At 29.3% G+C, this 104620-nt stretch carries 87 protein-coding genes, 1 other RNA gene, 2 riboswitches and 3 other annotated features (1 of these 93 running past the window's edge); of the genes, 77 read left to right on the forward strand and 11 right to left on the reverse strand.

Annotated features, from left to right (window positions below; translation table 11 throughout):
- The 14 genes from ACJDTP_RS08650 to ACJDTP_RS08715 all read left to right on the forward strand — a co-directional run.
- Positions 1-328, forward strand: partial view of an aldo/keto reductase gene (locus ACJDTP_RS08650; RefSeq protein ID WP_078115971.1) — the 3' end only. Its footprint begins 830 nt before the window's first position; the window shows 328 of its 1158 coding nt (coding positions 831-1158); the start codon falls outside the window, past its left edge; it ends in the stop codon at positions 326-328.
- Positions 329-526: 198 nt separating this feature from the next.
- Positions 527-1933 (forward strand): nickel pincer cofactor biosynthesis protein LarC, encoded by a 1407-nt coding sequence (gene larC, locus ACJDTP_RS08655; protein ID WP_406760943.1) that lies wholly within the window; start codon positions 527-529, stop codon positions 1931-1933.
- 55 nt (positions 1934-1988) lie between these two features.
- Positions 1989-2798 carry an ATP-dependent sacrificial sulfur transferase LarE gene (gene larE / locus ACJDTP_RS08660; protein WP_078115973.1) on the forward strand — a complete coding sequence of 270 codons (810 nt, stop codon included), beginning with the start codon at positions 1989-1991 and terminating at the stop codon, positions 2796-2798.
- Positions 2799-2882: 84 nt separating this feature from the next.
- Positions 2883-3629: a nickel pincer cofactor biosynthesis protein LarB gene (larB, locus tag ACJDTP_RS08665; protein WP_078115974.1), complete on the forward strand. Its 747-nt coding sequence runs from the start codon at positions 2883-2885 to the stop codon at positions 3627-3629.
- A 116-nt stretch (positions 3630-3745) separates the two neighbouring features.
- Positions 3746-4786, forward strand: coding sequence for an NADPH dehydrogenase NamA (gene namA / locus ACJDTP_RS08670; RefSeq protein WP_173709653.1), 1041 nt, complete (start codon positions 3746-3748; stop codon positions 4784-4786).
- Positions 4787-4900: 114 nt separating this feature from the next.
- A complete protein-coding gene (locus ACJDTP_RS08675) occupies positions 4901-5047 on the forward strand; it encodes a hypothetical protein (RefSeq protein ID WP_011967911.1) in 147 nt (48 codons plus the stop codon).
- Positions 5048-5203: 156 nt separating this feature from the next.
- The gene (locus ACJDTP_RS08680) at positions 5204-5629 is read left to right on the forward strand and encodes a UDP-N-acetylglucosamine pyrophosphorylase (protein WP_406760944.1); all 426 of its coding nucleotides are present in this window, start codon (positions 5204-5206) and stop codon (positions 5627-5629) included.
- Between the two features lie 84 nt (positions 5630-5713).
- Positions 5714-5851 (forward strand): CPC_1213 family protein, encoded by a 138-nt coding sequence (locus ACJDTP_RS08685; protein WP_017212516.1) that lies wholly within the window; start codon positions 5714-5716, stop codon positions 5849-5851.
- 460 nt (positions 5852-6311) lie between these two features.
- Positions 6312-8234 (forward strand): PrkA family serine protein kinase, encoded by a 1923-nt coding sequence (locus ACJDTP_RS08690; protein WP_078116077.1) that lies wholly within the window; start codon positions 6312-6314, stop codon positions 8232-8234.
- Between the two features lie 8 nt (positions 8235-8242).
- Entirely contained in the window at positions 8243-9415 is a 1173-nt protein-coding gene (yhbH, locus tag ACJDTP_RS08695) for a sporulation protein YhbH (RefSeq protein ID WP_077843538.1), read from the forward strand.
- Positions 9416-9419: 4 nt separating this feature from the next.
- On the forward strand, positions 9420-10790 hold the full coding sequence (locus ACJDTP_RS08700; RefSeq protein WP_406760945.1) for a SpoVR family protein: 1371 nt from the start codon (positions 9420-9422) through the stop codon (positions 10788-10790).
- A gap of 149 nt (positions 10791-10939) precedes the next feature.
- Positions 10940-11482, forward strand: a complete 543-nt coding sequence (locus ACJDTP_RS08705) for a rubrerythrin family protein (RefSeq protein ID WP_078115977.1) — start codon at positions 10940-10942, stop codon at positions 11480-11482.
- Between the two features lie 11 nt (positions 11483-11493).
- Positions 11494-11850 (forward strand): hypothetical protein, encoded by a 357-nt coding sequence (locus ACJDTP_RS08710; RefSeq protein WP_406760946.1) that lies wholly within the window; start codon positions 11494-11496, stop codon positions 11848-11850.
- Positions 11851-11934: 84 nt separating this feature from the next.
- Positions 11935-12279, forward strand: a complete 345-nt coding sequence (locus ACJDTP_RS08715; protein WP_078115979.1) for a hypothetical protein — start codon at positions 11935-11937, stop codon at positions 12277-12279.
- A 68-nt stretch (positions 12280-12347) separates the two neighbouring features.
- Here the strand turns inward: ACJDTP_RS08715 and pssA are convergent, their stop codons facing one another.
- Positions 12348-12875: a CDP-diacylglycerol--serine O-phosphatidyltransferase gene (pssA, locus tag ACJDTP_RS08720; protein ID WP_077843540.1), complete on the reverse strand. Its 528-nt coding sequence runs from the start codon at positions 12873-12875 to the stop codon at positions 12348-12350.
- A 305-nt stretch (positions 12876-13180) separates the two neighbouring features.
- Here pssA and ACJDTP_RS08725 point away from each other — a divergent pair, with 305 nt between their 5' ends.
- Together ACJDTP_RS08725 and ACJDTP_RS08730 are read left to right on the forward strand one after the other, a co-directional pair.
- Positions 13181-14059, forward strand: a complete 879-nt coding sequence (locus ACJDTP_RS08725; protein ID WP_011967921.1) for a YegS/Rv2252/BmrU family lipid kinase — start codon at positions 13181-13183, stop codon at positions 14057-14059.
- 51 nt (positions 14060-14110) lie between these two features.
- Positions 14111-14776 carry a hypothetical protein gene (locus tag ACJDTP_RS08730; protein ID WP_171773410.1) on the forward strand — a complete coding sequence of 222 codons (666 nt, stop codon included), beginning with the start codon at positions 14111-14113 and terminating at the stop codon, positions 14774-14776.
- 174 nt (positions 14777-14950) lie between these two features.
- Here ACJDTP_RS08730 and ACJDTP_RS08735 read toward each other — a convergent pair whose 3' ends face one another.
- Complete coding sequence (locus tag ACJDTP_RS08735; RefSeq protein ID WP_406760947.1) at positions 14951-16951, reverse strand: YgiQ family radical SAM protein; 2001 nt, start codon at positions 16949-16951, stop codon at positions 14951-14953.
- Between the two features lie 560 nt (positions 16952-17511).
- Between ACJDTP_RS08735 and ACJDTP_RS08740 the strand changes: the two genes are divergently transcribed.
- The 6 genes from ACJDTP_RS08740 (at position 17512) to ACJDTP_RS08765 (ending at position 23916) form a co-directional block, all read left to right on the forward strand.
- Complete coding sequence (locus tag ACJDTP_RS08740; RefSeq protein ID WP_077843543.1) at positions 17512-18759, forward strand: magnesium transporter MgtE N-terminal domain-containing protein; 1248 nt, start codon at positions 17512-17514, stop codon at positions 18757-18759.
- 181 nt (positions 18760-18940) lie between these two features.
- Positions 18941-19232: a binding site (T-box leader), on the forward strand.
- A gap of 100 nt (positions 19233-19332) precedes the next feature.
- Positions 19333-20244, forward strand: a complete 912-nt coding sequence (gene cysK, locus ACJDTP_RS08745; protein ID WP_406760948.1) for a cysteine synthase A — start codon at positions 19333-19335, stop codon at positions 20242-20244.
- A gap of 140 nt (positions 20245-20384) precedes the next feature.
- Entirely contained in the window at positions 20385-20975 is a 591-nt protein-coding gene (epsC, locus tag ACJDTP_RS08750) for a serine O-acetyltransferase EpsC (protein WP_271811645.1), read from the forward strand.
- Positions 20976-21501: 526 nt separating this feature from the next.
- Positions 21502-22206 carry a lysophospholipid acyltransferase family protein gene (locus tag ACJDTP_RS08755; protein ID WP_077837109.1) on the forward strand — a complete coding sequence of 235 codons (705 nt, stop codon included), beginning with the start codon at positions 21502-21504 and terminating at the stop codon, positions 22204-22206.
- A 16-nt stretch (positions 22207-22222) separates the two neighbouring features.
- Positions 22223-22855 (forward strand): endonuclease III, encoded by a 633-nt coding sequence (nth, locus tag ACJDTP_RS08760; protein ID WP_171773412.1) that lies wholly within the window; start codon positions 22223-22225, stop codon positions 22853-22855.
- 155 nt (positions 22856-23010) lie between these two features.
- Entirely contained in the window at positions 23011-23916 is a 906-nt protein-coding gene (locus ACJDTP_RS08765) for a D-alanine--D-alanine ligase (RefSeq protein ID WP_077843546.1), read from the forward strand.
- Positions 23917-24083: 167 nt separating this feature from the next.
- Here the strand turns inward: ACJDTP_RS08765 and ACJDTP_RS08770 are convergent, their stop codons facing one another.
- Together ACJDTP_RS08770 and ACJDTP_RS08775 are read right to left on the reverse strand one after the other, a co-directional pair.
- Positions 24084-24497 carry a Fur family transcriptional regulator gene (locus tag ACJDTP_RS08770; RefSeq protein WP_011967930.1) on the reverse strand — a complete coding sequence of 138 codons (414 nt, stop codon included), beginning with the start codon at positions 24495-24497 and terminating at the stop codon, positions 24084-24086.
- A gap of 57 nt (positions 24498-24554) precedes the next feature.
- The gene (locus tag ACJDTP_RS08775) at positions 24555-25106 is read right to left on the reverse strand and encodes a manganese efflux pump MntP (protein WP_078115984.1); all 552 of its coding nucleotides are present in this window, start codon (positions 25104-25106) and stop codon (positions 24555-24557) included.
- 188 nt (positions 25107-25294) lie between these two features.
- Between ACJDTP_RS08775 and ACJDTP_RS08780 the strand changes: the two genes are divergently transcribed.
- The gene (locus ACJDTP_RS08780) at positions 25295-26512 is read left to right on the forward strand and encodes a 6-phosphofructokinase (protein WP_078115985.1); all 1218 of its coding nucleotides are present in this window, start codon (positions 25295-25297) and stop codon (positions 26510-26512) included.
- Between the two features lie 164 nt (positions 26513-26676).
- Here ACJDTP_RS08780 and ACJDTP_RS08785 read toward each other — a convergent pair whose 3' ends face one another.
- On the reverse strand, positions 26677-27981 hold the full coding sequence (locus tag ACJDTP_RS08785) for an aminotransferase class V-fold PLP-dependent enzyme (RefSeq protein ID WP_078115986.1): 1305 nt from the start codon (positions 27979-27981) through the stop codon (positions 26677-26679).
- A gap of 162 nt (positions 27982-28143) precedes the next feature.
- Here ACJDTP_RS08785 and ACJDTP_RS08790 point away from each other — a divergent pair, with 162 nt between their 5' ends.
- Positions 28144-28623 carry a hypothetical protein gene (locus ACJDTP_RS08790; RefSeq protein WP_077837103.1) on the forward strand — a complete coding sequence of 160 codons (480 nt, stop codon included), beginning with the start codon at positions 28144-28146 and terminating at the stop codon, positions 28621-28623.
- 110 nt (positions 28624-28733) lie between these two features.
- Here ACJDTP_RS08790 and ACJDTP_RS08795 read toward each other — a convergent pair whose 3' ends face one another.
- Positions 28734-29348 carry a TetR/AcrR family transcriptional regulator gene (locus ACJDTP_RS08795; RefSeq protein WP_077843549.1) on the reverse strand — a complete coding sequence of 205 codons (615 nt, stop codon included), beginning with the start codon at positions 29346-29348 and terminating at the stop codon, positions 28734-28736.
- Positions 29349-29609: 261 nt separating this feature from the next.
- On the opposite strand from ACJDTP_RS08795, the gene ACJDTP_RS08800 reads away from it, so the two are divergent.
- From ACJDTP_RS08800 to ACJDTP_RS08950, 31 genes are all read left to right on the forward strand, one after another.
- On the forward strand, positions 29610-31529 hold the full coding sequence (locus ACJDTP_RS08800) for an ABC-F family ATP-binding cassette domain-containing protein (RefSeq protein WP_078115988.1): 1920 nt from the start codon (positions 29610-29612) through the stop codon (positions 31527-31529).
- A 343-nt stretch (positions 31530-31872) separates the two neighbouring features.
- Positions 31873-32589 (forward strand): response regulator transcription factor, encoded by a 717-nt coding sequence (locus ACJDTP_RS08805; protein ID WP_171773417.1) that lies wholly within the window; start codon positions 31873-31875, stop codon positions 32587-32589.
- Positions 32579-34087, forward strand: coding sequence for a sensor histidine kinase (locus tag ACJDTP_RS08810; protein WP_078115990.1), 1509 nt, complete (start codon positions 32579-32581; stop codon positions 34085-34087). Before ACJDTP_RS08805 ends, ACJDTP_RS08810 begins: the two co-directional genes overlap by 11 nt.
- Before the next feature lie 78 nt (positions 34088-34165).
- On the forward strand, positions 34166-35107 hold the full coding sequence (locus ACJDTP_RS08815; protein ID WP_011967939.1) for a glycoside hydrolase family 25 protein: 942 nt from the start codon (positions 34166-34168) through the stop codon (positions 35105-35107).
- A 189-nt stretch (positions 35108-35296) separates the two neighbouring features.
- Complete coding sequence (locus ACJDTP_RS08820) at positions 35297-36790, forward strand: VanW family protein (protein WP_406760949.1); 1494 nt, start codon at positions 35297-35299, stop codon at positions 36788-36790.
- Between the two features lie 273 nt (positions 36791-37063).
- Positions 37064-37525: a tRNA (cytidine(34)-2'-O)-methyltransferase gene (locus tag ACJDTP_RS08825; RefSeq protein WP_077843798.1), complete on the forward strand. Its 462-nt coding sequence runs from the start codon at positions 37064-37066 to the stop codon at positions 37523-37525.
- 20 nt (positions 37526-37545) lie between these two features.
- Complete coding sequence (locus tag ACJDTP_RS08830; protein WP_077843799.1) at positions 37546-38382, forward strand: DegV family protein; 837 nt, start codon at positions 37546-37548, stop codon at positions 38380-38382.
- Positions 38383-38625: 243 nt separating this feature from the next.
- On the forward strand, positions 38626-40017 hold the full coding sequence (gene rpoN / locus ACJDTP_RS08835; RefSeq protein WP_077843800.1) for an RNA polymerase factor sigma-54: 1392 nt from the start codon (positions 38626-38628) through the stop codon (positions 40015-40017).
- Between the two features lie 368 nt (positions 40018-40385).
- Positions 40386-41447, forward strand: a complete 1062-nt coding sequence (locus ACJDTP_RS08840) for a sugar-binding transcriptional regulator (protein ID WP_406760950.1) — start codon at positions 40386-40388, stop codon at positions 41445-41447.
- Between the two features lie 71 nt (positions 41448-41518).
- Positions 41519-42520, forward strand: coding sequence for a type I glyceraldehyde-3-phosphate dehydrogenase (gap, locus tag ACJDTP_RS08845; RefSeq protein ID WP_011967945.1), 1002 nt, complete (start codon positions 41519-41521; stop codon positions 42518-42520).
- 140 nt (positions 42521-42660) lie between these two features.
- Positions 42661-43836, forward strand: coding sequence for a phosphoglycerate kinase (locus tag ACJDTP_RS08850; protein WP_078115993.1), 1176 nt, complete (start codon positions 42661-42663; stop codon positions 43834-43836).
- 435 nt (positions 43837-44271) lie between these two features.
- Complete coding sequence (tpiA, locus tag ACJDTP_RS08855) at positions 44272-45018, forward strand: triose-phosphate isomerase (protein ID WP_011967947.1); 747 nt, start codon at positions 44272-44274, stop codon at positions 45016-45018.
- Positions 45019-45347: 329 nt separating this feature from the next.
- Entirely contained in the window at positions 45348-46886 is a 1539-nt protein-coding gene (gpmI, locus tag ACJDTP_RS08860) for a 2,3-bisphosphoglycerate-independent phosphoglycerate mutase (protein WP_078115994.1), read from the forward strand.
- A 294-nt stretch (positions 46887-47180) separates the two neighbouring features.
- Positions 47181-47786, forward strand: coding sequence for a protein kinase family protein (locus ACJDTP_RS08865; protein ID WP_078115995.1), 606 nt, complete (start codon positions 47181-47183; stop codon positions 47784-47786).
- Between the two features lie 388 nt (positions 47787-48174).
- Entirely contained in the window at positions 48175-49467 is a 1293-nt protein-coding gene (gene eno, locus ACJDTP_RS08870; protein WP_011967950.1) for a phosphopyruvate hydratase, read from the forward strand.
- A 220-nt stretch (positions 49468-49687) separates the two neighbouring features.
- The gene (gene secG, locus ACJDTP_RS08875) at positions 49688-49921 is read left to right on the forward strand and encodes a preprotein translocase subunit SecG (RefSeq protein WP_077837088.1); all 234 of its coding nucleotides are present in this window, start codon (positions 49688-49690) and stop codon (positions 49919-49921) included.
- Positions 49922-50153: 232 nt separating this feature from the next.
- Positions 50154-50392, forward strand: a binding site (T-box leader).
- Between the two features lie 123 nt (positions 50393-50515).
- Entirely contained in the window at positions 50516-50668 is a 153-nt protein-coding gene (locus ACJDTP_RS08880) for a YezD family protein (protein WP_078115996.1), read from the forward strand.
- Between the two features lie 329 nt (positions 50669-50997).
- Positions 50998-51273: a hypothetical protein gene (locus ACJDTP_RS08885; RefSeq protein ID WP_406760951.1), complete on the forward strand. Its 276-nt coding sequence runs from the start codon at positions 50998-51000 to the stop codon at positions 51271-51273.
- Between the two features lie 243 nt (positions 51274-51516).
- On the forward strand, positions 51517-52677 hold the full coding sequence (locus ACJDTP_RS08890) for a trans-sulfuration enzyme family protein (RefSeq protein WP_406760952.1): 1161 nt from the start codon (positions 51517-51519) through the stop codon (positions 52675-52677).
- Positions 52674-53588, forward strand: coding sequence for a PLP-dependent cysteine synthase family protein (locus ACJDTP_RS08895; RefSeq protein ID WP_406760953.1), 915 nt, complete (start codon positions 52674-52676; stop codon positions 53586-53588). Before ACJDTP_RS08890 ends, ACJDTP_RS08895 begins: the two co-directional genes overlap by 4 nt.
- Positions 53589-54200: 612 nt before the next feature.
- Positions 54201-56408, forward strand: coding sequence for a ribonuclease R (gene rnr / locus ACJDTP_RS08900; protein ID WP_406760954.1), 2208 nt, complete (start codon positions 54201-54203; stop codon positions 56406-56408).
- A gap of 148 nt (positions 56409-56556) precedes the next feature.
- A complete protein-coding gene (smpB, locus tag ACJDTP_RS08905; RefSeq protein WP_011967982.1) occupies positions 56557-57027 on the forward strand; it encodes an SsrA-binding protein SmpB in 471 nt (156 codons plus the stop codon).
- 218 nt (positions 57028-57245) lie between these two features.
- Entirely contained in the window at positions 57246-60503 is a 3258-nt protein-coding gene (locus ACJDTP_RS08910) for a bifunctional metallophosphatase/5'-nucleotidase (RefSeq protein WP_077855533.1), read from the forward strand.
- A 431-nt stretch (positions 60504-60934) separates the two neighbouring features.
- Positions 60935-61053: riboswitch (SAM riboswitch) on the forward strand.
- 143 nt (positions 61054-61196) lie between these two features.
- Positions 61197-62162, forward strand: coding sequence for a methionine ABC transporter ATP-binding protein (locus ACJDTP_RS08915; protein WP_077855532.1), 966 nt, complete (start codon positions 61197-61199; stop codon positions 62160-62162).
- Positions 62162-62800 carry a methionine ABC transporter permease gene (locus tag ACJDTP_RS08920; RefSeq protein WP_017212473.1) on the forward strand — a complete coding sequence of 213 codons (639 nt, stop codon included), beginning with the start codon at positions 62162-62164 and terminating at the stop codon, positions 62798-62800. The genes ACJDTP_RS08915 and ACJDTP_RS08920 overlap by 1 nt, the downstream gene beginning before the upstream one ends.
- Before the next feature lie 11 nt (positions 62801-62811).
- Positions 62812-63642 carry a MetQ/NlpA family ABC transporter substrate-binding protein gene (locus ACJDTP_RS08925; RefSeq protein ID WP_041894123.1) on the forward strand — a complete coding sequence of 277 codons (831 nt, stop codon included), beginning with the start codon at positions 62812-62814 and terminating at the stop codon, positions 63640-63642.
- Positions 63643-63956: 314 nt separating this feature from the next.
- Entirely contained in the window at positions 63957-64919 is a 963-nt protein-coding gene (locus ACJDTP_RS08930) for a YkvA family protein (protein WP_406760955.1), read from the forward strand.
- 103 nt (positions 64920-65022) lie between these two features.
- On the forward strand, positions 65023-65973 hold the full coding sequence (locus ACJDTP_RS08935) for a ribonuclease H1 domain-containing protein (protein WP_406760956.1): 951 nt from the start codon (positions 65023-65025) through the stop codon (positions 65971-65973).
- Positions 65974-66194: 221 nt separating this feature from the next.
- Positions 66195-66368: a hypothetical protein gene (locus ACJDTP_RS08940; protein WP_011967989.1), complete on the forward strand. Its 174-nt coding sequence runs from the start codon at positions 66195-66197 to the stop codon at positions 66366-66368.
- Positions 66369-66621: 253 nt separating this feature from the next.
- A complete protein-coding gene (locus ACJDTP_RS08945; RefSeq protein ID WP_011967990.1) occupies positions 66622-67932 on the forward strand; it encodes a tetratricopeptide repeat protein in 1311 nt (436 codons plus the stop codon).
- A gap of 17 nt (positions 67933-67949) precedes the next feature.
- Entirely contained in the window at positions 67950-69215 is a 1266-nt protein-coding gene (locus tag ACJDTP_RS08950; RefSeq protein ID WP_023973638.1) for a transcriptional regulator, read from the forward strand.
- A gap of 157 nt (positions 69216-69372) precedes the next feature.
- On the opposite strand, the gene ACJDTP_RS08955 is transcribed toward ACJDTP_RS08950, so the two are convergent.
- Positions 69373-69759 carry a CBS domain-containing protein gene (locus ACJDTP_RS08955; RefSeq protein ID WP_023973637.1) on the reverse strand — a complete coding sequence of 129 codons (387 nt, stop codon included), beginning with the start codon at positions 69757-69759 and terminating at the stop codon, positions 69373-69375.
- Positions 69760-70024: 265 nt separating this feature from the next.
- Here ACJDTP_RS08955 and clpB point away from each other — a divergent pair, with 265 nt between their 5' ends.
- Positions 70025-72616, forward strand: coding sequence for an ATP-dependent chaperone ClpB (gene clpB, locus ACJDTP_RS08960; protein WP_236895601.1), 2592 nt, complete (start codon positions 70025-70027; stop codon positions 72614-72616).
- 267 nt (positions 72617-72883) lie between these two features.
- Here clpB and ACJDTP_RS08965 read toward each other — a convergent pair whose 3' ends face one another.
- Positions 72884-73480, reverse strand: a complete 597-nt coding sequence (locus ACJDTP_RS08965; protein ID WP_011967994.1) for an ECF transporter S component — start codon at positions 73478-73480, stop codon at positions 72884-72886.
- A gap of 329 nt (positions 73481-73809) precedes the next feature.
- Positions 73810-73917, forward strand: a riboswitch (TPP riboswitch).
- Positions 73918-74103: 186 nt separating this feature from the next.
- Between ACJDTP_RS08965 and thiF the strand changes: the two genes are divergently transcribed.
- The 6 genes from thiF (at position 74104) to ACJDTP_RS08995 (ending at position 79808) form a co-directional block, all read left to right on the forward strand.
- Positions 74104-74907: a sulfur carrier protein ThiS adenylyltransferase ThiF gene (gene thiF / locus ACJDTP_RS08970; RefSeq protein ID WP_023973635.1), complete on the forward strand. Its 804-nt coding sequence runs from the start codon at positions 74104-74106 to the stop codon at positions 74905-74907.
- A gap of 7 nt (positions 74908-74914) precedes the next feature.
- Positions 74915-75577: a thiamine phosphate synthase gene (locus tag ACJDTP_RS08975; RefSeq protein WP_023973634.1), complete on the forward strand. Its 663-nt coding sequence runs from the start codon at positions 74915-74917 to the stop codon at positions 75575-75577.
- A gap of 171 nt (positions 75578-75748) precedes the next feature.
- Positions 75749-76615 (forward strand): tRNA 2-thiocytidine(32) synthetase TtcA, encoded by an 867-nt coding sequence (locus ACJDTP_RS08980; protein WP_011967997.1) that lies wholly within the window; start codon positions 75749-75751, stop codon positions 76613-76615.
- 89 nt (positions 76616-76704) lie between these two features.
- Positions 76705-76896 carry a DUF4250 domain-containing protein gene (locus tag ACJDTP_RS08985; RefSeq protein WP_011967998.1) on the forward strand — a complete coding sequence of 64 codons (192 nt, stop codon included), beginning with the start codon at positions 76705-76707 and terminating at the stop codon, positions 76894-76896.
- A gap of 192 nt (positions 76897-77088) precedes the next feature.
- Entirely contained in the window at positions 77089-78834 is a 1746-nt protein-coding gene (locus ACJDTP_RS08990) for a putative bifunctional diguanylate cyclase/phosphodiesterase (protein WP_406760957.1), read from the forward strand.
- A 46-nt stretch (positions 78835-78880) separates the two neighbouring features.
- Positions 78881-79113: a binding site (T-box leader), on the forward strand.
- 176 nt (positions 79114-79289) lie between these two features.
- Positions 79290-79808 (forward strand): tryptophan transporter, encoded by a 519-nt coding sequence (locus ACJDTP_RS08995; protein WP_011968000.1) that lies wholly within the window; start codon positions 79290-79292, stop codon positions 79806-79808.
- Between the two features lie 72 nt (positions 79809-79880).
- Here the strand turns inward: ACJDTP_RS08995 and ACJDTP_RS09000 are convergent, their stop codons facing one another.
- Entirely contained in the window at positions 79881-80597 is a 717-nt protein-coding gene (locus tag ACJDTP_RS09000; RefSeq protein ID WP_017212459.1) for a polysaccharide deacetylase family protein, read from the reverse strand.
- Positions 80598-80774: 177 nt separating this feature from the next.
- Here ACJDTP_RS09000 and ACJDTP_RS09005 point away from each other — a divergent pair, with 177 nt between their 5' ends.
- From ACJDTP_RS09005 to dut, 3 genes are all read left to right on the forward strand, one after another.
- Complete coding sequence (locus tag ACJDTP_RS09005; RefSeq protein ID WP_406760958.1) at positions 80775-86129, forward strand: diguanylate cyclase; 5355 nt, start codon at positions 80775-80777, stop codon at positions 86127-86129.
- A gap of 97 nt (positions 86130-86226) precedes the next feature.
- Complete coding sequence (locus ACJDTP_RS09010) at positions 86227-86733, forward strand: prealbumin-like fold domain-containing protein (RefSeq protein WP_011968003.1); 507 nt, start codon at positions 86227-86229, stop codon at positions 86731-86733.
- Between the two features lie 179 nt (positions 86734-86912).
- Positions 86913-87353: a dUTP diphosphatase gene (gene dut / locus ACJDTP_RS09015; protein WP_011968004.1), complete on the forward strand. Its 441-nt coding sequence runs from the start codon at positions 86913-86915 to the stop codon at positions 87351-87353.
- A 39-nt stretch (positions 87354-87392) separates the two neighbouring features.
- Here the strand turns inward: dut and ACJDTP_RS09020 are convergent, their stop codons facing one another.
- Complete coding sequence (locus ACJDTP_RS09020) at positions 87393-87953, reverse strand: class I SAM-dependent methyltransferase (RefSeq protein ID WP_406760959.1); 561 nt, start codon at positions 87951-87953, stop codon at positions 87393-87395.
- Between the two features lie 585 nt (positions 87954-88538).
- On the opposite strand from ACJDTP_RS09020, the gene ACJDTP_RS09025 reads away from it, so the two are divergent.
- From ACJDTP_RS09025 to ACJDTP_RS09050, 6 genes are all read left to right on the forward strand, one after another.
- A complete protein-coding gene (locus tag ACJDTP_RS09025; RefSeq protein WP_011968006.1) occupies positions 88539-89096 on the forward strand; it encodes an accessory gene regulator B family protein in 558 nt (185 codons plus the stop codon).
- A gap of 55 nt (positions 89097-89151) precedes the next feature.
- Positions 89152-89280, forward strand: a complete 129-nt coding sequence (locus tag ACJDTP_RS09030) for a hypothetical protein (protein ID WP_017212455.1) — start codon at positions 89152-89154, stop codon at positions 89278-89280.
- A gap of 323 nt (positions 89281-89603) precedes the next feature.
- The gene (locus ACJDTP_RS09035; protein ID WP_406760960.1) at positions 89604-90578 is read left to right on the forward strand and encodes a sensor histidine kinase; all 975 of its coding nucleotides are present in this window, start codon (positions 89604-89606) and stop codon (positions 90576-90578) included.
- Between the two features lie 392 nt (positions 90579-90970).
- On the forward strand, positions 90971-91861 hold the full coding sequence (locus tag ACJDTP_RS09040; RefSeq protein ID WP_041895316.1) for a sulfide/dihydroorotate dehydrogenase-like FAD/NAD-binding protein: 891 nt from the start codon (positions 90971-90973) through the stop codon (positions 91859-91861).
- Positions 91861-93255, forward strand: a complete 1395-nt coding sequence (gene gltA / locus ACJDTP_RS09045; protein ID WP_154861647.1) for an NADPH-dependent glutamate synthase — start codon at positions 91861-91863, stop codon at positions 93253-93255. The genes ACJDTP_RS09040 and gltA overlap by 1 nt, the downstream gene beginning before the upstream one ends.
- A gap of 370 nt (positions 93256-93625) precedes the next feature.
- On the forward strand, positions 93626-94345 hold the full coding sequence (locus ACJDTP_RS09050; RefSeq protein ID WP_017209401.1) for a YczE/YyaS/YitT family protein: 720 nt from the start codon (positions 93626-93628) through the stop codon (positions 94343-94345).
- Positions 94346-94507: 162 nt separating this feature from the next.
- Here the strand turns inward: ACJDTP_RS09050 and ACJDTP_RS09055 are convergent, their stop codons facing one another.
- Positions 94508-96508, reverse strand: coding sequence for a carbohydrate-binding protein (locus ACJDTP_RS09055; protein ID WP_406760961.1), 2001 nt, complete (start codon positions 96506-96508; stop codon positions 94508-94510).
- A gap of 666 nt (positions 96509-97174) precedes the next feature.
- Here ACJDTP_RS09055 and ACJDTP_RS09060 point away from each other — a divergent pair.
- The 6 genes from ACJDTP_RS09060 to ssrA all read left to right on the forward strand — a co-directional run bounded on the left by ACJDTP_RS09060 (position 97175) and on the right by ssrA (position 104555).
- Entirely contained in the window at positions 97175-98854 is a 1680-nt protein-coding gene (locus ACJDTP_RS09060; RefSeq protein ID WP_406760962.1) for a methyl-accepting chemotaxis protein, read from the forward strand.
- A 461-nt stretch (positions 98855-99315) separates the two neighbouring features.
- On the forward strand, positions 99316-99711 hold the full coding sequence (locus tag ACJDTP_RS09065) for an ATP-binding protein (protein WP_011968014.1): 396 nt from the start codon (positions 99316-99318) through the stop codon (positions 99709-99711).
- 61 nt (positions 99712-99772) lie between these two features.
- Positions 99773-101773: a methyl-accepting chemotaxis protein gene (locus tag ACJDTP_RS09070; protein ID WP_039773214.1), complete on the forward strand. Its 2001-nt coding sequence runs from the start codon at positions 99773-99775 to the stop codon at positions 101771-101773.
- 11 nt (positions 101774-101784) lie between these two features.
- Positions 101785-102057 (forward strand): STAS domain-containing protein, encoded by a 273-nt coding sequence (locus ACJDTP_RS09075; protein WP_011968016.1) that lies wholly within the window; start codon positions 101785-101787, stop codon positions 102055-102057.
- A 54-nt stretch (positions 102058-102111) separates the two neighbouring features.
- A complete protein-coding gene (locus ACJDTP_RS09080) occupies positions 102112-103935 on the forward strand; it encodes a PAS domain S-box protein (protein ID WP_279269466.1) in 1824 nt (607 codons plus the stop codon).
- Between the two features lie 262 nt (positions 103936-104197).
- Positions 104198-104555: a transfer-messenger RNA gene (gene ssrA / locus ACJDTP_RS09085) on the forward strand.
- The last annotated feature ends 65 nt before the right edge of the window (positions 104556-104620 follow it).

Consider the following 104620-nt stretch of genomic DNA (forward strand, 5'->3'; position numbering starts at 1 on the left):
ACCAAATTCACTAACAGAAAAAGAGTTGGAAATAATGGATAATGTTAAAAAAGCATTTAAAGAAAGAATAAAAGTTAATTGTACAGCTTGTGAGTATTGCATGCCATGTCCAGCGGGCGTAAATATTCCTAAGAATTTTACATTATATAATGAGTATAATATATTCGTTACTCCAGCAACAGAAAAAGAACTTAAGGAAAGATATAATGGAGTAGCACCATCAGAAAGAGCAGATAAATGCGTTGAATGTGGTAAGTGTGAAAGCCATTGTCCTCAAGCAATCAAGATTCGTCAAGAATTAAAAAATGTTAAGACAATATTTGCTTAAAATAAGATATTATAATTCGCAAAATAGTTTCTAGACAGTTAAGAAAAGAGGATTACATTCTCAAAAAAGAAAAAAATTTATATGTTCAAAAGAGCATTTTTTCGATAATTAAGAAAATATAACATTATATAGACAAAAATAATGCAAATTAAAAATAGATTTATTAAATTAATACAAATGAGTTAAGGAGTGAGCTAAATGAGAATATTATATTACGATTGTTTTTGTGGTATAAGTGGAGATATGAATCTGGCAGCGATGTTGAACTTAGGAGTTCCTAAAGAATATTTATTTAAAGAAATTTCAAAGCTTAATTTAAATTCTGAATATGATATACAAATTAACAGTTCTGAGAAACTTGGAATAACAGGAACAAGAGTAGATGTTATATTAAAAGATGAACTAAATAATGCAGATAACATAGGATATAAAGATTTTGAGCATTGTAGTAATGATATTATAAAAGATCACAGTCACTCTCACGTACATGATGAAGAGCACAATCATCACGATCATTCTCATGGTGAAGATGCTTCACATAATCATGAACACAATCATCCACATAGCCATGAACATGATTGTTCACATAATCACGAACCAGCTCATGTTCATAACCATTCAGGAAATCACGAGCATCATCATAGAAATTTAAAAGATATAGAGAATATAATAAATTCTAGTGACTTAAGTGAAAAAGTTAAGAATTTAAGTTTAAATATGTTTATGAGAGTAGCAGAAGCAGAAGCAAAGGTACATGGCAAAACATTATATGAAGTACACTTTCATGAAGTAGGTGCCATTGATTCAATTGTTGATATAGTAGGAGCTGCTATCTGTTTAGATTATTTAAAAGTGGATAAGATTATGGCGTCTCATGTTCAAGTTGGTGGTGGATTCGTAAAATGTGCTCATGGACTTATGCCAGTTCCAGCACCTGCGACTGTAGAAATATTAAAAGGTATTCCAATAAATGTTGGAGTGGTTCAATTTGAAACAACTACGCCTACAGGAGCTGCGATACTAGCTGAAAATGTTCAAGAGTTTACTTCAAAAATGGATTTCTCTATAAAGAAAATTGGATATGGAATTGGACATAGAGATCTAGATATACCTAATGTTTTGAGGGTTTATTTAGGGGAAGATAGTAGATTAGAGAAGATAGAAGAACAATATATATTGGAGACTAATATAGATGACATGAATCCTGAATTTTATGGATATATTGAAGAAAAGCTTTTTGATGCAGGAGCATTGGATGTTTTTAAAACTCCTATATTTATGAAAAAAGGAAGACCAGGAATAAAGTTAAGTATATTAATCAGTGAAAAAATAGAAAAAGATATTTTGGACATAGTTTTTGAAGAGACTACCTCTATAGGCGTAAGAAAATATAAAGTTGAAAAAATAATGTTAAATAGAGAGTTTTCAAAGGTAGAAACTCAGTATGGAGAAGTAACAATCAAGAAATCATATTATAAAGGCAACTTAGTTAAATATAAGCCTGAATATGAGGAATGTAAAAAGATTGCAAAAGAGAATAACATAACTATGGAAAAGGTGTATAGGGAAGTTTATAAACAAACTTCGAATATCTATAATGAGTAATTCTACAATCAAATTAAGAAAATAAAAATGTATAGGTGAGAGGCGGAAGAGATAGATGATTAATAATGATAAATATAGTGAACTAGTGAAATACCTTAAAGGATTAGGAAAAGTAGTTTTAGCATTCTCGGGGGGAGTAGATAGCACATTCTTACTTAGAGTAGCCAAAGATGCTCTTGGGGACAATGTAAAGGCAGTAACGATTTTATCACCATATATTCCTAAGTGGGAAATAGCAGAGGCTAGAGAATTAGTAAGGGAATTGGGAGTTCAACATGAAATTATTGAAGCTCCAATTATTGACTCAATTAAATTCAATCCGGAGGATAGATGCTATCTTTGTAAAACAGCTGTATTCACTATGATATTAAATATAGCAAAAGAACAAGGGTATAACTGTGTAATTGATGGGACTAATTTTGATGACATAAGTGATTATAGACCAGGTCTTAAAGCATTAAAAGAATTAGAAGTAAAAAGTCCACTATTAGAATGTAAATTAACTAAAGCAGAAATAAGAGCATTCTCTAAAGAATTGGGACTTAACACCTGGGATAAGCCACCTTATGCTTGCCTTTTGACAAGGATACCTTATGGAAATGAACTAAAAGTAGAAGATTTTGAAAAGATTGAAAATGCAGAAAAGTATATGATGAGCATAGGTTTTAGAGCTGTTAGGGTAAGATGTCACGGTGACTTAGCAAGAGTTGAAGTAAGTAGGGATGATAGAAGTAAATTATTTAATGAAGAACTTTTAGACACTATTGCTGAAAAAATAAAAGAATGCGGATTTAAATATGTGACATTAGATTTACAAGGTTATAGAGTAGGAAGTTTTAATGAAACTATAGTGAAAAAAGAATAGAATCAAAAATAAATAATAATATTTTAAAGATGAATTAAAGTGGTTTAAGAAGTTAGCAGAGAAAATCTTAGGAGGATAAAGCTAATGAACAAAGAAGAAATTAAAGAATTGTTAGAAAGTGTTAAAGATAACAAGTTAAATGTAGATGAGGCACTTGAAAAGTTAGAAGATCTACCTTTTAAAGATTTGGGTTTCGCGAAGATAGATAATCATAGAGAAATTAGAGTTGGCTATCCAGAAGTAATATACTGCGAAGGTAAGACTGTAGAGCAGGTTAGAGATATTGTAAAATTTATGATTACAAAAAACAATAATATATTAGGAACGAGAGCTAATGAGGAAATGTATAATGCAGTTAAGGAAATATGCAAAGAAGCAGAATATAATAAACTTGGTAGAACAATAACTATTAGGAAAAATGAACAACCTATTACGGAGAATTATATAGCAATTGTTGCAGCAGGTACTTCAGATTTACCTGTTGTAGAAGAGGCATTTGAAACGGCCAGTATATTAGGCAATAGAGTTGAAAAAATAACTGATGTTGGAGTTGCAGGGATACACAGACTTTTTTCAAAGTTAGATGTCATTAGGGGCGCAAAAGTTGTCATAGTAATTGCAGGAATGGAAGGTGCCTTAGCAAGTGTTATAGGAGGTTTAGTAGATAAACCAGTAATAGCAGTACCAACAAGTGTTGGATATGGAGCTAATTTTGGAGGGATTGCAGCATTATTATCTATGCTGAATAGTTGTGCTAGCGGTGTTAGCGTAGTTAATATAGATAACGGCTTCGGGGCCGCATATAATGCTAGTATTATTAATAAGCTGTAGTTTTTTACAATGATTTTATATGGTTAACTTATATTTAAAATTCAGTATCTAATTGCTTAGTTAGGAAAGAATAGAATTAACATCATAAATATAAAAACAAAAGGGAGGAGAATTATATGTCAAAACTTTTTTCGAATTTTAAACTCAAAAATTTAGAATTTAAAAATAGAATTGTTATGGCACCCATGTGTATGTATACAGCTAAAGAAGATGGAATAGCCACTGAGTGGCATAAAATACATTATGCTACAAGAGCTTTAGGCGGAGTAGGACTTATAATCCAAGAAGCAACTGGAGTTGAAAGTAGAGGAAGAATAAGCGATAAAGATTTAGGAATATGGAATGATTCACAAATAGATGGCTTAAAGAAGATAGTTGATACATGTAAAAGCTTAGGCGCGGTTATGGGAATTCAACTTGGTCATGCAGGTAGAAAGTGTGAAATAAAGAATCTTGAGATTATAGGGCCTAGTGCTGAAGCTTTTAGTAATGAATATAAAGTCCCAAAGGAAATGAGTAAAGAGGATATAAATGAGGTAATAAATGCTTTTAAAAGTGCTGCTAAAAGGTGTATTGAAATAGGATATGATATTATAGAAATCCACGGTGCTCACGGATACTTAATAAATCAATTTTTATCTCCTCTTACCAACAAAAGAACTGATGAGTATGGAGGAAACTTAGAAAATAGAGCACGATTTCTAAAAGAAGTAGTAAAAGCGGTTAGAGAAGTGTGGACAAATGAAAAACCAATAATACTTAGGATAAGTGCTGAAGATTATTTAAATGAAGGAAATCATCCAGAGGATTTGGCTAAAATAATAAATTTGGTTAAAGAAGAAGGAATTGATATAATTAATGTAAGCTCAGGTGGCGTTGCACCAACTCCTGTTCCAATTAAGGTATATGAAGGATATCAGATAAAATTTGCAGAGATAATAAAAGAAAATACAGGACTTCCTGTAATAGCTGGAGGACTTATTATATCGCCTTATATGGCAGAGGAAATAATTCAAAATGATAGAGCAGATATGATTTTCTTAGGAAGAATTCTTTTAAGAAAACCATACTGGCCGCTTGAAGCTGACTCAAAATTAGATGGTGAGGTAAAATGGCCTGAGCAATATGAAAGAGGTAAGTTTAGGAATAATAGATAACCATACTAATTGGCAATAATTAATTTTATTAATAATTATTTCAATAAATTTTAATTTTAGAGCCAGCAGTATAAAATGAATTTAAATGTACACCATAATAATGAGGTGATACATATGGATAATAACAAAAACAGAATAAAAGATAGACCTAAATCTAATGCGGAACGTAGAAAAATAGATCCTAAAAATAATGCGGATTTAGGCATTATTGATGGAAAAAAGATAGGTGCGCCTCCACATAAAGAAAAGGATCACCTATAATATAAAGAGGATATATCAAAATGTTTTTATCTGTTTGATATATCCTTTATATTTTATATTAACAAACTTATATAAATATAGGAAAATTAAAATATTAATTTTTTATAAAAGCAATTATAATAGATGGTGTACTACATAAGCAAAGGAGAATAGCAAATGAAACTAGATTTAACAATATTTGAATTAGGAAAACTTTTAAAGAAAATAGAGGATAAATATAATTTGAACATATTAGTGAAATTAGCCTTGAGCGGTGGATGGGCTACAATAACTGGTAATGCTAATATTCTAAAGCATCCAAATGATTCGAACTGTGGCTGCAATGGGAAAGACAACATTATAGATATAAGAGTAGAGAGTGATGGTGATGAGCATGGAACTGTAATAAAAATTACAGGTGCTAAAGATAAAAAGTTTAATATAGATATATCAAGTACTAGATACAAAGAATTGCGTCCGAATAACTTAACTGTTAACAAAATAAAAATTAACGAAAATGAAAGTAAATTAAGAATTGATGAAAATATAATATTTACAATAGGCGCGTCAGTTGATGATATAAAAGAACTTATAGAAAACTAAATATATATACAACATTAGCCAGCATAAAACAGTCCGAAATACACATAATATTAAAGAGTCAATAGGAAGAGGAGAGTGATATAAATGGACAACAGTATGAAAAAGAAACATACAAGCAAACATAAGACTTTAAATCATAATCCACAAGCAGAAAGTGTAAAATCAGTTTTTGGTGAGCCAAAAGCGAAAGATTCTGAATTTACTCCAAGAACTTTTGACTAGTAGGGTAGAAATTAAACATAGGCACAATTGCAGATATTATATAATTGTATTGTAGAATGATTTTTGGAATATAAATTATGTAATAGACAAAACAATTTAATAGTTAAAGAAGGAATATTTTAAGTATAAAGAACTTAAAATATTCCTTTTTTAGTGCAAAAGAATTTAATGTTTTAAGGTATAAATTTGAAATATTATTAATTTATTTAATAAATAGTTATTAATTAGAAATATCAAAATATCTATATATTAGACAGGCTACAATGGAAAACAAAATTATTATATGGATGTTATTTAATAAAGTTATGAAATAACACTCACTAAGTGATAAATTTGTATGGTTATTGTTTAGGTTTTTATTTAATAGGAATTAAACAGTAAGTATTTGAAAAAAGTAGTCATAATGTCTTTGTTTAATTGAATATATTTTAGTTATAAAGGAGGAGGAGTGTTTATGAGTATGAACTTTAAAGAATTTATAGAAACAGATAGAGAAAAGTCTAACACCCAAAAGTTTGAAGGAAGTTTTCTAGAATATTTAGATATTGTTAAGGAGAATCCAGAAGTTGTCAATCTTGCTCATAAAAGAATCTATGAGATGATTATGAGCAAAGGCGTAGAGGAGTTAAAAGGTGAAGAAAACCCTCGAGTAAGAAAAATCTATGGAAATGATGTAATAAGAAAATATGGTTTTTTTAAAAATGATTTTTATGGAATTGATAAAGTTATAATGAAACTTGCAAGTTATTTTAAATCAGCAGCCATGAAAGGTGAAGAATCAAGACAGGTATTATACCTTGTTGGTCCAGTAGGAGCAGGTAAATCTTCAATAGTTGAGAGTTTAAAATCAGCTTTAGAAAGCTGTGAACCAGTTTATTCATTAAAGGGATGCCCAATGCATGAAGAACCTCTTCATTTAATTCCAAAACATTTAAGACCAAAATTTGAGGAAATGCTAGGAGTACAAATCGAAGGAGATTTATGCCCAGTATGCAGGTATAAACTTGTTAATGAACTTAAAGGAGTTTATGAAGATTTTCCGGTTGAAAGAACAGGATTTTCTATTAGATCAAGAAAGGGAATTGGAGTAGTTCCACCTGTTGATCCAAATAATCAGGATACATCAATACTAACAGGATCAATTGATATTTCTAAGATGGATATGTATTCTGAAGATGATCCAAGAATTTTTTCTCTAAATGGAGCATTTAATGTCGGTAACCGTGGACTAGTAGAATTTATAGAGGTATTTAAGAATGATGTTGAATATCTTCATACAATAATTACTGCAACCCAAGAAAAATCAGTACCATCTCCAGGTAAGGGCTCAATGATTTACTTTGATGGAGTTATAGTTGCTCACTCAAATGAGGCAGAATGGAATAAATTTAAATCAGATCATACAAATGAAGCAATTTTAGATAGAATTGTAAAAGTTGAAGTTCCATATTGCTTAGAACTAGATGAAGAAGTTAAGATATATGAAAAAATATTAAAGAAGAGCAATTTTAAAGCACATATAGCACCACATACTATTGAAATCGCAGCAATGTTTGCAATACTTTCAAGATTAACACCTTCAGCTAAAGTAGATGCAGTTACAAAACTTAAGATTTACAATGGCGAAGAAATTGTTGAAAAAGGGACTACGAAGAAGATCGATATTGGAGAGCTTAGAGAAGAAGCAGGCCAATATGAGGGCATGAAGGGAATAAGTACAAGATTTATAATAAAAGCAATAGACAATGCACTTGCTGAGTCAGGACATGACTGTATAAATCCACTTAGCATAATGGAAAGCATAATAAAATCTGTTAAAGAACTAGACATCGCGGCAGACGATAAAAAGAAATATTTAGGCTTTATTCAAGATAATATAAGAAAAGAATATAATAAAATTCTTGAAAGAGAAATTACAAAGGCATTTATTCATTCATTTAGAGAACAAGCTGAGAGTTTATTTAACAATTATATAGATAATGCTGAGGCATATGTAAATAAGACTAAGATAAAAGATGTTTCAACTGGTGAAGAACTTAATCCAGATGAAGAATTTATGAGAAGCATAGAAGAGCAAATAGGTGTATATGCCGCATCAGCTAAAGGCTTTAGATCAGATGTGACTTCATATATGTTCTATATAGTTAGGAAAGGCGGAAAATTAGATTATACTTCTTATGAACCTTTGAAGGAAGCAATAGAAAAGAAATTAACAGCTTCAGTTAAAGATTTATCAAGAATCATAACTAAATCAAAGGTTAGAGATAAGGAACAAGCAGAGAAATATGATTCTATGGTTGAAGAAATGAAAAGAAACGGATATTGTCTTCATTGTTGTGACGTAATCTTAAAGTATGCAGCTAATAACTTATGGAGGGACTAGATTAGCTTATGGCAATATTTAGAGATTACACTAACAATCAAATTGATCACGACAGATCCATAGAAGATAGAAGAAGACATAGGCAACTTGTAGAAAAATCAATAAAAGAAAATTTGGGTGATATATTATCAGAAGAGAGTATCGTTGGAGAGAGCAAAAACAAAAAATTTAAGATACCAATTAAAGGTATTAAGGAATATCAATTCGTTTATGGAAAGAACTCTAAGGGAGTAGCTAGTGGAGTAGGTAACGAAAAAAGAGGAGAAAAATTAGGGAATGGAAATAAGAAATTAGCCAAAGGAAACCAGGGAGCTGGAAATGAAGAGGGTGATGATATATATGAAACAGAAATCACTCTCGAGGAGCTAATGGACTATATATCTGAAGATCTCAACCTACCTAATTTGGATCAAAAAAAATATTCAGAAATAGTTACTGAAACTAGTGGTAAGAAGAGAGGATATCAAACTCATGGAATAAGACCAAGACTTGCAAAAAAGAAAACAGTTATGTCAAAGATAGCAAGAAAGCAAGGAAAGAAGAGAGCATTAAGGGAATTAGAAAGTGATGAAGAGTTAGATAGGTTTCCTTTTAGAGAGGAGGATCTTAGGTACTATAGAGTTAAATTAAAACCTAAAAAAGATAGCAATGCAGTAATGCTATTTATTATGGATGCCTCTGGTTCTATGGATGTGACTAAGAAATATTTAGCAAGATCTTACTTTTTTGTGTTGGCAACTTTTCTAAAAAGAAAATACAACAATATAGCATTTGAATTTATATATCATACTACAGTTGCAAAGAGAGTAGATGAATTCGAATTTTTCCATAAGTCTGAATCTGGTGGTACTTATATATCTAGTGGCATTAATGAGGCATTAAAGGTGATTGAAGAGAAGTATCCTCCGGCAGCATGGAATATATATAGCATATACGCAAGTGATGGAGATAACTGGTCTGAAGATAATGAAAAAGCAGTTGCAGCGGTAAAAAATATATGTGAGGTTAGTAATATGTTTGGTTATGCTGAACTTTTACCATCAACATATACAACTACAATGTATCATAAATTTAAAAAAGAGATAACTAATGAAAAATTTGTTCCTGTAATTATAAAAGAGAAGAAGGACTTATGGGATGCACTTAAGATTATGCTTAGGAAGGAGTTAAAGGAGGAATAAGAAATTGGAATATAGCTTTAGTGATATTGAAAAGTGGAATGAGAAAATAGAGAAAAAGGTTAAGGAATATGGGCTAGAATGTTATCCTCAAGAATTTGAAATTATAGGCTTTAATGAGATGATTGGATATGAAGCTTATGTTGGAATGCCTTCAAGATATCCACATTGGAGTTTTGGTAAATCTTATGAGAAAAGTAAAACACTTTATTCTTTAAATCTTACTGGCCTTCCTTATGAAATGGTTATTAATTCAGATCCTTGTTTAGCATATTTAATGAAGGATAATACGTTATTGTTACAGATATTAACAATGGCCCATGTATATGGGCATAATGATTTCTTCAGAAATAACAGATTATTTAAAGAGGGTACTAATGCTAAATATACTTTAGAAATGTTTAATTTAGATACTAAAATAATAAGAGATTATATTGATGATCCAAGTATTGGATACTCTGAAGTCGAAAGAATACTAGATGCAGGCCATGCGATAAGGTATCAATCTAAAAGAAATGTTGGAGTTAAAGAACTAACTAACAATGAGATTAAAGAAAATATTTTAAAAGATTATGAAAGTAAAAAAGAAAATAGAGATATTTTAGATCCTTATGAAGAAATTACTTTACCAGATTTAGATAAGATTCCATTGGAGCCTGTTGATGATCTCATGGGATTTATAATAAATTATGGTCAGTTACAAGAATGGCAGAAAACAATATTAAGAATTGTTAAGAGAGAAACAGAATATTTTATTCCTCAAATTGAAACTAAAATTATGAATGAAGGATGGGCAAGCTATACACATTATAATATTTTAAAACAATTAGAATTACCACAAGAACTCCATCTAGAGTTTTTGAAAAGGCATAATGATGTAATAGCTCCTGCTATAGGCGGTTTAAATCCTTATTATGTTGGATTCAAACTATTCGAAGATATTGAAAAAAGATATGGAAAGGAAAAAATATTTGAAGTAAGAGAAATTGAAAGAGATTCTTCATTCTTACGGCGTTATTTAACTAAAGAATTGTGCGAAGAATTAAATTTATTTCAATATAATCAAAGAACTTTTGATGTTGTCATTGAAGAAATTTCAGATGATACTGGCTGGAAAACTATTAGAGATACTTTGAGTTATACTGCAGGTATGGGGAATATACCATATATTAGAGTTATTGATTTGAATAAGAAAAACTATACATTGACTTTAGAAAATGTTTTTGACGGAAGACCACTTGAGCTTTCTTATGCAAAAGAAACGTTGAAGTACGTTCAAGAATTATGGGGACATGATGTTAGGCTAATTACTAAATCAAGCGATAAGCAAGAAGTAATCTTAACTTGTAATCAGGAAAAGAAGATAATTGTATCCTAAAAGGTCGGGATTATGAAAAATAATAAACAATACTTTATGATTTGAGTCAATAAGCATGTTTCATCATTATGAGTTAACTTATGAGGTAACCAAAAGTATAAAAATGAATAGTTTATATATGAGAGAAAGTAATATTTTGGGAGACAAAGATGAACTTAAAAGGTAGTCAAACTGAAAGAAATTTATTTAAAACATTTGCAGGAGAGTCTAGAGCTAGAAATAAGTATACTTTTTATGCTGAGAAAGCTAGGGATGATGGTTTCCTCTATGTTGCAGAGGTATTTGAAGCAACTGCAGGTAATGAAAAAGCTCATGCAAGAGAAGTGTTTAGAAGATATTTAGATAGGATTAATAATACAAAAAATAATTTGATAGAATCTGCACTTAGTGAATCTGAAGAAAGTAAAGTAATTTATAAAGAATTTGAGGAAATTGCTAGAGAAGAAGGTTTTGACGATATTGCAGACTTTTATAAAGAACTTCAGGAAGTTGAAGAACATCATAAGGAGAGATTTTTAGATTTAGCTAAAAAACTCAAAGAAGGTAAGATATTTAAATCAGATAGAGAAGAAGAATGGATATGTCTAAATTGTGGTTATATATACGAAGGTAAGGAAGCACCTATGAAATGCCCATTATGTAGATATCCAAGAGCATATTTTAGAAGATTATGTAATGAGGATTGTAAGTAGGGGGAAAACATATGATTTATGAATATCCTGAAGAATTTGTGGTTCCTGTGGTTTATGTAGAGGGTTTGAAAGAGAAGCCTATGAACAGAAGTTTGGAGTTTAAGTATTTTCAGATTGATGAAAGTATGACTCTCAGTGAAAAGCCGCAAGAAAATAAAATGTTTCAGATGAGCACGTACCACGATGAAGATATTTCAAACAAAGGAATAATGTTTTTAGATTTAGATGAAGATTTGCTTCAAAAACCTTGCCATGAAAAATATAAGTTTGATGATATAGTTGAAAGTGAAGAAGAACATTATAGCTCTAACGATATATTTAATGATATAGATAATGAATATGCTGATGGTGAAACATTAAGAATGTAATGTATTATTTGTAGTTAGTCACTTATTAGGGATTAACTACAAATATTTTATTAGATAGTATTAATTTTTTATAAAGGATTAATTATGAGATTTAATGATTTAGCTAAAAAACAATATGAAGATATCGATAATTTAAGTGTATTATTAAAGAATTATGTGGATGTTTATAGACTATTAATTGCTGGAGCATCAGAACTATATGGTGTAAATTTAGCAGAGAAAAGTGAAGTTAAGAAAGCACTAGATAGAGTTGAAAATGTAGGTGAATTAATAGATAAGTTGATAAGCACTTTAGAACGATGTGAAGGCTCTTATCTAAAGTATTGCAAGATTAAAAATGAATATATTACAGTAAGTACAGAGAAAGATAAGATATTTACTGAAATAGATAATGAATTGAATTTTCAAAACTCAGAAAGAGAAGAATAATGATGAAAACTAAACAAAAAAACTCTATCTTGAAACTTTAGGATAGAGTTTTTTATTATGGACTATAATTAAAATTTCTTTAACTTAATTTTACTTACCATTAAGTATGAACCAAGGATCATCAAAAGAACAACAAGATAAATCGATGGTGTAATATTAAAATTAAATATAATCAATGAAAAGAATGCCATAAAGCAACCTGCTATTGTTATTGGCACACCAGTAAAAGCGCCGTCAAAATCAGTAGTATTAAATCTGGCTAATCTATAGGCACCACAAATTGGAAATAGCAATAAAACTATAAATCCAAATAATCCTTTAGGTCCAAAAGATTCAAGATTGAATAATATATATACTAATATAGATGGTGCTACTCCAAATGAAACTAAGTCAGCTAAAGAATCCAATTCTTTACCTAATTCACTAGAAACGTTTAAAAAACGAGCTATTCTTCCATCATACCTATCTACCAATCCTGCTAATAAAATAAATGCACCTGATATTGCATACTTTTCATTCATTACTGATAATATAGATATAATTCCACAAGATAAATTAATAAAGGTAAATACATTAGGAATACAACTTTTCCTCATAAAATCACTCCTAAAATTATAAAAAATACTTACAAAGAGTTATTATAGCACATAAATGAAAATAATATAAGGTGTAAAATTAACTTTAAGTTTTTATTAAGATTATCTAGTATCGACATTAAGTAAGTAAAATGATATAATAAACTCTATGACAAAGGTATTATAGGTATTATATGTAAATATTTATAGGAATTTAATATATGTATTTAGAGCTAATTATAATCTTGTATTAAGAATTATTTTAAGGCTATTTTTTATGTATATAAATAATAATTTAAGAAAATTTATTGGAGGTAGGTTAATTTATGAAAAAGGTTAGATTCATATACAACCCATACTCAGGAGAAAATAGTATAATAAGCGAATTAGACAATATTATAAAACTACACCAAGAAGTAGGATTAATAGTAGTGCCATATAGAATTCAAAAGGGTAAAGATTTAGCAGAAGCATTAGATATAATAGATGAAACCTATAGCTATATTTTAATAGCTGGTGGGGATGGAACAGTGGATTCTTTAGTAAATGCTATGAAAAATAAAAACATAAATATACCTATAGGTATATTACCAGTTGGAACTGCAAATGACTTTGGAAAGTTTATTAATATGCCAAATGATATAGAAGAAGCATGTAAGCAAATATTAAGCTCAAAGCCAGTGGCTGTTGATGTTGGAAAGATAAATGAGAAGTATTTTATAAATGTAGCAAGCTCAGGACTTTTCACGGATGTATCTCAAAAAACTGATGTGAACTTAAAAAATACAATAGGAAAATTAGCATATTATCTAAAAGGTCTTGAAGAATTACCTAACTTTAGAAAGTTAAAGATAAAGTTATCGTCTAAAGAATGTGATTATGACGGAGAGATGTATTTGCTCTTGGTGTTTAATGGTAAAACTGCTGGAAACTTTAACTTAGCTACAGAAGCAGAAGTTACAGACGGAAAACTCGACGTGATAATATTTAAGGCTATACAAATAATAGAGCTAATACCACTTTTTATAAAGCTTTTAAAGGGCGAGCATTTAGATTCAGATAAAGTGGTTTATTTTAAAACAGATGATTTGTATATAGAATCTCCAGAAGATATTGTTACAGATATCGATGGAGAAAGAGGGCCTGATTTTCCATTGAGGGTTCAATGTATTAAGGGTGGAATTAAACTTTTAGGTATAAAATAAGCTAGACAGTAATAAATATAAGTAACAGGAATATGGAATGGAGCGTAATTTGTGAACTTTGCATATTATTTATTTTTGTTACTTATAATTTTTTTGTCAATTTCACTTATAAGAAAGAATCTCGAGGTTTCACCAAAGAAAATAAAAATATATTTGGCATTAGTAATTACATTATTTTTATTAAGGCATGTAGCATTATTTTTATTGTGTATACTCAAGAATAGTACAATAATATATTATTTAAAACCAGTAATATTTTTGAATCATCTATCAGTGCCTCTTATAGTGCTAGCTGTAAGCTATGTTTATTTAAGGTCTGAAAAATTAAACTTTGGTGGAACATATGTTATTGCAGCAACAGTATGTATTATTTATGCTGTAATAATGCATACTTCAAAGTTGACAGTTCAGGTAAATTATTTATATGGATTTATCTTACAGATAGATAAGGAAACTATTTTATTTTTGTTTTCACTAATACTACTTGGTGCATTACTGATACTAAATGTAATTTTATTAGATAGGCCATACGCAAATAAAAAAGGAATATGGTTTATAATTATAGCAATATTAATAGTAATGATAGAGGATATTATTATTCTAGGTGGAATTAAACTCTTCCCTTACTCAGTAATTGGAGATATGCTATTTCTTATAATCATAAATTTAGTATTAAATGGCTTTAAAATATTGCCAAAGAACAATTATCGTTCCTAGGAAAATGTATTAAGTACTAATTCGCGCTTTAGAATATGTAAACAGTAGGTAATACTAAGGTAAGTTGCTATAAGTGTGTAGAGGATTTTTTTGAATAAGAGTAATATGTGCTAGCGGTTAATAGACAGAAAGGATACTTAGTTGCAATATCAAGCAACTAAGTATCCTTTCTTTTTATATGGTTCTTTTTCTTCTATTTGAATAATTATCAGATGAATGTTTATTTGAGTGCTTTTTATTGCCATTAGTTGAATTCTTCTTAGTATTACTTATAGAATTTTTTTCATTAGACATTTTACTAGCACTTGAATTTTTACTTGAGTTATTCCTAGGACCATCATTTGATTTATGCTTACCTTGATAGCCTAGTTTTCCAGGAGTAAAACCTATTAAACAGTTTTTACCATTGCCAATTAGATCTTCTCTATGAGCTTTAAGTAGAGCTTTCTTTACTTTTTGATAATTTTTAGGAACAGCAAACTGTATTAAAGCCCTTTGCATTTCTTTCTCTTCAGGTGTTTTTGGAATATAAACTTTTTCTCCTGTAATTGGGTTAAATCCAGTATAATACATTGTTGTTGATAAGCTTCCTGGTGTTGGAGAAAAATCTTGCACTTGTTCAGGTGTATATCCCATCTCTTTAATGTATAATGCTAAATCTATTGCTGCATTTAGGTCAGAACCTGGATGAGATGACATTAAATAAGGCACTAGAAATTGTTTTTTATCTATTTGTTTATTAATTTGAAAATATTTATTAACAAATTTATCATAGACTTCTCTTGTTGGCTTACCCATCTGATTCAATACTTTTGGAACTACATGTTCTGGAGCAACCTTTAATTGCCCACTAATATGATGCTCGCATAATTCTTTAAAAAATGCATCATTTTTATCATGTATTAAATAATCATATCTTAGACCAGAACGTATAAATACCTTTTTTATTCCAGGAAGTTTTCTGACTTTCTTTAATAGAGAAAGATATTCAGTATGATCTATTATCAAGTTTTTACATGGACTAGGGAACATACATTGTTTATTTTTACAAGTACCATGTTCTATTTGTTTCTTGCAAGCTCTATGTCTAAAATTTGCAGTAGGGCCTCCAATATCATGAATATATCCTTTGAAATCAGGTAAAGTCGTTAAAAGCTTTGCTTCATCAATTATTGATTCTTGCCCTCTATTTTGAATCACTCTTCCTTGATGAAATGTTAGAGCACAAAATGAGCATGAACCAAAACAGCCTCTATGACTTGTTATAGAAAATTTAACTTCTTGTATTGCAGGTATGCCGCCTTTTTCTTCATATATAGGGTGATAGGTTCTTGTGTAAGGTAAATCATATGTCATATCCATTTCTTCTTGAGTTAAGTTTTCTTGAGGTGGATTCTGAACTAAATATCTATCACCGTATTGTTGAATTATGGTTCTGCCGTTTATAGAATCTTGTTCGTAATATTCCAATTTATAGGCTTCACCATAAGCTTCCTTATCCGTAGATACTTCTTCAAATGAAGGTACTATAACTGCATTTTTAATATTCGATATATCTTTAGTCAAATAACAAGTCCCACGAACACTTGTTATATTTTTAATATTTGCTCCATATCTTAATAACTCTGCAATTTGAACAACGGTTTTTTCGCCCATACCGTACATCAATAAATCGGCTTTAGAATCTACAAGGATACTTCTTCTAACTTTGTTATCCCAGTAATCATAGTGTGCAAAACGTCTAAGACTTGCTTCTATTCCTCCAATTGCAATAGCTGCATCTTTATAAGCTTCACGTATTCTGTTACAGTAAACAATTATTGATCTATCAGGTCTGTGGCCAGCCTCTCCTCCAGGAGAATATAAGTCTTCACGTCTTGTTTTCTTTGCGGCTGTATAGTGATTAACCATGGAATCTATATTCCCTGAATTAACTAGGAAACCGTATTTAGGCTTACCTAATTTTTTGAAATCCTCAGAACTATGCCAATTAGGTTGAGCTATAATACCAACATTAAAACCTTGTGCTTCAAGAGTTCTGCCTATAATAGCAGTACCAAAAGAAGGGTGATCTACATAAGCATCGCCAGAAACAATAATAAAATCCAATTGGTCAATTTTTCTTTTTTTTAAGTCTTCTTTACTAATAGGTAAGAATTCTTTACAAAGCTTCATATAATATTAACTCCAATTCTTAATTTATTTTATTTAAACCACATTTATATTAAAATTACGTATATTAAAGATCATTATATTTAGATATTATACTAACGTAATAAATAATTAAAAAATCAAACGAACAAGCTTTTAAAGCTTATTCTTAAAGTATATTAACATAACAATAATTAGTTTACAAACAATATCAATAGTCAAGGGTAGTGTAAATTCAAAGCAACTTATAAAGAAATATTTATAATTTACAGATTGAGGAGTAATTAATGAAATTTGTATTTGAATTAAAAGATAAATTAAAAATAAAAATTTATTGCCTTTTTACTTCTATGTAATATAATAATTAGAGATAGTAGTAAATTATAACTAAGTGAAGATATACAGGGCGGTGTAAAAGATGGAGGAAGGACCTCAGAATATAAACTATAATATAGCAAAAACTAAATATATTCAGAAGGAAAATCTTTTATCTTGCCTTAAAAGATATAAGTAGATGTAATTTAGTTACAATACTAATTTCACTTAAGGATTTTCTTTCTGCAGAAGTAGGGGGAATAATTAAGATGGAATTATCTATATTTCTATATACTAACATTTTAGATAAAAAAGTTTATGACGAGTTTGGTGATGTTTTAGGAACTCTAAGAGATATTTATGTGACTACAGAGGATGGATATCCTAGAATAATTGGGTATAAGCTTAAAAAGGACGGAGTAGCCTTTCATTATGAGTTTAGATATATAGAATTTTTAAATAGGGATGGTAAAATTAAGATCACAACAAGAGGAAGTAAAGAAATATTACCGATGAGGTATAGTTATCTTCTTTCAGAAAATCTATTAGATAAAAAGATAGTTGATATAAATGGAAAACAAGTTGTAAGAGTTAATGATTTGAGAATTGCAAGAATTGCAGGAGAATACAGAGTTATTGGAGTTGAAACAGGGCAATTAGCGAGATATAGAAGACTAAAAATAGCTGGTATTATGAAATTCATATACGGAATCATAGGAAAGAAGTTAGAAGATAAAGTCTTAAGATGGGATGATGTTGAGTCCTTGGAAATGATTGAAAATAATTTGAAATTATCCATACCATATAAAAAATTATCAACTCTACATCCAGCGGACCTTGCAGATATATTAGAAAATCTAGATACAAACTCAAGAAAACAAGTATTGGAATCACTGGATGAGGATTTAGCAGCCGATACATTAGAGGAAATAGATTCAGAATATAAGGGAACAATAATTAAGGAATTATCTGACAGCAAAACTGTAGAAGTGCTAGAAAATATGCCTAACGATGAGATAGCTGATTTGTTAGATGATTTAGATGAAGAAGAAAGAGAAAAAATATTAGTAAATTTAGAAAAAGAAGATGCAGATGAAGTTAAGGAATTGTTGCAATATGAGGATGAAACTGTTGGTAGTATAATGAGTAAAGAATTTATATCTGTTAATCTAGATATTACAGTTGGAGATACTATTGAGATATTAAAAGAAACAAAACCAGATGAGGAAGTTATTTATTATATTTATATAACGGATGAAGAAGAACGTGTTCAAGGGGTAGTATCTTTAAGAGACTTAATAGTTAATGATAATGATTTAAAGATAAGAGAAATAATGGATTATTCTGTATCACGTGTAAGGCATGATGATGAAATTAGCGAAGCTATAGAAGTTGCCTCAAAATATGATTTGAATTCAGTGCCAGTAGTAGATGAATATGAAAAATTAATTGGAATAGTAATTATTCATGATTTGATAGATGAATTTTTGTATCCTCTTTGGAAGAAGAAAAATTAGAACATAAAATATTTAGATTTTTAATAAGAATAATGTTTTATTTGTATTATTTACCTGTAAGGATTACTTATTTTTATATATTTAAGAAAGTCAATACTTTTTGATTAAAATTTTAAAAAGTATTGACTTTTTTTTTAGAAAGAATATAATTATAATATAAAACCTATCAAAACACTAAGAATTAAAAACTATGAAAAAGAAAAGTAGCATAAAGGAAGTTTACAGAGAGAAAAGGATGCTGAGAACTTTTTATCTAGAATTTATGTGAAGTGCTCTTTGGAGTTGAAATTTGAAATCAAATATATTAAAGAAATGGAGTGAGAGCATATCCATTGATTTTTTTGATATATTTTTTAGTATGATTTTCCGGGATCACCCGTTATAGTGATATGATATCTTAAGTATCAAAATTGAGAGGGATTAGTTATTTAATCCAATTAGAGTGGAACCGCGAATTTTACTTCGTCTCTATAATTTTTTATGGAGGATGAAGTTTTTTTATTATATTTAATATAAAATCAATGTAAAAAGATATACTAAAATTAGTAGAAATTTGAGGAGGAGAATAATAATATGGTTTATAATGGAGGATTAGAGTTAATAGGAAATACACCTATTTTAAAAATTAATAATTTAATTAAGGACGAAAATAGTGCAGATATATACGTAAAACTTGAAAAATTTAATCCGGGTGGAAGCGTTAAAGACAGAGCAGCATTAGGAATGATTGAGAGAGCTGAAAGGGAAGGCGTATTAAAGCCAGGAGCAACAATAGTAGAGCCTACAAGCGGAAATACAGGAATAGCACTCGCACTTATAGGGAAATTGAAAGGTTATAATGTAACAATAGTAATGCCAGAAACAATGAGTAAGGAAAGAAGAGATCTTATAAAAGCATACGGTGCAAATCTTGTATTGACTGAAGGATCTAAGGGGATGAAAGGAGCTATAGAAAAGGCTCTGGAAATAGGAAGCGGAGAAGGATTTTTTATCCCTCAACAATTTGAGAATATAGCTAATCCAGAAAAGCACTATGAAACAACAGCGGAAGAAATATATAAAGACATTCCAGATTTAGATGCCTTTGTTGCAGGCGTTGGAAGTGGTGGAACTGTAATAGGAGTATCTAAAAATTTAAAAAAGAAAAATTCGGATATTAAAGCATTTGCAGTTGAACCAGCAAATTCACCAGTTTTAAGCGGTGGAAATCCAGGTGGTCATAAAATTCAAGGCATAGGAGCAGGATTTGTTCCAGGAGTTTATGATAAAGAATATGTAGATGAAATACTACAGGTAAGAGATGAAGATGCATTTAAAACAGCAAAAGCATTTGCTGAAAATGAAGGTGTATTGATTGGAATATCTTCAGGTGCAGCTGTATATGCAGCAATACAGGTTGCAAAAAGGCTTGGAAAAGGTAAAAAGGTATTGGCTATTGCTCCAGATGGGGGAGAAAAGTATATATCTATGGGATTATATGATTAATTAATTTAACTATAAAAGTTTTATTAATCATCAGCAATTAACAGTGAAACAATTGATTTAACTTAAGATACTAATGAAGTTCTATTAATAATTGTATATGTGAAAAGCTCTACTGAAAACTATAGAAAGGAGAATAGGCTGTGTTTAAAAAATTGAATTACGATCTAGAAAGAGTTTTAAATGAAGATCCAGCAGCTAAAAGTAAACTAGAAGTATTATTATTGTACCCATGTATTCATGCATTAATATCATATAGAATTGCACATGCCCTATATTTAAAGAAATGGTTTTTCTTAGCGAGATTAATTTCCCAATTATCTAGGTTTCTTACAGGTATAGAAATTCATCCAGGAGCTAAGATAGGAAAAGGGTTGTTTATAGATCATGGAATGGGAGTAGTTATTGGTGAGACTGCAGAAGTTGGCGATAATGTTACGCTTTATCATGGTGTAACTCTAGGCGGTACAGGTAAGGATGTAGGGAAAAGGCATCCAACTATTGAGGATAATGTTTTAATAGGTACAGGTGCAAAGGTGCTTGGACCTATAACTGTAGGAAAGGGTGCTAAGATAGGAGCTAATGCTGTAGTTGTAAAGAATGTACCAGCAAGTGCAACAGCAATAGGAGTTCAGGCTAAAAATATTGTTAGAAATAGTGCAAGTGCAGCAATAATTGAAATTAGTGATTTAAAAGGACGCAAAAAGAAAATATTTAACGATATGGTTATTTAATGCTTTATAGTATGGGAATATATGAAGCGCAATTAATATAAACTCGTATCTTGTATAGTTCAGTAGCATTTATTTATAGGAATTTTACTAAGTTAAGAGGTTTTACTAAATATTAAAACAGAGAATTTTTTTATTAATTATTTTATTAAGAAATGGATTATAATTTAAAAATTAAGAGATGCATTAATTAAACTTTAGAGCAAGAAAGTTTAGTTAATGTATTTTTTTATATGGAGATTCTGCTAAAGTTAAATAAGTTATATTAATTTATCTTGGTTATAATTAAAATGCTTTTTGCAAATAAGTTAGAATAGTAAAAGAAGATATTAGTATATTTGGTATGAAATCTTACAATAACCTTAATATTTTTGGTAATTGCATAGACATATGAAAGCATATATAATGTATATAAATAATGATCAATAATATATTATGCATGTAATACTTGTATAGAATTGAATAATTGTAATAAAATGTAATTAGTAGTATAATATAAAATGTGATTATTAAGAAAGGTTGGAGAAAAATGTTATCACCAGTTGCAATAAAATTAATAAGAATGATGCCAGAAGGGATAATTATAAAAATAGCAAAAAAAATAGTAGATAATTATATAAGAAAATATGCTAACATAACTGTTAATGGAGCAGATAATATAGATAAAGTAAAAAAACCAAGAATATTTGTATGCAATCACTTGAGTAATTCGGACGGATTAGTTTTATCAAAAATGCTAAAAGAGAAAAGTGATCCACATTTTGTAATGGGAATAAAATTGTCAGAAGATCCAATAACAAAATTAGGAACTCAGATAGTGAAAAACATACCAATTAAACCTAATTCTGCTGATAAAGAAGCTATTACAAGAGTTGTTAAAACTCTTAAAGAAGGAAATGATATTTTAATATTTCCTGAAGGCACTAGGAGTAGGACAGGTGCTATGATAGAAGGTAAAAAGGGAATTCTGTTATTTGCAAGAATGGCAAAAGCGGAAATAATTCCAATTGGTATGTCTGGAACAGATAAGTTATTACCTATAAGTAAAAGTGGAGATATGGGAGCAGAGAAATGGCAGCATGCTGACGTTACTATAAATATAGGTGAAAAAATTGTATTTCCTGCTAAAGAGAAGGATGAAGACAAACATGAATATGATAATAAATGTATGGATATCCTAATGAGGAGCATAGCGAGTCTCTTACCCGAAAGGTATAGAGGAATTTATAAGTAAGGAGATTACAAAAGATATGAAAGCAAGGACAAAAAAAATTGTAGATATATTGAAAGAGACATATCCAGATGCAAAGTGTGAATTGAATTATGAAACACCACTCCAATTACTTATAGCTACAATATTGTCTGCTCAAACAACAGATAAAAAAGTGAACGAGGTAACAAAAGATCTATTTAGAGATTATCCAGATCTAGACTCTCTTTTAACATTAACAAACGAGGAACTTGAAGAACGGATAAAGCAGATAGGTTTATATAGAAATAAATCCAAGAATTTAATACTTATGTTCAATCAACTTAAGGAAAAATTTAATGGAGAAGTCCCAAAGACAATGGAGGAAATAACTTCACTTGCTGGAGCGGGAAGAAAAACAGCTAATGTAGTTTTATCAAATGCCTTTAATGTGCCATCTATTGCTGTAGATACACATGTTTTTAGAGTATCAAATAGATTAAAACTTGCAGATTCAGAAAATGTTTTAGAAGTTGAAAAACAATTACAAAAAGAACTACCAAAGAAAGAGTGGACTCTTATGCATCATCTACTTATATTTCATGGAAGAAGATGTTGTAGTGCTAGAAATCCTAAGTGTGGGGAATGTCCAATAAAGGATTTATGTAGTTATGATAATAAAACTAACAAATAAAAGAATATTTATAAAATTTTCATGAACCACAATTAAGACAATTTATAGTCAAAGTGGTTCTTTTAATTGTGCCGTTAATTTAATAAAATAAAGATAAGTTAGAATGAATAAATTTAATTAACAGGAAATATTAATAAGTATTTTGGAGGTAATCTATGAAAATTGGAGTTATAATGGGTGGTATATCATCAGAAAGAGAGATATCATTGCAAAGTGGAAAATCTATAATTGAAAATATAAACAAGGAAAAGTATGAAGTGCTACCAATTGTAATAGATAAAAAAGAAGATATAATAAATAAATCTAAAGGGATAGATTTCGCACTTTTAGCTTTACATGGTCAATTTGGAGAGGATGGAACAGTTCAATCAGTGCTTCAAACACTAGGTATACCATATTCAGGGTGTGGGCCTTTAAGTAGTGCTATGTGCATGGATAAAGACGTATCAAAATCCGTTTTAGAGGCAAATGGGATTAGGACTGCTCCTTGGATTAACCTAAGAAAAGGCGATAATATAGATTTCAATAAAATAAATGAATTAGGATATCCAGTTGTAGTAAAGCCTACTCATGGTGGATCAAGTGTTGCAACATTCATAGTTAAAGAAGAGAAGGAAATTGAAAACTGTGTTTCAGAAGCTTTTAAATGGGATAGCGAAGTTATGATAGAAAAATTTATAAAAGGTGATGAAATAACTTGCCCTGTATATAATAATAAAATGTTTCCAGTAATTGCAATTAAGCCTAAGGCTGAATTCTTTGACTTTACATCTAAATATCAAGATGGAGGGGCAGAAGAAATAGTAGTTGAGCTAGAAGCAGAGTTACACAAGGAAGTAGAAAAGATGGCGTTAGAAACTTATAAAGCACTTAAATGCGAAGTGTATTCTAGAGTTGATATGATAGTTACAGAGGAAGGCGTACCATACATTTTAGAAATAAATACTCTTCCAGGAATGACTAAAAATAGCCTAATTCCTAAAAGTGCAGCAGCTTTGAATATAGGATTTTCAGAACTGATAGATATGATCATACAGGATTCGTTGAAAATAAGCAGATAGTATATGAATTATAAAACTTTTTAAATATTTATAACATTAAAATTGAAAAACTACTTGTTTAAGAATACCTTAGACAAGTAGTTTTTATCATAATTTCTATTGAAAACAATCTGCAAATCTTCCAGTAAAACCTTTTAGAAAATATAACTTATATTAAGACAACTTAGTTATTGTTTCTTTTTGCAATCTTTACAAACGCCCTTCATAACCAAGTCATGATCTGTTAAAGTGAAGCCAGTCGCATTTTGAACTAATTCTTGAATCTGAAGCATAGGACAAGGGATTTCAACTTCTTTGTGACATATATCACATTCCAAATGATGCCTATGAGTTTTTCCTTTTAGCTTATATGAAAAGACTCCATCATTTAGAGTTATTTTTTCAATAATTTCTTTTTCTTCAAATAATTCTAAAGTTCTATAAACCGTGCTCAAATTTATATTTATATTGTTGCTTTTATAAATCTGATATATTTTTTCAGCTGACAAACTGTTTTCAGAATTTTTTAATATACTTAGGATTTCTGTTCTTCCTTTAGTTATTTTAATTCCTTTATTTTTAAGAATTTCCTTTGGTTCCATTTTCATATCCCCTAACAGCTAAATATTAAATATATTATATCACATATATTTAATATCTTAAAAAAATATCATCTTAAAACCAAAAAATATAAGAGCTATCCCGCCAAAAAAGTTAGCATACGTTGTAACAAATTTTATTTTTTTAATATATCTGCACATAAAAAATCCTACTGTACATGTAAATAAAGTGATTAATCCAATTAAAATTGAATCAACACAAAGTAGAAGATTGTATGAAATTTCATGAAATGCAGTGAATCCTATAACTAGTGCATCTATACTAACGGATATTCCAAGTATTAAACAAGTACTATTTTTTATTAAAATTTCAGTTTCTTTTTCCTTAAAGCCATCTATTATTATAAGAGTTCCTACGACTGCCATAATTATTCCACCAGCAATGGAAGGGATGCTTGTAATATAAGTATCAAATAAATATCCTAAACTTCCACCTACGTATGTAAATAAAAACTGAAAGAATGCAAATGATAATAAAAACTTTATTTTATGGATTCTATTAATTCTAGGATTTAGACCGATTCCTAATGTTACGCCAAAAGCATCCATGGCCAGTGCAATTCCTATTATTATAATGTCGTACAAATTCATTTTCTCTTCCTCCTTTAAAATTAGACTTACTCTATAATAATTAAAGTTTTTTTAATATATGCAAAAAATTAAAAAAAAGTCTTTATTAAATCTTTTTTTTGTTGTATATTAATAAATAGTGTATTACTATTGGCTAAATAGTATAGCATATTTAACCAAATTAGTATAGCAAACAAGGAGGAAATTTCATGTCAAATTGTATAATAGCTCAATCTGGGGGGCCAACGGCAGTAATTAATTCAAGTGTAGTAGGACTTTTAAATGCTAATAAAGAACTAAAAACTTTTGAAAAAGTTTATGGAGGCCTAAATGGTATTGAGGGTATATTAAATAGAAATATAATTGATTTGTCATCAGTTTCAGAAAATGAAATAGATAATTTTAGATTTACTCCATCTTCAGGGCTTGGATCTTGTAGGTATAAATTAAAAGATTTAGATTCTTGTAGTGAAGAATATGAAAGTTTAATAGAAATACTTAGAGAATATGATATAACATCATTCTTTTATGTTGGTGGAAATGATTCTATGGATACCATAGCAAAGCTTTCACGATATGCAAAACAAAATGATATTGGAATAAGTTTTATAGGTATACCTAAAACTATTGATAATGATTTAAAATTCACTGATCACACTCCAGGCTTTGGCAGTGCAGCAAAATTCATTGGAACAACAGCGCTTGAAACATATTTAGATGCATCAGTTTACATAAATAACGGTATATTTATTTTAGAAACGATGGGAAGAGATACAGGATGGCTTGCAGCTTCTGCATGTATTGCAAAGCTTGATGGAAAACCAATTGCAGATTTTATATACCTTCCTGAAGCAGCGTTTGATAAAATCAAATTTTTGAATGATGTTAGGCAAAGATTTGAAGAACAAAATAAAGTGTATATAATTGTATCAGAAGGAATAAGAGATAAAGATGGAAGATTCATTTCTGAATTTGATTGTGTTTCTCAAGATAAATTTGGACACGTTCAATTAGGAGGGGTATCTGAATACTTGAGAAGGCTAATTCTTGATGCTGGATTTACAACAAGGGTAAAAGCACTACAACTTGGGGTTCTTCAACGTTGTGCAATGCATTGTGCTTCAGACACTGATTTGACAGAAGCGTATAATGCTGGAAAGATGGCTTTACAATATGCTTCACAAGGAGAATCAGGGAAAATGGTTAGCATTAACAGGTTATCTAATGAGCCTTATGAAGTTAATTATCCATTAGTTAAGGCAGAAGATGTAGCAAATAATGTTAAGTATTTCCCTATAGAATGGATTAATAAAGAAGGTAATTTTGTAACACCTGAAGCATGCTCATATTTTGAGCCATTAATCAAAGATGCTCCTAGTTTAGAGTTTGAGAGAAATCTTCCAAAATATAAGGTGTTTAATCAATAGATAATAAGTATAAAATCATAAGCTTAGATGTTTTAATATTTAACTAATAGAAGGATGTATATATGAAGAATTTCATTTATACATCCTATAAATTAATAGAATTTTCAATAGTATAATAAATTTTATTGTACTATTTATTTTTAGTTCTAAATAAAGAAAATTTATTATTTTATTTTTCGTAAAGAGATATCTTCTAATACATTTAAAAAGGTATCCACTTCTTCAATTGAATTATATAATGCAAAACTTACTCGTATCATTCCTAACATTTTTTTATCTGGATTATCAAGGAATTCTTTAGCTTCATCTTCACTTACGTTCATGAGTCTTCTACAATATGGATGGGAACAAAACCAGCCATGTCTTACAGAAATTCCTTTCTTTTTAGCCAAGATATCAGCTACATCATGATGATACATATCCTCTATATTAAAGGTGGCAATTCCAAGCCTATCACTGATGTTTTCAGTATCTCCATAGTTTATAATTTTAGGGATTTTCTTAAGTCCTTCTATAGTGTGCTCTAAAAGAAGTCTTTCATGTTTTTCTATATAGTCGTATCCAATGGTATTAATAACTCGTAATGAATTAACTAAGCTCATTACACCCAAAAAATTTGGTGTTCCTGCTTCATTCTTCTCTGGTGGGGGAAGAAACTCAATCTCTCTATCCATTACTAATTCAACAGTTCCACCACCTAAATAATCAGGATCTGCATCCATGAAATCCTCTTTTAATCCTATTATGACTCCTACACCAAAGGGAGAATAAATTTTGTGCGACGAAAATACCAAGAAATCAATTTGATCATCATCTGTGTCCCCGCTAATATTAACTCTTGTGTGTGGTACAAGTTGTGCACCATCTACAATCAATTTGGCACCATATTTATGAACCAGTTTTGCTATAAAATGAATATGATTTATATAACCAGTTACATTAGAAGCTCCAGTAAGAGATACATATTTTATTTTACCATTGCTTTTCTTTAGTTTCTCTTCCAACTCTTCAAGTTTGAGCCTGCCTTGTTGATCTACTTCGATATAATCGACGTTACCTCTTTTTCGCCAAGGCAAATCATTTGAATGATGCTCCATTCTAGAGGTTAATACTATTTCGTCTGGAGTTTTAGTAAGAGTTTTTGCTAATTTGTTTATACCTTCAGTTGTATTGCTAACGTATATTACAACATATTTATCTTTATCTTTTACATTGAAAAAATCCAGTAAAAAATTTTTAGATTCTTTATATAAATTGGTAGTTATTTCAGCTTTTTGACCTGTTCCTCGTCCTATAGAAGCATAAGTATTGCTCAATTGTTTGATATATTCAATACTTGACTTAATAGGCGGAGTTGTAGCTGCATTATCAAAATTTATTCCATCTATACAATTTCCATCAGAATCACACACTTTTTCATCTAATCCAACAAATAAGTCTTTAATGTTTTCCTTATTTTCTATCTTCATATGCATCTCCTCCAATATATATTATTCCTATAATATATTTATTGTTCGCTTAAGAGGGCTGTAAAATTCATATCTTTTTCTTTCCATTTTGTACTATATATAATTGTTATGCATATTAATTAAGAGAAGCAAATATTATTTATTTTTAGGAGGTAGTTTAAAATGAACCCTGATAAGAAGTATATGTCTCAAGTCAGCTCGAGTGATAACGATATTAGATTTGTTCCACCAGCATTTATGAGTACAAATATCTACGAAAAAGTTTCGTTTGGTATTGATGATAATAATCGTAATTTAGATTTATTTCCTTCCGAAACAGGCATGCCTGAATTATGTTATTATTCCGATAATCAAAATGAAGGAATTAGTAGTGGTTTCAATTTTAATAACATAGCTAATAATGAAATACCTACTACTTTTGATGCACTAAGAGGCCTTGATTTAGATTTAAATGAAGAAGATCTTGAAAGAAATAATTCCGATAATGATGTGAATAAAATTTATGCTAGAATTGAAAGAAGACATCCAGGAATATTCGCGACTCTTTATTCATATAGAATTCCTCGTCCGATAGTTAGAGTAATTATCAAAAGGTTGATAAAACTTACATTAGCATATTGCGATAAAAATAATAACTACTAATAACCAGTTTAACATACAAAAATATCTTGAAGATTTACAACTACTATAATGTAAAATCTTTAAGATATTTCTTTACATAGCTTTTAAAAATAGGTTTCAATATATATGAGTTACACGCTTATCATAGCCAAAATTTTTTTAAAAAGTATTGGTTTTATACTTTCGATATCTGTGGGTTCTTTCAATATTATAGTAGTAAAACATATGCTGCCAACTAATTCAAAAATCATAAATAATGTCATTTCAGCTTCTTCTTCGTCCATTCCTGATTTAGTTAGGTTCTTAACAAAAATATCTAGGACTTTCTTTACATCATTATATGCTTCTGGTTTCATTATTGCCTTCCTATAAAGTCCCCATGAAATATTTTTATTAATTAGCTTTAGCAGAGAAACATTATCTTTTAAATAATTTATTATATAATCAATGAAGAATAGTGTACGTTCTTTAAAATCTTTGCTTCCCAAAGCATTTGTTTTAGCCAATCCTTCTCGTATTATTTCATTACTTTTTTGAAGAATTAATTTATTTAAAATATCATATTTATCACTGAAATATAGATAAAAAGTCCCTTTGGCTACTCTTGCATTCTTAGTTATATCATCGATCGAAGTTTTTTCTATGCCGTTTTTAAGAAATAAATCATATGCTGCTAAAAATAACTCTTCCTCTTTTAATTGTTTTTTATTCTGGGTAAGAGATTTATTGTTATTCTTTAAAGTCATATTTTGCCTCCAAATTACGTGTTTAACTTATTATAAAGCAAATTAAATAATAATCCAAATTTTACGTAGCGATAATAAAAAAATTATCAATTAACTCTTAATATAGTTAAATTGATATAACACCGATAAGATAGTATAATTTAGTAGAGAAAATTTAGTTAAGCTATTAATCCATTTTATATAGGATTTACGTTTTAATATTAAATTAAACCTTTATAGTTTAAATTCTGGATTTTCGTATGAAATACTGGAGGATAAAAAATGATTGTATTAAGTTGTAAAAATATATGTAAAAGTTATGGTATAAATACTATTTTGAAAGATGTAACATTTTCAATAAATGAAGGAGATAAGGTTGGTATAATTGGATCAAATGGAGAAGGAAAAACAACCTTGTTTAAGATATTATCAAAAGAAATTACGCAAGATGATGGAGAAGTCTTTATAGATAAAAATAAGTCTTTGGGTTATCTTGCTCAACATTTAGCATTAGATTCATACAAAACGATTTATGATGAAATGCTCATTGTTTTTGAAGATCTCCAAAGATTAGAACGTAAGATTACAGAGTTAGAAGCTAAGATGAATGAACCGTATGATGAAAATAATGCTTCATATCATGAGAAAATTATAAAAGACTATGGAACTGCCCAAGATCTGTATCAAAACAGAGGCGGATATACATATAAAGGAGAAATATCGCGAGTTCTTAAAGGATTAGGATTTACAGAAGATGACTTTGATAAACTAATTTCAACTTTAAGTGGAGGGCAGAAAACTAGAGTCGCACTTTGTAAGCTATTACTTTTAAATCCTGATATACTACTACTTGATGAGCCTACGAATCACTTGGATTTGGAAGCAATTGAATGGCTTGAAGAATATTTAAAAACTTATAAAGGAACTGTAATTGTAATTTCCCATGATAGATTTTTCTTGGATTCTGTAACAACAGCAACATTTCAGGTTATAAATGGTCACGTGAATTGTTATAATGCTCCATATACAAAATCTTTAGAACTTATGAAGAAAGATTATGAGGCTAAATTAAAAGCTTATAATTTACAACAGACGGAAATAAAAAGACAAGAAGCAATAATAGAAAAATTTAGGTCATTCAATAGAGAGAAAAGTATAAAGGCAGCTGAAAGTAGAGAAAAGGCACTTGATAAAATGGAAATTGTAGATGCTCCTGATAAAGAAAAAACTGCATCTAAGATTAAATTTGAAGCTTCTGTTAAAAGTGGATATGATGTGCTTCATGTTGAAAAACTGGCTAAAAGCTATGGAGAAAAGAAATTATTCGATAATTTATCTTTTGATTTAAAAAGAGGAGAAAAGATTGCGTTAATAGGTGAAAATGGACGGGGTAAAACCACACTTTTTAATATAATAATGGATAAAGTTAAGAGTGATTCAGGAGTTAAGGTTTTAGGAGTAAATGTTAATGTAGGATACTATGATCAGGAACAATCTAATCTTGATCCTAATAAGACAATATTAAATGAAGTATGGGATGACTTTCCAGAGTTAACTACAAGTGAACTTAGAGGATTTCTTGGATCATTTCTTTTTAGAGGCGATGATGTATTTAAAGAAATAAACAAGTTAAGTGGAGGAGAAAGATGTAGAATAAATCTCCTAAAATTGATGTTATCTAAATCAAACTTACTTCTATTAGATGAGCCTACAAATCATTTGGATATTCCTTCAAGAGAGGCTCTTGAAGAGGCAATTTTAAGCTATGATGGTACATTGATTGTAATTTCACATGATAGATATTTCTTAAATAAAGTAATTAATAGAATATTGGAATTAGAAGAGCATGGAGTCAATGAATATCTTGGAAATTATAGCTACTATACTGAAAAGAAGAAGAATCCACAAAGATTTGAGACGTATGAAGGGTTGGCATCTGGAAAGACAAAAACGCAATTAAATGAAGAAAAGAAAAAGAAAAAGGCTTTAGAGAAAGAAGCTAAGGCTAAGCAAAATGAAATTAAGAATATAGAAACTAATATAACTCAAAATGAGGAAGCTCTTGAAAAATTGCAGGAGGAACTTTGTAAAGAAGAAGTTTATTCTAATCCGGTTGAAAGTGAAAGAGTAAATAAAGAAATTAAAAATCTTCAAGAAACTATTGAAAAATTATATGAACAATGGGAAGAGATTTCTAGTTAATTTAACATGATATAGATTAATAAGTTATAAAAAAGAAAACTGGAAAGAGACGATTAACAGTATAAATAAAGGCATGTTTTGTATATGGTGTAAATATAAGCTTAATTACAGTTTATTAAGCTTCATCAACTATAACAATACATGCCTTTTATTAGGAAATTATTTATGTATCATATGTGTACATAAGGAATATTTTATATTTTAATTTCTTTTAATATTTATACATCAGAGTATGTATGGACATATTTTAGAAAATATTAAGAACTACTAGTAAATTTTTTTAAGATATTTAAGTTAGAATGAAATTATAGTAGAATTCAGATATAAAATTTTTAGATTGGAGATGGGATGTTTGGAAAAAGGAACTATTCTAATTGTGGATGATGAAAAGGAAATACGAGATTTAGTCGATATATATCTTAAGAGTGATGGGTTTAATACCATAAGCGCATGCGATGGTTTAGAAGCTATTAATTTAGTTAGAGATAATGATATAGATTTAATAATATTAGATGTCATGATGCCTAATTTAAATGGAATAGAGACTTGCTTAAAGATTAGAGAGATTAAAGAAATGCCTATAATAATGTTATCCGCTAAAAGTGAGGATATTGATAAGATATTAGGCCTTAATATGGGAGCTGATGATTATTTAACGAAACCATTCAATCCATTAGAGTTAGTTGCAAGAGTAAAGTCACAACTTAGAAGATTTCATATGTTTGGTAAGAACGCAAATTTATTAGAAGTAGAAGAAGAAAATATAATACAAATAGAGGATCTTACGATAAATCTAGAAACACATGAAGTATCGTTAGGCGATAATATAGTAAGACTTACGCCAACAGAATTTGATATATTATCATTACTAGCTCAAAGTCGAGGAAAAGTATTTTCAATAGAAAATATTTATGAGAGCGTTTGGAATCAGGAATTCATGACTTCAGATAACACTGTCATGGTTCATATAAGAAAAATAAGAGAGAAGATAGAAGAAAATCCAAGAAATCCTCGATTTATAAAGACTGTTTGGGGGGTAGGATATAAAATTGAAAAATAAAGATCTTGGAAGGCATAGAATTTTTAGCAATGATATTTCAAATTTAAAGTTAATACAGTATATTGAAAAAATAATAAGAAGTATAAAAAAAAGAATTGAGAAAAATATAAGATTTGAGCTTATGATGGTTATAGGAATATGCTTTTTAGCTGCATTTATCTTCTATAGTTTTTCTAATAATCTTTTCAAGAGAGAGCATACTGAACCCCAGATAAAATATGATTATGATTCTATTGAGAGGTCTGCAAATGATTTAGCTAAACAAATAGAATCTCAAGAAAATTTAAAATTAGAAGATAAAGATAAGATTAATAGCATTTTAGAAAATGTATCAGATGGAGAGGAAAGTTATATAACAGATTTAGATGGAAAGGTGTTATATAAGACTAAAAATGTTGCAGAGGAAAACATAGATATTTATAGTGCACTAAAAAGTGCAATGACAAATGTAAATAGTGAAGGGATTAGTGAACCAAGAGAAAAAAGCTATATAATGCCGCTAAAGATAGGTTCGGATAGAGTTTACTTGATCTATTCAAAGATTCCAGAGGCAAGGATAACATACAATACAATTAGCACATCAAATTCATCTTTAGCACTAATTCTCACAGTTATAGTTTTTATAGTTCTATTTGTTGTAATAACTAATAATAAGATGAAATACTTGGATGAGATTGCAGTTGGCCTTAAGATAATAGCAAGTGGAAACTTGAATTATAGGATAGAAGAGAAAGGTACGGATGAAATTAAAAATATAGCCTATAATATAAATCAAATGGCTAAGGAAATTGGAGAGAAAATTAGTGCTGAGAGAGATGCAGAAAAGACAAAAGCAGATTTAATAACGAATGTTTCTCACGATTTAAGAACACCATTAACATCTGTAATGGGGTACATAGGGCTTGTTATTCAGAACAGGTATAAAGATGAAAAAGAAATGGAGGAATACTTAAATATAGCATTCAATAAAGCTGAAAGATTAAAATTACTAATTGATGATTTATTTGAGTATACTAAACTAAATAATAGCGGAATAACACTAACAAAGACTAAAGTTAATCTAGCAGAATTTCTATCACAATTAATAGAAGAATTGACACCGCTACTTGATCAAAACAAATTAACGATATATAAAAAATTCGAATCTGAAAAAATCTCAGTTTCTATAGATACACTGAAGATGCTTAGAGTGTTTGAGAATATAATAACAAATGCAATAAAATATTCGTATAAACCAGGAGAAATATTAATAGGATTATATGAGAAAGATGGTAAAGCCATTGTAGTTTTTAGAAATAAAGGGGATCATCTTTCTAAAGAAAAAAGCGAAAAATTATTTGATAGATTTTATAGATTGGATGAATCTAGGAATACCAATACAGGAGGGTCAGGTCTTGGGTTAGCTATTTCTAAGAATATAGTAGAATTGCATGACGGCAAAATATGGGCTGAATCAGTAGGAAATAATATAAGTTTTTATGTTCAACTAAACCTATAATTAATTACTAAATTATAGGTACTTTTTCTGTTGTAAATTAATATTTATATTAGAGAAGTATTTTTATGTGGAGGAAATATGCAAAACAAAAATCCTAACAGTCGTTTTGGAGTAGACATAAATGAATATACTACAAGTGTTCAGTTTAACGTATTGGCAACAAAAGTAGATTTTTTGTACTTGAGAGCGTCAGGATCTGCAACAGGAAGGTTTAGGGTTGACAGAAAGTTTGTAGATTATGCGAAGAATAGTAGGAATTATGGAATTCCAGTTGGAGCATATCATTTTTCTATGCCATCTTATGATCTAACAGATGCGGATAGACAATGTGATGACTTTATAAATACACTGCAGCAGGGGTTCGGAAATAATGATTATGGGGATTTGTTTCCTGTAATAGATGTCGAAGCACCTTTAGATAAATCAATAAGTACAAGAACATTAATTGATTGGATTGATAGATTTAGAAAAAGGTTTGAAAGAAAAACTAGAAGAAGGCTTATGATTTACACAGGAACAAACTTTATAGAACTTTATGATAATTTTTATATTCCTGGACGTGGCTATCCACTAAAAAATATGCCACTATGGATTGCAATGTATACAAGCATTCCAATTAATCCTGAATTTCCTCCTAATGTTGGAGGATGGACCAGATGGAGGATATGGCAATATAGTGAAAGCCAAACTGTACAAGGAATTGGGAATCCTGTTGATGCAAATTGGGGACCAGATAATGTAGATTTATTAAGACAGCCTCGTGTTGTTACTGGATTAAAGGCAGCGTACCAGAATAGGAACATAAATGTTTCCTGGAATAGAAATCCTGATGTAGACTTATTGGGATATAACATTTTTGTAAATAGAGAATGGGTTGGAACTGTTGATGAAAATGCTACAAGTTACTTAATAACTAGTAATAAGGTAAATACTCAGAAGAATGCACCGGTAGAAGTATCAATCGAAGCTTTTGATTATGATGGAGAAACTTCAAAAACTCGTGCAAAAGTAAATTTATAAAAAAATAGTATCGTATTTCAGCTTATATAGGAATATAATCATATTTCTATTGATAGTTGGAATATGATATAATGAAAACATTGATGACAATTTGAAAAATATGTAAATTATCATCAATAAATGTACTTAAAATAAATATTAAACATAGAAGATGTGTAATATTTAATTCCTTGAAAGGAGAATAGGGGAGTGGAAAAACGCACCGGCAAAAGAGCAAAGTCTTCTAAAAACAATTATAATAAGAAGAAAATTATGCTCGCAATATTTACATTAATTATAGTAGGAGCTGCTGCACTAATTGCGTACTCAATAGCTATAAAAGGTATAGTTAAGGAGTGGGATGATAAAATATATCCGGGAGTAACTGTACAAGAAGTAAATATTGGAGGAATGACCAAAGAAGAAGCTAAAAATAAGCTTACCGAAACATTTGCAACATCTATAGAAAATAAAAAGTTGCCTATCAAAATAGAGGACAAACAATATGAACTTATTTACTCTGATATTAATCCTAAATATGATATAGATGCAACTGTGGAAGAGGCTTATAAACTTGGGAAAAAAGATGGGGTTTTAAGCAGATATATAAGTATAAAGAGTAATAATAGTAAGAGCAAGGAGGTTCCAATCGCATTTTCTTATAATGAAGAAAAGTTGAAGGAGTACGAGGAAAAACTTCAGGTAGCTGTTAATCAATCTGCTAAAGATGCAACAATTAGTATACAAAAGAATGATATTATAGTTAAGCCAGAGACAGAAGGAAAGACAGTTAATTTAGATACATTAGATCAGAAGTTAAAAGAAAATATAAATGGAAATATTAATTCTGATAATTCAGTATCAATTGATTTGGAAGTAACAAAACCTAAAATAACTCAAGAAGATCTGTCCAAGATAAAAGGGGTAATGGGGACTTTTTCATCAAATTATTCCACATCGCCGGAAGGAAGATGTAATAACATAGAAATAGCTACTTCAGCAATAAACGGAACAATAGTTATGCCAGGAGAAATATTTAGTTTTAATGATGTTGTTGGACCTAGAACAGCTGAAAGAGGTTATAAGGAAGCTGGAACATATGTTGGAAATAAAATAGAGCCTGGAATTGGTGGTGGAATATGTCAAGTGTCGACCACTATTTATAGAGCTGCGATGAAAGCAAATCTAAGGTCTATTGAAAGAACAAATCATTCCATGGCTGTTGGTTATGCGCAACCTGGACTTGATGCCACTGTGTCATATGGATATTTAGATTATAAGTTTAAAAACACATATGATTTTCCTATATATATTCAAGGGAGTACGTCAGGTAAAGTAGTAACTTATAGTATATATGGAGACCCTAGTGCTTTAAATGGAAGAACATATGATATGGCAAGTGAAATTCTTGAAACAATACCACCAGAAACAAAAGTGGTAGATGATAGCAGTTTACCAGTAGGACAAGAAGTAACAGAGGGAGCTGGAATGACTGGTTATAGAGCAAGAGCATATCAGATAACTTATGAAAATGGTTCTGAAGTGAATAGAGAAGTAGTATCAACAGATACTTATGCAAGTGTAGGAATAGTAGTCAAAAAGGGAACTCAACCTGTAGATGCGACTCAACAGCCAGAAACAACAGCAGAGCCGCCAGCAGCTCAGCCAACAGCAGAACCACCTGTAGCTCAACCAACACAATAGGTAAAAATTTAATATTTATAAAAAACTCAAAGCATATTTTCTTTAGGAATTATTAAGATTAATTAAAGAAAATATGCTTAAGTTTTATTTAAGGTAAAAACAACTTTAATATATTGAATAATTCACCAATTGGAATGCGTAATAATATACCTTTAATATTGAAAGATTTTTCCATTGTTATGTAATTATTATTTTTGACTTGTTATGAACCATATAGTATAATTTTAAATTAAAGTGAATTAATTTTTGTATAAAATAGGAGAAGGTGACGTTTTGAATTTAAATATAGTATTATATGAACCTGAGATACCTCAGAATACTGGAAATATTGCAAGAACTTGTGTTTTAACAGGCAGTAAGTTGCATTTAATAAAACCTCTTGGGTTCGAAATAAATGAAAAGCAAGTGAGAAGAGCAGGTTTAGATTATTGGAAAGATTTAGATCTAGAAATACATGATAGCTATGAAGAATTCTTGAAAAAATATGGTGATAAAACAATATATTTATCAACTACACACGGAGAAGCGCATTTTGATGAAATTTCCTTCAAAGAAGGGGATTTTATAATGTTTGGAAGAGAATCTAGTGGGGTTCCTGAAGAAGTGCATAATAGGCATATTGGATTTAGGGTTCCAATGATAAAATCAAGTACTAGAAGTTTAAATTTATCTAATACAGTAGCTATAGTGGCTTATGAAGCTTTAAGGCAGATAGGATTTCCTAATATGAAATAATTGAAGAGGAATGAAGATATATGGAAAAGATAAAAATTATAACAGATAGCACTGCTGATTTGCCAAAAGAAATATATGAGAAATACGATATAGAAGTTTTGCCATTATTGATAAACTTTGGTGAAGAAAGTTATCTAGATGGAGTTGAGATAAATACTAATGAAGTTTTTGAAAGAATTAGAAATGAAAATATACTTCCAACTACAGCTCAAGTTACTCCGAATAGATTCGTTGAAATCTATAAGAAGTACTTAGCGGAAGGATATAAAATTATATCAATTCATATGTCTTCTGTAATGAGTGGAACATATCAATCGGCATGTATTGCTAAGGAAATGCTTGAAAGCCAAGATATAATAGTTGTTGATTCTCAGAATGTAACAGCGGCTTTAGGAATACTTGTATTAAAAGCTGTTAAGCTCATAGAAAAGGGTTATAACATTTCAGAAGTAGAAGAAAAATTAAATAGCATTAGAAATAAAGTTAAGCTTTCAGTTTACTTTGATTCTTTAGAGTACCTAGTGAGAGGCGGAAGGATTTCAAAAACTGCTGGCATGGTTGGTGGCATGCTTGGAATAAAGTTAATACTTGAAATAAAAGATGGCATAATGTCAGTTAAAGATAAAATTAGAGGAAATAAAAAGGCGATTAAGAAAATTATTAGTGATTTGGAAAATGCGACTTTAGATGAAGAAGTGCCTGTAATATTGATTGACGTAAATAATATTGAAGTAAAAGAAGCACTTAGAGCATATATGAATGATAATAACGTTAACTTTATTGAATGTCCAGTTGGATCAACTGTATGTATACATTCTGGACCTGGATGCTGTGGATTAGTTTTTTTAAATAAATAATTTTAATTAATAAATAAAAAACATGCTTTTAGCTATTACTTATATTTTAACATGGTTGATATAAGTAGTATATAAGCATGTTTTTATATTTATTGTACTAGATATGATTTACATAGTTACATATAGTGGACTTGCAATATTTACAGAATAGGAGGTATACTAATAGAAAGAGAGATTACTTCAATAAATTTAATGAATACGTTTAATTAAAAATAATTTATATAAATTATAAGGAGGAAACTTATGAATTTGGATTATAACATGAAGATGACCCAGGAACAGAGATTAGTACTCACCCAAAATATGCAACAATCCATAAAGCTTTTACAAATGTCTCTTCATGATTTGAGAGAATATATTGACAATGAGTATTCAGAAAATCCAGTGTTAGAGGTTAACGAGGAAATAAGCTCATATGATGATGAACAGATAAACAGAGACGTTAATATAGAAGACAAATACGATCATAAAAAATTAGTTGAAGAATTATATTCTGATAATTACAAGGATAGATCAGAAACAAATTATTCTAATGAAGAAGTTTCACCATTAAATTTCATTGAGAAGAAAGTATCACTAAAAGAATATTTACAAGAACAACTAATTGAAGCTGATATAGATCAATATATGTTAGATATATGTAATTATATCGTTGAATCATTAGATTATAGAGGGTATTTGGAAATATCAACACGAGAACTTGCGGAAGAATTGAATATATCTGAGGAGATAGTTAATAGGGCATTAGAAGTGGTACAGGCATTGGAACCATATGGAATTGGTGCTAGGAATATCAAGGAATGTCTGCTTATTCAGAGTCTAAAATTAAATATTTTAGATGATACGATAGAAAAAATAATTTTAAATCATTTAGAAAATATTGCAGAAAACAAATATGAAGTTGTAGCGAAGGATCTCAATATAAACCCAAGAGAAGCTCAAAGATATGGTGATTTAATAAAGAAGTTGGAACCTAAGCCATCAAGAGGCTTTTATACAGGAGAAGAGGTTAATTATATAATTCCTGATGCTGAAATAAAGAATGTTGATGGTGAATTTTTCATTTTGATGAATGAAAGTGTTTTGCCAAGACTTATGATAAATAAAACATATAGAGATGTTTTAAGAAATAATCAAGATTCTGAAACAAACACTTATGTTAAAGAAAAAATTAATCAGGCACTTTTCTTAATTAAGTCAATAGAGCAAAGGAAAAATACATTATATAAGGTGTTAGAATGTGTTGTTGAAAAGCAAAATGATTTCTTTAAGTTTGGAAGACAGTATATAAAACCTTTGACACTAAAAGAAGTTGCGGAAATAATCAATCTTCATGAATCTACCGTAAGTAGAGCGATTAAAGATAAATACGTTTTAACAAGTTATGGAACAATTAAAATAAAAGATTTATTTGCAAGTGGGTTATCCTCAAACAATAACGAAGATATGGCAACTTCAAAAATAAAAAATGAAATAAAGAAAATAATAGAAGAAGAGAATAAAAGTAAGCCTTTATCAGATCAACTAATAAGTTCTATGCTAGTAGAAAAAAATATGAATATATCTAGAAGAACTGTTGCAAAATATAGAGAGGAATTAGGTATAAAATCATCTTCAGCAAGGAAGAGATTATAAAGATTCCATGAAATAATTAGCTTTAGATTTTAATATTAAATTCAATTGTCAATATTCAATTACAGTTTAAGAACATATCAACTTTAATTATAGGAATATATAAAGTTCATGATTATCTTTTCTGTAATTGAAATTGACAGTTGATAAAATGGTTCTTGAATTCAAAAATACTATTTCACATAGCTATTATTAAGCGTAATAATATTAAATATGAAACGCTGTATAAAACTAGAAAAAAGTTTGCTAATAATTTATTTTGTTAGGGTTTTTTTGTTTTTTTTGAAATATTATAAAAAAAGTTTTCCTAAAGACTTTAAAATTTCAAAAAGGTGTTTTATAATAATAGATGTGGGACATAATGAAATGATATGGGACACGTAGTGACCAAAGGAGTGTTTGAGTTGCAGGAAATATTAGAATTACAAAAGAAGATAGTTCCTGAGCTTGTAAATACATTGGAGAAAAGGTATAACGTACTCAGAACAATCTTTCATAATCAACCTATAGGACGAAGAGTACTCGCTGATATGCTAAATGTCGGTGAAAGAACAGTTAGAACAGAAATAGGTTTTTTAAAAGAACAAGGTTTAATTGAGATAAATACTTCTGGAATGACAGTTACAAGTGAAGGCGTAGAGATTATACACAAACTAAATGATTTCATTCATGAAATAAAAGGTCTTTCAGAAGTTGAAAAGAAAATACAATCTTCTCTTAACTTAAAAAAAGTAATCATAGTCCCAGGAGATGTAGAAGAAAATCCTTTGGTTTTAAAGGATTTGGGAAAAGCATGTGCTAATTATGTTAAAGATGTGCTAAAAGATAATTCTATTATAGCATTAACAGGAGGTAGCACTTTAAAAGAAGTTGTAGAAGCTTTTCCAAGAGTAACAAATTTATCACAGATACAAGTAGTACCAGCAAGAGGAGGAATGGGTAAGAAAGTTGAAACCCAAGCTAATACATTAGCAGCCACTTTAGCAAAGAAATTAAACGGTACTTATAAGATGCTTCATATCTCGGAAAATTTGAGCTTAGATATAATAGGCACCTTGCTTAAAGAAGAGGCAGTAAAAGTTGTTATAGATACTATACATAAGGCGGATGTACTAATTTATGGTATAGGTAACGCGGTGCAGATGGCTAGAAAAAGAGGTGTGCCACAGCAAGAAATTGATAATTTGATTAATAATGGAGCTGTTGGAGAAGCATTTGGATGTTATTTTAATAAGGATTCGAAAATAATCTCAGAAACTACCGCAATTGGAATTAAAATTAATGAAGCAAGAAAAATAAAAACACATATTGCAGTAGCAGGTGGGAAAAATAAAGTAGAGTCAATTATTGCAACTGAATATAACGACAATGATGGTGTTTTAGTTACAGATGAGGCAGCAGCCAAAGGAATAATAAGTAAACTAAATAGTTAAATTCAGTTATTAAATTAGTTTGTAAAATTTATTTTTATAAAAAAGAAAAGCATTATTAGGAGGTAATTGTAATGGTAAACGTAGCAATTAATGGTTTTGGAAGAATAGGAAGATTAGCTTTAAGATTAATGATCAACAACCCTGAATTTAATGTGGTTGCAATCAATGACTTAACAGATGCTAAAATGTTAGCTCACTTATTCAAATATGATTCAGCTCAAGGAAGATTCGATGGAGAAATCGAAGTTAAAGAAGGAGCTTTCGTAGTTAATGGAAAGGAAATCAAGGTTACTGCTGATGCTAAGCCTGAAAACTTACCATGGGGAGAATTAAACGTAGATATCGTTTTAGAATGTACTGGATTCTTTGCATCAAAGAAATCAGCTTCAGCTCATATCGCAGCTGGTGCTAAGAAAGTTGTTATTTCAGCTCCTGCAGGAAATGATCTACCAACAGTAGTTTACAATGTAAACCACGACATCTTAAAGGCAGAAGATACAGTTATTTCAGGTGCTTCATGTACTACTAACTGTTTAGCTCCAATGGCTAAAGTATTAAGTGATGATTTTGGATTAACAAAAGGTTTCATGACTACAATCCACTCATACACTAACGATCAAAATACTTTAGATGCTCCACACAGAAAAGGTGATTTAAGAAGAGCTAGAGCTGCTGCAGCTTCTATCATTCCTAACTCAACTGGTGCTGCTAAAGCAATCGGATTAGTTATTCCAGAATTAGCTGGAAAATTAGATGGTGGTGCTCAAAGAGTTCCAACAATCACTGGTTCATTAACTGAATTAGTTTGTACTTTATCTAAGAAAGTTACTGTAGATGAAGTTAACGCTGCTATGAAAGCTGCTGCAACTGAATCTTTCGGATACACTGAAGATGAAATAGTTTCTTGCGATATAATCGGAAGCAGCTTCGGTTCATTATTCGATGGTACTCAAACTAAAGTTATGGAAGTTAATGGAGAACAATTAGTTAAAGTAGCTGCTTGGTACGATAACGAAATGTCATACACTAACCAATTAATCAGAACTTTAGGATACTTCGCTAACTTAAAGTAATTTGAATTATATCTTAGAACATAAAGAGCGCAAATTTATGTTAAAGTAAATAAGTCTGGTTTTGTAGTATAAGGCTATAAAGCCAGACTATTTTAAAATGAAGGAATAATCAATAAAATAAATATCAGAGGTGAAAATAAATGAATTTCAATAAAAAAACAATTGAAGATATTGAAGTGAGTGGAAAAAAGGTACTAGTAAGATGTGACTTTAACGTACCACTTAAAGATGGAGTTATAACTGATGAAAACAGATTAGTAGGAGCTCTTCCAACTATTAAATATTTAGTAGAAAAAGGTGCAAAGGTTATTCTTTGTTCACATTTAGGAAAAGATGCTTCAAAATCATTAGCACCAGTAGCTACAAGATTAAGTGAAATGCTAGGAAAAGAAGTTGTTTTTGCTAGAGATGAAGAAGTTGTTGGCGAAAACGCTAAAAAAGCAGTTTCAGAAATGAAAGATGGAGACATCGTTTTATTAGAAAACACAAGATGCAGAAAAGAAGAAACTAAGAACATTCCAGAATTCTCTAAAGAATTAGCTTCATTAGCTGATGTGTTTGTTAATGACGCATTTGGAACAGCTCATAGAGCTCACTGTTCAACTGTTGGTGTAACTGATTACTTAGATACAGCTGTATGTGGATACTTAATCCAAAAAGAATTAAAATTCTTAGGAAATGCAGTTGAAAGTCCAGTAAGACCATTCGTTGCTATCTTAGGTGGAGCTAAAGTTTCTGATAAAATCGCTGTTATAAACAATCTTTTAGATAAAGTTAACACAATTATTATCGGTGGAGGAATGGCTTATACATTCTTAAAAGCTCAAGGATATGAAATCGGAACTTCATTAGTTGAAGAAGATAGACTTGAATATGCTAAAGAAATGGTTGCTAAGGCTGCTGAAAAAGGAGTTAAATTCTTATTACCAGTAGATCACAGAGTTGCTGCAGAATTCAAAGATGTAGAAGCTACAATTACTGAAGATCAAAATATTCCAGTAGGAAACATGGGATTAGATATCGGACCAAAGACAGAAGCTTTATATGCTGATGCAATTAAAGATGCTAAGACTGTAATCTGGAATGGACCAATGGGTGTATTTGAATTCGAAAACTATAATAAAGGAACAATTGCAGTAGCTAAGGCTATGGCTGATGCAGATGCTACTACTATAATTGGTGGTGGAGATTCAGCTGCTGCTGTTAATATTTTAGGATTTGGAGATAAGATGACTCACATTTCAACAGGTGGTGGAGCATCATTAGAATTCTTAGAAGGTAAAGTATTACCAGGAATCGCTGCATTAAACGACTAATTTTAAATAATTGGTTTTGAATAAATAATATTTTCAAAAGAAGTTTATAAGTTTAGTTAGATTATATAGTGAAACTTGATAGGTAGTGATTGCCCCCAAATGAATTTAAGTTGAACTTATCCACAAGAGTGTAAACATATCTTTTGTATTTAAGTAATAGATATTTGAAGATGCTGGATGGTTAAGTAAGATGTTTGAATAGTTAGGGAATATATATTCAAGAGAAGTAATAAGCTATTTTTTTAGGAAGCAAATTCGACGGGATTTGGTGGGTCCAAGGCCAAGGAGCCATTCTTAAATATTTAGTTTGTAATTTTTGTAGATATATAATAAGCTTAAGGAAATCTGATCACTTTCCTTAAGCTTATATAGATTCATAATATAATTAAGACAATTTATAAGTTTCATTAATAAAAAAATTATGAGGTGAGTAGAATGAGAAAAGCAATTATCGCAGGAAACTGGAAAATGAATAAAACTATTGATGAAGCAGTTAAAATGGTAGAAGAATTAAAGCCATTAGTTAAAGATGCTACATGTGATGTAGTTGTATGTCCTACATTTGTATGCTTAGATGCAGTTAAAAAGGCTGTAGCTGGTTCAAATATAAAGGTTGCTGCACAAAACATGCATTTTGAAGAAAGTGGAGCTTTCACAGGAGAAGTTGCTCCAGGAATGCTTGAAGCTATGGGAATAGATTATGTTGTTTTAGGTCATAGTGAAAGAAGAGAATACTTCAATGAAACTGATGAAGCATTAAACAAAAAAGTTAAGAAAGCTTTCGAACATAATATTACTCCAATACTTTGTTGTGGAGAATCTTTAGAACAAAGAGAAAACGGAACTACTAATAAAGTTATTGAAGCTCAAATAAAAGCTGATATAGCTGGATTAACTAATGAACAAGTAGAAAAACTTGTTATTGCTTACGAACCAATCTGGGCAATTGGAACAGGAAAAACTGCTACTGATGAACAAGCAAATGAAACAATCAAAGCTATAAGAGCTATGGTTGCTGAAATGTATGGATCAGAATCAGCTGAAAAAACAAGAATTCAATACGGTGGATCAGTTAAACCAAATACAATAAAAGCACAAATGGAAATGTCTGATATAGACGGAGCATTAGTTGGTGGAGCTAGCTTAGTTCCAGCTGATTTCGCTGCAATAGTTAATTATTAGTATTAAATTTTTTAAGCTGTCTTAGAATGACGAAAATCGCACTAAGACAGCTTTTTTTAAGTAAATAATAATTTAATATTAAAGTAATTTATAAAATATTTATATTATAATAACATAAATTTACTTTAAATGTTTATAAAGTTGCATTAAGTGTAAAAAAATAATATAATTTAAGATATTAATAGTATGTAAAACATAATAAATGATAATATTTAATATTATATATTTCTAACAAATAAGTTTATTTAGTTAACTTACAGATATTAATTTAATAAAGAAATCTAAGAATTTTATAGTATATTTTGTGAAAATATTTGGAGGGATAGGAAATGTCAAAAAAACCTGTTATGTTAATGATATTAGATGGTTTTGGGATTGCACCAAAATCAGAAGGAAATGCTGTAACTTTAGCGAAAAAGCCAAATTTAGATAAACTATTCGAAAAATACCCAACTTCACAATTACAAGCTAGTGGGTTAGCTGTTGGATTACCAGAAGGTCAAATGGGTAATTCAGAAGTTGGTCACTTAAATATCGGATCTGGTAGAATAGTATACCAAGAATTAACAAGAATTACAAAAGCAATAGCAGATGGAGATTTTTTTGAGAACGAATCATTAAAATTAGCTATGACTAATGCTAAAAAGACAGGATCGTCTTTACATTTAATGGGCTTATTATCAGATGGTGGAGTTCATTCACATATAGAACATTTAAGAGGTCTTTTAGAATTTGCTAAGAAAGAAGAAGTTCAAAATGTTTATGTTCATGCATTCATGGATGGAAGAGATGTTCCACCTTCATCAGGACAAGAATTCATTGAAAAAACTGAAAAGATGATGGCTGAAGTAGGCGTAGGTAAGATCGCAACTGTAAGTGGTAGATACTATGCAATGGATAGAGATAATAGATGGGAAAGAGTTGAACTTGCATATAATGCTTTAGTTTTAGGAAAAGGTGAAACTGCAAGTAGTGCAACTGAAGCTATAGAAAAATCATATCATGATAATAAAACTGATGAATTTGTATTGCCAACAGTTGTAACTGAAAATGGTAATCCAACTGCAAATATTAAAAATGGAGATTCAGTTATATTCTTTAACTTTAGACCAGATAGAGCAAGAGAAATAACTAGAGCTATTAATGATAAAGAATTTGCAGGATTCAAGAGAGAAACTCTAGATCTTACTTTTGTAACAATGACTCAATATGATAAGACTCTAGAAAGAGTAAATGTTGCATATACTCCTCAAACTTTAAGTAATACTCTTGGAGAATATGTAAGTAATAAGGGCTTAAATCAATTAAGAATAGCAGAAACTGAGAAATATGCTCACGTTACTTTCTTCTTTAACGGTGGAGTAGAGAAAGAAAATCCAGGTGAAGACAGAAAAGTTATACCTTCACCAAAGGTTGCAACTTATGATTTAAAACCAGAAATGAGTGCATATGAAGTAACAGATGAATTACTAGATAGATTAGATAGCGATAAGTATGATATGGTAATTCTAAACTTTGCTAATCCAGATATGGTAGGTCACACAGGAGTTGTTGAGGCTGCAGTTAAAGCAATCGAAGCAGTTGACGAATGTGTAGGAAAGATTGCAGATAAAATTTTAGAAAAGAATGGATGCTTATTTATCACTGCGGATCATGGTAATGCTGAAACTATGATAGATTTTTCAACTGGAAATCCATATACAGCGCATACTACACATGAAGTACCATTTATTTGGGTTGCAAATGATACTGAAGGTAAGAAATTAAGCAACGGAAAACTTGCAGATATTGCTCCAACAATGTTAGTTCAATTAGGACTTGAAGTTCCTACAGAAATGACTGGAGAAAATCTAATAGTAAATAAATAATTTTAATTAATAAAAAAACTGCTTGGAATAATTTAAATTGTTTCAGGCAGTTTTTTTTGTTTTATAAAATATACATTTTAAAAATTTATTCATTAAAATTTGATTCATCATCAAAAAGAGCGAATTTGGTAATAGGTTAAGTTATAAACTTTATTAATTAAAACTTATATAGAATAAGTATAACTTTATTCAGATAAGTTAAGAAAGATAAGATTTTAAAGAAGGATTTAATCAGAATTGCATAAAATAAGCGTAAAATTAATATATTAGTAAAAAAGATTTAGGATTGATAATATGAAAAAGAATTTTGCATACTCTGCTGATTTTGATGAATATACAGAAAAATTATTTAGAGAAGCTAAGTATCTAGGTGAAGGACACAATGGTGTGGTTTATGAGTTACCAAATAAAAAAGCCATCAAAATATTTTTGAGAAAAAAGGTATGTAATGATGAAGGCAGTATTCTTGCCAAAACTAATGGATCGAAATACTTTCCCTATATGTATAAGCGAGGAAAATTCTATGTGATAAGGGATTTAGTTGATGGAATAAGGCTTGATAAGCATATAAAGGAAAATGGGTTAAGTGAAAGATTAGTTAGAAACATATATGAATTATTATTAGAGTTCAAGAGACTTAAATTTAAGAAATTAGATATCAGATGTAAAGATGTTTATGTCTCAGAGGATGAAAAACTTATGATAATAGATCCTAAAAAGGCGTACAGTAGAAAGGTTGATTATCCAAGACACTTAATGAAGGGATTATCCAAAGTTGGTGTATTGGATGAATTTTTTGAATGTATAAAGAAAATAGACGCAAAGAAAGCCGCATCATGGGAATTGAAATTTAGAAGATATTGTGGGGCAAAAAACCTATCGATATTAGATGATGATTAAATATGTAAAGATATAGGAGAAGATAACTCAAAATGAATATTTAATGTAATTAGTTATAAGTAAAATGCTTATAAACGCTATGGCATTAGTATCATTTTGAGTAAATCTCTTATGAAATTTATATAAAATATTATATCGGCTAATATGCTAAGAATAATTGTATAAATTAAACAAATAAATTATGTTATATAAGCTCGACTTTTGATCTTGTTTAATCGTATAAGTCAGTTTTATATTTACATAAAAAATAATATGAATATTCCTAAATTATTTTACCAATAATATTATGGTAAATGAAATAAAAAGCTTTTTATTTAGTAAATTATGTATTATAATTATATTGATAAGAATTCTCAATACAATTATAAAAATGAGGAGGTAATATTAAATGAAAGATTATTTAGAAATTGTAGATGTAGTTGCAAGACAAATTTTAGACTCAAGATGTTTCCCAACAGTAGAGGTAGAAATATATTTAGAAGATGGAACAATTGGAAGAGCAGCAGTGCCATCAGGAGCTTCAACAGGAATGTATGAAGCAGTAGAATTAAGAGATGGTGATAAAGATAAATTTTTAGGAAAAGGTGTTTTAAACGCAATTAGAAATGTAAATGAAATTATTGCAGAAGAATTAATTGGATGCAATGTGTTTGAACAAACTTACATTGATAAAATGCTAATTGAATTAGATGGAACAAACAATAAGAGTAAGCTTGGTGCTAATGCTATATTAGGAGTTTCATTAGCTGTTGCAAATGCAGCTGCAAATTCATTAGATATGCCTTTATATAGATATATCGGTGGAGTTAATTCAAAAGTATTACCAGTTCCTATGATGAACATATTAAATGGTGGATCACATGCTGATAACTCTGTAGATTTACAAGAATTTATGATCATGCCAGCAGGAGCACCTACATTTAGTGAAGCGTTAAGAATGTGTGCTGAAGTTTATCACACATTAAAGAAAATTTTAAACGATAAAGGTTATTCAACAGGTATTGGTGATGAAGGTGGATTTGCACCAAACTTAAAATCAAATCAAGAAGCTCTTGATGTAATAATTGAAGCAATAGGAAAAGCTGGATATAAGGCTGGAGAAGAAATCTTTATAGCAATTGATGCTGCTTCATCAGAATATTATAAAGATGGTAAATACGTATTAGAACATGAAGGAAGAACATTAACATCAGCAGAGATGGTTGATTTCTTTGAAGATTGGGTTAATAAATATCCAATTATCTCAATTGAAGATGGTATGGCAGAAGAAGATTGGGAAGGTTGGAAGCTTATAACTGAAAGATTAGGAAAGAAAGTTCAATTAGTTGGTGATGATTTATTTGTTACTAATACAGAAAGACTTGAAAAAGGTATTGATCTTGGTGTAGCTAATTCAATTCTTATTAAGCTAAATCAAATAGGTACATTAACAGAGACATTAAATGCTATAGAAATGGCAAATAGAGCTGGATATACAGCAGTTGTTTCTCATAGATCAGGAGAAACAGAAGATACAACTATAGCTGATTTAGTTGTAGCTGTAAATGCAGGTCAAATAAAGACTGGAGCACCAGCTAGATCAGAAAGAGTTGCTAAGTATAATCAATTGTTAAGAATTGAAGAAGAGTTAAATGATGTTGCTGAGTACAGAGGCAGAAAAGCTTTCTTTAATATAAAATAAATTATTATTAAAGATAATTTTTAAGTAAGAAGTAATTTTGCTTAAGGATAAATCATAATAAAGTTTATTAGGAAAAGTTATAGGAATATAGTTCTTATAACTTTTTTCTAAATTCTAAATAATTCGATCTTGGTGTAATTTTTATTACATAAGTTGTAATAAGTAAATAAATGTGATATTATTAAATGTATGTTATTGATCATTATAGGAGGTGTTACCTATGCAAAATATATTATTAATTTTTGAAGGAATATTAGGCTTAGCTACTATTATAACTGTTTATATGCAACCTAGTAAAGCTGATGCGTTAAGTGGTTTAATACAAGGAAGCACGAAAGATACATTCTTTGCAAAAAATAAGTCGAGAACTAAAGAAGTAATTCTTGTGAGATTAACAGTTATTTTTATGGCATTGTTTGCAATTAATACAATTTTATTAAATTTAATAAAATAATAACTATAAGCTACTTTACTTAGGTAGCTTTTTTTATTTTAAAATTTTAGTATGTCCATATAATTATAGAAACTTGTTATCATCATAAAATAATAAATTTAGTCAAATGGTTAATAAAGTGTTATATAAAACGCATTGACTAATTGCAACTATATGGAATATAATTAAATAAAAATAAATCATAGTAATTTAATAGGAATAATATGAATAAATATTAATATAATTATAAAAGATTAACGCTATGAAGGGAACAAGTAAGTTAGTGGAAGTTTTTAGAGAGGAATTCTCAAAAGGCTGTGAGGAATTCTAAATTGAACCTAGTTGAATGCATCCTGGAGCACTAAGTTGAAACTAAAAGTATGCTTAGCAGGTGTGCCTGATATAGCACATAAAGATGTTGTTAAATAAAAATGCCTTTAAGCATTAAGAATAACAATCAGAGTGGAACCGCGGAAATTTTCTGCCTCTGTTTTTTTGCAGAGGTAGTTTATTTTTTTAGGAGAAATTTATATGACAAATTTCTAGGGGAAATATATGATTTGTAAATAATTATATATAGATAATTTGTATATATCAAATTGTGGAGGGGATTATATGGATATTAATAGTAAAGAAATTGTGGAAAATAAAAAACTAGAGGAAATATTAAAGATGGTTGAAAAAATAAGATTTGGATCAATAACGTTAATAATACAGGATGGAGTAGTAATACAGGTGGACAAGAACGAAAAAATAAGAATGAGGTAGTATTTTAGCGTTAGCATCTAGAGGATTATGATTATATATTACGAGGGTAAAGATTAATGAGAGCTTTAAGCATAATTAAGTCAAAAAGATGTTGACAAATTTGAGTTTAAGGAATATATTATATAAAAATATAGCAATCTTATATGAATAAGAGTATATGGAAAAGGATAATATTCAAAGAATCTGACTGGAAAACCAGAGGATGTACTTCTAGAGATAGAAGTATGTCCTCTTTTATTTTGCATTTAAGGCACAATCAAAAATAATAGTCAGTACGATTGCTTAAAGATTTTACTTAAACAACGATTTAAAGGAGGAGTATCAAGATTATGGGAACAATCAATTTAAAAGAATCTTCTATGACAATAAAAGGAGCATCAATATTAAATATAATTCCATTAATACCACAAAACGAGCTTTCTCATCTTGAAGCACCATCATGTATAATGCTTGACAAATTTAGAGGAGAAGCAGGTGAATATTTTGATGTATTTAGACACTGCAAACATTTTATAGCTGATGCATATGTAATTCCAGGTAAAAATCATGATATGCATGGTCAGTTATATGACAAAGAAGTTTTTGAAACATTCTCTCATGGATAGGAAATTAGTTAATCAATATAAATAGAAACAAGTATTAAAAAATTATTAAGGATTCATAATGATAATCGTGAAGGGAAATAAAATATAAATATTTTATTTATCATAAAACATAGTAAACAAATAAGAATTATATTAATAATATATAGTAATTTATATTTAGAAATAGCAGAAACCTTTATATATAAGAAATAAAGAATAGTGTAGAAAACTTTGCACTAGCGAAACATTAAGGAGGAGAGAAAAATGAAAATAGAGTCATTATTAGTTCATGGTGCAATTGATGGGGATGAGACAACAGGATCGGTGAATGTCCCAATCTATCAAACTTCCACATATAAGCAAGAACAGTTAGGTAAAAATAAAGGATATGAATATTCAAGGACTGGAAATCCCACGAGAGAAGCACTAGAGAAAACTATTGCTTTATTGGAAAGTGGAAGCGGGGGGCTTGCATTTAGCAGCGGGATGGCTGCTATTACGGCGGTGTTATCTTTATTTCACAGCGGTGACAAAGTGATAATTCCAAGTAATCTTTATGGAGGAACCTTCAGAGTAATTGATAAAGTATTTAAGAATTTTAATCTTCAATATGAAATAGTTGATTTTTCTAGATTAAATGATGTAAAAAGAATTCTAGAAAATGGAAAGGACAACACAAGTATAAAGGCTGTTTTTATTGAAACTCCAACAAATCCGCTAATGGATATAACTGATATAGAAGAGGTTAGCAAGCTTGCAAAGGAATATGGAGCACTTACTGTTGTAGACAATACATTTATGTCACCATATTTGCAAAGACCTTTAGAATTTGGAGCGGATATTGTTGTTCATAGTGCCACTAAATATTTAGGAGGCCATAGTAATGTGGTAGCTGGGTTAATAGCTGTGAATAGTGAAGAACTGTGGGATAAGTTGCATTTTATACAGAATTCAACTGGAGGAGTACTTGGTGCATTTGATTCATTTATATTGCTTCAAGGTATAAAAACATTAGGTGTTAGATTAGATAGACACAATGAAAATGCAGAGAAAATAGCACAATTTTTATCGCAAAGTGAATATATAACTAAAATATATTATCCCGGATTAAAAGATTCTAAGGGGTATGAAATTCACAAAAAACAAGCATCTGGCTTTGGGGGAGTATTGTCTTTTGTTATAAATGAAAAGATAGATTATAAAAAATTTCTAAGTTCTTTAAAACTTATAACTTTAGGAGAAAGCCTAGGTGGAGTGGAATCTTTAATATGTCACCCAGCCAGCATGACACATGCAGCAATTCCGTATACAATAAGGCAGGAGGTCGGAATTGTCGATAATCTAGTTAGGTTGTCAGTAGGCATAGAAAATATTGATGATTTGATTGATGATTTAAATAATGCATTTAAGGAGCGTTTAATATGAATTATGTAAGTGATGTAAAAGAACTTATTGGAAATACTCCGCTGATAAAACTCACACATATAAATGTTAAAAAAAATATTAATATATTTGCTAAACTTGAGTGTTTTAATCCTGGTGGCAGTGTAAAAGATAGAATTGGAGTATCAATGATTGAGGGGGCTGAGAGAAATGGAAGTTTAAAGAGGGGATATACCATAGTTGATGCAACGGCGGGGAATACTGGTCTTGGTATAGCTCTAGCGGCAATAAATAAAGGCTATAATATAATATTTGTAGTACCAACTAAATTTTCAATAGAAAAGCAAAAGCTAATGAAAGCTTTGGGGGCTAAAATCATTAATACTCCAGATGAAGAAGGGATGCTTGGAGCTATAAATAAAGCTAGCGAGTTGTTAAAAGAGATTCCTGATAGCACTAGTCTAGGTCAATTTGAAAATGAAGATAATCCTTTGGCTCATTATAAAACAACAGGGCCTGAAATATATAAAGCTTTAGAAGGTAATATAAATTATTTCGTGGCAGGTGCTGGAAGTGGAGGCACATTTACTGGTATCATAAAATATCTAAAGGAAAAGAATAAGAACATTAAAGGAGTGCTTGCAGATCCAGAAGGATCAACAATGGTCGGTGGAGAGCATAAGAGTTACAAAATAGAAGGCATCGGAAATGATTTTGTTCCCAAAACAATGGACATATCTTTAGTTGATAAAGTTATAAAAGTTAGCGATGATGAGGCTTTTAAGAATGTGAAGTTATTGGCTAAAAAGGAAGGTTTAATAGTTGGATCATCATCTGGAGCAATACTTTCAGCAGCATTAAAGCTTACTGGTGAGATTGATAGTGGAAATATAGTTGTTGTTTTCCCTGATAGGGGAGATAGGTATCTAAGTACAACATTGTTTGATGACTAGTTGATATAAATAAATTAGAAAGTTAAGAATATAAAATATATAAAGACAAAATTTTGATTTCAAATTTTTTATAGTATAGGATTTTATTATGATACCTTTATTAACGAAGTTGACTAGAAAACTAGAGACTGAGTTTCTTGATTATGCATTATTTATTACATGAGAAACTCAGTTTTATTGCTTGTTAAATAAATTTTTGGCAGGCATAAAATATATGGAGTATAATATTGTAATAATATTTTTTGAAACATATAGATCCTTAAAATTAAAATATTTTAGTCATTTACAGATATCCTTTTGATAAAAGAGGATATCTATTTTTGTTAAATAATTCTTAAATGTATATATTTTAATTGATTTTTTTAATTGATAACTTTATTTGAGTATTTTTAGTAACAGAATTTTAAATTAAATTTATCATTGCAACATAATATAAACAATTCAAATATTGATATTTTTTAATTAACTAAACTATAGTATATAAATAAATTAGAATATATATGTCAATACTAATATTAAAATAAGATAAAATCTATATTGTACAAGGTTATTGTGGTAGTATATAGGTATATAGGAATAAAATATAGTAATAGTATAATGGAGGAAGAAATTATGGGAATAAAACAAACATTAGCAAGTTTTATGAAAGAACCTGCATATAGGCCAATGGACATTGAAGAATTAATTGCTGTATTTGATATAAAGAAAAATGAATATAATGCGTTTAAAAAGACTTTAAGAACTATGGAAAATGAAGGACTTATTATAAGAACTAAAAAAGACAAGTATATGATAGCTAATGCGAATCATGAAGAAGAAGGTCTTATTATAGGATCGCTTCAATCACATTCAAAAGGTTTTGGATTTTTAATTCCAGAAGAAGAGGGACAAAAAGACGTATTTATACCAAGCAATTGTATAAATGGAGCTATGAATGGTGATAAAATATCTGTTAGAGTAACAAGAGAAGATACAAAGACCAAGAAAAGAGAAGGAGAAGTAGTAGAAATTATTGAAAGAAACACTACTAGAATAGTAGGTGTATATGAAGATTCTAAAAATTTTGGTTTTGTAGTTTCTGAGGATCCAAGGATATCTAAAGATGTATTCATCTCAAAGAAGGATAGGAATGGTGCCAATGATGGAGATGTTGTTACAGTTAAGATAACAAAATGGCCTGAGGAAAATAGAAAAGCTGAAGGAGTTGTAACAGAGGTTTTAGGAAGAAAAGGTGACAGAGGAATAGACATTCTAATGATAATTAAAAAACTTGGACTTCCAGAAGAATTTAGTGAAAAAGTTCAAAAGTATGCTGAAGGTATTTCTGATGAAATTGATGAAGAAGAATATAAAGGCAGAAGAGATTTAAGAGATTTGAGAATGGTCACAATAGATGGTGAAGATGCTAAGGATTTAGATGATGCTGTATCTATCGAAAAATTAAGTAATGGCAACTTTAAACTAGGAGTTCATATTGCCGATGTAACACACTATGTAAAAGAAAATAGTCCATTAGATAAGGAAGCATTAAAAAGAGCAACATCAGTTTATTTAATAGATAGAGTTGTTCCGATGTTACCTAGAAAATTATCTAATGGAATATGTTCATTAAACCCTAGAGTAGATAGATTAACATTAACTTGCTTCATGGAGATAGATCATAAAGGAAAAGTTGTAGACCATGAAATTGTAGAATCTGTAATAAAAACTAATGAGAGAATGACATATAAAGATGTCACAAAGATATTAAGAGATAATGATGAGGAACTTATAAAAAGATATGACTATCTTGTTGATGACTTTAAAATGATGGAAGAGTTATGTGGTATATTAAGAAATAAGAGAACCAAAAGAGGAGCTATTGATTTTGAAATAGCAGAAGCTAAGATAACACTTAACGAGTTAGGAAAACCAATTGAGATTAAACCATATGATCGTGAAATATCAAACAGGATGATAGAAGAATTTATGTTAGCAGCAAATGAGACGGTTGCAGAGCATATGTTTGGCACTCATTTACCTTTTGTATATAGAATACATGAGAGTCCAGATGAAGAAAAATTAGCTAAATTCAAAGAATTTGTTTATAACTTGGGATATGCTATCCAATGGACAGAAGAAATAAGACCAAAAAGTTTTCAAGATATTCTAGAAAAGGTTAAGGGAAAAAATGAGGAAACAGTTGTAAGTACACTGTTATTAAGATCTATGATGCAGGCAAGATATGCACCAGAATGTAGCGGACATTTTGGGCTTGCAGCTAAGTACTACTGCCACTTCACTTCACCAATAAGAAGATATCCTGATTTACAAATTCATAGAATCATAAAAGAATATTTGCATGGAGAAGTAGATGGAACTAGAATAAATAAATTAAAAAATATAGTAGGTTATGCAGCTAAACAATCATCAGAAATGGAAAGAAAAGCTCAAGATGCAGAAAGAGAAGTTGATGATCTTAAAAAAGCTGAGTATATGCAAGAGAGAATTGGTCAAGAATTCGAAGGAATTATATCTTCAGTTACATCTTTTGGAATATTCGTTGAGTTACCAAACACCATTGAAGGTTTAGTTCATATAACAGATCTAGATGATGATTATTATATATTCAATGAAGCAAATTTAAGCTTGATTGGTGAAAGAACTAAAAAATTATATAAACTTGGAGATAAAGTAAAAGTAGAATGCGTTAATGTAGATATAACAAATAGAGAGATATTTTTTAAGATTACACAAGAGCCAAAGAGAGAAGAAACAGATAAAGATTTTGAATCAGAAGGAAAAATTGGCGAAGTAGAAAAAAAGTTAGTTGAAGTATAAGATATGATTTTAATGTTCTGAAAGAGTAAAAATTTGTGCGTATAAACTTATTTTGAGCGTTCATATCAGCAATGTTCAAAATAAGTTGATTTACAGAAATGGGTATAATATAATTTTAGTAGAAATATAACCATAGCGGGTGATTATGATGGCAAGAAAAAGAAATGAGAATTCATTAGCAGAAAATAGAAAAGCAAGGCATGACTATTTTGTAGAAGAGGCAATGGAAGCAGGATTGGTTTTAGTTGGGACAGAGGTTAAATCAATAAGAAATGGAAGAGTGAATCTTAAAGACTGTTATGCAGATATATATAATGGTGAAATATTTGTAAAGAATATGCACATATCTCCTTATGAACAAGGAAATATATTTAATGTAGATCCATTAAGAGAGAGAAAATTACTTCTTCATAGAGATGAAATAAGAAGACTTGATGGTTTAGTGTCTAGAGATGGATATACCTTAATACCTCTATCATTGTATTTGAAGGACGGAAAAGTTAAAGTTGCGCTTGGAGTTTGTAAAGGTAAGAAAAATTATGATAAGAGAGACTCGATGTTAGAAAAAGCTCATAAGAGGGACATGGATAGAGCAATTAAGGAAAAGAATAAATATTAATTAAGCATGCTACCGAAAGTATAAAAGTATTTTTGGTAGTTTTTTATTTGGTTAAAATACAAGATAATATGGGGTTTTTAGATAAAATTATTATAGAAATAATCTGAATAATAAATGGGTGACATTTACAATAAATATACTATTACAAAAATATGTGTCATATAATTTTTTGTAAGTAATAATATGTAAATGAGATTAGTATTAAGGGGGAAATAATTGTGAAAAAACTTCTAAAGTTCAGAAAAGTTATATCAATTTTTACTAGCTTATTCTTCATAATTACTTTATTTAGCTCGTTTTCTATAAGAGTTTATGCAACTGAGAATGAAAAAATGTTTGACGTTATCGAAATTACTGATTTTCATGGAACACTTAATGATTCATCAGGAAATCAAGTTGCAGGGGTTTTAGCAGATAGAATAGAAAAAGTGAAAGAGTCTAATAAAGATAGGACATTGATTTTAGGTGGAGGTGATTTGTATCAAGGATCTGCAACATCTAATATCATGAAAGGGGTTCCTGTTCAGGAGACTATGTCTAAGATTGGAATGGAGATAACAACTCTTGGAAATCATGAGTTTGATTGGGGATTGGATACAACTACAAATACAACAATGAAGGGTGCAGCGTATTCAATAGTTTGCAGCAATCTTTACGATAAGAAGACTGGCAAGCGTGTATTTGATCCATATAAAATTATAACTAAAGATGGCATAAAAATCGCCGTTATAGGAGGAATAACAAGAGAAACAGAGACGAGTGTATCACCTAAATTTGTGAGTGACTATAAATTTACAGACCTTGCAAGTGAAATAAATCCTATTGCACTACAAATAAAGAAAGATAAATTGGCGGATGTAGTAATTGTATTGGTGCATGAAGGTGATAAGGGTGATAATGCAACAGGGCCAGTATTTGATTTAGCTAATAACCTTCAGAATGTAGATGCTGTATTTGGTGGACATAGCCATACTAAAACTGCTGCAATTGCTAAGAATACCAATATCCCAGTATATATTGGGGGATCAAACGGTAAAGGATATATAGATGCTAAATTCAAGGTGACTAGTGATAATAAAATCGTATTTGATCAGCCAAATCTTGAAACAAGTTATGTGGCGCTAGATAATGACAAAGGATATAAAACTGGAACACCACAAACAGACAGTGATGTTGATAAAATTGTAGATAATGCCAATAAACAGATAGAGCCAATGACGAGTGAAGTTATTGGGTATAATACAGAAAAGGATTTAACAAGAAAATTAGATGCTTCTCCATATGGATCATCAGTTTTAGGAAATTGGGCATCTGACGTTACAAGAAATTCTATTAAAGCTGATGTTGGATTTCAAAATAATGGAGGTCTTAGAATAGATATTCCACAAGGAAATATTACAGTCGGAACTATGTGGCAGTTCATGCCTTTTGATAACACAATTTATAAATTAAGCATGACAAAATCTCAATTAAAAGAAGTTCTAGAGCAGGCTGTTGCGGATAACAGTAAGGGGTTACAGGTATCGGGAATTAAATTCGGCTATGATTCAAATCTTCCATCAGGTCAAAGAGTTAAATCTATCACAAAAGAAGATGGAACTCCTATTAGTGATAACGAAAGTTTATCTGTTGCAGTTCCAGATTTTGTGGCTCAAGGAGGAGATTCGTTTACTGCATTTACAAAGTACGGTGGATTAGATGTTAAAAATGATACTCATGTTTTAGTAAGAGATGCATTTATAGATTGGTGTAAAGAAAATAAAGATAAAAATGATAAAAATACAATACCTAATACTGATATACCAAGAATGGTTAATATGTCTAGTTCAATAACTTTATTAGCAACAACAGATGTTCATGGTACAGTTTTAAATTATGATTATGGAACAGGAAAAGCACCATCTAAAGCACAGGGATTAGCTAAAGTTTCATCATATGTTAAAAGTGTAAGAGAAAATAATAATAATGTGATGCTAATTGATAATGGAGACACAATTCAAGGAACACCACTATCATATTACTATGATATTTTAGACACTACTTTAGAGCACCCTATGGCAAAGGTTATGGGAGCTATGAAGTATGATTCGTGGACACTAGGAAATCATGAATTCAATTATGGATTAGATGTATTAAATAGAGTAATTAAAGACTATAAGTCAGAAGGAATAGAAGTACTTGGAGCCAATATATATAAGAACGATTCAACAAATTTTGTAGATCCATATATAATGAAAAGTTTTTATGTTAATGGTAAAGAAGTAAAAGTAGCGGTTATAGGTTTAGAAAATAAATGCATACCAAGTTGGGAAGATAAAAAACATTACGATGGATTGGTATTTAATGACCTTGTAGATGAATCTAAAAAGTGGGTTAAAGAAGTAAAAGCCAAGGGCGCAGATGTTGTTATAATTTCAGCACATAGTGGTCAAGAGACTGATGCAGATGTTATACCAGAAAATGAAATTAACGCAATAGCAACACAAGTTGATGGTATAGATGCAATTATAGCAGGTCATACACATTTGAAAGTAAATGATCTAACTAAGAAGAATCCAGAAGGTAAAGTTGTTCCAATAGTTGAGTCAACTAAGGGAGCTACAGGTTTGGCACAAGTTGATATGAACTTTGATGGAAATGCAAAGCTTATAGGAATTTCAACAAAAAACATTGTTATTGATAATAGCATAGTAGATGATCAGGAGATTGTCGATTTAATTAAACCTTATGAAGATACAACATTAAAATATGTAGATACAAAAATAGGAACTTCAACTGGAGAATTTACAGGAAGTGGACAGTTAACAGAGCCTACTGCAATTATGGAGCTCATTAATAAAGTACAAAAAGAAAGTGCTGGGACTCAATTATCAATTGCGGCACCATTAAGTTCTGGAGCATATATACCTCAAGGCGATGTTACAATAAAAGATATGATGGCAGTATATGTATTTGAAAACTTTTTGTATGGAGTAAAAATGACAGGAAAGCAATTGAAAGACTGGATGGAATATTCAGTTAGATATTATGATCAAACAACAGGGGATAATGCAGCAGTAATAAAAGATCCAATATTAAATATTCCAGATTATAACTTGGATCAATTATATGGTGCAACATATGATATTGATTTAACACAACCTGCATGTACTATCGACAAGGAAACAGGAAGAGTAATATCAGGAAATAGAATAAAGAATTTAAAGGTTAATGGTGTCGAAGTAAAAGATTCAGATGAATTTACAGTTGCTATAAACAATTATAGATTTAATGGTGGTGGAGGTTTTATGAAGGCCGCTGGATTAAGTAATACTGATTCAAGTATTATTGTCTATGATTCAGGAAAAGCACTTGGTGATGATGGTCAAGTGAGAAGTCTAATGACTAGCTACATTAAAAAACATGGAGAGATATCTCCAGATTGCTCAAATAATTGGGAGATACTGAATGTAGATAAACAGAAAAAGGCAGCGTAAGATCTGAAGCAATTATTTTCAGGCATAAATAAATATATATATAAGTGATTCTAGTAAAAATGAAGCCATGCACATAGATAGATTTATCTACATGTGTATGGTTTCAAATTTTATTGAAGAATATTTATTATTTCTTATACTGATATTTTTATTAGCCTAGATATTGATTTTGAATATTTGATAGAAATATATAGCATATACAACAGATTTAACAATATAAATATAAAATAATTTAATATTTATACTATAAACTTAAATTTATTAATTAATTTCATAAAAAAAATCTTGCAATATATGCAGAAAGTATATATAATAAAACCAATCCGATTACAATACTTGGATTTGAAAGAGCAAAAGGTTATTCTATAGATTTTGACAAATTAAAAAAAGTTGTATATAATTAGGTCAAAGCTAAATTAAATAATCTGAATATCTTATCGAGAGCGGTGGAGGGACTGGCCCTTTGAAACCCGGCAACCGAAATATTATTTTTTACTAAATGATATTTATATGGTGCTAATTCCAGCAGCTTTTAGCTGATAGATGAGAGGATAAATTTGTATGGTGTTTTATGCGCTAGAGATTTATTCTCTAGCGCTTTTGTTTTGAGGTGAACGTTAATAATTAAGTTAATTATTACATCACCTTAGTTATCCGGAAACTAACAAAACAAAGTCAAAGGAGGAAATGTGTTTGATAGAAATCAAAAATGTGGTAAAGAATTTTGGGGAAACACAAGTTATAAAAGATGTATCAATAAGCATTAAAGAGGGCGAAATTTATGGAATAATAGGACACAGCGGAGCAGGAAAGTCAACACTATTAAGATGCATTAATGGACTTGAATCTTATGATGGAGGTTCAATAAATGTAATGGGGAAAGAGGTTTCATCATTAGAAGGAAAAAGTCTTAGGGAATTTAGAAAAGATTTGGGGATGATTTTTCAAAATTTCAATCTTATGCAAAGAAAAAATGTTTTTGATAATGTTGCTCTTCCTCTTGAAGTGTGGGGGTGCAACAAAAGTGAAATTAAGGACAAAGTATTAAGATTATTAGATTTAGTTGGATTAACAGACAAAAAGCTAAGCAAACCGTCAGAGCTTAGTGGTGGACAAAAACAAAGAGTAGCAATAGCAAGGGCATTAGCGTTAGACCCTAAAATACTACTTTGTGATGAAGCAACTTCTGCATTAGATCCTAAAATTACAAAAGACATTTTAGCATTACTTTCTAAAATAAACAAAGAATTAGGGATTACAATAGTAATGGTAACTCATCAAATGGAAGTAATAAAAGAAGTTTGTGAAAAAGTTGCATTGCTAGATGGTGGAAAAATAAAAGCAGAAGGAAGATCAGAAGATTTATTCTTACAACCAGGAAAATCATTAAAGAAATTCTTAGGAGAAGAAGATGAAGGAATATTACCAGAAGAAGGTGTTAATATCAAGATATTCTTCCCAAGTGATTCTTCTGAAAATGCACTAATTACAAAGATGGCAAGGGAATTAGAGATAGATTTTTCTATAGTTTGGGGAAAACTTGAAAAGTTTAGGAGCGAAGTATTAGGTGGGCTTGTAATAAACATCAACGAAGAGGATAAGGACAAGGTTATAAAGTACCTTGAAAATAAGGATATCTTATTGGAGGTGATCGAATAATGAATCAGGTAATAGTAAAAGCTTTAATAGAAACTCTAGAGATGGTTTTTGCATCGACTATAGGTTCACTTATTTTAGGATTCATACCTGCAATAATATTAACAGTTACTGCAAAAGACGGATTAAAACCAAATAAAATAGTTTATACAGTTTTAGATTTAATAATTAATATATTAAGAAGTTTTCCAGTTATCATATTAATGGTAGCAATAATACCATTAACTAGATTTATTGCTGGTAAATCTATAGGTACAGAAGCAGCTATTGTTCCACTTACAATTGCAGCAGCACCATTTGTAGCAAGAATTATAGAATCATCACTTAGAGAAGTCGATAAAGGAATAATAGAGGCGGCAAGATCTTTTGGAGCATCAAACACTCAAATTATCTTTAAGGTAATGCTTAAAGAAGCAATTCCTTCAATAGCATCAGGAATTACTCTTACAATAATAAGTATTGTTGGATATTCTGCAATGGCAGGAACTATTGGGGGTGGAGGACTTGGTCAAGTAGCTATAAGCTATGGATATCAAAGATTCCAAACTGATTATATGGTAGTAACATGTATTGTGTTAATCATAGTAGTACAAGGACTACAGCTTATAGGCAATTATTTTTACAATAAATTATCAAAATAGGGGGAATAAATATGAAAAAGAAATCAATTTTATCAGTAGTTTTAGCAGGAGTAGTGACACTAGGATTAGTAGGTTGCGGGGGCACAGCTACTTCAGGAAGCAAAGATTCTAAGAATGACAAGGTAATAAAGATTGGGGTAACACCAAAGCCACATGAAGAAATAGTGAATATAGCTAAACCATTACTTGAAAAAGAAGGATATACAGTAGAAATAACAGAATTTAATGATTACAATCAACCTAACACTGCTGTAGAAGAAGGGTCATTAGATGCAAACTTCTTCCAACATACTCCATACTTGAACGAACAAAATTCATCTAAGGGATATCACCTAGTTTCAGTTGGTGCAGTACATTTAGAACCAATGGGATTATATTCTAAGAAGGTAAAAAGTTTAGATGAACTTAAAGATGGAGCTACAATTGCCGTTCCTAATGATCCATCAAATGAAGCTAGAGCGTTAAAATTATTAGCAGGAAAAGGCTTAATAAAAATTAAAGATGGAGAATTAGTTACATCAAAAGATATTACTGAAAATCCTAAGAACTTAAAGTTTAATGAATTAGAAGCAGCAGCAGTTCCAAGAGCAATAGATGATGTTGATGCTGCAGTAATCAATGGAAACTATGCTATAGAAGCTAAGTTTAATCCAGCAAAAGATGCAATTATTATTGAAGATAAGGCTTCAGAAGCTGCTAAACCTTATGCAAACATAGTTGTTGTAAAACAAGGTAACGAAAATCAAGAAAAGATTAAGGCTTTAGTAAAAGCTATGACATCACCAGAAGTTAAAGAATTTATAGAAAAAGAATATAATGGTTCAGTAATTCCAGTATTTTAATAGTTCATTTTGAACATATAGGTTAAGAAAAGAAATTCAGTAATAAATAGTATTTGAAACATTAAATATACTGTATTACAAGAAGAGAGGTTATGCCAAATGTCATTTAGGCAACAAAATGACATTAAGGCATGCCTTCTTTTTTTTATCAAAAAGTTAAATGGGGGCTTTTGTTATTAAGAAAAATTGTAGATTCTATATATAACATATCTTTAATAATTTTCTGGAATAATGTATACTTTTAAGTATATTTAGGAAAATAATTTGATTTAATTTATATAAAAGTAAGAATTTACTCTAAAGGGGAATAAAAAATGAACATATCAGAAGTAAAAGTTAAATTAACTGGTAATGATATATTAAGTATAATCAATGAATTTGTTAAGGTTGATGGGTTGGATTTAAGAACAGTAACTATTAATGATGGGATAATATTAGAAGGAACTTTGAAAAAGGGAATAAATATAGACTTTAATATAAAGGTTCAATTAGTTGGGTGTGTTCATAACAAAATTATTGTAAAGATAGTTAAAGTTAAAGTATTAAATGTTGGTTTCTTTAGAATATTAAGAAGTTTTGTGCTAAAGCAATTAGCAAAAGCTTTTAAAAAGTATGGAATAGATAGCGATAGAGATAAAGTAATAATTGATATAAATACAATACTTCAAGATGTACCATACATAAATCTAAATATTAGTGAAGTCTTTATGAAAAAATCAGAGGTATGGGCTGAAATTTCTAATGTTGAGGTATCAATACTAGGCGAATTAATAAAGGAAAATGATGTTGAAGAAACAAGTGAAGAAGAAGAGATTGATGTAGCATCATTGGATAATATAGATAAAACTAAAGATTGCTATTCTGTTGGAAGAAATAGAATTACAAATAAATTATCTGAAAATGTGAGAAATTATAAAGAGTATATATTTGTATTGCCAGATATAGCTTCTTTAATATATAGATTACTTAAGGATAAAAGAGTATCTATAAAGACTAAGCTTATAATGTCGGCAGGAATAGCATATGTAACTGTACCAGTTAACATAATACCTAATAGTATACCATTTATAGGTGTGATTGATGATATTGGAGTTATATTTTTTGTTTTAAATAAGATTCTTAAAGATATACCATTATCTATAATAGTAGAGAATTGGGAAGGTAAAAATGATATACTTTTAATATTAAAAAAAGGAATAGAATATCTAACTAACTTTACAAATGCCGCAAATATTGAAAAATTATATAGTGCTGTAGAAGAATTATCATCACTATAGAAAATATTATTTATAAATTTAATAACATATAGATTATTAAGTTTATAAATTCTCTATGAAAAATATAATAAATAAGTTAGACATTCAGAGAAAGGAATATTATATGGCGAAAAAAGTTTATGCAATACAGTATGGTTTTGATATTAAAAACAACAAAAAGGTTGAAAATGTAATAGTTAATACTTGGAATGAGTGTTTAGCATATGTAAAAGGGGTAAAAGGAGCTAAGTATAAGAGTTTTGAAGATATCGAAGAGGCAAAATCATATCTAAACGAAGGAAATAGAATGCTAAAAAAGAGTGATGAAAATTATCCAAAAGATTGCCTTCATGCATATGTTGATGGAAGCTATAATTCTTCTGACGGAAGATATTCTTATGGAGTAGTTTGTGTTAATAATGATGTTGTAGAATATATAGAAAGCGGAGCTGAAAAAGATAGCTCTTCTAAAAATATAAGACAAATAGCAGGCGAACTTAAGGGAGCTGTTAGAGCTGTTGAATATGCTTTAGAACATGGACAAAAAAAAGTAGTTCTATTTCATGATTACGAGGGGATAGCTCATCATGCAACTGGAGCATGGGAACGAAAAGAAGAATCATCTATGCAATATTATAAAAAGATGCAAGAGTTAATAAATTCTGGAATGGAAATTATATTTGTAAAAGTTGATAGTCATACTGGAGATTTATTTAATGAGCTTGTTGATGAGAAATGTAAAGAGTGCTTAGGGATAGCTTCTGATAGAACCGTTGAAAAATGGTTAAATAAAAATGTTATAAGAGTTTCTGGTACTAAGGTGAAAGAAGAAATCTTAAGCATAGCTCCAAGTCATTCAAATAATATAATTTTAATTGGCGAAGATGAAAATTTACAAATGGAAAATATATTGAATGTAGATAAGAAAGATGACAATGAAATTAGATTTGAACAAATTATTGGTTTATATAGAAATAACGCTATTGAAGGCAAAAAGATAATTTCTAAGCTATTAAGCAAAGAAAAAGAAAAATTAATTTTTTATCTTCTTAAAGAGTACGTTGATAATAATTAAACCAGTATATATGTTGGAATAATAGATTTGCATTTAAAATGCAAATAAGAAAAGTGCTTAATTAGGACTGGAATATAGAAAGCTGATTGTAATATTCATAGTTACTTTTTAGAATATTTTTAAAACTGTATATAATCATGGAATAAATTAACTTGGATAACTTTTTGATTAATACACAATATATTTATAGAAAATAAATTGATGTTAAAGAGGTGTTTATTATGGAAAGATTTTCTAAGGGAATGATGACTGGATTTTTAATTGGAGTTGCTGTCGAAATGTCTCTAATGCCACGTATGGATAGAAGGAGTCAAAAAACAATGAGAAGAGCAGGCAGAAGAATGAGGAATATGGCTGAATCAGTAGGTCATGAAGTTTATGATTGGATGAGATAGAATTACAAAAAGAAAGTATAATATGTAAAAATTAGGTATAACAAAAATAGAAGGGCATGAATTTCTTTCATGCCTTTTTATTTTTATTTATTGTATTTATACTTTTGTACATAAATATGGATAATAAAATTAAATTATATAAAATTTGGGGCACATTTATATTTTTATGCAGTTTTTTATAAATTTATGTTATAATTAAGGAAATTATATTAAAATAACTAAATAATTTGTTGAATAGAGAAGGATTAAAAAGATGGAAATTCTATCATTGGGAGAAAAGATCAAGAGAAGAAGAAAACAATTGAATATGACGTTGAAGGATTTGGCAAAAGACAGAATAACTCCAGGACAAATAAGTTTGGTAGAATCTGGCCGTTCGAATCCATCAGTAGATTTGCTAGAATATTTAGCTGATGCATTGAACACAAATGTAGAATATTTAATGGAATCAGAAGAAAGCCAAGCTGAAAAGATTAGTTTATATTACGAACAGGTAGGGGAATCATGCATACTCCAGGGAGATTACGAAAAAGGTCAAAGATATATTGATAATGCTCTATACTACTGTGAAAAATATAATCTAGAATATAGAAAAGCAATGATATATTTTATAACAGCAAAATCCTACATGTATAAAAGAGATTTTCCTATGGCTCAGAAGTTTTTTTTATCAGCAAATGTAATTTTTGTAAAAAATAATAATTATGAGCAGATAATAAAAACTTTCCTACATTTAGCTAATATTGCTTTAGAATTAAAGGCATATCATTCTTCTAGTAGTTACTTAAAACAGGCTGAAAAGGTATATATAGACAATAAGGTTGTAGATGAATTTTTAATGGGAGAAATATACTACAATATGGCTAGAACATATTACGATGTAGAAGAACTGGATTTAGCCTTAGAATATTCTTGTCTAGCAAGAAATAGATTTGAACAAGTCTATAATGATGAAGATTATGCGAGAAATCTATTCTCTTTAGCAGAAGAATTTAATAAAAAAGGTGACTTGCCGAATGCAATAAAGTATTCAAAGAAAACATTAGAAGTATATAAAAAGATACAGTATAACAAGAGCATAGTTAATATAGAACATAATTTAGGAAAGTTATTTTATGAACTAGGAAATTTAGATGAATCTCTTAAGCATTATGATATATCAAAAAGTATTAGTACACAAAATCGTGTAGGATGTATAAATGATATACTAATAGATATTTGTAAAAGTTATCTGAAGTTAAAGAATACTGAACAATGTAGCAAAATACTAAAAGATATAGAAAATAGAATTGAAGAGCATGATATAGACAGAAAAATCGAATGTAAACTAATAAAATATACTATGTTTAATATTGACGATAAACCAGAACAAGCAGAAAGTGTATTGATTGATACATATGTGCTAGCAAAAAATAGCGGAAAGTTGTCGAAGGCTGCTGAATTAGCTATGAGAGTCGGAAAATATTTCATAGATAAAAAAGAAGAAGAAGAGGCTTCATATTACTTAAATCAAGGAATAAAGTTATTTGATGAAGCAGAAAAGTTAGAAAATTACAAATTATAAGTAAGTGGGTGAGATATTTGGAAATACTATCTACTGGCGAAAAGATAAAAAGAGCTAGAGTATTTAAAGGTATAACATTGAAAGAATTATGCGGAAATAAGATTTCAATTGCCAAGATGAGCTGTATAGAAAATGGAAAGATTAAGGCAGATACCGAATTACTGAATTATATAGCTGAGAAGATAGAAATAGATGTAGATTATTTAATAGAAGACGTATATGAACAAATTTCAAATAATCTAAATATAATAAAGAGGAATGTATCTTCCGATACTGATTCTGAAAGTAAGTTGAAAGATAACCTAAGCTATGCACTAAAATATAAATATTATGATTTAGCTTTTGAATTAATACACATATTATTCTCGTATTATGTAGAAGAAAATAAGGTTGAAAATATTCAGCTTATAGTTTCTCAATATTATGATTTATATCAAAGAAATAATACGGAAGAAAATACAGCTATCTACTTTAAAGATATGGCACGTTATTTATCTCAAAATGGGGAATATATTGAGGCTATTTCTTACTACAGCAAGCTTAGAGAAATGTTTAGATTGAAAGAAGATGGATTTGATAGTTCAGAGTACTGTTTAATAGGCTACAATGAGGCTCTGTGTTATCAGAATTTAAGAAAATCTGAAGAAGCATATAGCATTTTATCAGAAATCATAGGATATGTTGATGACCTTAAAACAGATGAAAGCAAGGGAAAAATATATCATATATATGCTACAGTATGCATTAAGCTTAAAAAAGATTATGTTGATGAATATAAAAAGAAAGCATTTCAATATCAAAAATATAATCCTATTTCTCTGGCAGCATCCCATGGAAATTATGGAAAGTATTATTTTGAAGTAGAAGAAAAGGAAAAAGCAATCTCTGAAATAGAAGATGGAATAAAGATATTTCCACAAGATAATGTAGAAAAATATGTGGAGTTTTTGAATTATTGTACAAAAATATTAATTGATAATTCAGAGTATGAGATAGCTTATAGGATTACAGAAGAATCATTAAATTTAGCTATTATGACTGATAATATAAAGTTAATTGAGAAGTCATATTATTTTAAAGGTATAATTCTTCAGAAAATGGACAAACATTTGGAAGCAGAAAAATATATGAATCTATCATTAGATTCGTTGTTTAAATTTGGTACCAGAGAAGAAAGAAGAAATAGATATGTAGATATGGGTAAGCTTTATTATAAGCTTGGACTTACAGCGGATTCGCTAAAATACTTTAATCTTGCATTAGCTGTTGATAAAAAAATCTAATTTCTCGTAAATATATATAGAAGGGCGATATTTTGTTAATTCGATTATAATGGATTAACAAAATATCGCCACTTCTATTTTTTTATATTCACAATTAAGCCTTTAAGATCAGTAATGATATATTTAAGCTATTAAATTCATATGGATATTATTGTTACTAATTTTTTGAACAAGAGTCAATGAAGTAATCTAATAAATCATCTATATTAATAACTCCTACAATTTTTTCGTCTTCAATAACAGGCATTGTTATAATATCATTTTCTCTTAGACGCTTAGCTACAGTGAGTAGATCTTCATCAGATTGCGCAGAGATAACTGATTTTGACATAACCCACTCAACTGGACAGCTAACATAATGTCCTGGATGTATCATGAATCTATATATATCAGCTTTTACTACCATTCCTACTACAATTTCTTTATCATCTACTACTGGCATTCCATTAATATTAAGTTTGTCCATAAAATCTAAAGCTTTATCTATAGTATCGTTTACATTAATTGTATGGAAATTTGGTTTAATGATAGAACTTATTTTCATAACATCACCTCTTTTAAAAAAGTTTAATATCGTTAAGCTGTAAAATAACAGGCTAATAATATTTATATTACTATTTTACTATAAAACAACAAAATTTAAAATAAATCTTTAGATGATAAAAAAATTAAAAAAAAGACTAAATAAACTTTGACTTTCTTTGACCTATGTATTATTATATAGATAAAGAGGAATTATTTAGGTATAGTGATAAACTAGTTTTAATAATAATTTCGAAATTTAACATAGAGATTTAGGAGGAATAAGTATGAATATTGATAAAATGACGTTGAGAGTTCAACAAGCATTGAATGATGCCAATGTTACAGCTGTTAAATTTAATCATCAGCAAATAGATTTAATTCATCTTTTTTCAGCTCTTGTAGAGCAGGAGGACGGGTTAGTCCCTAATATTCTTACTAAAATGGGTATATCAGTAAAGAATTTAAAAGCGTCAGTAAATAAGGAATTAGATGCAATGCCAAAAGTTTTAGGAGAAGGAGTTGGCAATGTATATATAACTAGAAAAGTAGAGGAAGTGTTAATTAAAGCTGAAGAATTTTCGAAACAGTTTGAAGATTCATATGTTAGTGTTGAACATTTAATGCTTGCTATTATAGAAATAGATAACAATCAAGTTTCTAAAATATTAAAGCAATATAATATAACCAAGGACAATTTCTTAAAAGTTCTTTCTGAAGTTAGAGGAAGCCAAAGAGTTGAAACGCAAGATCCAGAAGGGACATATGACGCATTAGCAAAGTATGGAACTAATTTAGTTGACCTTGCTAAAAAGCATAAGTTAGATCCTGTTATAGGAAGAGATGAAGAAATAAGAAGGACAATAAGGATTTTATCAAGGAGAACCAAGAATAATCCAGTATTAATAGGTGAACCTGGTGTTGGTAAAACAGCAATTATTGAAGGATTAGCTGAAAGAATAGTTAGAGGAGATGTTCCAGAAGGCCTTAAGGATAAAATTATATTTGCTTTGGATATGGGATCTTTGATTGCCGGAGCTAAGTATAGAGGTGAATTTGAAGAAAGATTAAAAGCGGTATTAAAAGAAGTTCAAAGCAGTGAGGGTAGAATATTACTATTCATAGATGAAATTCATACAATAGTTGGAGCTGGTAAGACTGATGGAGCAATGGATGCTGGTAATTTGATTAAACCATTATTAGCAAGGGGAGAGTTACATTGTATAGGTGCTACAACTTTTGATGAATATAGAAAATATATTGAGAAAGATAAAGCCTTAGAAAGAAGATTCCAACCAGTAATTATAGATGAACCTACAGTAGAGGATACAATTGCAATACTAAGAGGATTAAAAGAAAGGTTTGAAATTCATCACGGGATTAGAATTCATGATTCAGCAATAGTAGCTGCTGCAAAGCTTTCTGACAGATATATTCAAGATAGATATATGCCTGATAAGGCAATTGATTTAATTGATGAAGCTGGAGCTATGATAAGATCTGAAATAGATTCCCTCCCAACAGAACTTGATGTTATAAGAAGAAAAATATTTAAGTTAGAAATAGAAAAAGAAGCCTTGTCAAAAGAGAAAGATGAGGGTTCAAAAAATAGGCTAGATGACTTAGAGAAAGAGCTTGCAGGATTAAAAGAAAAGAATGATGAAATGACTGCAAAATATACCAAAGAAAAAGAGCAAATCACGGCTATTAAAACCTTAAAAAGTGAGTTAGATGATGCTAGAGGAGAAATAGAAGTAGCGCAAAGAAACTTTGATTATAATAAAGTTGCTGAGATTCAATATAGTAGGATTCCTGCTATAGAAGAAAAAATTAAGCAAAAAGAAATTGAACTAAGAGAAAATTATGAAGGTGCTTTATTAAAAGAGGAAGTAACTGAGCAGGAAGTATCCGCTGTACTTTCTAAATGGACTGGAATTCCTGTAACTAACTTACTTGAAGGAGAAAGGGAAAAACTTTTAAGACTAGAAGATGATATGAGTAATAGAGTTATAGGCCAGGGTGAGGCAATAGAAGCTGTAACTAATGCAATACTCAGGGCAAGAGCTGGGCTTAAAGATATCAATAGACCAATAGGATCATTTATATTCTTAGGGCCAACAGGAGTTGGTAAAACGGAGCTTGCAAAAACACTAGCTAGAAATTTATTTGATTCAGAAGAAAATATTATTAGAATTGATATGTCAGAATATATGGAGAAGCATTCAGTGTCTAGATTAGTTGGAGCGCCTCCAGGATATGTAGGTTATGATGAAGGTGGTCAGCTAACAGAAGCTGTAAGAAGAAAACCATATAGCGTAATTTTATTTGATGAAATTGAAAAAGCGCATGAAGATGTGTTTAATATATTCCTTCAAATATTAGATGATGGTAGATTAACTGATAATAAGGGTAAAACTGTAGATTTTAAAAATACTATAATAATTATGACTTCAAATATCGGAAGTGAATATTTATTAGAAAATACTAATGAAGATCACGTTGATGAAGAAATAAAATCAAAAGTAATGAGTGTTTTAAAATCAAGATTTAAACCAGAATTTTTAAATAGAGTAGATGATACTATAATGTTTAAACCTTTGACAGAGTCTGGCATTAAGAAAATTATAGATATATTCTTAAGAGAAGTAAGTTTAAGGTTAAAAGATAAAAATATCGAAATAGAAGTTACAGATAAAGCAAAAACAATAATGGCAAGAGAAGGTTATGATGTGGTTTATGGAGCAAGGCCGTTAAAAAGATATATACAGAACACTTTAGAGAATAGACTCGCTAGGATGATAATTAAGGGCGAACTAGGCTATGGATCTAAGGTTATGATTGATAATAAAGATGAAGAAATAATAATAAAACCACTTTAGTAAAAATAAGTTTTGTAAAATTCCTGTAGATAAATGTGATCTATAGGAATTTTTATTCTCTAGAAAATTATAATCAAAGAATGTGAGTAACTTTTTGAGTAGTTAATAGGAATCGTTATATTTGTATTATATACCATATTTTAATTCTTCATAATAGTTTTATATGTAACCAATAATTAGAACAAGAAAAGAGGCAGCTTTTAGCAAGTGCCTCTTTATAATTTATATTCTTTAAAAAATATTTTATTTTACTTGTTTAGAGTTTAGTTAAATTTTTTTCTTAATTCTAAATATAGCTACAATTACAGGGACTGATATTACAGCACTCACTATAGCTTCAGGAACTCCATTTGTTAAACCAATGGTTGCAATTGCAATTCCAGCAGTTTGTGGATTTATCTTTAAAATAGCAGAGTATCTTTCTAAGTAAAATACGTAAGTTAAACCCAAAACACCTATAGTGTTAATTAATGTAGCACAGATTGATGCTATTGCAATACTAATGCTTTGATTTTTAAATCTCTTTCTAAGAAGTATATACACATAGTATGCTACAATTCCAATTAGGACTCTAGGAACTAATGCAATTATAGGATTCCAAAATATAAATGATGTTGGACCAGGAGCGGTAAAATTTTGATACATTGAGAATAAACCAAAAACTAATCCAACTAGGGATCCAACTATAGGTCCTTCAACTATCGCACCTATAATAACTGGGATATGCATTATAGTAGCTTTTACAGGTGGAATTGGTATGAACCCAAGCCCGGTTAATCCTAAGAAAATTGAAATTGCAGAAAGCATTCCGATCATTGCAATCTGTCTAACTGAAAATTTAGATTTAGTATAGCCTCTTTCCATAAGGTACCTCCGTTCTTATTCCTTGATATATGGATATAATTCGGAAAAATATATAATATATACGAATTTCCGTTCAGCTTCTAATTGAATACCGACACATATTATTTTACCACGTTAGAAAAAATGTTCAATTATATTTTAAAAATATAAATTTAAATATAGTAATAATAATTACTGATTCTATATTTAATTCTATGAACTTAGAAAAAAGTTGATTTTTATACAAAATATGAATAAATTTACAAATCTAATTTATGGATTTAATCCATAAAAATTTGAATTATAAGAAATAAAATGATAATATATAACCATAACAGAAATTGAATAGTATAAAAGGCTAGGGGTGCCAATTTAATTGGCTGAGAGAAGCTTATTTGCTTTAACTCTTTTGACCTGATGTGGCTAATACCACCGTAGGGAAGCAATAAATATTTTAGAAGATTTATAAGACTTACCTTAGTGTAAGTCTTTTTATTATCTAGTAATTTATTATGGAAGCCAAATAAGTAGAGGTTCTGCCCATTGGTCGTACAAATTATGAAAAAAGACTGATAAGAAAATAATGAGTAAATAATGAACATATATATTAAGTTTTAAAATTTATTTAGATTGGGGATATTAGTTTGAAAGTTTTAGTAAATGAAAGAGAAATAGATATTGAGGGAGAAATTACTGCATTTGAAGTTAGAAGCAGGATAAAAAGTGATGCGGATATAGTTATTTTAAATGGTTTTCCAATTAAACAAGATTATTCTCTAAATGAAGGCGATAAAGTTACTTTAATTAAGAGAGGCGAGGTGCCTAAAAAAGAAGAGTTAGAGGCACTAATGGTAAGTAGACATACTCCAAAGGTTCATGAGAAAGTTAAGAAGGCGAAGATAGCTATTGCTGGACTTGGTGGACTTGGTTCAACAGTAGCATTAGCGTTGGGAAGAGTTGGGGTTGGACATATAAAAATAATAGATTTTGATGTGGTTGAACCTAGTAATTTAAACAGACAACAATACTTTATAAGACATATTGGAATGAAAAAATGCCATGCATTAAAAGAAATATTGTTAGAAATCAATCCGTTCATAAATATCGAAGTTGTTGATACGTATGTAGATAAGGATAACATTAAAGATTTATTTGAGGATATGGATATTGTAATTGAAGCATTTGATGGCGCAGAAAATAAAGCGATGATAGTTAGAGAAGTTTTACTTCAGACAGAAAAACCAAAGGTTATTTCAGCCTCAGGTATGGCAGGGTATTATTCTAATAATCTAATAATTAGCAAAAAAATAAATACAAGGCTATATATGTGTGGAGACTTTAAAAATGAGGCAAAAGTAAATGAGGGGTTAATGGCACCTAGGGTTGGTATCGCAGCTTGTCATGAAGCAAATATGGCGCTTAGATTAATATTAGGAGAAGAGGTATAAACTAAAGATGTCTGTAATTGGAATAACAAATAGAAAACTTTGTAGGGACTTTTTTGATCAAATAAAAAAAATATCAGAATCTAATCTAGATTTCTTAATTATACGAGAAAAAGATTTAAGCAGTGAAGAGCTAATGATATTAGTTTTGAAAGTAAAAGAGGAACTGAAAAATACAAATATCAGAATAATACTAAATTCCAATATAGATATTGCTAAAAAGTCCAATGTTGATGGAATTCAGTTATCATTTAATGATTTTATAAATATTAGTAACAGGTTATGCACAGGAAGAGCAATAAATTCTAAAGAAATGGTGGATAATTTTTATTTTAGTGGGAATAAATATAAAATATATAAGATGATCGGCGTTTCAATACATAGTTGCGAAGAAGGTATACAAGCGGCTAAATTAGGAGCAGACTATGTTATTTATGGCCATGTGTTTGAAACTGATTGTAAAAAAGGTCTTCCTCCTAGAGGAATTAAGGAAATAGAGGCTCTTTCCAAGAAGATTGACATTCCAGTCATTGGGATAGGCGGAATAAATCAAGATAATTATAAGAAAGTATTGGATGCTGGAGCAAGTGGAATTGCTATAATGTCTAGTTTAATGAAAGACAAAAACCCTGAAGAACTAGTGAAATCTCTTTCTAAAGAAACATTACTTTGATATATGAAAATCAAAGTACAAATACGAATAATTAAAATCAGCTAATATTAAAACCTAAAAACACTTGTAAATCTTAAGTGTTCATTATAAACTCTTTAAAGAAAGATATATTCAAGAATAATTAGTATCTATGATCTGGATACTATTAAGATAATAAGGAGAAATGAAATAATGAGTACAATTGCAGGAAAAGGCTGTCCAAGAATTATACCAGATGGAGAAAAAAAGCCACTAGAAGAGATTGAAAAAGCTATAATTAAAAGCTATAGAAAGCATATTTGGTCAAAATTTGTTAAGGCAATTAAAGAATATAATTTAATTCAAGAAGGAGATAAAATTGCTGTTGGAATTTCTGGAGGAAAAGATAGTATACTTATGGCGAAATTATTTCAGGAGTTGCAAAGACATGGTCAAGTTAAATTTGAATTAGTATTTTTAGCTATGGATCCAGGGTATCATCCAGATATAAAAAATTTACTAATAGAAAATTGTGAGCATCTAAATATTCCAATTCATATGTATGAATCAGGCATTTTTGATGTTGTTGATAAAATGGCTAAGGATTACCCATGTTATTTATGCGCAAGAATGAGAAGAGGCTCTCTTTATGCAAAAGCAAAAGAATTTGGATGTAATAAACTTGCATTAGGACATCATTATAATGATGTAATTGAAACAACTATGCTAAACATTTTATATGGTGGTAATTTTAAGACAATGTTGCCTAAATTAAAAGCTAAAAATTTTGAAGGTTTAGAATTAATTAGGCCTATGTATTTTATAGAGGAAGAGTATATAAAAAGATTTATAAATTATAGTGGTATATGGCCATTGAATTGCGCTTGTATGGTTGCAGCTGAAAGAATAGGTAATAAGAGATATGAAATAAAAGATCTTATTAAAGAATTAAAGAAGAATTTTAGCGGAGTTGAAAAGTCTATCTTTAAAGCAGCTGAAAATGTTAGTATGGATTCAATATTAGGTTGGCAAAAGGGCGAAGAAAAGCATTCTTTTCTAGATTATTACGATGAAGAGTAGACTTAAGTAACTAAAAGTATTTATTAATTTGGAAATGTATGCTATGCTATAATTAACCATATACCAATAGATGAAAAGGAAGAGTAGAGATGGAAAATAATCCTATGGGGATCAGTGATCCAAACATATTGTTAAGTGTAATAAACATGAAATTAAGAGATCAATATGGTTCATTAGATATTCTTTGTGATGATTTAGAATTATCTAAAGACGATATTATAAATATATTAATAAGTATCGGATATAAATACGAGGAAGAAGAAAATCAATTTAAGAATTAGAGTCTTAATAAATAATTATTCATAAAGTTAGGAAGGTGATGTTATATGAATTTAAAAAAGACAGGCAAATTAATTACTGTTATAGCAGCAACAGCAGCTTTAATAGCATCATTAGCAAATGATAAGAAATCTAAAGATTCTAACAAACAGGAATAGTACAAATTATAGAATTATGTGAAGGATTGTATATATATGATTAGGGAGGAACTTCAATTAAATCATGAGGAAATATTTGATTCTATACCAATTTTGGGCGTTAATATAATTTGGAATCAATCAGAGCTTAAATTAATAATTGATGATACAATGAAAAGTTTTTTTGAAGAGTATGATACTAAGAATGAAACTTTAGATCAATTTATAAATTTTGTTGATGAAGAAGATAAACAAAATGTTTTAAGCTTTTTCTCTCAAGATTTAAAGAGACACTATATAAATAGAGAACAAATGCAGCTACAATACAAGATGGAAAGTCCTAGGGGTAACATTGTTGAGTTTATTCTTGTCGGGAAGTCAATTAAAAGTAATGAACAGTATTACTTTACTGGAACTAGTTATTGCTTTAAGGACTTAGAGAATGAATATGGTGACATAGATTCTTTGACGAAAAATTGGAAAGAATCTATGGTAAATAAAACAATAGATTCAATAATTCATAGTGATAGAATTACAGGGCTACCTAATAAATATTTTTTCAAGAACACGGTAGCCAAAATGTTACAAAATGTTGTTAATAGTAATACTAGAGCCGCGATGCTGATAATAGATTTAGATAATTTTAAATATGTAAACGACTCCTACGGGCATGATTTTGGAGACTTAGTGTTAAAAGAAGTGGGCTATAATATAGCCGAATCTGTTACAGAAGATATATTAGTATCAAGATATAGCGGCAATACTTTTCTGTTATTTAAGCCAAATATAATTGATATACAAGAAATTATAACTTTGGGTAATGCTATAGCAAAGTCTTTTGAAAAACCTAATATAGTGAATGGAAGAAAAATATACTTAACAGCAAGTATTGGTGTTTCTCTATCTCCAGATCACGGAATAGATTATAATACATTACTCAAAAATGCAGATGCAGCAATGTATGAAGCAAAGAAAAATGGTAAAAATGAGTGTGATTTTTTTGATGATAGCCTTTCTGATGAGCTAAATAGAGTTTATAGTTTGCAGAAAGGGTTAAGAACTGCACTGAATAATAATGAATTATATGTTATGTTTCAACCTAAAGTATCACTCGATGATTCTTTGGTAAACGGATTTGAAGCTTTAGCAAGATGGGAAAGTCGTGAATTTGGAATGGTAAGTCCGGCGGAATTTATTCCGATCGCAGAAAGTTCAAAAATGATAATTCCAATTGGAAGTTTTGTTTTGGAAGAAGTATTCAAAAAGACGAAATGTCTTTTAAACGAGGGAAATGATAATTTTAAGATAGCAGTTAATTTGTCTGAAATGCAGCTCAGAGAGGATGTCGTTTTATCAGATTTTAAAAAACTAATAAAGAAATATAAAATTCATCCAAAGTATATAGAAGTAGAAATAACAGAAAGTATGCTAATGAAATCATTTGATAGAAACGTTAAGATCCTTCAGGAGATAAAAAAATTAGGAGTAAGCATTGCTTTAGATGACTTTGGGACGGGATACTCTTCACTTAACTATTTGACAAAATTACCTATAGATGTGCTAAAGATAGATAGGAGTTTTGTAATTGATTTGATGAACAATCCTAAGAGTAAATGTATTGTAGAGAATATAATAAACTTATCACATCAATTGGGGATAGAAGTAGTGGCAGAAGGTGTTGAAGAAAAATCGCAAGTTGAATATTTAAGAACAATATTATGTGATGTTGTTCAAGGATACTATTTCAGTAAACCAAGAATGTTTGACGCAATTAAGAATATAATCGGTAAGGAAATTTTATAAAAAGTGTTGACAAACACTATTTGAGGATATAATATAAGATTATAAAATAAATCCTACGAAGAGGGATAGTAATCATATAACAATGTTAAAGAGAGCTGAAGGTGGTGAGATTTCAGTACGGTAGTTAATGATGAATGGGCCTTTGAGGAGCGAGATGAAATCTTTTGAGAGTAGTTTAGCCGTAAGTCGCACGTTATAGCGAATAAGATATGTTTGTATCTGAAATGAGAGGCATTTTATGCAATCTAGGTGGCAACGCGGATAATATCCGTCCTATTAATTATAGGACGGTTTTTTTATATTCTTTTTTAGTAGTTGTTAACCAAAAGACTCTATATTTGGAAGCATAACAAAGAAATATATTTAAATATTGGGGCGTGATAAGTATGTTGTGAAAGAAAGTGGTTTCAACTTAAAAATAAAATAAGCAAAGATTAACAAGGGGGATTTTTATTATGAATACAAAGAAAATGGCAACAAATGCAATTTTAATAGCAATAGGAGCAATATTACACCAGGTTACACCACCATTCGGTATGCAGGCAGATTTCTCATTAGCAATGTTATTTATAATAATAGTGTTTAATAAAGATTATAAAACAACATTACTATGTGGGATTATTATGGGAGTGTTTGCGGCACTAACAACTAAAACACCAGGAGGACAATTACCAAATATTATAGATAAATTTATAACTTGTAATGTCATGTATTTGATATTAATGCCTTTAAGAAATAAAGTTAATAAGTTAGTGCAAGTATCAATATTATTACCTTTAGGAACTTTAGTGAGCGGAACAGTATTTTTAACTTTACTAGCAAATATAGTAGGATTACCTGGAGGATTATCGTTTAATGTACTTTTCATATCAGTAGTCGTGCCAACAATAATAGTGAATACAATATCAGGAATTATAATGTTTAAAATTGTTGAAAAGATTACATCGGTAAATGGAAGCTATGCGGTAGAATAGATATTTTGTATAATTTAAAGAGGCTATTTCAAAAGGATTAATTTTGAGATAGCTTCTTTATTTTACCCATTATTATTTTTTCATGAAATGATATTCTTCATCAGTATTTTCATCGATTGCTTTAAATTCATAGCCATTATCTTTATAATATTTAATTACACTAGGTAAAGCCGTTACTGAATTTTTACTCATATATGCACAATGCATTAATAGTACTACACGCTCTTTGTCACTTTTGGAATTTTTAATAAATGTACTTGGACTAGCATTAGGGTGAGCACCATCACCACTATCTGTATTCCAATCGTAAATTTTTAGGTTATTTTGATGAAGTAAATCCACCATAGACTGCGAAATTTTATAACAGTTATTATTACAACCAAAAGGGAATCTTAGTATAGTTGGCTTAATACCAACTATGGAATTAATTATTTGCTGGGTATCCAACATCTCTTTTAGAAATTCTTCATTAGAGTGATAAAGGATATTTCGATTATGACTCATACTATGAAGACCAAGGGCATGCCCTTCATTATACATTCTTTTAACTAAATCTTCTTGTCCTTTGATTTGACTTCCTATTAAGAAAAAGGTTGCAGGAACAGATTCTTGTTTTAATATGTCCAAAACATTAGTGGTCACCTTTCCAGCTGGGCCATCATCGAAAGTTAGATATATTATTTTTTTTTCATCAGCAAGAACCGTATGCATAAGAAGATTTTGATAATTAATTATAGTTATTATAATCAAAACAAAAGGAATGTATTTCTTTAGCGATTTTAGATTCATATTATCACCTTCCTAAATGTTTTTACAAAAAGTATTATGTCCTAAAATTAAATTTATATTATAAGCCTTTATATACTTTTGGTTACAATGATAATTAAGAAGATATAATTATAAAAATATGAATTTATGTAAAAAAGTAGATAATTAATTGAATTAGATATAATAGTGTTCAGGATTATGCTAAAATATGGTATAATTTTAGATAGATTGGTAAACTTCAAGTTAGTGAAGAAAAGGGATGAATTAGAATTGAGAAATGTAAATAATAAATATCTAATAGAGCATGAGATAGTTATTGAAGAGAATTTTTCAAATTATATTGTTACAGATACAGAGAGAGACGCAAGATATGTTCTATGTATTTTGAAAAATGGTTTTACATATGAGAAAACAAGAGAATATTTATTGAGTAAATTTAAGACTATTAAAAATCTTAATTTTGAGAACGTTACTAACATTATAAATATTGAAATAATTTATAGTATTAATGGGATAAAACTTGATACTCCTCAATATGGGTATTTAATGGAGTATGTAGAGGCTAAACTGGATACACAAGATTATTTTAATAAATGTGACTTTCATAAGAAATTAGATACATTTATGGAGATTTGTGCTGCTATCAATACGCTAAACATGCAGGGATATATATTTGATGATATTAGTATGAAGGATGTAATATTAATTCCCGACTCTAACAATAATGTGAAAGTCAAAATGAAAGATTTGTTAGCAAATGAATTAAGAAAGTTCAATTTAATAAATTCATTACCTTACCAATATAACATCGAAACAAGAGAAGATATAAATTCAAATAAAGATAATATTGTACAAGTTGCAGAACTGTGCAGACAAATATTCACAGAATCAGAACTTGAAACAGGATTTAAAGGATTAGAAGATATAAAAAATATATATAATCGAGTGAATACTATAAATAAATCGTTTAAACTTAAATATTTTATACAAAATATAAACAAAAAAATGAAGAAGAACTATAGAGTGTTTATTAGTGAGGCTTTAAATAAGATTAAAACGGATTTAGATATAATAGGAATGACAGAAGAAATAAAAATAGTGGAAAAAAATTTTCAGAGGATATTGGAAAACAAGCAGAGAAATAAGTTTATAAATTTCAATGGTGAAGATGGAAGCGGAAAAACCAGACTTTTAGAAGAAATTAAATATAGATTTGAAAACAAATACTTCAAAGACATTATATATATTGATGATTTTAATAATAAAAATGCAAGCAACGAAGAGCAATATAATACAATACTAAATTACATTTTAAATAAAGTAGATAAGAATTTGAGAGATAAGTATGAAATTTATATAAAAAAATTTATTTCTATATTATTTGAAAAAAATTCTATAAATAGTGAAAATAATAAACAAAAGCTTCAATTGATTAATAGAATGGGGAAGTTCATAAGTGAATATACAATGACTAAGCCATTTATAATGATAATAGATGATTTAGATAAAAAAAATGAAGTTTTCAAACTGTTTATTAAATATATAATCTTTTTAAGAAATAACTTAGAAAATGTTATGATAATATTTTCTATGAATGAAAGCAGTGTTGATGAAAATTTCATAAAGTTCATAAATGAACTAAAACAAGTAGAGACGTACGAAGAATATAAAATAAATTATTTTAATCAATATAATACTACTAAGATGATTAGAAGTATGCTTAATACAGGTACTGATGTTAATAAGTTAGCGGTAAAGATATATTCAGAAACGCTAGGGAATCCGCAGTATATAAGTGGAGTTATAAATGAATTATACGGTAATGGAACCTTATATTTTGATAGCAATAATGGAGAATGGAAGACTAATATTAAGGTTCAAGATATACTTATACCCAAATCTCTAGAAAGAAGATTAGAGGCAAGTATTTTTTCATTAAATGAAGAAGAAATTAATATTTTAAAGGAGTTAGCTATATTTAAAACTCCTTTATCAGAAAAAATAATTTTAGAATATGTAATAATGGATTCTGATAATATAGAAATTTATGAGAATTTAAAATTAAAAGGCATTTTGACTGATAAAATAAGTGATCAAGGTATACTTATAGGTTTTAGAAATAATTTATTAAGAAATATATTGTATTTAAAGCTAAGTGAAGAAGAAAGAATTAAACTACACTCTAAGGCATCTATTTTTATGGAAAAAATTTTACTTGATACAGATTATTATATAGAAGAATTATTATTGCATTTAGAAAAAAGTAATAGTTACGAAAAAGCATATTTTTATACATTAAAATACGCAGAAGCTCAGGATCTGTTAGGTGATATATCGAAGGCAATATCATATTATAAGAAGGTATTAACATATCCTAGTGATTCAAGTGGAAGTGAAGTGGCAATTAAGATTGCAAAGCTTTATGAAAAAAAATCTAACCATGAAAAAAGTTTTGAACATTTTGAAAAGGCAAATCAAATAGCAATACAGAATGACGAAATTGAAATTGAAATATATACGCTGCTTGAAATGATAATAATAAAAATTAATAGTATTACAGATATAGATACAGGGATAGATTATTCTTTAAATTGTGTACGAAGATTGCTAGATAAAGAACACTATCCTAAGGGAGAGGTTTATTATTACTATGCACTTTCATTAAAATATAGATTAGAATATAACAATAAATTAACGATGCTTAATGCACAAAAAGCAATAATTATATGTGAAGAAAATAAGATAAAAGAGGATGTATATGGTTGGGCAGTGAGTATCCTTATTAATATATATATAAAGAAGGGGAATTATAAAGAGGCCAAAAATTTATGTTTATATGCAAACAGTATATTTATTAATAACAATAATATTAATGGTCAATTATATATTAAACTATTAGATGCATCTGTCTGTAAGGAAGAAGGAAGAGATAACAAGGAGATTTTAGAGCAATATTTAGAAATAGCTAGAGAAGGAAATAAACAGAAAGTATACAAGAGGGAAATATTGAGTCTAATTTGCATAGCAGATATTTATAGTCAGGAAAAAAGATATTTAGAAGCAGAGAAATATCTATTAAGAGCACTAGAAAGAGAAAGAGAAGAGGGGATAGACTCTTATTCATTTAATATTTGCAATGAACTTTGTTTGTTATATATAAAATCAGGAAGGATAAGTCTGGTAGTAAAGTATCATAATTTAATAATGCAAATGCAAAAAGGATTAAAGCTATTGGAAGATAGAATTATAAATACAAACTATACATATGCTTTATATAATCTGATGATTTGTAATTATGATTTGGCATATGACCACTTGAAAAAAATATATGCTCTAATATTTAATAGCAATAGTTCTAAGTATAAAATAGTTGTTTGCAATTACTTTGAGCTTATTTTATATAAATGTAAAAATGAGGGTGATATAAGAAATGTATACAATAAGTTAGAGAAAAAAATTAAGCTATTACAGGATGTAGATACATGTCTTGAAATAAGGATAAGTGCTATTAGAAGAATTTTAACACTTGGATATAAGGGATTGGCTAAAGAATTATTCTTTGATCTCAATGGATATCCTAAAAATTATAATGTTGAAGGAATTTATGTATATCTAGAACTCAATTTTAGAAATAGAAATCAATATAATTTTCTGATAAATAAGGCACTAAGAGTATGCTCTTTTGTGGATAATCAGGAAATTAAAGCTGATATATATTCTGCGATTGGTGAGAAGTATAATGAACTTGAATGTAATGTATTGGCATTGAATTATTATTATGAATCTATAGCTTTATATATAGATACAATAAATTTATTACCACAAAATGATAAGTTATCATATGCAAATAATAGTAGGTTTTTGGAAACCCGTAAGTTATTTGTAAAATGCTTAAATGAAGATTTGGGTATAAATATGAGTTTTAAATCAACACAATTTATAAAAACAATTGAGGATTTAGAGCAAATATTAAAAGAATTAGATTTAATGAATATACTAGATAATGAAGATACATTTAAATTGGTCCAATATTTATATGAAAAATGCTATTACAATGATTTTAGAGATATATTTAAAGTCTTTGAGAAGTTTTCTAATAATACTATTGATGATATAAAAAATGTGATGAAGTATATGGCTAGATTAATTTTAGCAGATAAGGCTATGATTGTTACAGAGAACGAGCAGGGAGAAAATGATGTTATATGCACGTATAGAATTAGCGACAAAAATGAAATAAATAGATACCTCTCACTAAAAGTTGATTCAGATGAAGATACATTCGCAATTTGCAGTAATGACCCTAGATTCTATCAGTTAGATGATAAGGTACTGAAAGATGGAATAAGATCTTGTATGTATATGAAAATAATAAATAGAGAAAAACACATAAATAGTAGTGCAGGAATTAATGCAAGATTAATATTTATTACTAACAACGCATTAAATTATATAAATAATGAATCAAAGAAAACAATAGAGAAATTTAAACCTTTCTTAACCTTTTTATTAGAAAAGTATAATCTTACAATAAGCTCTACACTAGACAAGCTGACAGGTGTTTATAATAGAAAATATTTTGAAGAAGCGTTACTTTTTTTATTAGATTCTGCGAAGGCAAGAGAAAGTGAATTTGCTGTAATGATGTTTGATATCGACGATTTTAAAGGCGTAAATGACAAGTATGGACATCAAACTGGAGATGAAGTCTTAGTTAAGGTTGCAGATGAAGTTAAAAAGTGTATGAGCAAAGGTGATATTATTGGAAGATATGGAGGAGAGGAATTTATAATTCTCTTGCCTAATGTTAATTGTGAAGCAGCTATAAATTTAGGGGAGAGAATAAGAAAAAATATAGAGGAAGCAAGGATTCTAGGAGATAAAAGAAAAGTGACTGTAAGTATAGGAATAGCAATGAGTTCTTATGAATCTCTTAACAATGAAGAAATTATAAGGAGAGCTGACCAGGCTCTATATAAGGCTAAACGTGATGGAAAGAATAGATGCATCGTTTGGGAAAATGAGTGCGGAGCAAGTGGAAATACAAATGACGAATTAACTGGAGTATTATCAGGAAATGCGGCTAAAGATTATAATTTTATGTTAATGCTTAAAGAAATAGCTGGTATTGCCAAACGTAGATGTAGTAAGGAAGAAAAGATTTATAATCTTATTTTAAAGATTATGCAGACGATTGAGTGCGATGTAGCTACAATTTTTATTGTAAAAGAGAAGAAAATAGTTAATACGTATAGTAAGAGAAGAAATAAGGATAATTGGAATTTAGATGATAGGTTTAATTTTAAATTAGTAAATCAAGTCATTGAAGAAGAAAAAGGTTTATATTTAGTAGATTGGGAGAGCATGGACAGTCACAATAGTTATGGGCTTCCTGACTGGAAATCAGTCTGTATATCTCCAATAATTTGTAACGGAGAGCTATTAGCAGTTATATACCTTTCAATTTCAGTAAATGAGAAAGAATTTATTTGTAATGACTATAATGTGCTGAATTTTTTAATAGAAATAGGTAGTTCCATTTTTCTTGGTTAAACTAACAATACATTTTAGAATGTTTTCAATTCATAATCACATAAAAGTTTATTTATCATATTATATAAAGAGAACCAATTTTTAAGAGGAGCTTTTTATGAGTGATACTGTTCCTAGAAATTATGAAAAAGAAAATATTAATGATATAGTATCTGTAGAAAATAATACCAATTATAAATTTGAAATATCCGATGATAATAAGGAGAAAAGAGATAATAAAGAGTTCATATTAAATGAGAAATCTGCAAGTCCCCAAAGAGTAGAAGAAAAAGATTGTAATGGAGGGGAAATTATTGTTACATCAATTTTGGAATGTGAAGAACACGAATATTTAAAAGGTGTAAAAATTAATTTATATAAAATAAATGGATTATCTCCTGTTCTTGTTAAATCGAAAGTTACAGATGAGGAAGGAAAAGTTATTTTTTCTGGAGTTGAGGAAGGCTGTTATAGGATAATTGAGATTATTGATAAAAGATACTTTGAAAAACCTAAGTATATAAATTGGAACGAAATAATAATAGACAATACTAATAAGAAACAAAAAATAGTAGTAGTTAATAAATTTAAAAAATTTATGGCACAAAACAAATATAAGAATTAAATAAAGAATGAAGGTTATATTTAAAAAATAAATTAATTTATTCGTAAATATAACCTTTTGCATATGTTTAATTAAGTAATAAAAATTATAGAATACTTTAATTTAAAGAAAAGAAGTGGATTTTTGTATTGGAAAATTATATAATCATAATATTATATAATCTTTAAGTAGGTGTTAGAATGGATAATTATATTTTAAAAATAAAAAAAATCGATGATAAAGCTGTTATACCTAATTATGCTCATGAAGGTGATGCTGGATTAGACCTATATGCAGTTAAAGAATTAACTTTAAAGCCGGGAGAAAGAGGATTAGTACATACAGGAATACAAATTGAACTCCCTAAAAATACTGAAGCTCAAATAAGACCAAGAAGCGGTCTTGCATTAAAAAATGGTATAACTACGTTAAATTCTCCAGGTACTATAGATGAAGGGTACAGAGGAGAAATAGGAGTTATTCTAATTAATCATGGAAGCGAAGTTTTCAAAGTGGAACCAGGAATGAAAATAGCTCAAATGGTTATAAAACCTGTAGTTAAAGTTGACATAATAGAAATAGAAGAACTATCTGAAAGTGAAAGAAATCAGAATGGATTTGGTTCATCAGGAACAAGGTAAATGGACAGGTATTGAGAGATACCTGTCTTTACTTATCAATTAAACTAATTTTAGAGATACATTGAACCTGCATGGATTATAATATCCATCAGTTATTTTCCAGTCTTTAAAGTCATTTTTATCATAAAGTAAGTGCTCTTTTCTGTGTGAAGTCATAGGTAGGTCTCCAATAAATATAGCCTCCTTAGCAACTCTTTTCAATTCTGAAATTGCTTGTTTAGCATACTCTTGATTAGGAAAATAGTGAAATGCTCCAAAGCAAAATACTTTATCAAAAGTTTTAGCTTTAAAGATTAGATTATTTGCTTCTCCGTGAAGAACTGAATTATTAAGTAATTCTATGTGCCTTTTTACAAGAGAAGAGGAATAATCTACTCCTACATATTCACCACATTTTATATATTGAGCTAGTCCACCTGCTCCGCAGGCAACTTCTAATATTCTATCTGTTTCCTTAATGTCTAATTCTTTAACAATTTGTTTAGCTATTTCTTTTACATCAGCAGTAGTATCTTCGTATCCGTCTAATTCTTCTAAACATGTAGTATTTCCATTTCCTTTTCTTTCCCAAACTTCTTTCCAATAAGACATATCTTCCATAATTCTCTCCTCCTGAAATTTATTAAATTGAATAAAAATAAGAAATGTTTTATTCATATAAATGAGTTCAATTATTGAACAATATTATACTAACATTGTTCAATGTTCAGTACAATAAGTTCATGCAGAATTTACCATAGTATTTCAAAATGAGAAGAGGTAATAGAAAAGTATGTAGTAAGAATACAGTGCTGAGACTGAAGTGAAAATATTCCTATGAATAAAAGATATATATACAATTCATTAAATTAAAAAAAATATATATATAATTATAAATTAATTTGAATATATATTTAATCATATTTAAATTTTAAATGTAGAAAAATACCGATTTTTGCATTAGTATATAAAATTATACTTAAGACTAAATTAATATTTATAATATATTAAAGAAAAAGCATGCTATTAATAGTTACTTATTAAGGCACTTTTTTTATAATAATCATCTAATTAATGTTGGAAAAATATTTTTACAAATTATGCTTATTAACGACTTGGAGATGAATAAATATATGTTGAAAATTAGCAAATAAGGGACTATAATATATTTAACATATAGAAAAATATATAAAAAGAGAGATAAATATGGTAAAGAGTATTTCAAAAAAAATTATAAATAGCATATCTACAAATGATAACTATAGTAAAGACCAACTAGAACAAATGGAATATATTCTAGTTAGTATTTTATTTGAGACGATAAAGCTATTTTCTGTTATAGTTATATTTTCATTGTTTGGATATTTCGACAAAATTATTATAATTTTAGCAGTCATGAGTATGACTAAGATTTTTATAGGCGGATACCATGAAGATACTCAGGTTAAGTGTTTTATAGCCACAGTGCTATTAGCAATTGGAATATTGGTGTTAAATTCTCAGTGCACTCTCTCATTTGTAGGTAACTGTATACTAATTATCTTAAGTATATTTTGCCTATGGCATCAAGTTCCAATAATAAATCCTAAAATGCCAATTACGCGCCAAGAATTAATAAATAAAAACAGAATAAGAGGTCTAAGTATTGCAACAATACTTGGTATAACATCTATATGTCTGTACAATTTTAGCAACTATTATTCGCTTATAACATGGACAATCCTATTTAACACCATATTAATGTTTAATAAAAAAGATGCTTAATGTTTTGAAATATTAATGATAAATTTTAAGCAAAATTGAAAGGGGAATGGATTTTATGAAAATTAAAAATTTATTAGGTAAGGTATTAATGATGTTATCACTTTCAATGATTATATTTGCTCCAGCATCAGCAGCTACAGCAGGAATTGAAGAAATGCCTGAATCTATGAAAAAATTGAGATAAGTCACTTTCACGTAAATTTAAGGAGGAATTTTTGGTGCGTTTATTGGCAGATATAATAGTCTCTATGATTCAAGCTATAATTTTCGCGTATTCAACAGAATGCTGCTTGAAGAGTGAAAATAAATTAAACAAACTTAAAGTAGTTTTAATAACCATAGTTACTTTTATTATAAACAGTAGCTTTACAAGTATATTTGGAAACATATCTATCTGTGTGTTTATAATACATATATCATGTTTAGTTGTAATGATTTTCTCATATAAAGATAACAAACTAAAGTCAATGATTCCCTATACATTGACATATTCTTTTATGGGGGTATATGGAATTATATCATATAATTTATTTTTTTGGTTTTATAGAAGGCTTTATACCAGTAGAATATGCTGATATAGCTAATATTTTGATTATATATGTTCCTTATATTTTATTCTTATACTTATGTATAAAATACATGGGCAAGTTTATAGAAATGTACAAGCTAGCAGTTAGTGAAAAGATTAATATGATTGTGATTATAACAATAAGCTTCTGTCTAGATTTCGTTTTGGCCTTTTATTTAATAATCTATAATGATGAATCTAAAATGTTAAAAAATATGATAATCACAATCTTGTGCGTATTTTTAGCGTTTATCATAAAATATTTTGCAAATATAAAGAAGAAATCAGATCAAATATTTAAATTAAATGAAGCTCTAGAAGAAAAAAATAGTGAACTTAGGAAAATTAAGCATGATTACGGAGCACAGATATCGTATTTATATGGACTTTGTCTAATGGAAAGATTCGATGATTTAAAAAAGTCTCTAAAAGATATTATAAATAAGAATGACTCTACGCCAACAGCTGTAGAAGTTAGCGAGAATAGAAATTCTATATTATCCCTTGCATTAAAACCGGCTATTGATATGGGAATACATGTAATAATAGAAGAAAATTGTGATTTCTCTGTAGTGAGTATTACTGAAATGGAGTTTTATAGAATAATATCTAATATAGTAAATAATGCAATAAAAGCAATGAACGGCAAAGGTATAATAATTGCAAAGGCTTATGAATATTTAGGAAATGTAATAGTAAGAATAGAGAATAATGGTCCTAGAATTCCAGAACAACATCTGAATGATATATTTAAAGTTGGGTTTACTACAAAGGAAAATAGTGATCAAAGTCATGGATACGGGTTAAGTATTGTAAAGGATTTAGTAGAGAGTCATAATGGTAAGATATATGCGAAAAGTAGCGATGTAGTTACTGAATTTAAAATAGTATTTCCTATAAAGAATTTTGTATAATATTTAGTATACATAGCGAATATTTCCCTAGAAATATATTTAGGATTGAATAGAAGTACATATTAAAAATAAATAAGATTATGATGATGATAATAGATCTTTATAAAATTAAGGTTTATTATCATTTTTTTTATTGAGTTTTGATAATTAGAAATCTTAATATCAGGTTTTTTATTATGAGAAACTTAATATAGATATCAGTGATAAATTTAGATGCATAGGGATATCACTAGAAAATGCTCGAGAATCATCAGTATTAAGTAGTAACATGGGTCCTATAGATAAGTAGAAATATATGAGAATTCATAAAAAGTATTTTAAAAATTCAGAATAATAGTGTAAACTATATATTAAGTGATAAAACTTAACATAATTAAAAGGGGTGCGATGGCATGTATAAAATAGTGAACAAAAAGGAGCTAACAAATAATATATTTTCAATGGATATAGAAGCTCCAAGAGTAGCAAAATCTGCAAAGCCTGGACAATTTATTATCATAAAAAATGATGAAAAAGGTGAAAGAATTCCTTTAACTATAGCAGATTATGATCAGGAAAAAGGAACAGTAACTATAGTTTTTCAAACTGTAGGAAAAGGAACAAAACAGTTGGCTGCTTTTAATGAAGGGGATCATGTAGCTGACTTTGTTGGACCATTAGGTGTACCAAGTGAATTTATACATGAGGATATAGAAGAATTAAAGAAAAAGAATTTCATCTTTGTGGCAGGTGGAGTTGGTGCAGCACCAGTTTACCCACAAGTAAAATGGATGCATGAACATGGAATAGCTGTAGATGTTATTTTAGGAAGCAGAAACAAAGATTTATTAATATATGAAGATAAATTAAAGAATGCTGCTGGAAATCTTTATGTAACAACTGATGATGGTTCATATGAATTTAAGGGAACTGGATCAGATATGCTTAAAGAGCTAGTTAATAATCAAGGTAAAAGTTACGATCATGCAATTATTATTGGACCAATGATAATGATGAAATTTACTTCTATGCTAACTAAGGAATTAAAAATTCCAACAACAGTAAGCTTAAACCCAATAATGGTTGATGGTACAGGTATGTGTGGTGCTTGTAGAGTCACTGTTGGAGGAGAAGTTAAGTTTGCTTGTGTTGACGGACCAGAATTTGATGGACATTTAGTAAATTACGATGAATCAATGAGAAGACAAGCCATGTATAAAACAGAAGAAGGAAAAGCACAGTTAGAAGTTGAAGAAGGAAATACTCATAGTCACGGTGGCTGTGGTTGCAGAGGTGATAAATAATGGACATGAATGAGAGATTAGTTAGAATACCAGTAAGAGAGCAAGATCCAAAGGTTAGAGCAGCAAACTTTGAAGAAGTTTGTCTTGGATATAACGAGGAAGAAGCAACTAAAGAAGCTTCTAGATGTTTAAACTGTAAGAATCCTAAGTGTGTAGAAGGATGTCCAGTATCAATCAATATACCAGGATTTATTTCTTATGTTAAAGATGAAAAATTTGAAGAAGCTGCAAAAGAAATTTCAAAATACAGCTCACTTCCAGCAGTTTGTGGAAGAGTATGTCCACAAGAAAGGCAATGTGAAGGAAGATGTGTTTTAGGAATAAAGGGTGACTCAGTATCTATTGGTAAACTTGAAAGATTTACAGCAGACTGGGCAGCATCACATAATGTTGATTTAAGTGCAACAGAACCTAAAAATGGAATTAAAGTTGCAGTTATAGGAAGTGGTCCTGCAGGACTTACTTGTGCTGGAGATTTAGCTAAAAAAGGATATGAAGTAACTATATTTGAGGCACTTCATAAAGCAGGCGGAGTTTTAGAATATGGAATTCCAGAATTCAGACTTCCAAAAGAAAAAGTAGTTAAAAATGAAGTTGAAAACATTAAGAAACTTGGTGTTAAAATAGAAACTAATGTTATAGTTGGCAGAACTATAACTATAGATCAATTGTTTGAAGATGAAGGATTCAAAGCTGTATTTATAGGTTCAGGTGCAGGGCTTCCAAGATTCATGGGAATACCAGGAGAAAATGCAAATGGAGTATGTTCAGCAAATGAATTTTTAACAAGAGTAAACTTAATGAAAGCAGCAGTAGAAGGATATGACACTCCAGTTAGATCTGGTAAAAAAGTTGCAGTAGTAGGCGGAGGAAATGTTGCTATGGACGCAGCAAGAACTGCCTTAAGACTCGGATCTGAAAGCCATATCGTTTATAGAAGAGGTGAATCAGAACTTCCAGCAAGAGTAGAAGAAGTACATCATGCTAAGGAAGAAGGAGTAATCTTTGACGTATTAACTAATCCAACAGAAATCTTAGTAGATGAAAATGGATGGGTTAAAGGAATGAAATGTGTAAGAATGGAACTTGGAGAACCAGATGCATCAGGAAGAAGAAGTCCAGTTGAAGTTCCTGGTTCAGAATTTGTTATGGATGTAGACACTGTAATAATGTCACTTGGAACATCACCAAATCCATTAATTTCATCAACAACTCAAGGGTTAGAAATTAATAAGAGAAGATGTATCGTAGCTGAAGAAGAAACAGGTCTTACTACTAAAGAAGCAGTTTATGCTGGTGGAGATGCAGTTACAGGAGCAGCAACAGTAATACTTGCTATGGGTGCTGGTAAGAAGGCAGCAAAAGCTATAGATGAGTATTTACAAGGAAAATAAGATCTTCATTAGGTTTCAGTAACTAATAAGATATATACTTAAGCTAATATTTTATATAAAATAAGAGGATATTTGTTTCTAATGGCTAAAAATAAAAGCCATTAGAACAAATATCCTTTTTTATACTCAAATGTAAATTAAATTGTTTTATATACAATGAATTAATATGGTGGAAAATGAATGAAAATGAATTTTTCTTTTGACAAAATGGATGGTAGATAGTAAAATGGTTTTATGTTTGTACATGTGCATATTATTTAAGATTATATATAGAAAATTATATAATAAAAAGTGATACATAATTATATCTATTTTATGTTTATTCAGTTTATATGTAGCAATAAATTATAATAAAAAAGGAAGAAATAATATGAATAAAGCAATGAACTTATTAAAAAGAATTATTTTATTTTTTGTTGGAATGAGTATAATTCAGTTTGGTGTAGCATTATTTTTGAAGACTAATATTGGCTCTGATCCATTTACTGTATTTACGCAAGGTTTAGCGTTTGCATTAGATAAAACAGGATTAAAGAATTTTTCTGTAGTTAAGATGATAAGTGGAGCAGATCAGGTAACGCCAGGGGTAGCAAATATGATTATATTGATTGTACTATTTGCTGTTATACTCTTAGTTGAGAGATCGCGTATAAAGATAGGAACTTTAATTTGTGTTGTAGGAGTAGGACCAATTATAGATCTTGGAGTGAAGGTTGTTTCGTATTTCCCAGTTGAATCTTATAACTATTTTATAAAGGCATTATTGGTTGTATTTGGATGTTTAATAATTGCAATAGGGTTTGCAGTTTTATCAGCAACAAACGTAGGAGTAGCCCCAAATGATATTGTTCCATTTATAATACAAGATAAGACTAAGGTACAATACCGTTGGATTAGAATAACACTAGATGCTGGATTTTTAATAATAGGATTTATATTAGGAGGAAAAGTTGGTCTTGGTACTGTGATAGCAATGATAACAACTGGACCATTTATACAATTCTGCCTCCCTTATGGAGAAAAGTTTGTAAACTTATTAGTAAATGAAAAAGATGTAGATGTAGAAGAAAGTGTTACAGCTACTGCATAGTTAATTTATAAAAATAAGAATAAAGTTATGATATTATTTATTGATTAGTTTAGTCTAAAAGAATAGAAATTTAATAAAAAACAGAGGTTTATAAGCAACCTCTGTTTTTTATTGTATATTAATCAAGTTGAAGGATTGGTATAACTTAATTATGAATCAGAATTATTGAGATATAGAATAGTTATAGTTAGCTGAGCTATTGCTATCCCAAGATCCTGAATCATTTTTAAATGCCATATTTAAAGAATAAGCACCAGATGGAATAGTTATAGTTGCGGCCCATCTACCATCAGATTGTTTAGTCATTGTAACATCAGTTGGGTTTGTAAAATCATTATATCCCCAATGTAAAATTACTGAAGTTGAATTTGCTGCTAAGTTTCCATCATAGTATATAGTGGTTGTTTTACTAGCTGTTGGCGCTGGATTAACTTGTACTGGCACAGATGATGAAGAAACTTGTAAGTGCCAATCTTTGCTGGAGTTATTATCCCAGTTGGATCCGTTAGTAAAATCGAAATCTAGTTTTGTAGCTGATGAAGGAATTTTTATAGTTGCTGCCCAGAATCCATCTGAACCTTTAGTCATTGTAACATCTGATGGATTTAAGAAGCCATTATATCCCCAGTGGAGTTTAACTGAACTAGAATTTGCTAAAGAACCACTATAGTATAAAGTAAAACTGTTACCTTGTAGTAAAGTGCTGCTATCATAATCCACTTTATAACCTGAATGAGGAGCATAAGTAGAAGGTACAGGAGGAGTAGGTATTGAACCATCATTGTAGAGAACAATTACCGAATTAGCAGGAATATTTCCTGAAATTGTTCCGTTTGAAACTGTTAAAGTACAATTAGCACTACCTTTATTAGTATAAGTGCCATTTGCTAAATTAGTAGGAGAGTTAATAGAAGTGCTTCCACCATCGTTTACTATTACAGTACCATCTGTTCCTCTATCTATTAACATGGTTGTATTATTGTTTGTCCACCTAACATATTCATTTTTTCCTACCATTGCATTATGGAATTTATTAATTGCTACTATGTCAGCATCCTTCCAAAGATCATCACCCTTGGATCCAATATTGCCAGTGGGTCTGTCAAAGAATAAAGGTGTAGCGCTTGCACGAGCAGCAGCTATAGCCCAGCCAAGTTTTCTTTGAGTATCTGTTAAATTTTTGCTTGATCCATCTTCATAAGTATCATGGGTTTCAACAAAATCGACTGCCTTAGATGAGTCAACGCCACCCAAGGTAGTGCCAAGTGAACTTAAATTTGTTGAAGTAACTGCACTTCTCACCGCTCCGCCATAATTACTTGCAGTAACATTCATAAATGATTCGTAAGAGGCAATATTATCTACTGAACCGTCTTGTAGAATTTCGCCATAAATAAATAAATTAGATTTATTATGCAGATTACCTAGAACATTACTCCAGTAGTTTCCAGCCCAAGATTGATTAGAGTCTAGTCCAATATTAGTTTCAATATGTTTAGCTGCGTCAAAACGGAATCCGTCAGCACCAGCATCTATACATTGATTCAAAAATGTTATTGCTTTATTTTGGACAGTAGAATTTTGAGTATTTAAATCTGGCATGCCTATACCTTTTTGCGTCACATCATATCTATTAGTCCAATTGCTACATTGTCCTTGGTTATGATATAAATTAGGGTCTTTGAAGCTAGCATCTATACTGGAATCTAGTTGATCCGGATTTCCATTGTTAGCCATATGATTCATTACTACATCTACAACAATTGAAATGCCATATTTATCAGCCTCAGTACAAAGTGCTTTAAAATCATCGTAGCTTCCAAGCTGTGCATTACCTACAGATTGATTGGTTGGCTGATATAATAACCACCATTGACTTGGATCTTTACTTGAACTTTTTGTTCCTTGTACAGGAGAAACCTGAACCGATTTATATCCTGCTGCCGCTATGTTTGGTAGTTCATTCTTTATAGTTGCAAAAGACCAATCAAAGGCATGAAGAATAGCTCCATCTTTAGTATTAGATGGGAGGCTAGTACTACTAGCGGCATAAGCTGTAGTTAAAATTCCGTTTGTTCCAAAGCTTGGTATTGAAATTGGAAGTAAGTTTAAACTTAAAAATAAACCTGAAGCAATTAATCTTGATATTATTTTTTTTCTCATTGATACACACTCCTTAACATAGCGCAATCGGTTGCAAAAAATGCAGCAATAGTATATTTATTTGTTTGTACATGCAAAGTAGTAATTATTTTCCCCCTCTCTATTAAGTATTAGTCACGAATAAAATAATTCATAACTAGAGTTTATATTTTGCATATATTGCAATCGGTTGCACAAAACTTAAAAATTTTTATCTTTGAAGATACTAAACTGAATAAATTTTTGTATTAATCCTATAATGATTATTTTGGATTAATATGAAATTTATGTAAATATTATATCATATATGTTTTAAAATTCAATAGTGCAATTTAATTATAAAAATTACCTAATATGGCATATTAATTCTAACATTACATATTGGTTTTTCTATATCATTATCCTTTAAGTTTGTTATTTGAATTTAATTAATTATATATTAACAAGTTGAATACAGCATTTTAATCACTAAACAATAGAGTAAGAAATGTAGTAATTATATAGCGAATATTGAAATATATTTTGAAATGGTGTAAAATTATTACAAATAATGAAATAAGTCGATAAAAAATGACTAGAGTTTATAATGGAAAATAACTATGTATTTATAATTGCAGGATTATTTTATTTAAATTAATTTCTGTACGAAAAATTGGGGATATATTATTAAAAAAAGGAAGTGTTATAATGAAAATTCTTATTAATTTAAGTGTTAAGAAGAAACTTGTTTCAGTGTTCTTTGTGATTTGTATTTTTATAGCCGCAATAGGAACAGAAGGAATATTAAGCTCTGCAAAAATAAATGATAATGCAGATGTCTTGTATAGAAATAATTTAATATCTATTAAAGACTTAGGAGAAATAAAGGGAAATATTCATGACATGAGAGCTACATATAATAGATTAGTTTTCGAAAGAGATAAAACAAAACTAGATGATTATCTAAAGGTTATAAATGATTTAGACATAAAAAATGACAAGAGTATGAAAGAATATGAAAATTTAATTACAGTGTCAGACGAAAAACAAACTTATAATAATTTGAAAAATGATTTAGCAAAATATATAGAAGTAAGAAATAAAGCAATCGAATTTGCGAAAACCGGGGATTATGATGAAGCAATTAAAATTAGCAATTCCGATTTAACCACAATTAAAAATTCTTTACTTGAAAACATTCAAAAAAATATTGATGCAAATGCAAAGGCTGCGGAGCAAGCTAATTTAAATAATATATCTCAATTTAAGAGTGTTCGATATACTATATTAATTTTTACAACAGGAGCATTTTTAATAATCCTTTTTATGGCATATATGTTAAGCAAGAATATATTGAATCCATTAAGAGAGATAAAGGACTTTGCAAAAAGATTATCAACCTATGATTTCGCTAATGCGATTACGATTACAAGGGGAGATGAGTTTGGACAAACAGGCGTAGCTTTAAACACTGCGCAAGAAAATGTAAGTAGACTGGTTAAAGTAATTATGGAAAACTCGCAGGATTTAAGTGCAAGCTCAGAAGAACTTTCAGCAACAGTTGAAGAAATATCTTCAAAGGCCAATACCATAGATCAAGCAGTAGATAATATTGCCTCTGCAATGCAAGAATCTAGCGCGACTACTGAGGAAATAAGTGCATCTATTGAAGAAGTAGATTCAAGCGTTAATGTACTTTCTTCTAAGGCTATGGAGGGAAGCAATAATGCAAGTCAGTCTAAGAAAAAATCTATGGAAGTTAAAAATAATAGTCAAAAAGCTATTAATGAAACTAGGAAATTATACATTGAAAAGCAAGAAAAAATGCAAAAAGCCATAGAAGATGGAAAAGTAGTAGAGAGTATAAAAGTTATGGCAGAAACAATTGGAGGAATAGCAGAACAAACAAATTTACTTGCATTAAATGCGGCAATTGAAGCTGCAAGAGCTGGAGAACAAGGAAAAGGATTTGCTGTAGTAGCAGAAGAGGTAAGAAAACTTGCAGAGCAATCATCTGATGCAGTAATAAATATTCAAGACACAATTAATAAAGTTCAATTAGCATTTAATAGTAGCATCAACACAGGTAGTGATATATTGGAGTTTATAAGCAAAAATGTAGAAGAACAATTTAATGATTATAGTGAAGTAGGTAACAAGTACTATAATGATTCAAACTTTGTAAGTAACATGTCAGAAGAAATTGCTGCTATGTCAGAAGAAATAACAGCTACAGTTGGACAAGTTAGTGAAGCAATTCAAAATATGGCTGAGACATCGCAAAAATCAAGTGAAGGAGCTGAAATGATAAAAGATAGTATGAATGAAACAACAAAAGCTATTGAACAAGTAGCGTTAACTGCTCAAAGTCAAGCAGAGCTTGCTTAAAAACTTAATGAAATGGTACAAAAATTTAAGATATAGTAATACTTATTAACTTTAAGAAGATATAGACTTTAGGAGTTAAATGAAAAATACAAACTAATGATATGGTTAGTTATAAAATAAAACTAGGACAATAGAAGGTGAATCATATAAAACATAAAGTGATATTGAAAATAAATTATCACTTTATGTTTTTTTGATTAAAAGAAGTTCATATGAAAATATATTGTGAAAATTATTTTTTGAATATGTTATATTTCATACAATATAGCATATTAAAAAAACCAATGGATATGATGTAATATGTTGAAAGCAGATGAAATAAGTGTAATAATGTAATGGGGATATTTTATCTTTAATTGATTGGAAAAATTAGTTAATATTAATGAAAAATGATAAGATAAGTAGGATTTTTAGTTAATCATGAAAAAATACTTTAACTATGTAAAAGAGGGGGAGTTAATATGTCAGTAACAAAAGGATCAGTGATATTTTATGGACTAGATGGTCTTGATAAGAAGGTTAATGATATCATTGAGGTTTTGGATTTAAAAAAACAATCTTTTGAAGTGAAACTTATAATATTTGAAGCCGTTAATAATGCGTATATTCATGGAAATAGTAGTGATAGCAGCAAACCAATTTATGTTGATTGGGAATTGAAAGATAATTTACTAAGTGTTATAGTAAAAGATTGTGGGCAAGGATTTGAGAATATAAATTTGCATAAGAAAATAGACGAAGAGAATATATTAGATGAATCAGGTAGAGGCTTGTATATTATAAGTTGTTATACTGATGAACTAATTTTAGACGGAAGTTCTATAATTATGCGTAAGAGTCTTTTATGTGACATATAGATTGATATATGGTTAGTAATTGATACCTAATGAATATTGTACATGCTAGGGAGGCAATTAGATGAAAATTTCTTTAAAGATAAAACTTATGATTACTTTTTTTATACTCATTTCTTTACCAATGGGGTTACTTGGGTATATTTCGTATAGAATGTCCAGCGCATCTATACAAACGGCTGTTCAAGAACAATTAAAGGAACAGACTTACAATACATCTAATTTAATAAATAAAACGATAGATTCAACAAAACATTCTTTGGAAGTTGCAAGTTTGAATGGCGATATTATAAAAGCAGTTGAAAATTCAAATACAAGCAATCTAGATACAGCTTCTGAATATATAAGAGCGGTCCAAGAGAAAAATAAAGATTTTATGGAAGTATTAATTATTACAGATGCTTATGGTAAGGTAATTGTAAATACTCAGTCAAAAGAGAATGATATAGATTTAAGTGATAGAGATTATATGAAACAAGTACTTAGTAGCGGTAAGGAAGTTGTTAGTGAAGTATTAACTTCTAGATTTACTGGTAATCCAGCTATTTTTATAGCTTATCCATTGAAGGAAAATGGTAAATTGATTGGTACACTTGTAGGGAGTATAAAGTTTGATAGTATATCAAGTTATGCATCTCAAATAAAAGTTGGTAAAAGTGGATATGCATATATGATTGATAAAACTGGGTTAATTGTTTATCATCCAGATTCAAGTAAAATCCTAAAAGAAAATGCAAATGATAATGCAGGAGAAGATTTAAAAGTTTTAGTTCAGGAAATGAAAGAAGGAAAATCTTCAGAAGGCTTCTATACATATGGGAATATATATAAATATGTTGTTTTCCAACCTGTTGGTAATTGGGTGATTGCAGTCACAGCGCAATATGACGAATATATGTCAGCAGCTTTAAGTATAAGGAACTATACAATAATTATTTCTTTAATATCAATCATTATAGCAATGATATGTGCTTATACATATTCAACAATAGGAATAATTAATCCAATTAAGAAACTAGAGAGATTAATGAGATCTGCAGGAGAAGGAGATTTAACTGTTAAGATTGATATACAAAGCAAAGATGAAATTGAGGAACTTGGAAAATCATTCAATGAAATGATAAAGCATCAAGATCGAATAGTAAGAAATGTAACTAACGCAGCAGAACAGTTGAATGCAGCATCAGAAGAAATGGCAGCTTCTTCAGAAGAAATAAGTGCCGCAACTGAAGAAATAAGTGCTACAGTTAATCAAGTGGCGCAAGATGCAGAAAAACAAAATGAATCCATAGTTGATGTTTCAAAAGTGTTGGTTCAGCTTTCAAGTCTTGTTCAATTAGCTCAAAGTAGAGCTAAAGCTACAAGTTCAAATGCAGCTAATACAATGTCAGCAGCTGATCTTGGAAGAGAAAAAGTTGAGGAAACTGTAAAGGCAATGGATATTATAAGTAAAGGCAGTGAAGAAACTTCGCAGGCATTAGAATCTTTAAGTGGATTATCGAGTAAAGTAGATGGTATTATAAACATAATAAATTCTATTGCAGAGCAGACTAATCTTTTAGCATTGAATGCAGCTATAGAGGCTGCTAGAGCAGGGGAGCATGGAAAGGGATTTAGTGTAGTTGCAGATGAGGTTCGTAAATTATCCGAAGAATCAAATGATAGGGCAAGAGAGATTGCTGTACTAGTTAGTGAAATGGTAAAGCAAACACAGAATGCGGTAATAGCAATGGAAAGATCTAAGTCAGAAGTAAACAATGGAGTAAAAATAGTATCAGAAACAGACAAAGCATTTGTAGATATCATTAATGCAATAGAAAATATAGTTAAACATGTCACTGAGATACTTGATATTACTGGTGATGAAGTAGCATCGTCTGATAAGGTAATTGGGCTTATAAATGATATAGCAACAGTAACAGAAAGCAATGCGTCAAATAGTGAAAATGTATCTTCGGCAGCAGAAGAACAAGCTAGTGCAATTAATAATTTAACAGCTACAGCACAGGAAACAAGCGCTATGGCAGAAGAATTAACTAAGCTTGTAGAAAGATTTAAAATATGAGGTGATAATTGATGGAAATAAGTATACCAAAAGACTTTGTTGTTGATGAAGTCGCAAATTTTAGAGTAAAAGTAAATAAATTAATAGATGAAGGACAAAAGAATTTTATATTCAATTTTAATGATTGTAATTTTATAGATAGTACCGGACTTGGTGCATTAGTAGCTGTTTATAAAAAATGCGCTGAAAAGAATGGAAGTATAAAATTAAAAGGACTAAAGCCAGAAGTTGAGAAGTTATTTAAATTAACAAGGTTAGATAAGGTATTTGAAATTTGTCCGTAAAAATATCTGGAGTTTTTATGAAGTGAAATTCAGATAGAAAGGACTTTCGATTGTATGCGTGAGGGTAAAGAAAGTATAAAAACATTAGATGAAAGCGTAGAAATAAGTCAAAGTAATTACAAAGAAATTTGGGACAAGGTAAATGAGTTAGTGTTTGTAATTGAGATTAGCAAGGAATTTGTTCCAAAGAACTTTATAGATTTTAATAATAAAGTTTGTAGTAAATTGGGTTATTCTAGAGAGGAACTTATTAAAATTTTACCTTCAAATGTTTTGAACTTAACTAATATAGAAGATAAGATTAGTATATTTGAAAATTTAAGTAATAAGAGAGTATGCGATAAAATAGAGCTTACATTAAAAGCAAAGGATGAAAAACGTATTTACGCTAAATCTAATATATCTATATTTAGTCATGAAGAAAAAGATTTTGCTTTAGTAATTGCAACTGATATTACTGAATACAAAATATTAGAAGAAGAGCTTAAAGGAATATTAAATGGAATACCTGATGTAATAAAAGTATACAATACAGATTATACTATATCTTTTTTTAATGAAGCAGGGTATGAGTTTTATAATAAAACATCAGAAGAAATAAAGGGAAAAATGTGTTATGAGGTGCTATCTAGAAACGAAAAATGCTTAGATTGCTCATTTGAAGAAGTAGTGGCGACTAAGAAAATGCTATCGCGTGAAAGATATATTCCAGAATTAAATAAATTTATGGATGTATGCTATAATCCGGTGTTAGATAAAAATGGAGAATTATTATTTATTGTTGAGAGGCTTAGAGACATAACAGAGAAAAAAATGCTTGATAACATAACTAAAGATAGCAGGGAACGATATAAACAAATAATTGATAATTCACCCGATGCTGTAATTATTATAGTAGATAATAAAATTGCTTTAGCTAATAATGAAGCCTGTAATTTGTTTGCAACGCTTTATGATGATTTGATTGGGAGTAATGTATATAGACATTTTGAAGACAAATATAAAAAGGCTTTGCATAAAGTATTTAGAAATATAATATCTGAACGAAAAATGAAAGAAATTTATGATTATGACTTCTACGTTCCAAATAATAAGTTAATAAATGTTCAAGTTTCATATAGCTACATATTATACGAAGGTAACCAAGCCATATTGGCAGCAATAAGGGATATTACTGAAATGAAGCGAGATATAAAGAAAGCTGCTGAGTTACAAAGGAGTACGCTTCAAAAAGAATTTCCTGCTCAAAAATTTATTGATACTATGAGTGTGTATATGCCAGCCCATACAATTAGTGGAGATTTCTATAGAATTTATGAAATAAACGAAGATTTTATTATTGGAATGATAATTGATGTTAGAGGTAAGGGAATATCGGCAGCTCTAAATATTTCTGCATTTGATATTTTGTGTTTTCAAGAAGTTAATAAGGGTCACCATGATCCAATGGAGATAGTAAAAAATTTAAATAAGAAGTTAGTAAAATATTATGAAGAAAATTATGTTGCTGTATGTTGTTTTAGCATGGATTTTAATAGTAATGAGCTTAAAGTAGTTGGAGCCGGAATTAATCAATTTCTTTTTCAAAAAAAAGGAGAAAGTTTAGAAGAGAAGATTGTAGAAGGATCTTTTCTAGGTATGTTTGATAATAGTGAATTCTGTGAGCAAACGATCTTTTTTGAATCAGGAGATAAAATTTTCTTTTTTACTGATGGATTAGATTTTATTCTAGAAGAGGATAAAGTTATACAAGAATATATGAGAGATGCAAGCATATTTGAATTTAAGAATTACTTAGATGATTTCTTAAGTGATAGTATTTTAGAAATTGGAAAATTAAAAGATGATTGCACAATGGTTGCAATAGAAATAAAGTAAATTAAGATTTGTTGATTTATATCAAAGGATAAAATTTATAATAAATATTATCCTTTGATTGTTAATTTAAAACTTAAAATTTGTAAAATCTTTTAATAAAAGTATTTAATGATTTTAAGCTATAATACAGGATTTATTGATTGTTGATTCTAACTAAGTAACAATGTACCAGTTGACACTTAGCATCTATTAAGTTAGAATAGGTTATACAAGATGAACATTTCTTTGAAAACAAAATATGTTATTAAACCATCTTTAACTTGGGGGCGTTTTGGCTTCGACGGGGGTAAGAAGGGTTTGTTAAGCGAGTCGAGGGACGCATGGAGCCTCGTTAATAAAGTATGCACTAAATGTAAACGCAGAAGATAATTTTGCAATAGCAGCTTAGTTTAATAGCTGTTCATCAGCCCAGGTTGCCTACGGCTTGGATCACTGGTGTCATTAAAGTGGGAAACGAAGCCTAGCAAAGCTTTGAGCTAGAGGGGTATTCATGAAGCTACTGAGAAGTATAGCCTGTCTAAGGGCGATACTTTGAGGGAATCTTAAAACTTAGACTGCACTCGGAGAAAGATAAATCAATCTACTTTCGGACACGGGTTCGACACCCGTCGCCTCCACCAATAAGGCTCACAATTGTGTCAGTTGTGATTCTGTCTTCATAGACAGTGATTTTTTGAACATGAGT

Origin of the sequence: Candidatus Clostridium helianthi (genome assembly GCF_045310795.1) — a bacterium.
In the GTDB taxonomy this organism is placed as follows: domain Bacteria; phylum Bacillota; class Clostridia; order Clostridiales; family Clostridiaceae; genus Clostridium; species Clostridium helianthi.

Bases quoted from the DNA above. Each gene is read 5' to 3' on its own strand.
- larC (WP_406760943.1), top strand. From the start codon at position 527: ATGAGAATATTATATTACGATTGTTTTTGTGGTATAAGTGGAGATATG.
- larE (WP_078115973.1), top strand. From the start codon at position 1,989: ATGATTAATAATGATAAATATAGTGAACTAGTGAAATACCTTAAAGGA.
- larB (WP_078115974.1), top strand. From the start codon at position 2,883: ATGAACAAAGAAGAAATTAAAGAATTGTTAGAAAGTGTTAAAGATAAC.
- namA (WP_173709653.1), top strand. From the start codon at position 3,746: ATGTCAAAACTTTTTTCGAATTTTAAACTCAAAAATTTAGAATTTAAA.
- ACJDTP_RS08675 (WP_011967911.1), top strand. From the start codon at position 4,901: ATGGATAATAACAAAAACAGAATAAAAGATAGACCTAAATCTAATGCG.
- ACJDTP_RS08680 (WP_406760944.1), top strand. From the start codon at position 5,204: ATGAAACTAGATTTAACAATATTTGAATTAGGAAAACTTTTAAAGAAA.
- ACJDTP_RS08685 (WP_017212516.1), top strand. From the start codon at position 5,714: ATGGACAACAGTATGAAAAAGAAACATACAAGCAAACATAAGACTTTA.
- ACJDTP_RS08690 (WP_078116077.1), top strand. From the start codon at position 6,312: ATGAACTTTAAAGAATTTATAGAAACAGATAGAGAAAAGTCTAACACC.
- yhbH (WP_077843538.1), top strand. From the start codon at position 8,243: ATGGCAATATTTAGAGATTACACTAACAATCAAATTGATCACGACAGA.
- ACJDTP_RS08705 (WP_078115977.1), top strand. From the start codon at position 10,940: ATGAACTTAAAAGGTAGTCAAACTGAAAGAAATTTATTTAAAACATTT.
- ACJDTP_RS08710 (WP_406760946.1), top strand. From the start codon at position 11,494: ATGATTTATGAATATCCTGAAGAATTTGTGGTTCCTGTGGTTTATGTA.
- ACJDTP_RS08715 (WP_078115979.1), top strand. From the start codon at position 11,935: ATGAGATTTAATGATTTAGCTAAAAAACAATATGAAGATATCGATAAT.
- pssA (WP_077843540.1), bottom strand. From the start codon at position 12,875: ATGAGGAAAAGTTGTATTCCTAATGTATTTACCTTTATTAATTTATCT.
- ACJDTP_RS08725 (WP_011967921.1), top strand. From the start codon at position 13,181: ATGAAAAAGGTTAGATTCATATACAACCCATACTCAGGAGAAAATAGT.
- ACJDTP_RS08735 (WP_406760947.1), bottom strand. From the start codon at position 16,951: ATGAAGCTTTGTAAAGAATTCTTACCTATTAGTAAAGAAGACTTAAAA.
- ACJDTP_RS08740 (WP_077843543.1), top strand. From the start codon at position 17,512: ATGGAATTATCTATATTTCTATATACTAACATTTTAGATAAAAAAGTT.
- cysK (WP_406760948.1), top strand. From the start codon at position 19,333: ATGGTTTATAATGGAGGATTAGAGTTAATAGGAAATACACCTATTTTA.
- ACJDTP_RS08755 (WP_077837109.1), top strand. From the start codon at position 21,502: ATGTTATCACCAGTTGCAATAAAATTAATAAGAATGATGCCAGAAGGG.
- nth (WP_171773412.1), top strand. From the start codon at position 22,223: ATGAAAGCAAGGACAAAAAAAATTGTAGATATATTGAAAGAGACATAT.
- ACJDTP_RS08765 (WP_077843546.1), top strand. From the start codon at position 23,011: ATGAAAATTGGAGTTATAATGGGTGGTATATCATCAGAAAGAGAGATA.
- ACJDTP_RS08770 (WP_011967930.1), bottom strand. From the start codon at position 24,497: ATGGAACCAAAGGAAATTCTTAAAAATAAAGGAATTAAAATAACTAAA.
- ACJDTP_RS08775 (WP_078115984.1), bottom strand. From the start codon at position 25,106: ATGAATTTGTACGACATTATAATAATAGGAATTGCACTGGCCATGGAT.
- ACJDTP_RS08780 (WP_078115985.1), top strand. From the start codon at position 25,295: ATGTCAAATTGTATAATAGCTCAATCTGGGGGGCCAACGGCAGTAATT.
- ACJDTP_RS08785 (WP_078115986.1), bottom strand. From the start codon at position 27,981: ATGAAGATAGAAAATAAGGAAAACATTAAAGACTTATTTGTTGGATTA.
- ACJDTP_RS08790 (WP_077837103.1), top strand. From the start codon at position 28,144: ATGAACCCTGATAAGAAGTATATGTCTCAAGTCAGCTCGAGTGATAAC.
- ACJDTP_RS08795 (WP_077843549.1), bottom strand. From the start codon at position 29,348: ATGACTTTAAAGAATAACAATAAATCTCTTACCCAGAATAAAAAACAA.
- ACJDTP_RS08800 (WP_078115988.1), top strand. From the start codon at position 29,610: ATGATTGTATTAAGTTGTAAAAATATATGTAAAAGTTATGGTATAAAT.
- ACJDTP_RS08805 (WP_171773417.1), top strand. From the start codon at position 31,873: ATGGGATGTTTGGAAAAAGGAACTATTCTAATTGTGGATGATGAAAAG.
- ACJDTP_RS08815 (WP_011967939.1), top strand. From the start codon at position 34,166: ATGCAAAACAAAAATCCTAACAGTCGTTTTGGAGTAGACATAAATGAA.
- ACJDTP_RS08830 (WP_077843799.1), top strand. From the start codon at position 37,546: ATGGAAAAGATAAAAATTATAACAGATAGCACTGCTGATTTGCCAAAA.
- rpoN (WP_077843800.1), top strand. From the start codon at position 38,626: ATGAATTTGGATTATAACATGAAGATGACCCAGGAACAGAGATTAGTA.
- ACJDTP_RS08840 (WP_406760950.1), top strand. From the start codon at position 40,386: ATGGGACACGTAGTGACCAAAGGAGTGTTTGAGTTGCAGGAAATATTA.
- gap (WP_011967945.1), top strand. From the start codon at position 41,519: ATGGTAAACGTAGCAATTAATGGTTTTGGAAGAATAGGAAGATTAGCT.
- ACJDTP_RS08850 (WP_078115993.1), top strand. From the start codon at position 42,661: ATGAATTTCAATAAAAAAACAATTGAAGATATTGAAGTGAGTGGAAAA.
- tpiA (WP_011967947.1), top strand. From the start codon at position 44,272: ATGAGAAAAGCAATTATCGCAGGAAACTGGAAAATGAATAAAACTATT.
- gpmI (WP_078115994.1), top strand. From the start codon at position 45,348: ATGTCAAAAAAACCTGTTATGTTAATGATATTAGATGGTTTTGGGATT.
- ACJDTP_RS08865 (WP_078115995.1), top strand. From the start codon at position 47,181: ATGAAAAAGAATTTTGCATACTCTGCTGATTTTGATGAATATACAGAA.
- eno (WP_011967950.1), top strand. From the start codon at position 48,175: ATGAAAGATTATTTAGAAATTGTAGATGTAGTTGCAAGACAAATTTTA.
- secG (WP_077837088.1), top strand. From the start codon at position 49,688: ATGCAAAATATATTATTAATTTTTGAAGGAATATTAGGCTTAGCTACT.
- ACJDTP_RS08880 (WP_078115996.1), top strand. From the start codon at position 50,516: ATGGATATTAATAGTAAAGAAATTGTGGAAAATAAAAAACTAGAGGAA.
- ACJDTP_RS08885 (WP_406760951.1), top strand. From the start codon at position 50,998: ATGGGAACAATCAATTTAAAAGAATCTTCTATGACAATAAAAGGAGCA.
- ACJDTP_RS08890 (WP_406760952.1), top strand. From the start codon at position 51,517: ATGAAAATAGAGTCATTATTAGTTCATGGTGCAATTGATGGGGATGAG.
- ACJDTP_RS08895 (WP_406760953.1), top strand. From the start codon at position 52,674: ATGAATTATGTAAGTGATGTAAAAGAACTTATTGGAAATACTCCGCTG.
- rnr (WP_406760954.1), top strand. From the start codon at position 54,201: ATGGGAATAAAACAAACATTAGCAAGTTTTATGAAAGAACCTGCATAT.
- smpB (WP_011967982.1), top strand. From the start codon at position 56,557: ATGGCAAGAAAAAGAAATGAGAATTCATTAGCAGAAAATAGAAAAGCA.
- ACJDTP_RS08920 (WP_017212473.1), top strand. From the start codon at position 62,162: ATGAATCAGGTAATAGTAAAAGCTTTAATAGAAACTCTAGAGATGGTT.
- ACJDTP_RS08925 (WP_041894123.1), top strand. From the start codon at position 62,812: ATGAAAAAGAAATCAATTTTATCAGTAGTTTTAGCAGGAGTAGTGACA.
- ACJDTP_RS08930 (WP_406760955.1), top strand. From the start codon at position 63,957: ATGAACATATCAGAAGTAAAAGTTAAATTAACTGGTAATGATATATTA.
- ACJDTP_RS08935 (WP_406760956.1), top strand. From the start codon at position 65,023: ATGGCGAAAAAAGTTTATGCAATACAGTATGGTTTTGATATTAAAAAC.
- ACJDTP_RS08940 (WP_011967989.1), top strand. From the start codon at position 66,195: ATGGAAAGATTTTCTAAGGGAATGATGACTGGATTTTTAATTGGAGTT.
- ACJDTP_RS08945 (WP_011967990.1), top strand. From the start codon at position 66,622: ATGGAAATTCTATCATTGGGAGAAAAGATCAAGAGAAGAAGAAAACAA.
- ACJDTP_RS08955 (WP_023973637.1), bottom strand. From the start codon at position 69,759: ATGAAAATAAGTTCTATCATTAAACCAAATTTCCATACAATTAATGTA.
- clpB (WP_236895601.1), top strand. From the start codon at position 70,025: ATGAATATTGATAAAATGACGTTGAGAGTTCAACAAGCATTGAATGAT.
- ACJDTP_RS08965 (WP_011967994.1), bottom strand. From the start codon at position 73,480: ATGGAAAGAGGCTATACTAAATCTAAATTTTCAGTTAGACAGATTGCA.
- ACJDTP_RS08975 (WP_023973634.1), top strand. From the start codon at position 74,915: ATGTCTGTAATTGGAATAACAAATAGAAAACTTTGTAGGGACTTTTTT.
- ACJDTP_RS08980 (WP_011967997.1), top strand. From the start codon at position 75,749: ATGAGTACAATTGCAGGAAAAGGCTGTCCAAGAATTATACCAGATGGA.
- ACJDTP_RS08985 (WP_011967998.1), top strand. From the start codon at position 76,705: ATGGAAAATAATCCTATGGGGATCAGTGATCCAAACATATTGTTAAGT.
- ACJDTP_RS08990 (WP_406760957.1), top strand. From the start codon at position 77,089: ATGATTAGGGAGGAACTTCAATTAAATCATGAGGAAATATTTGATTCT.
- ACJDTP_RS08995 (WP_011968000.1), top strand. From the start codon at position 79,290: ATGAATACAAAGAAAATGGCAACAAATGCAATTTTAATAGCAATAGGA.
- ACJDTP_RS09000 (WP_017212459.1), bottom strand. From the start codon at position 80,597: ATGAATCTAAAATCGCTAAAGAAATACATTCCTTTTGTTTTGATTATA.
- ACJDTP_RS09005 (WP_406760958.1), top strand. From the start codon at position 80,775: ATGCTAAAATATGGTATAATTTTAGATAGATTGGTAAACTTCAAGTTA.
- ACJDTP_RS09010 (WP_011968003.1), top strand. From the start codon at position 86,227: ATGAGTGATACTGTTCCTAGAAATTATGAAAAAGAAAATATTAATGAT.
- dut (WP_011968004.1), top strand. From the start codon at position 86,913: ATGGATAATTATATTTTAAAAATAAAAAAAATCGATGATAAAGCTGTT.
- ACJDTP_RS09020 (WP_406760959.1), bottom strand. From the start codon at position 87,953: ATGGAAGATATGTCTTATTGGAAAGAAGTTTGGGAAAGAAAAGGAAAT.
- ACJDTP_RS09025 (WP_011968006.1), top strand. From the start codon at position 88,539: ATGGTAAAGAGTATTTCAAAAAAAATTATAAATAGCATATCTACAAAT.
- ACJDTP_RS09030 (WP_017212455.1), top strand. From the start codon at position 89,152: ATGAAAATTAAAAATTTATTAGGTAAGGTATTAATGATGTTATCACTT.
- ACJDTP_RS09035 (WP_406760960.1), top strand. From the start codon at position 89,604: ATGGAATTATATCATATAATTTATTTTTTTGGTTTTATAGAAGGCTTT.
- ACJDTP_RS09040 (WP_041895316.1), top strand. From the start codon at position 90,971: ATGTATAAAATAGTGAACAAAAAGGAGCTAACAAATAATATATTTTCA.
- gltA (WP_154861647.1), top strand. From the start codon at position 91,861: ATGGACATGAATGAGAGATTAGTTAGAATACCAGTAAGAGAGCAAGAT.
- ACJDTP_RS09050 (WP_017209401.1), top strand. From the start codon at position 93,626: ATGAATAAAGCAATGAACTTATTAAAAAGAATTATTTTATTTTTTGTT.
- ACJDTP_RS09055 (WP_406760961.1), bottom strand. From the start codon at position 96,508: ATGAGAAAAAAAATAATATCAAGATTAATTGCTTCAGGTTTATTTTTA.
- ACJDTP_RS09060 (WP_406760962.1), top strand. From the start codon at position 97,175: ATGAAAATTCTTATTAATTTAAGTGTTAAGAAGAAACTTGTTTCAGTG.
- ACJDTP_RS09065 (WP_011968014.1), top strand. From the start codon at position 99,316: ATGTCAGTAACAAAAGGATCAGTGATATTTTATGGACTAGATGGTCTT.
- ACJDTP_RS09070 (WP_039773214.1), top strand. From the start codon at position 99,773: ATGAAAATTTCTTTAAAGATAAAACTTATGATTACTTTTTTTATACTC.
- ACJDTP_RS09075 (WP_011968016.1), top strand. From the start codon at position 101,785: ATGGAAATAAGTATACCAAAAGACTTTGTTGTTGATGAAGTCGCAAAT.
- ACJDTP_RS09080 (WP_279269466.1), top strand. From the start codon at position 102,112: ATGCGTGAGGGTAAAGAAAGTATAAAAACATTAGATGAAAGCGTAGAA.